At 48.3% G+C, this 102,174-nt stretch carries 91 protein-coding genes, 1 tRNA gene, 1 rRNA gene, 1 pseudogene and 1 other annotated feature; of the genes and pseudogenes, 17 read left to right on the plus strand and 77 right to left on the minus strand.

All coding sequences use genetic code 11. From position 1 onward, the window contains the following. Positions 1-62: ribosomal RNA gene (locus LQE92_RS13200) — 16S ribosomal RNA — on the minus strand; the annotation flags it as partial. 655 nt (positions 63-717) lie between these two features. After that, the gene (locus tag LQE92_RS13205; RefSeq protein WP_231063492.1) at positions 718-1,509 is read right to left on the minus strand and encodes an N-acetylmuramoyl-L-alanine amidase; all 792 of its coding nucleotides are present in this window, start codon (positions 1,507-1,509) and stop codon (positions 718-720) included. 784 nt (positions 1,510-2,293) lie between these two features. Here LQE92_RS13205 and LQE92_RS13210 point away from each other — a divergent pair. Together LQE92_RS13210 and tyrS are read left to right on the plus strand one after the other, a co-directional pair. Beyond that, positions 2,294-2,827 carry a TetR/AcrR family transcriptional regulator C-terminal domain-containing protein gene (locus tag LQE92_RS13210; protein WP_231063415.1) on the plus strand — a complete coding sequence of 178 codons (534 nt, stop codon included), beginning with the start codon at positions 2,294-2,296 and terminating at the stop codon, positions 2,825-2,827. A 100-nt stretch (positions 2,828-2,927) separates the two neighbouring features. Next, positions 2,928-3,173, plus strand: a binding site (T-box leader). Between the two features lie 172 nt (positions 3,174-3,345). Further along, on the plus strand, positions 3,346-4,566 hold the full coding sequence (tyrS, locus tag LQE92_RS13215) for a tyrosine--tRNA ligase (protein ID WP_231063416.1): 1,221 nt from the start codon (positions 3,346-3,348) through the stop codon (positions 4,564-4,566). A gap of 1 nt (position 4,567) precedes the next feature. Here tyrS and ptsP read toward each other — a convergent pair whose 3' ends face one another. The 17 genes from ptsP to LQE92_RS13300 all read right to left on the minus strand — a co-directional run bounded on the left by ptsP (position 4,568) and on the right by LQE92_RS13300 (position 29,456). Then, positions 4,568-6,211, minus strand: coding sequence for a phosphoenolpyruvate--protein phosphotransferase (gene ptsP, locus LQE92_RS13220; RefSeq protein ID WP_231063417.1), 1,644 nt, complete (start codon positions 6,209-6,211; stop codon positions 4,568-4,570). An 18-nt stretch (positions 6,212-6,229) separates the two neighbouring features. Continuing rightward, entirely contained in the window at positions 6,230-6,487 is a 258-nt protein-coding gene (locus LQE92_RS13225; RefSeq protein WP_231063418.1) for an HPr family phosphocarrier protein, read from the minus strand. A gap of 57 nt (positions 6,488-6,544) precedes the next feature. Next, complete coding sequence (locus tag LQE92_RS13230; protein WP_231063419.1) at positions 6,545-8,005, minus strand: glycoside hydrolase family 32 protein; 1,461 nt, start codon at positions 8,003-8,005, stop codon at positions 6,545-6,547. A gap of 28 nt (positions 8,006-8,033) precedes the next feature. Next, positions 8,034-9,968, minus strand: a complete 1,935-nt coding sequence (locus LQE92_RS13235; protein WP_231063420.1) for a PTS beta-glucoside transporter subunit IIBCA — start codon at positions 9,966-9,968, stop codon at positions 8,034-8,036. A 271-nt stretch (positions 9,969-10,239) separates the two neighbouring features. Next, on the minus strand, positions 10,240-11,226 hold the full coding sequence (locus tag LQE92_RS13240) for a LacI family DNA-binding transcriptional regulator (protein WP_231063421.1): 987 nt from the start codon (positions 11,224-11,226) through the stop codon (positions 10,240-10,242). Positions 11,227-11,238: 12 nt separating this feature from the next. Beyond that, positions 11,239-12,888: an amidohydrolase gene (locus LQE92_RS13245; RefSeq protein ID WP_231063422.1), complete on the minus strand. Its 1,650-nt coding sequence runs from the start codon at positions 12,886-12,888 to the stop codon at positions 11,239-11,241. Positions 12,889-13,057: 169 nt separating this feature from the next. Continuing rightward, positions 13,058-15,001: an ABC transporter ATP-binding protein gene (locus LQE92_RS13250; RefSeq protein WP_231063423.1), complete on the minus strand. Its 1,944-nt coding sequence runs from the start codon at positions 14,999-15,001 to the stop codon at positions 13,058-13,060. Continuing rightward, positions 14,994-16,742: an ABC transporter ATP-binding protein gene (locus LQE92_RS13255; RefSeq protein WP_231063424.1), complete on the minus strand. Its 1,749-nt coding sequence runs from the start codon at positions 16,740-16,742 to the stop codon at positions 14,994-14,996. The genes LQE92_RS13250 and LQE92_RS13255 overlap by 8 nt, the downstream gene beginning before the upstream one ends. Before the next feature lie 21 nt (positions 16,743-16,763). Then, positions 16,764-17,246: a MarR family winged helix-turn-helix transcriptional regulator gene (locus LQE92_RS13260; protein WP_231063425.1), complete on the minus strand. Its 483-nt coding sequence runs from the start codon at positions 17,244-17,246 to the stop codon at positions 16,764-16,766. Between the two features lie 133 nt (positions 17,247-17,379). Next, positions 17,380-17,895 (minus strand): spore maturation protein, encoded by a 516-nt coding sequence (locus LQE92_RS13265; RefSeq protein ID WP_147597053.1) that lies wholly within the window; start codon positions 17,893-17,895, stop codon positions 17,380-17,382. 106 nt (positions 17,896-18,001) lie between these two features. Next, complete coding sequence (locus tag LQE92_RS13270; RefSeq protein ID WP_408611462.1) at positions 18,002-19,609, minus strand: xylulokinase; 1,608 nt, start codon at positions 19,607-19,609, stop codon at positions 18,002-18,004. 133 nt (positions 19,610-19,742) lie between these two features. Then, entirely contained in the window at positions 19,743-19,997 is a 255-nt protein-coding gene (locus LQE92_RS13275) for a Smr/MutS family protein (RefSeq protein WP_147597051.1), read from the minus strand. A gap of 30 nt (positions 19,998-20,027) precedes the next feature. Further along, a complete protein-coding gene (locus tag LQE92_RS13280; RefSeq protein WP_231063427.1) occupies positions 20,028-20,645 on the minus strand; it encodes a TetR/AcrR family transcriptional regulator in 618 nt (205 codons plus the stop codon). Beyond that, entirely contained in the window at positions 20,638-24,702 is a 4,065-nt protein-coding gene (locus LQE92_RS13285) for an efflux RND transporter permease subunit (protein ID WP_231063428.1), read from the minus strand. Before LQE92_RS13285 ends, LQE92_RS13280 begins: the two co-directional genes overlap by 8 nt. Before the next feature lie 183 nt (positions 24,703-24,885). Continuing rightward, positions 24,886-27,492, minus strand: a complete 2,607-nt coding sequence (locus tag LQE92_RS13290) for a heavy metal translocating P-type ATPase (RefSeq protein ID WP_231063429.1) — start codon at positions 27,490-27,492, stop codon at positions 24,886-24,888. A 438-nt stretch (positions 27,493-27,930) separates the two neighbouring features. Next, positions 27,931-28,275, minus strand: a complete 345-nt coding sequence (locus LQE92_RS13295; protein ID WP_408611463.1) for a metalloregulator ArsR/SmtB family transcription factor — start codon at positions 28,273-28,275, stop codon at positions 27,931-27,933. A gap of 140 nt (positions 28,276-28,415) precedes the next feature. Then, positions 28,416-29,456, minus strand: coding sequence for an alcohol dehydrogenase (locus LQE92_RS13300; protein ID WP_408611464.1), 1,041 nt, complete (start codon positions 29,454-29,456; stop codon positions 28,416-28,418). Between the two features lie 193 nt (positions 29,457-29,649). Here LQE92_RS13300 and LQE92_RS13305 point away from each other — a divergent pair, with 193 nt between their 5' ends. Then, positions 29,650-30,423: a GNAT family N-acetyltransferase gene (locus LQE92_RS13305; RefSeq protein ID WP_231063432.1), complete on the plus strand. Its 774-nt coding sequence runs from the start codon at positions 29,650-29,652 to the stop codon at positions 30,421-30,423. Positions 30,424-30,519: 96 nt separating this feature from the next. Here the strand turns inward: LQE92_RS13305 and asd are convergent, their stop codons facing one another. The 9 genes from asd to vanR all read right to left on the minus strand — a co-directional run bounded on the left by asd (position 30,520) and on the right by vanR (position 42,367). Continuing rightward, positions 30,520-31,611 (minus strand): aspartate-semialdehyde dehydrogenase, encoded by a 1,092-nt coding sequence (gene asd / locus LQE92_RS13310; RefSeq protein ID WP_231063433.1) that lies wholly within the window; start codon positions 31,609-31,611, stop codon positions 30,520-30,522. Positions 31,612-31,781: 170 nt separating this feature from the next. After that, positions 31,782-34,433, minus strand: a complete 2,652-nt coding sequence (locus LQE92_RS13315; RefSeq protein ID WP_231063434.1) for a DEAD/DEAH box helicase — start codon at positions 34,431-34,433, stop codon at positions 31,782-31,784. 27 nt (positions 34,434-34,460) lie between these two features. Beyond that, entirely contained in the window at positions 34,461-36,098 is a 1,638-nt protein-coding gene (locus LQE92_RS13320; protein ID WP_231063435.1) for a site-specific DNA-methyltransferase, read from the minus strand. A gap of 197 nt (positions 36,099-36,295) precedes the next feature. Further along, positions 36,296-36,368: transfer RNA gene (locus LQE92_RS13325), tRNA-Thr, on the minus strand. A 100-nt stretch (positions 36,369-36,468) separates the two neighbouring features. Further along, the gene (gene vanT / locus LQE92_RS13330) at positions 36,469-38,613 is read right to left on the minus strand and encodes a serine racemase VanT catalytic subunit (RefSeq protein WP_231063436.1); all 2,145 of its coding nucleotides are present in this window, start codon (positions 38,611-38,613) and stop codon (positions 36,469-36,471) included. 1 nt (position 38,614) lies between these two features. Beyond that, a complete protein-coding gene (locus tag LQE92_RS13335) occupies positions 38,615-39,376 on the minus strand; it encodes a M15 family metallopeptidase (protein WP_231063437.1) in 762 nt (253 codons plus the stop codon). 3 nt (positions 39,377-39,379) lie between these two features. Then, positions 39,380-40,423 (minus strand): D-alanine--D-serine ligase VanG, encoded by a 1,044-nt coding sequence (gene vanG / locus LQE92_RS13340; protein WP_231063438.1) that lies wholly within the window; start codon positions 40,421-40,423, stop codon positions 39,380-39,382. A 155-nt stretch (positions 40,424-40,578) separates the two neighbouring features. Beyond that, on the minus strand, positions 40,579-41,673 hold the full coding sequence (locus LQE92_RS14720) for a sensor histidine kinase (protein WP_408611461.1): 1,095 nt from the start codon (positions 41,671-41,673) through the stop codon (positions 40,579-40,581). Next, positions 41,663-42,367, minus strand: a complete 705-nt coding sequence (gene vanR / locus LQE92_RS13350; RefSeq protein ID WP_231063493.1) for a VanR-ABDEGLN family response regulator transcription factor — start codon at positions 42,365-42,367, stop codon at positions 41,663-41,665. Before vanR ends, LQE92_RS14720 begins: the two co-directional genes overlap by 11 nt. 132 nt (positions 42,368-42,499) lie before the next feature. On the opposite strand from vanR, the gene LQE92_RS13355 reads away from it, so the two are divergent. The 3 genes from LQE92_RS13355 to LQE92_RS13365 all read left to right on the plus strand — a co-directional run bounded on the left by LQE92_RS13355 (position 42,500) and on the right by LQE92_RS13365 (position 44,304). Then, a complete protein-coding gene (locus LQE92_RS13355; RefSeq protein ID WP_231063439.1) occupies positions 42,500-43,267 on the plus strand; it encodes an ABC transporter ATP-binding protein in 768 nt (255 codons plus the stop codon). Further along, positions 43,260-44,060 carry an ABC transporter permease gene (locus LQE92_RS13360; protein WP_147597034.1) on the plus strand — a complete coding sequence of 267 codons (801 nt, stop codon included), beginning with the start codon at positions 43,260-43,262 and terminating at the stop codon, positions 44,058-44,060. The genes LQE92_RS13355 and LQE92_RS13360 overlap by 8 nt, the downstream gene beginning before the upstream one ends. Before the next feature lie 61 nt (positions 44,061-44,121). Further along, positions 44,122-44,304, plus strand: coding sequence for a hypothetical protein (locus LQE92_RS13365; RefSeq protein WP_147597033.1), 183 nt, complete (start codon positions 44,122-44,124; stop codon positions 44,302-44,304). An 89-nt stretch (positions 44,305-44,393) separates the two neighbouring features. Here LQE92_RS13365 and LQE92_RS13370 read toward each other — a convergent pair whose 3' ends face one another. Together LQE92_RS13370 and LQE92_RS13375 are read right to left on the minus strand one after the other, a co-directional pair. Beyond that, a complete protein-coding gene (locus LQE92_RS13370) occupies positions 44,394-45,230 on the minus strand; it encodes a DegV family protein (protein ID WP_231063440.1) in 837 nt (278 codons plus the stop codon). 145 nt (positions 45,231-45,375) lie between these two features. Beyond that, complete coding sequence (locus LQE92_RS13375) at positions 45,376-46,695, minus strand: M18 family aminopeptidase (protein ID WP_231063441.1); 1,320 nt, start codon at positions 46,693-46,695, stop codon at positions 45,376-45,378. A 123-nt stretch (positions 46,696-46,818) separates the two neighbouring features. Here LQE92_RS13375 and LQE92_RS13380 point away from each other — a divergent pair, with 123 nt between their 5' ends. Next, a complete protein-coding gene (locus LQE92_RS13380) occupies positions 46,819-47,316 on the plus strand; it encodes a DUF5721 family protein (RefSeq protein ID WP_231063442.1) in 498 nt (165 codons plus the stop codon). Between the two features lie 181 nt (positions 47,317-47,497). Next, positions 47,498-49,498: a molecular chaperone HtpG gene (gene htpG / locus LQE92_RS13385; RefSeq protein WP_231063443.1), complete on the plus strand. Its 2,001-nt coding sequence runs from the start codon at positions 47,498-47,500 to the stop codon at positions 49,496-49,498. A 76-nt stretch (positions 49,499-49,574) separates the two neighbouring features. Here the strand turns inward: htpG and LQE92_RS14490 are convergent, their stop codons facing one another. Beyond that, positions 49,575-49,709, minus strand: a complete 135-nt coding sequence (locus LQE92_RS14490) for a hypothetical protein (protein ID WP_269141961.1) — start codon at positions 49,707-49,709, stop codon at positions 49,575-49,577. A 149-nt stretch (positions 49,710-49,858) separates the two neighbouring features. Between LQE92_RS14490 and LQE92_RS13390 the strand changes: the two genes are divergently transcribed. Further along, positions 49,859-50,485 (plus strand): hypothetical protein, encoded by a 627-nt coding sequence (locus LQE92_RS13390; protein ID WP_231063444.1) that lies wholly within the window; start codon positions 49,859-49,861, stop codon positions 50,483-50,485. Continuing rightward, positions 50,478-51,035, plus strand: coding sequence for a hypothetical protein (locus LQE92_RS13395; protein WP_231063445.1), 558 nt, complete (start codon positions 50,478-50,480; stop codon positions 51,033-51,035). Before LQE92_RS13390 ends, LQE92_RS13395 begins: the two co-directional genes overlap by 8 nt. Before the next feature lie 39 nt (positions 51,036-51,074). Here the strand turns inward: LQE92_RS13395 and LQE92_RS13400 are convergent, their stop codons facing one another. The 7 genes from LQE92_RS13400 to leuC form a co-directional block, all read right to left on the minus strand. Further along, positions 51,075-51,602, minus strand: coding sequence for a cysteine hydrolase family protein (locus LQE92_RS13400; RefSeq protein WP_231063446.1), 528 nt, complete (start codon positions 51,600-51,602; stop codon positions 51,075-51,077). A 17-nt stretch (positions 51,603-51,619) separates the two neighbouring features. Next, positions 51,620-52,063 (minus strand): GatB/YqeY domain-containing protein, encoded by a 444-nt coding sequence (locus LQE92_RS13405; protein ID WP_231063447.1) that lies wholly within the window; start codon positions 52,061-52,063, stop codon positions 51,620-51,622. A gap of 147 nt (positions 52,064-52,210) precedes the next feature. Beyond that, a complete protein-coding gene (locus LQE92_RS13410) occupies positions 52,211-53,842 on the minus strand; it encodes a polysaccharide deacetylase family protein (RefSeq protein ID WP_231063448.1) in 1,632 nt (543 codons plus the stop codon). A gap of 132 nt (positions 53,843-53,974) precedes the next feature. Beyond that, positions 53,975-55,465: a threonine synthase gene (gene thrC / locus LQE92_RS13415; protein ID WP_231063449.1), complete on the minus strand. Its 1,491-nt coding sequence runs from the start codon at positions 55,463-55,465 to the stop codon at positions 53,975-53,977. 59 nt (positions 55,466-55,524) lie between these two features. Next, positions 55,525-55,980 carry a Cys-tRNA(Pro) deacylase gene (gene ybaK / locus LQE92_RS13420; RefSeq protein WP_231063494.1) on the minus strand — a complete coding sequence of 152 codons (456 nt, stop codon included), beginning with the start codon at positions 55,978-55,980 and terminating at the stop codon, positions 55,525-55,527. Between the two features lie 174 nt (positions 55,981-56,154). Next, complete coding sequence (leuD, locus tag LQE92_RS13425) at positions 56,155-56,646, minus strand: 3-isopropylmalate dehydratase small subunit (RefSeq protein WP_231063450.1); 492 nt, start codon at positions 56,644-56,646, stop codon at positions 56,155-56,157. A 15-nt stretch (positions 56,647-56,661) separates the two neighbouring features. Then, positions 56,662-57,930, minus strand: coding sequence for a 3-isopropylmalate dehydratase large subunit (leuC, locus tag LQE92_RS13430; protein ID WP_231063451.1), 1,269 nt, complete (start codon positions 57,928-57,930; stop codon positions 56,662-56,664). Between the two features lie 203 nt (positions 57,931-58,133). On the opposite strand from leuC, the gene LQE92_RS13435 reads away from it, so the two are divergent. Further along, the gene (locus LQE92_RS13435; protein ID WP_231063452.1) at positions 58,134-59,039 is read left to right on the plus strand and encodes a LysR family transcriptional regulator; all 906 of its coding nucleotides are present in this window, start codon (positions 58,134-58,136) and stop codon (positions 59,037-59,039) included. Positions 59,040-59,051: 12 nt separating this feature from the next. Here LQE92_RS13435 and LQE92_RS13440 read toward each other — a convergent pair whose 3' ends face one another. From LQE92_RS13440 to ilvN, 5 genes are all read right to left on the minus strand, one after another. After that, on the minus strand, positions 59,052-59,492 hold the full coding sequence (locus LQE92_RS13440) for a GNAT family N-acetyltransferase (RefSeq protein ID WP_231063453.1): 441 nt from the start codon (positions 59,490-59,492) through the stop codon (positions 59,052-59,054). 170 nt (positions 59,493-59,662) lie between these two features. Then, complete coding sequence (gene mgtE, locus LQE92_RS13445; protein WP_231063454.1) at positions 59,663-61,018, minus strand: magnesium transporter; 1,356 nt, start codon at positions 61,016-61,018, stop codon at positions 59,663-59,665. Between the two features lie 46 nt (positions 61,019-61,064). After that, entirely contained in the window at positions 61,065-61,718 is a 654-nt protein-coding gene (locus LQE92_RS13450; RefSeq protein ID WP_231063455.1) for a TM7S3/TM198-like domain-containing protein, read from the minus strand. 148 nt (positions 61,719-61,866) lie between these two features. Beyond that, positions 61,867-62,877, minus strand: coding sequence for a ketol-acid reductoisomerase (gene ilvC, locus LQE92_RS13455; RefSeq protein WP_231063456.1), 1,011 nt, complete (start codon positions 62,875-62,877; stop codon positions 61,867-61,869). 55 nt (positions 62,878-62,932) lie between these two features. After that, a complete protein-coding gene (gene ilvN / locus LQE92_RS13460) occupies positions 62,933-63,418 on the minus strand; it encodes an acetolactate synthase small subunit (RefSeq protein ID WP_147597014.1) in 486 nt (161 codons plus the stop codon). Positions 63,419-63,658: 240 nt separating this feature from the next. On the opposite strand from ilvN, the gene LQE92_RS13465 reads away from it, so the two are divergent. Continuing rightward, positions 63,659-63,895, plus strand: a complete 237-nt coding sequence (locus LQE92_RS13465) for a hypothetical protein (RefSeq protein ID WP_231063457.1) — start codon at positions 63,659-63,661, stop codon at positions 63,893-63,895. 204 nt (positions 63,896-64,099) lie between these two features. Here LQE92_RS13465 and LQE92_RS13470 read toward each other — a convergent pair whose 3' ends face one another. From LQE92_RS13470 to LQE92_RS13545, 16 genes are all read right to left on the minus strand, one after another. Continuing rightward, positions 64,100-66,790, minus strand: a complete 2,691-nt coding sequence (locus LQE92_RS13470; RefSeq protein WP_231063458.1) for an ATP-binding protein — start codon at positions 66,788-66,790, stop codon at positions 64,100-64,102. A gap of 35 nt (positions 66,791-66,825) precedes the next feature. Then, a complete protein-coding gene (locus LQE92_RS13475) occupies positions 66,826-67,026 on the minus strand; it encodes a DUF1858 domain-containing protein (protein ID WP_231063459.1) in 201 nt (66 codons plus the stop codon). Between the two features lie 67 nt (positions 67,027-67,093). Then, on the minus strand, positions 67,094-68,119 hold the full coding sequence (locus LQE92_RS13480) for a branched-chain amino acid aminotransferase (protein WP_231063460.1): 1,026 nt from the start codon (positions 68,117-68,119) through the stop codon (positions 67,094-67,096). Between the two features lie 118 nt (positions 68,120-68,237). After that, complete coding sequence (locus LQE92_RS13485) at positions 68,238-69,512, minus strand: cation:proton antiporter (protein ID WP_231063461.1); 1,275 nt, start codon at positions 69,510-69,512, stop codon at positions 68,238-68,240. A gap of 86 nt (positions 69,513-69,598) precedes the next feature. Next, positions 69,599-70,228 (minus strand): endonuclease III, encoded by a 630-nt coding sequence (gene nth / locus LQE92_RS13490; RefSeq protein WP_231063462.1) that lies wholly within the window; start codon positions 70,226-70,228, stop codon positions 69,599-69,601. A 102-nt stretch (positions 70,229-70,330) separates the two neighbouring features. Next, the gene (locus LQE92_RS13495) at positions 70,331-71,374 is read right to left on the minus strand and encodes a C40 family peptidase (RefSeq protein WP_231063463.1); all 1,044 of its coding nucleotides are present in this window, start codon (positions 71,372-71,374) and stop codon (positions 70,331-70,333) included. A 97-nt stretch (positions 71,375-71,471) separates the two neighbouring features. Continuing rightward, positions 71,472-75,698, minus strand: a complete 4,227-nt coding sequence (locus LQE92_RS13500) for an EAL domain-containing protein (protein ID WP_231063464.1) — start codon at positions 75,696-75,698, stop codon at positions 71,472-71,474. 148 nt (positions 75,699-75,846) lie between these two features. Then, positions 75,847-76,761, minus strand: a complete 915-nt coding sequence (locus LQE92_RS13505) for a cation diffusion facilitator family transporter (RefSeq protein ID WP_231063465.1) — start codon at positions 76,759-76,761, stop codon at positions 75,847-75,849. Between the two features lie 114 nt (positions 76,762-76,875). Then, a complete protein-coding gene (locus LQE92_RS13510; RefSeq protein ID WP_231063466.1) occupies positions 76,876-77,415 on the minus strand; it encodes a rubrerythrin family protein in 540 nt (179 codons plus the stop codon). Positions 77,416-77,541: 126 nt separating this feature from the next. Then, positions 77,542-78,099 (minus strand): uracil-DNA glycosylase, encoded by a 558-nt coding sequence (locus LQE92_RS13515; protein WP_231063467.1) that lies wholly within the window; start codon positions 78,097-78,099, stop codon positions 77,542-77,544. Between the two features lie 365 nt (positions 78,100-78,464). Beyond that, positions 78,465-79,676 (minus strand): MFS transporter, encoded by a 1,212-nt coding sequence (locus tag LQE92_RS13520; RefSeq protein ID WP_231063468.1) that lies wholly within the window; start codon positions 79,674-79,676, stop codon positions 78,465-78,467. 510 nt (positions 79,677-80,186) lie between these two features. Beyond that, complete coding sequence (locus LQE92_RS13525) at positions 80,187-80,744, minus strand: DUF3795 domain-containing protein (protein WP_231063469.1); 558 nt, start codon at positions 80,742-80,744, stop codon at positions 80,187-80,189. A gap of 24 nt (positions 80,745-80,768) precedes the next feature. Next, complete coding sequence (locus tag LQE92_RS13530; protein ID WP_231063470.1) at positions 80,769-81,014, minus strand: helix-hairpin-helix domain-containing protein; 246 nt, start codon at positions 81,012-81,014, stop codon at positions 80,769-80,771. 15 nt (positions 81,015-81,029) lie between these two features. Then, complete coding sequence (locus LQE92_RS13535) at positions 81,030-81,509, minus strand: DUF3788 domain-containing protein (RefSeq protein WP_331001304.1); 480 nt, start codon at positions 81,507-81,509, stop codon at positions 81,030-81,032. Further along, the gene (locus LQE92_RS13540; RefSeq protein WP_331001305.1) at positions 81,506-81,976 is read right to left on the minus strand and encodes a VOC family protein; all 471 of its coding nucleotides are present in this window, start codon (positions 81,974-81,976) and stop codon (positions 81,506-81,508) included. Before LQE92_RS13540 ends, LQE92_RS13535 begins: the two co-directional genes overlap by 4 nt. A gap of 222 nt (positions 81,977-82,198) precedes the next feature. Next, positions 82,199-84,619: an ATP-binding protein gene (locus LQE92_RS13545; RefSeq protein ID WP_231063471.1), complete on the minus strand. Its 2,421-nt coding sequence runs from the start codon at positions 84,617-84,619 to the stop codon at positions 82,199-82,201. Positions 84,620-85,012: 393 nt separating this feature from the next. On the opposite strand from LQE92_RS13545, the gene LQE92_RS13550 reads away from it, so the two are divergent. Then, positions 85,013-85,216, plus strand: a complete 204-nt coding sequence (locus LQE92_RS13550) for a cold-shock protein (protein ID WP_231063472.1) — start codon at positions 85,013-85,015, stop codon at positions 85,214-85,216. 315 nt (positions 85,217-85,531) lie between these two features. Here LQE92_RS13550 and LQE92_RS13555 read toward each other — a convergent pair whose 3' ends face one another. The 4 genes from LQE92_RS13555 to LQE92_RS13570 form a co-directional block, all read right to left on the minus strand. Beyond that, positions 85,532-87,025 (minus strand): IMP dehydrogenase, encoded by a 1,494-nt coding sequence (locus LQE92_RS13555; RefSeq protein WP_231063473.1) that lies wholly within the window; start codon positions 87,023-87,025, stop codon positions 85,532-85,534. Between the two features lies 1 nt (position 87,026). After that, on the minus strand, positions 87,027-87,500 hold the full coding sequence (locus LQE92_RS13560; RefSeq protein ID WP_231063474.1) for a MarR family winged helix-turn-helix transcriptional regulator: 474 nt from the start codon (positions 87,498-87,500) through the stop codon (positions 87,027-87,029). Between the two features lie 318 nt (positions 87,501-87,818). Then, positions 87,819-88,115: a DUF3795 domain-containing protein gene (locus tag LQE92_RS13565; RefSeq protein WP_231063475.1), complete on the minus strand. Its 297-nt coding sequence runs from the start codon at positions 88,113-88,115 to the stop codon at positions 87,819-87,821. A 70-nt stretch (positions 88,116-88,185) separates the two neighbouring features. Next, on the minus strand, positions 88,186-88,602 hold the full coding sequence (locus LQE92_RS13570; RefSeq protein ID WP_231063476.1) for a DUF3795 domain-containing protein: 417 nt from the start codon (positions 88,600-88,602) through the stop codon (positions 88,186-88,188). Between the two features lie 397 nt (positions 88,603-88,999). Here LQE92_RS13570 and LQE92_RS13575 point away from each other — a divergent pair, with 397 nt between their 5' ends. Beyond that, complete coding sequence (locus LQE92_RS13575) at positions 89,000-90,112, plus strand: Ltp family lipoprotein (protein ID WP_231063477.1); 1,113 nt, start codon at positions 89,000-89,002, stop codon at positions 90,110-90,112. Positions 90,113-90,208: 96 nt separating this feature from the next. Here LQE92_RS13575 and LQE92_RS13580 read toward each other — a convergent pair whose 3' ends face one another. The 13 genes and pseudogenes from LQE92_RS13580 to LQE92_RS13635 all read right to left on the minus strand — a co-directional run bounded on the left by LQE92_RS13580 (position 90,209) and on the right by LQE92_RS13635 (position 98,987). Continuing rightward, a complete protein-coding gene (locus tag LQE92_RS13580) occupies positions 90,209-90,979 on the minus strand; it encodes an MmcQ/YjbR family DNA-binding protein (protein ID WP_231063478.1) in 771 nt (256 codons plus the stop codon). Next, on the minus strand, positions 90,954-91,397 hold the full coding sequence (locus LQE92_RS13585) for a DUF1810 domain-containing protein (protein ID WP_231063479.1): 444 nt from the start codon (positions 91,395-91,397) through the stop codon (positions 90,954-90,956). The genes LQE92_RS13580 and LQE92_RS13585 overlap by 26 nt, the downstream gene beginning before the upstream one ends. Positions 91,398-91,541: 144 nt before the next feature. Next, on the minus strand, positions 91,542-92,138 hold the full coding sequence (locus LQE92_RS13590; protein ID WP_231063480.1) for an HNH endonuclease: 597 nt from the start codon (positions 92,136-92,138) through the stop codon (positions 91,542-91,544). A gap of 454 nt (positions 92,139-92,592) precedes the next feature. Then, complete coding sequence (locus LQE92_RS13595; protein ID WP_231063481.1) at positions 92,593-92,814, minus strand: P-loop NTPase fold protein; 222 nt, start codon at positions 92,812-92,814, stop codon at positions 92,593-92,595. A 124-nt stretch (positions 92,815-92,938) separates the two neighbouring features. Continuing rightward, positions 92,939-93,520, minus strand: a complete 582-nt coding sequence (locus tag LQE92_RS14585) for a zinc ribbon domain-containing protein (RefSeq protein ID WP_331001306.1) — start codon at positions 93,518-93,520, stop codon at positions 92,939-92,941. Then, positions 93,489-94,121 carry a recombinase family protein gene (locus LQE92_RS14590; protein WP_334301399.1) on the minus strand — a complete coding sequence of 211 codons (633 nt, stop codon included), beginning with the start codon at positions 94,119-94,121 and terminating at the stop codon, positions 93,489-93,491. Before LQE92_RS14590 ends, LQE92_RS14585 begins: the two co-directional genes overlap by 32 nt. A gap of 25 nt (positions 94,122-94,146) precedes the next feature. Continuing rightward, entirely contained in the window at positions 94,147-94,779 is a 633-nt protein-coding gene (locus tag LQE92_RS13605) for a recombinase family protein (RefSeq protein ID WP_231063482.1), read from the minus strand. Then, positions 94,776-95,195 (minus strand): recombinase family protein, encoded by a 420-nt coding sequence (locus LQE92_RS13610; RefSeq protein ID WP_231063483.1) that lies wholly within the window; start codon positions 95,193-95,195, stop codon positions 94,776-94,778. Before LQE92_RS13610 ends, LQE92_RS13605 begins: the two co-directional genes overlap by 4 nt. After that, the gene (locus LQE92_RS13615) at positions 95,173-95,517 is read right to left on the minus strand and encodes a hypothetical protein (RefSeq protein ID WP_231063484.1); all 345 of its coding nucleotides are present in this window, start codon (positions 95,515-95,517) and stop codon (positions 95,173-95,175) included. Before LQE92_RS13615 ends, LQE92_RS13610 begins: the two co-directional genes overlap by 23 nt. Positions 95,518-95,706: 189 nt before the next feature. Then, positions 95,707-96,629: pseudogene (locus LQE92_RS14660) on the minus strand (N-acetylmuramoyl-L-alanine amidase); the annotation flags it as partial. Positions 96,630-96,770: 141 nt separating this feature from the next. Then, positions 96,771-97,709 (minus strand): COG2958 family protein, encoded by a 939-nt coding sequence (locus tag LQE92_RS13625; RefSeq protein WP_231063485.1) that lies wholly within the window; start codon positions 97,707-97,709, stop codon positions 96,771-96,773. Positions 97,710-98,514: 805 nt separating this feature from the next. Continuing rightward, positions 98,515-98,760 (minus strand): hypothetical protein, encoded by a 246-nt coding sequence (locus tag LQE92_RS13630; RefSeq protein ID WP_231063486.1) that lies wholly within the window; start codon positions 98,758-98,760, stop codon positions 98,515-98,517. Between the two features lie 5 nt (positions 98,761-98,765). Continuing rightward, the gene (locus LQE92_RS13635) at positions 98,766-98,987 is read right to left on the minus strand and encodes a helix-turn-helix domain-containing protein (RefSeq protein ID WP_231063487.1); all 222 of its coding nucleotides are present in this window, start codon (positions 98,985-98,987) and stop codon (positions 98,766-98,768) included. Positions 98,988-99,131: 144 nt separating this feature from the next. Here LQE92_RS13635 and LQE92_RS13640 point away from each other — a divergent pair, with 144 nt between their 5' ends. The 3 genes from LQE92_RS13640 to LQE92_RS13650 all read left to right on the plus strand — a co-directional run bounded on the left by LQE92_RS13640 (position 99,132) and on the right by LQE92_RS13650 (position 100,772). Next, complete coding sequence (locus LQE92_RS13640; protein ID WP_231063488.1) at positions 99,132-99,518, plus strand: hypothetical protein; 387 nt, start codon at positions 99,132-99,134, stop codon at positions 99,516-99,518. A gap of 100 nt (positions 99,519-99,618) precedes the next feature. Beyond that, positions 99,619-99,912 carry a hypothetical protein gene (locus LQE92_RS13645; protein WP_231063489.1) on the plus strand — a complete coding sequence of 98 codons (294 nt, stop codon included), beginning with the start codon at positions 99,619-99,621 and terminating at the stop codon, positions 99,910-99,912. 17 nt (positions 99,913-99,929) lie between these two features. Beyond that, on the plus strand, positions 99,930-100,772 hold the full coding sequence (locus LQE92_RS13650) for a recombinase family protein (RefSeq protein ID WP_231063490.1): 843 nt from the start codon (positions 99,930-99,932) through the stop codon (positions 100,770-100,772). 163 nt (positions 100,773-100,935) lie between these two features. Here LQE92_RS13650 and LQE92_RS13655 read toward each other — a convergent pair whose 3' ends face one another. Further along, positions 100,936-101,952 carry an SH3 domain-containing protein gene (locus tag LQE92_RS13655; protein WP_231063491.1) on the minus strand — a complete coding sequence of 339 codons (1,017 nt, stop codon included), beginning with the start codon at positions 101,950-101,952 and terminating at the stop codon, positions 100,936-100,938. Positions 101,953-102,174: the final 222 nt, after the last annotated feature.

The following is a 102,174-nucleotide window of genomic DNA, read 5'->3' on the forward strand; positions in this document are numbered from 1 at the left end:
ACTTGCATGTGTTAAGCACGCCGCCAGCGTTCATCCTGAGCCAGGATCGAACTCTCATGTTCTGATCTCTTGGTCTTTAGATAAGCTCTAGCTTTTTCTTTATCCCATTTACTTTCTGTCTGCCCGATGCTCTCGCATCGGTTCTCTGAAACTTCTTTTTTTAAGAATTTTCAGGGGTTGGAATATACTGTTCAGTTATCAAGGTCCTATTGCTGCTGAGATATTTTTCCATCAGCGGCAACTTGTTCACTATACCATACCGTTTGCTGTCATGTCAACAACTATTTTATCTTTTTTCAAAGATTTATGTCATCACATGTCGTTTTATCGGCTGGTGAAAATCAGTCTATCATGGTTTTTCGCGTTTGTCAACTCTTTTGTGTGTTTTTTCTACACAATTTGCACATTTGTTTTTCCGGAGCACAAAAAACCGTGAAAAACATCCGTTTTATCATTCTCATTGCGTATTTTTAATTGTTGACCAACAGTGCCATATAATATTAGGATAACCCATCAACTCCCAGCAATCAGATTTTTCCCATTTTCTGCTGTTTTTATCATTTTACTTTAAAATCTTTTGTTTTGATGTTTTGCGAAAGCAATATCTGCTCCAAGCATGTCCCTTATCTCCATATGAGAATATCGGTAAAAAACATGAATTAAAAGACTCCTTCCGCAGCCGCATCATACGGTTTTTGGAAGGAGTCCTTCTATATATCATGTAGTGGTAATAAATGTATTATAGCCCATACGGCGCAAGCGCTGTTCCATTTGTGCCGCATTATCCAGGTTTTCAAACGCCCCAACCTTCACGCGGTAATATTTGTCGTCGCCTTCTTCTATATAAGCCGGCAGGCCCTCCGACTGCAGCTGCGCCAGCATTTGATCTGCAAACTGCTGAACCCGATATGCTCCCACCTGCACTTGATACAGTGGGGGATTTTCTTCCGGCCTTTCCTGAGTGCCCATATCACTTCCGACCGTCTTTAAAAAGGCGTCTGCAATTCCAGTGGCTATCTCATTGAATTCCGCATCAAATTTTTCATTGTCTGCCGGAGAATCAATAAATCCGGCCTCTATCAGCACTGCCGGCATCTGGGTCCTGCGGAGTACCACCAGATTCGGACGTTCGGTGATTCCCCTGTCCGTAAAGCCCAGTCCGGCGAGTTCCTCATTTATGTTTTCTGCCAAGCGTTCTGCTTCTCCCCCTTTGCTGTAGACAAGTGTCTCGATGCCTGACGCGCCTCCAGGGGAGGCAGTTGCATTCCGATGTATGGAAATAAAATAATCTGCACCGGAATTGTTCGCAATCACAGCTTTTTCATACGGTGTATCATAAACATCCTCAGTTCTCGTATAAACCACATCCACTCCGGCATTTTCCAAAGCCTCGCCCACCGCCAGGGCCAAGGCCAGGGCATCATCTTTCTCCTGGCGGCCTTGATAAACGGCACCCGGGTCACGTCCTCCATGTCCTGCGTCAATCACAACCTTATATGCCAAAATAATGCTCCTCTTACATACCTTTATACCCAAAGTATGCTGGCCAGCCCTGAGGTGTGCATACATTTTTTCTTTTTCTGCGATTTCTCCCCGTACTATTTCCAAAATCCCTGCTGTGTATTATAATATAATACTAAATACTTTTTGGAATCATTTTGGAAATCCCCTCTCAAACTACCGGCAGAAGTTCCAGGCCGTCACGATTTCGGTTCACTGGCGGTGCAGGGGCTGCTTTATCCCCTGCCCTGCGGCGCTCACCTTTAGGCCGGCCCGGAATCGTTCTGCCGGTTTTTGGCACGCCACACCGTTTCAGATATGCACTATTTCCCTGATTCCAGAATAGGATTGGATATCCGCAGGGCCCGCGCGCCTTACGGCAGCGGGCCTCCGTGGCCGCTCCAATGGCTTTCACAACAAATAAAAGCTTATTTCGGTGCGGGAAGAGGAGCAGGAGGAACGATCCGCTTCCATCGTAAGGGGAGCGCTGCAAAGGCGTTGGCAGGATCTTCCCGGCCGAAGGGAGGCAAAAATCGCATATCATGCGTATTTTTTGTTGGAATCTGACATGGAAAAATATTGATTTATCCATGTCAGTTGGAAAGGACCGACCGAAGGCCGCAAAGATACTGGTTACGACCGCCAGCGACCCGTCTGGATGGAAGCGGACTTTCTCCTGTCTCCTCTGGTTTACAAAGATTAGTTTGTTTGAAAGGTATTTAAAGGTATATCTCTTGAAATTTTTGGTTCAAACTCTAACTGCACATTCATACTAAAAGGCGGTAAACCCTCTATGAACAGCAAACAGATTTTTGCAGAATCTCTTGAAGCTCTTTTAAAGAAAAAGAACCTGGACGATATCCAGGTATGCGAGATCGTGGCAGGAACCCATCTCTCCAGAAGGACTTTTTACCGCCATTTTGATGACAAATATGATCTGGCCGGCTGGTATTTCGCTCAATTCTTTGAAAAAAGCTTTGGAAGTATTACTAACGGGGCCAGCTGGGAGGACGCTCTTTCCTCATATCTCAGCCTTTATAAAGATAAGGTGGCAATTCTTAAAAACGCCTATGAAAGCCACGATGTCAACGGGCTTAGGAACATTGACATTGCCTTTACGAAAAAGACTTACGAGACTTACCTGCTTCAAAACGGCGCGGATACCCAGTCTGAGATCATGCAGTTTGCCATAGATATCGCTTCCCGCGGAGGGACAGATATGGTCATCGAGTGGCTCATGGGCGGCATGAAAATAGAAAAAGAAAAGCTGATTTCATTGCTGAAGCAGACACTCCCTCCGGTTATCCTAAGATATCTGGATAAATAAATCTTTTTGTTTTCTGCCGATTTAAAAAATGTCACATATATTATATTTTGTGACTTGATTTTTGCTGTTCTCCTGGTCTATAATGCGGGTAAAGCCATAATTAAAAGCTATGACGGGAAGAAGTAAGACGGTCCATGTCTTTCAGAGAGCATCCGGTTGGTGAAAGGATGCAGACAGCCTGTTCTGAATACATCCCTGAGCCGCCCGCCTGAACTAAAAGTAAGGCAGGACGTAGACGCCCGTTACCGCGTAGGAGAACCTTTATTACTACGGTTCTCAGTGAGGAATGTCCTGTGAGGGATTTTCAAATTAGAGGTGGTACCGCGAAGTTTACTTCGTCCTCTGTCTATAGACAGAGGACTTTTTTATGTCCCGGGAAAATCCTCAGAACTTCCTGTCACGTAAAAAAGAAGCCTGCCTGCAGGATGCGTACGGGATGCAGAGAAAAGCCGCTTCACGGCTGCACATCGGCGCGCAAAGCCGGGATGTTCTCAAAGATTGAAAAAAGGAGACTGAATATGGAAATTTATGAAGAGCTTGTGGCCCGGGGACTGGTCGCACAAGTAACAGATGAAAATGAAATCAAGGAACTGATCAATCATGGAAATGCCAGATTTTATATCGGGTTTGACCCCACTGCCGATTCTCTGCATGTGGGCCATTTCATGGCTCTCTGTCTGATGAAGCGCCTTCAGATGGCTGGCAACAAACCGGTCGTCCTGCTGGGCGGGGGCACAGGATATATCGGAGATCCCTCCGGGAGAAGCGATATGCGCTCCATGATGACACCGGAGACCATACAGCACAACTGCCTCTGCTTCAAAAAGCAGATGGAGCGGTTTATCGAATTCGGGCCAGACAAGGCGATCATGGTAAACAACGCGGACTGGCTGCTGGATCTGAACTATATCGATCTTCTGCGGGACGTGGGCGCCTGCTTTTCTGTCAACAATATGCTGCGCGCCGAATGCTATAAGCAGAGGATGGAAAAGGGACTGAGCTTCCTGGAATTCAACTATATGATCATGCAGGCCTATGACTTCTATCATCTGCATAAGCACTATGGATGCAATATGCAGTTCGGCGGCGACGACCAGTGGTCCAACATGCTGGCCGGCACAGATCTGATCCGCCGGAAGACCGGAGAGGACGCCTATGCTATGACCATCACGCTCCTTATGAATTCCGAAGGAAACAAGATGGGAAAAACCGCCAAAGGCGCCGTCTGGCTGGATCCAGAAAAGACTTCTCCCTTTGACTTCTTCCAGTATTGGAGAAATGTCGGAGACGCTGATGTCCTGAAATGTATCCGGATGCTCACCTTCCTCCCTCTGGAAGAAATCGAACGGATGGAAAAATGGGAAGGAAGCCAGCTGAACGAAGCAAAAGAGATTCTTGCTTACGAACTTACAGAGCTGGTCCATGGAACCTCTGAGGCCCAAAATGCCAGACAGGCTTCCCATGCCCTCTTTTCCCAGGGTAGCGACGATACTCATATGCCTACCACAGAAATCAACACTGACCGGCTGGCAGACGGTTCTATCGGTATTCTAGATCTGATGATCCTCTGCGGGCTCGCTCCCACAAAAAGCGAGGCAAGGCGCCTGGTACAGCAGGGAGGCGTCTCCGTCAGCGAAGAAAAAGCTGCCCTGGACACCAGAGTGACAGAGCAGCAGCTAAAAAACGGCGTAAAGATTCGAAAAGGCAAAAAAGTATACCATAAAGCAATTCTTAAATAAATCAAACATTTTCATCCGTCTTCAGGACGGACAAGTCGGTCCTCCGGATTTCTTTTCTCACGGAAAGGACTCTGGAGGGAGATACCGACAGCTCGTCTACTCCCATTCTTAAAAATTCTTCTGTCAGCGAAGTATCCGCTCCCAGCTCCCCGCAGATTCCTACCCAGCAGCCTCCTTTATGTCCATTTTCAACGACCATCCGCAGCAGCCGGAGAACGGCGGGGTGATGTGCGTCATAATGTGCGTCCAGCCTGGCATTCTGCCGGTCTATGGCCAGTGTATACTGAATGAGGTCATTGGTCCCGACACTGAAAAAATCCACCTCAGAGGCCAGCAAGTCGCTGATGAGGGCGGCGGCAGGCGTTTCGATCATAATGCCTTGTTCCACATCTTTATATGCGATGCCCTCCGCCCTGAGCTCTTTTTTGACCTCTTCCACAAGCTCCTTGATTTTTCGGACTTCATCCACAGAAATGATCATCGGATACATGACCGACACATTTCCAAAGACACTGGCCCGGAAAACAGCTCTCAGCTGGGTCTTGAAGACTTCCGGCCGATCCAGGCACAGACGGATAGCACGGTATCCCATGGCGGGATTTTCTTCTTTCTCCATATGGAAATATCCCACCTGCTTGTCCGCGCCTATATCCAAAGTCCTTATGATGACCTTTTTTCCCGCCATCATTTCCGCAACAGATTTATATGCCTGGAACAGCTCTTCCTCTGAAGGATAATCCTCTTTTTCCAAATACAGGAATTCACTGCGGAAAAGACCGATCCCTTCCGCATCATTGGAAAAGACGCTGACCATATCGGATACGCTTCCAATATTGGCATACAAGTGGACCTTCCTTCCGTCCTTTGTGACACTTTCTTTTCCCTTCAGCTGCTGAAGGAGCTCGGCGCTTTTTTCATCCTCTTCCATTTTTACACGCATCAGCTTCAGGATTTTCTCCCCCGGCTCCAGATACAGGGTCCCGCTGTAGCCGTCCACTATGGCCAGCTTCCCGTTCCATTCCTTCTGAATCGGGACTCCTATAAGCGCCGGTATGTTCATGGTCCTGGCCAGAATAGCCGTATGGGAATTTGCGGAACCATACTCTGTCACAAAAGCCAGAAGCTTTTCCTTATCCATCTGAACGGTTTCACTGGGCGCCAGATCATGCGCCACCACTATGACCGGCTCTTCTCCCAGGTATCCAGACCGTTCCTTCCCTTCCAGAACGGAAACAAGCCGCTCTGAGATATCTATTACGTCAGCGGCTCTTGCCTGAAAATAATCGTCCTCCATCTCCGAAAACATTCTGGAAAAATTATCCCCCGTGGCCGACACCGCATACTCTGCGTTTACCTGCTGGGAATTGATGATGTTGCGGACAGAATCGTTGAAATCCTCATCCTCCAGCATCATTGCGTGCACCTCAAAAACAGCCGCGTTCACTTCGCCCACTTCCTTGAGAGCTTTCTGATACAGCCTGTCCAATTCCTTTGCCGCCTGTTCTTTAGCTGCCTCATACCGTTCAATTTCTGCTGCACAGTCTTCCACTTTTCCACGCTCGACCGGATTTTCCCCTTTGGAATAGAAAAGAATCCTGCCAATGGCAATTCCTTTAACAATTGACTTTCCCGTATACCGTTCCATGGCACTCCTTTAGACCCATCACAGATTTGCTTTGAAAAAGGCTTCCAACTTCTCTGCCGCCGTTTCTTCGTCTCCGCCTTCAACCGTCACCGTTATCTCCGTGCCCTTTTTTACGCCCATCCCCATCACCGCCAGAAGCCTGGTCGCCTCCGCCTTCTTTCCGTTGGCTTCCAGAAACACCTTTGAATCAAGCACCTTGGCTTCCTTCGCCAGCACTCCGGCCGGCCTTGCATGGATACCCACCTCATCTGTGATCACATAAGTAAATGATTTCATTCCGTCTCCTTCCAGGCAGTCTGCCTTTATACATAGTTTATCAGATTTGCAGCCGATTTAAAAGTAAGATATCTTCATCGCTCCTATCTCCCACAATCGGCAGGATGCACAGGGACTTTTGATCTCCACCGTTATTTTTCCCTCCGGATAGTATCTGGTGGTAAAAACATATTCTCCATTGTTCAGATACAGCTCCAGCACGGAAGTATCCACCAGGATACGCAGTTTTTCAAGTTCCGGGATTCTTGCCTGGCGTATGATCCGCCCTGCTCCCATTTTTCTTCCCGTCTCATTATCCAAAAAGACCATTTGAAATACACCGTCAGAAAAACGCAGTTCCAAGCCCTTGGAAAGTGCCAGCCAAAACGGCTGGCTCCCAATATCCGTAATCTCCATATCGAATGCAGTGCCTGAAGCTAAGGTCCATTTTCCATCCTCCGGAGTTTTTTCCCTGCCCCTCAGACTCTTCAGTTCTTCCGCAGGCATTTGAAGCAGACGGCCCTTTCCTGCCGTCACCTGCCTCGGAACCGTAAGGGCATGCTGCCAGCCAAAATCCGTTGTGGGATTTCCGTATTCCTGACTGGAATCCGGCATTCCGATCCATCCGATCAGCAATCGTCTCCCCTTTTCATCTTCAAAGGTCTGAGGTGCATAAAAATCGAATCCCATGTCCCATTCTTCAAATTGTTCCGGCAAAAGGACATTCGGCATCTTTCCGCTCCCAATCAGAAAATATCCGGCCTGATAGATATTTTGAAACCGGAACTTTTCTCTGGGAAGTCCCTGTGGTGAAACAGACAAGACCCATTTTCCGTCTGTGCAGAACATATCCGGACATTCCCACATGTATCCAAAAGGGGCTTCTGTGGACATTTCCCGATAAAAGCTCCAGTGAAGGCCGTCCTCGGAACGGTACAGCAGGATGGCTCCCCGTTCTTTTTCTCCCTTTTTCCTGCCTCCCAGAACCATATAATAGCTTCCGTCCTGCTTCCACACCTTCGGGTCCCGGATATGGCAGGTATAATCCTCGGGATAATTCTCTCCGGTCAGAACACAGCGCTTGTATCCAAAGGTATGCCCGTCTTCACTGGTACAATATATTGTGTTGGCTTCCCTGCCTTCATTTATATAGTCATAGGCGCCTTCATGCTTTACATTTCCCGTATAAAATATTTTAAGCATACCGTCCCCTTCTGCCAGAGCGGATCCGGAATACACACCATGACAGTCATAGGGGCTGTCCGGAAGCAGCGGGACTCCTTCATAATTCCAGCACAATAAATCCCTGCTGGTGTAATGTCCCCAGGTTTTCAGCCCTCCATTCACATCAAAGGGGGAGTATTGAAAAAAAACATGATAGAGTCCGCGGCTCTGACACAGGCCATTTGGATCATTGAGCCATCCGGCCGGCGGCATCAGGTGAAACTTAAGACGATAGGGGTCCTCTTCCGCCTGCGGAATCCCCGCCTTTTCCATTGATTCTATTCCGTATTTCAGCGCCTGTCCCAATACATTCATAAGCTCTGACCGCCTCCTGTCCGCGCCCTCATATCCGTTCCAGCTCCAGAACCGGCTCTGACCGTTTCCCGGTCACGGACAGATTCGGCGCCACCGTCTGATATTCGTCTGTATTCGTCACGATAACAGGAGTGGTCAGATCATATCCAGCCTTCCGAATCTTTTCCAGTTCGAAGGTCAGAAGCACCTGTCCGGTCTTCACTTCGTCCCCCTCAGACACATGGGTCTCAAAATACGTTCCGTTCAGCTCAACGGTATTGATGCCCACATGGATCAGAAGCTCTGCGCCGCCTTTTCCGGTCAGTCCGATCGCGTGACCGGTATCATAGACGGTTTCGACCGTTCCGTCAAAGGGCGCAGTCACTGTACCTTCCTCCGGATGAACGGCAAAGCCTTTCCCCAGGACCTCCGCCGCGAATGTCTCATCCGGCACTTCCTTCATGGAAATTACCTTTCCCGACAAAGGGCTGTATACGATTTCCTTTTCTGGGCCGGCCTCTTTACCACCCGTTTTCTGTACCTCTCCATCTGAAGCCTCTGAAATCTCCTCCGCAGCTTCTCCTGCTGCGGTCGTTTTACTTTCCCGCACCGTCTCTGGTTTCGGTTCCTTATATAACATCCAGGAGATACCGAAAGCCACCGCAAAGGAAACCGCCATGACAAGAGTATAAGGAATCACATATTCAGTGGTGATCAGATAGCCGAATATACCGGTGATCCCGTAAGCAGACGCGCCGATTCCGGTGATCCCCGCTACCAGCGCCCCGCAGAAACCGCCGATACAGCCCGCCGCAAAGCATTTGGTGTAGCGCAGGTTAATTCCGAAGATAGCCGGCTCTGTGATTCCCATAAACGCGGATAAGGAAGACGGAAATGCCGTCGATTTCAGCTTTTTATTTTTCGTCTTCACAGCAAGAGCAAGAGCCGCCGCGCCCTGCGCCACATTGGCCGCTGTGGCAATGGGCATCCAGGTGTTTAGATTGTTGGCGCTCAGGAGCCCAGCTTCCAGAGCATTATACATATGATGGACGCCGGCCACTACCGTCGGCGCGTAGACAGCTCCGGCCAAAGCCGACCCGATGCCGAAAGGAAGCGTGATCAGATACTGCACACCGCTTAAGACTCCCGTTTCGATCCAGGAAAACACCGGCCCAAATATAGTGAGCGTGACATACCCGGTCACCAGGACCGTAACCAAAGGCGTCACAAAAAGGTCTATAATCTCCGGTACAATCTTATGGAGCTTCTTTTCGAGCTTGCTCATAAACCATACGGCGATCACGACCGGAATCACATGTCCCTGATATCCTACCAAACGGATATCATAAAGTCCAAACCAGGCAGCAGCCGTAGGAATCGTTTCGGCGGAAGCTACAGACCAGGCGTTTAAAAGATCCGTGTGGATCATGATCATACCGATCACAGCCCCCAGATAAATATTTCCGCCAAAGGTCTTGGCTGCACTTATCCCAATTAAAATGGGCAGAAATACAAAAGCCGCGTTGCTGAACAGGTGGATAATGGTATAAGTGCCTGACTGTGCCATCGCCGGAAATATTTTACTGAGTCCTTCCAACAGCCCCATGAGAAGACCGCTGGCGACGATAGCTGGAATAATGGGCACAAATACATCCCCAAGGGTCTTGATCATCCGTTTCCAGGGGTTCTGTCTGGCGGAAGCCGCCTGTTTCACTTCTTCTTTGCTGGCGCCGGAAATGCCGGCGATGGAGATGAATTCTTCAAACACCTTATTGACTGTGCCCGTACCGAAAATGACCTGGAGCTGTCCGGAGGAAAAAAACACCCCTTTCACTCCTTCTATATTTTCGATGGCTTCTTTGTCACATTTTCCATTATCTGCTATGACTAGACGCAGCCTTGTAGCACAATGGGCCGCTGATACAATATTATCCTTACCGCCGATTCCGTCATAGACACCCTGCGCCGCTTTTCTGTAATCCATAAAGACCTCCCTGTTTCTAAAGCCCGTATTTTCCCGTTATCGTTCTCATATTCATTTCTGCATATAACCAGTTATATAAAATGTTTTTCAAATCAAATTCAATTTTTTAATCCTTCATATATGAGAACGTTCTCATATTTTAATATTATTGTAACACAGTGTCACTTTTTGTAAATCAATGTTTTTTACAAATTTTTTTCTTTTGAATTGTGCAGAATTGCCAAAGACAGGCGGCGCCGGCCATCCGGCGCCGAAGAAATGACGCATGGATTCATTTAGTACGGATCGAATCCTCTTCCACGATCTCAAAGCCCATTTTGATCTCCCGGCAGACAGCCTCGCCGGACGTCAGATGTTCAATCAGCATATCCGCCGCCTCTATCCCGCTTCTTTTATAATAAAAGTGCACGGTAGTGAGCTTTGGAGTCAGCGCTTTTCCCATGGCTGTATCGCCGAAGCCTGCCAGCTGCACATCCTCTGGAATCCGTTTCCCTTTTTCTCTCAGAAGAGTTATGGCTCCGGCTGCGATGGTATCCGTAGCGCAAAAGACCGTGTCAATATCCGGTGCCTCATGAAACAAGTCCTTTGCCTGCTCATAGGCAGCTTCCATACTGAAAGCCACTTCTCTGTGCCATTCCGGAGGACAGCTGCACTGATACTTTTTGAGCGCCTCTTCAAATCCTCTTTTCCGGCTGAGTCCGGCAGCCTCATCTTTCTGTGTGACGCCCAGATATCCGATTTTTGAAGCTGAAGGAAGCATTTTTTCCATGAGCTCCTTCGCCGCCCGGTAATCATCCTGATACACGCAGGAATATCCCGCCAGCCTCTGTCCCAATATGACCACCGGAACCTTGTACTCTCTTAAAAGCTCTTTATGCTTTTTCGTGAAGACGGTTCCGATCAGGATGACACCGTCCACCTGATTGTCTTTGAACAATGACAGATATTTTAATTCTTCCCGGATATCATTGCTGGTATTCGCCAGGATCATCATAAAACCTTTACGGTTCAGGGCTTCGCCGATCCCCGCCACCATTCTGCCCACCGCATCGGAATTTATCTTCGGGATGATCACGCCGATGAGCTTTGTCCGCTTCGTTCTGAGCATTTGAGCCTGTGCGGATGGCTTATATCCTGTCCGTTCTATAACCTCACGAATCCGATCTTTTTTCTCTCCACTGACATATCCGTCGTTCAGGTACCTGGAAACCGTCGCCCTGGAAACGCCTGCCAGCTCTGCAATTTCATTGATATTCAAGATTCTTCTCTCCTATCTTTCGTATATGATTCTTCCATCCTTTACCGTCGCGGTTATCCGGATATCCTTTATCTCCTCCGTGGAAGTCTCCAGAGGATTCTTCTCCAATACCACGAAATCTGCCCGCCTGCCAGGTTCAATGGCCCCTTTTGTCTCCTCTTCAAAAATCTGGTATGCCCCGTGGACCGTTACGGCTTCCAGCGCTTCCAGGACAGATATTCTCTGATTCTCCCCCAGAACACGGCCTCCCTTTGTCCGCCTGTTCACCGCATTATGAATGGAAAACAGAATATTTGGTTCCACCACAGGGGAATCCTGATGGAGGGTAAATGGGATTTCCTCTTCTTCCGCCCATCGCAGAGGGCTGATCACCGATGCCCGCTCCGCTCCAAGAACCGAGCTGTAATGGTAATCGCCCCAGTAGTATACATGATCCAAAAAGAAGCTGGCCGTCATTCCCAGCTTCGCCATACGGGTCAGCTGCTCTCTTCTCACCGTCTGGCAGTGAATCACCACTGGCCGAAGGTTTTCATTCCCGCCGCCATCTTTCTTTGTAACCAAAAGGGCGTATTCATAGCACCGCAGCATCTGTTCGATCGCTGCGTCTCCGTTGGCATGTACGTTGACCTGCCACCGGTTCCGGATACATTTTTCAAAGAACTCCCGAACGTCCTGTTCCTCCTGCACCGGCATCCCGCAGTAGTCCTCCGGCTGCCCCTCCGGCACAGTATGGTATGGCATGGAGAGCCAGGCGGTCTTTCCCTGGGGAGAGCCGTCCAGAAAAATTTTTGCCCCTCCCAGCCTGCAGTGGAATTCATAGGGGTTTTCAGCCGGATACTGTTTTGGCAGATATTCCTCCGCCGTCTCCGGCGCAAGGTAAATCACCACATCGCCGCAAATGGCGCCTGCTTTACCCGCAGCCTTCAGAAGCTCCAGCTCTCCCTTCCTCACCTTTCCATCCTGCATGGTGGTGATTCCAAAGGAAGCATAATGATCCGACGCCTGTTCCAGCGCTTTCATGAGCTGAGAAGGGGACGGCCCTTTTACAACAGACGCCTTGGCGGGCGACAGGAACGCTTCTTCTTTCAGCAGTCCCGAAGGATCCACTTCTCCGCCGGCAGGCACCTCGCAGCCCGGCTTGTCATAGCCATATAGCTCCATGGCTTTAGTATTTACCGCGCAAAGATGACCGGATACATGGGTGATGGCAATGGGAATCTCCGTTGAGATCCGATCCAGCTCCTGTCTGGTCAGATGTCTCTCTCCCGGAAAAACCGCGTTGTCATATCCCAGTCCCAAAAACCATTGGCCCGGCTCCAGGGTAATGGTGCGGAGAAACTTTTTTGCCTCTTCTATCAACTGCTCCGGTGTATTACAGTTTCCGGAGGGAGAAGGCTTGGCGTTAAAGAGAATCATACTGTACGCTACGGCGCTCAAATGAGAATGCCCGTCGATGAAACCGGGCAGGATCGTGCCGTTTCCATAGTCAAACACCTCTGCCTCCGGTTCCTCTTTCCGGAGCGTATCAAAGCTCCCGACCTGCCTGATGACGCCGTCCTCCGTCAGGATCCCATCGGGAAAAACAGCGTTCTTCTCTTCCCGGACAGACCTCCTCATATCTTCACTCATAGACAAAACATTCCCATGATAAATCTGCTTCATGCACTCCTCCTTTTCCCTGCGGATCATATCCTGCATCAGCTAAGGGTAGTATTGCCAAAAACACCAGGATTTTATCACACAAAGCAGCCGGGCAGGAAGCAATTTCTTCCTGCTCCGGCTGTCACACCTGATTTTATCATGTTTTTCCGTAAAACTCAAATCTTTGCCGCTATTCCAGTTCAAAGGCCCCTGTATACAGCTGGTAATACTTTCCCCGTTCTTCTATCAGCTGTTCGTGGCTTCCGCGTTCTATGACTCTTCCATGCTCCAGCACCAAAATCGCATTGGAATTCTTCACGGTGGAGAGGCGGTGGGCTATCACGAACACGGTCCGTCCTTTCATCAGGCTGTCCATGCCTCTTTGGACAATGGATTCTGTCCTGGTGTCGATACTGGAAGTAGCTTCATCCAGTATCATGACCGGCGGATCAGCCACTGCTGCCCGGGCGATGGAGAGCAGCTGCCTCTGTCCCTGGGAGAGATTGGCGCCGTTTCCTGTGATCATCGTATCGTATCCATCCGGCAGACGCTCTATGAAACCGTCGGCATTGGCCAGCTTCGCCGCTCTCCGTACCTCTTCATCGGAGGCGTCCAGCCTTCCATAACGGATGTTCTCCATGACCGTTCCTGTGAACAGATTCGTATCCTGAAGCACGATTCCGAGGGAGCGCCTTAAATCTGTCTTCCGTATCTTGTTGATGTTGATATTGTCATACCGGATCTTTCCGTCATCGATGTCGTAGAACCGGTTGATCAGATTGGTGATCGTAGTTTTTCCGGCGCCGGTGGCACCTACAAAAGCAATCTTCTGACCCGGCTTCGCGTAAAGGCTCACATTGTGAAGGACAATCTTATTCTCTTCATATCCGAAGTCCACATCGAAAAACCTCACGTCTCCGGTCAGCCTGGTGTAAGTGACTTCTCCCGTCTCATGGGGATGCTTCCAGGCCCATATGCCGCTTCGTTCCACGGTTTCTTCCACAAATTCCGCCGGTATCTGTTCCGGAAGCTCATCGCCCCCGCCTGTCCCGGCTTCTCTCACCCTCCGGTATTCTTCCGGAGCACTTTCTTTTACCCGGATCCTGACCAGCGTCACATATCCGTCATCGCTCTCCGGTTCTTCATCAATGAGCCGGAATATCCGCTCCGCCCCTGCAAGTGCCATGATTATGGCATTTATCTGCATGGACATCTGATTGATGGGCATGGTGAAGCTTCGGGAGAGCTGAAGGAAGGAAGCGATCGCCCCCAAGGTCAGGCCGCCGATCCCGTTCACAGCCAGCAGACCGCCGAACACAGCCAGCAGAACATACTGAAGGTTGCCCAGGTTCATTGTAATCGGGGCCAGGATATTAGCAAATGTATTGGCGCTGGACGCATTCCGGCACAGCTCATCGTTCTTTTTGTCGAATTCCTCCTTGGCTTCATCTTCATGACAGAACACCTTGATGACCTTCTGTCCGCTCACCATCTCTTCGATATAGCCGTTGACATCTCCAAGAGATTTCTGCTGCCTTATGAAAAAAGAAGCACTTTTTCCCGCCACCTTTTTAGAAACCAGTATCAGGCAGGTGATAGTCATCAGAATGAATAAGGTCAGATAGATGCTTGTGTACAGCATGGCACAGAAAACCATGACAATAGTCATACACGAAGACAAAAGCTGTGGGAAGCTCTGAGATACCATCTGCCTCAGCGTATCGATATCGTTGGTATAATGGCTCATCACATCCCCGAAGGTATGGGTGTCAAAATACCGGACAGGCAGCGTCTGCATATGGGCGAACATTTTATCCCGGATGCGTTTCTGGACCCCCTGGGAGATTCCAGCCATCAGCCAGTTATAAAAGAAGGTGGACACCACACCCGCCGCATATATAAAAGCCATGGTCAGAATGGCCCGCACCAGTCCGTCAAAGACAGGCGCTGCCTCCAGAAGCAGCGGTTCAATATAATTGTCGATCAGAATCTGTAAAAACAGAGAGCCTGCCACATTTGCCATCGTGCTCAGGAAGATACAGATCAGAACCAGCGCGAATTGAATCTTATTCTGTCCCGCGATATAGCCGAACAGCCGTTTCGCAGTCTTCACATTCAGCTTATTGTTATTCATCGCCGCTCCCTCCTTTCACCTGAGATTCATATACTTCTCGGTAAATATTATCTTTCTCTATCAGTTCCTCATGAGTACCGAATCCATGGACCGTTCCTCCGTCCATGACTATGATCTTGTCGGCATCTTCTACGGAAGAAATCCTCTGGGCAATAATGAACTTCGTTGTGTCCGGAATCTCTTCCCGGAAAGCCTTTCGGATGAGGGCATCGGTCTTTGTATCCACCGCGCTGGTGGAGTCATCCAGAATCAATATCTTTGGCTTTTTGAGAAGGGCCCGGGCAATGCACAGTCTCTGTCTCTGTCCGCCGGAGACGTTGGAGCCTCCCTGCTCGATATAAGTGTCATAGCCGTCAGGAAATTCCCGTATAAAATCGTCGGCCTGGGCCAGTCTGCAGGCATGGATGACTTCCTCATCCGACGCTTCTGGATTCCCCCAACGGAGGTTTTCTTTTATGGTACCGGAAAACAATACGTTTTTCTGGAGCACCATCGCCACTTCATTTCGCAGGGTCTCAATGTCATACTCCCTCACGTCGCGGCCTCCCACTTCCACAGAACCGATGGTCGCATCATAAAGCCGGGGGATTAATTGGACCAGAGAGCTCTTAGCCGACCCGGTCCCTCCGATGATGCCTACCGTCTCTCCAGAACGGATCTCCAAATTTATATCCTTCAGGCAGAGCTTTGCCGGATCTTTCGTATAGCTGAAGGACACTCCCCTAAAAGAGACTGCTCCATTTTCCATTTCCGTAAGAGCCGGGTTCGGATTTTGAAGGTCACTCTCCTCATCCAGGATCTCCACGATACGCTCGGCCGAAGCCTTGGATATAATCATCATGACAAAGAAATTGGACAGCATCATCAGACTCATCAATATCTGCATAGCATATGAGATCAGGCTCATCAGCTGTCCTGTCGTCATTCCCCCGGCCATCCCGCGGCTTCCCACTATCATGCGGGCTCCCATCCAGGACAGCAGCAGCATACAAGTATAAACGCTTATCTGCATAAGTGGCATATTAAAGGCCACAATGCGTTCTGCCTTCGTAAAATCCTTATAAATACTGCAGGACACTTCCCCAAATTTCTCCTGCTCATGTTCTTCCCGCACAAAAGATTTGACCACGCGGATGCCGTGAAGATTTTCCTGTACCACTGTATTCAGCTTGTCATAGGTCCGGAAGGTCCGTTCGAACAGCGGATGGGCGTATTTTACGATGACAAAGAGCCCCGCCCCCAAAAACGGAATGATACACACATAGATCATGGTCAGCTTAGGGCTGATCCCAAAGGCCATGAACAGGGCAAAGACGAGGAGGATCGGACTCCTCACCGCCATACGGATCATCATCTGAAAAGCATTCTGTACATTGGTCACATCCGTTGTCAGTCTCGTGACGATACTGGCGGTGGAAAATTTATCAATATTAGCAAAAGAATATTCCTGCACCTTATAATACATATCATGGCGCAGGTTCCTGGCAAAACCGGCTGAGGCTCTGGCGGCATGCCTGCCGGCCAGCGCTCCGAAGGTCAGAGAAGCCACACAGCAGATTACCAGCAGGCCCCCAATCTGTAAGATGGAGCTTATGCTTCCCTTATCGATGCCGTTATCTATAAGCCTGGCCATCAGAAGCGGGATGACTACTTCCAGCGCTCCCTCTCCCACAATAAATGTCGGGGCCAGGATAGAATCCTTCTTATATTGTCTGATACATTTCGCAAGTCGTTTTATCATTCTGTCTCCCTCATTTCCTGTTTATTCTTTCTTTTCCGACCTCTCGGCGCTGCTTAGATTCCTCTGCACCTTATCCAGCACCTGCAGGAGAAGCCGGATTTCTTCCTCAGACAGACCCTTTGATATCTGCCTTTCCACCTCATCGATTTCTCTGGAAATAGATTCATGGATGGATACCGCTTTCTCCGTCATTACGATACGCTTAAGCCTTGCGTCATAATCCACCGGCTCCCGATAGATCAGCCCGTTTTTTTCCATCAGCTGCAGCAGTCCCGTAGCAGATGAGCGCCGGATATCAAACCGTTTTTCGATGTCCCTTTGGAACATGTCCTCATCCTTATGCTCATAAAGATACCGAAGGATCCAGCCATGAGTCCCTGTCACCTGCTTCGCGTACTTGACTGACGCGGTATTCCCGATATGCCGGTTCACCAGTTTCGCGGCCTGCTTTATTTCAAACCCGATATGTTCCATCCTCCACCGCTCTTCCTTATCACTCTTCATTTATGTTTTCCTCTTCTATCATATGCCGGATCCTCCCAGTAGTTCTGTGCCTAATTGTTCTGTTCCGAACAATATTAGCATACACTTTTTTTATTGTCAATCCCTGTTTATTATTTCTTCCTCTATTTTTCTGTCACATCCGCACTGCAAGCACCACGCTGACTATGATCCCCACGAAAGTAGCCAAAAGCGCCCCTGGAAGCGTGTGCCTGGTCTTTTTGATCTTTACGCTCATAAAATACACACTCATGGTATAAAAAACGGTCTCCGTACAGCTTAAGATAATGGATACCATTCTTCCGGAAAGGGAATCCGGTCCGAACTCCTTGAAGATATCCAGGGCAAGACCCGTAGCTGCCGAAGAGGAGAAAAGCTTCACCAGAATCACCGGAAGCACCTGGGAAGGGAGAAAAGAAGGAGAAATGATCTTTGACAAAAGGACAGCCAGCGTATCCAAAAAACCAGAAGCCCGGAGAACGCCGGTACCGATCATCAGCCCTACCAGCGTAGGAAGAATCCCCGCCACAGTCTTCAGGCCGTCCTTTGCCCCCCGTATAAAATCCTCAAAAATGGGCCTGCCTGCAAGCAGCCCCTGAACCGCAATATAGCACACCACCATGGGGATGAGCAGATTGGAAAAATAAATCATAAAAAGAACTCCCGCACACCATTTCTACATGGTATGCGGGAGCCCGCCTCAGTCATTCCTGTTAAAGCCGTTGTCCGGCAGGATAATCGTTTCCGCAAGTATTTTTTTATAACCGGAGACAGTCCACGGCAGCTTTTTCGATTCTGATCCCTGCCTTATATGTTTCCATAAACGCCTCAAATCCCAGGATGTCTGCCGGGTCCGGAGACATGCGTACCTTGTCCTTTCCAAAGAATACCTTTTTATCCAAATAATCTTCCAGGCTTTCCCCTTCCTCTTTCTGAACCAGGTAGGCCGCCAGAAGAGCGATTCCCCAGGCTCCGCCTTCACCGGCCGTTTCCATCACAGATATATCTGCGTTCATGGCAGCCGCCAGAATTCTCTGTCCCACTCCTTTGGTCTTGAAAAGACCTCCGTGGGCCAGAATCTCATCCACCTTGACCTGTTCGCTCTGGAACAGAATATCCAGCCCCACCTTCAAAGCTCCCAGGGAAGAAAACAGATGCGTCCTCATAAAATTAGCCAGACTGAATTTACTTTCGGGGGTTCGAACAAATAAGGGCCTTCCCTCTTCAAGGCCGGTGATATTCTCTCCTGACAGATAGCCATAGGAAAGAAGGCCTCCGCAGTCGCTGTCCCCTTCCAGAGCCTTATGATACAGAGCAGAATAAATCTTCGTCATGTCCGCTTCCACTCCCATGCACTCCGCGAATTCCCGGAACAATCCCACCCAGGCGTTCAGATCCGAAGTACAGTTGTTGGCATGCACCATGGCGACCAGATTTCCGGAAGGCGTCGTCACTAAGTCTATTTCCGGATATACCTTTTTCAGTTCCTTTTCCAGCACGATCATGGAAAAAACAGAGGTTCCCGCAGATACGTTTCCGGTACGCTTCGCCACGCTGTTGGTAGCCGTCATCCCAGTGCCTGCATCGCCCTCGGGAGGACACAGCGGAATTTCTGCTGAAAGCTCCCCGCTGGGATCCAGAAGTCTGGCCCCTTCTTCTGTGAGGACTCCTGCCGCCTCCCCGGCAAGGCGTATCTGCGGCAGGATATCCGAAAGTCTCCACGGAAGCTTCTGTTCCTCCGCGAGACGGTCAAAGGCCGCCATCATCCTCCTGTCATATTCCTTTTTTTCCGTATCGATCGGGAACATACCAGAGGCGTCCCCGATGCCCAGCACCCGCTCGCCTGACAGCTTCCAGTGAATATATCCAGCCAAAGTCGTAATAAAGTCGATTTGCTCCACATGGGCTTCCCCATTCAGCATCGCCTGATACAGATGAGCGATGCTCCATCTTTGGGGAATATTGTAGTGAAACAGCTCTGTGAGCTTTTTTGCAGCCTCTCCCGTATTGCTGTTTCTCCAGGTACGAAACGGTACCATGAGCTTCCCCTGACCATCAAAAGCCATATAACCGTGCATCATGGCGCTGAATCCGATAGCTCCCACCGTACGGAGAGTCTCTCCATATTGGTCCTTTACTTCATCCGCCATCTTCCGATAACAGTCCTGAAGCCCCGTCCAGATGTCTTCCAGCGTATAGGTCCAGAACCCGTCCTTATAGCGGTTCTCCCAGTCATGACTTCCCGATGCCAGAGGCGTATGATCCTTCCCGATCAGCACTGCCTTGATCCTGGTCGACCCAAATTCGATGCCCAGGACCGTTTTCCCGCTTACGATCTCTTCTTTTACCATGTTCCGATTCTCCATCATATGCGTACCCTCTCCCAACTTTTGATTTTCCTATTCAGTCCGCCTTTTCTATGGCTTCCCACTGACCCCAGTGTACCATATTTTCGAGATTTTGTATAGAAAGCTCCGCTGAAGAGCCGAAAGGCACATTTTAAAATTCTCTCAGCACAAGGTCCGTTTCTCCTGGATTCATGGCAACCTCCACCCTCAGGACTTTGGGGTGACCCCGGAATTCCTTCCGCACCATATCCTTCAAAGACGTCCCGTTATGATAGCCGTGTATGACCCGGATGCGGTATATGTCGCCGCCTGCCCGCTTTAATCTGCCCGCGATCAGGTTCTTTGCCTGGAAACGGTTCATGCCATGGATATCTACCTCCACAATCCCCATTGAAAGCCCTGCCATATCTGTGCCTTCCTCCTCTGTTTTATTTTCTCAGTCCTTTTTAAACGCCACGATCAAAAGCTTTTTTGAATACGCTTTGACCTCTTCCCACGGCGTATCCTTAAATTCCTCCTGTTTCTTGCCGTACATCAGCACCGGAGCGATGGCACTGTACAGTATGGAGCGCCTTGCCAGATGGCTTCCGCGGCTTTCCAGGACGCCGTCTCTCTGCCCTGCTTCCAGAAGAGTATTCATGACCCTGGCTGCGGTATCGTCTCCGCAGCACGTCTCCCTGTGAAGCCGCATCAGTTCTTCCTTCAGTCTCTCCGGCATTTTATCCCCACTTATGAAATCGATCATCAATATGGACTGTGCTGCCGGAGAACGTACCCATTCCAGAACCATATCCCACTTTTGATCAAAGCTCTCCGCCTTTTCTACTCTTTCACAGAGAGCGGAGGCCTCCTGTCCGATGGACCAGATCACGGCTTCGGCGATCAGCTGATCCTTCGTGCGGAAATATTCATAGATCGTACCTTTCGGAATACCGGACGCCTCGGAAATCTCTCCCATACGGATAAGCCCTAAATCCTTTCCTCCAACGTAAATATTCCAGACACTGCCATAGATGGCCTCTTTTTTACCGGACAATTCCTTTTCTTTAGTCATCCAATACCACCAGCTCTTCTTCCTTAATGACCCGCATTTCCCTGCGGTTGAAAATATCATACAGCACCGGCACCACAAACAGCGTCATAAGTGTCGCGTAAGTGAGTCCGCCGATGGTAACGATTGCCACAGGCTGCATCATTTCAGCTCCGGTCCCAACTCCGATCGCCATAGTCAGAAGACCGAGTATTGTCGTGACGGCCGTCATCAAAATAGGTCGCATACGGGTCACGCCGGCCTCTACGATGGCCTTCCTCTTATCGGTCCCCTCTCTTCTCAGCTGATTGATGTAATCCACCAGCACGATGCCGTTATTTACAATGATCCCTGCCAGCATGACAAATCCTATCATCGCAATGACGCTGACCTCTTTTCCGGTCAGGAACAGGCCCAGGAAACCGCCTGTAAACGCCAGAGGAATCGTGAACATAACGATAAAGGGCGACAACAGGGACTGGAATTGGGCTACCATGATCAGATAAATGAAAGCGACAGCGATAAGCAGCATCTTGATCAGCTGGCCCATGGCTTCCATGACAGTCTCATTTTCACCTGCGAACACCAGGCTGCAGCCTTCGGGGAGCTGGAAATCCTCAAACTCTTTTTCCACTTCCCGGCTCACGATGCCCACATTGTAGCCGTCGGCTATCTGGCCGCTTACGGTCACATAACGCCTCTGGCTCTCTCTGTTAATGGAAGAAAGGCTCTGCGCGTCCTCTACCGCCGCAATGTCCTTGAGAGCGATCTCCTTCTCTGTACCGTCCATACCGGTCACCGTGAATACATAGTTCCGGATATCCTCCGTAGTCATATTTTCCATTGAAGCGTCGTCCACGATCACAGGATAATCGCCTGAATTCTCCGTGAGCTCCGTCGCCTCGCTGCTGGATCTCAAAGCTTTCTGCAGATCCATATAGGCCTGGGCCACCGTAACTCCCTGAAGCATGGCCTTTTCCTTATCTATCACAATACGAAGCTCGGGAGTCGGATCGATGATCCCGTCATCCACCTCTGTGACGCCGTCCATGGATGCAAGCTTTTCGGCAGCTGACTTAGCCGCCTCCTGCAGCGCGTCCAGATCCTGCCCTTCAATCTTCATGGTTATGCCGGAGCCTCCTAATGCGCTGATATCCATGGAGGAGCCATTTGCAGTGACCTCACAGTCCAGATCTGCACATGCTTCTTCAATCATTCCGGCGATTTTCTGGCTGGAGACTGTCTTTTCCTCCTCCAGAATCGCATATATGGAAACGCTCTCCGAAGAACTCCCGCCTGACATGGAGGACATCATCCCTCCGCCTCCCATCATGGCTCCAACTGTTTCCACACCGTCCACGGACATGATCCGTTCGATCACCTCATCCGCCATTTCTTTGGTATCTTCCGTACCGGAGCCCTCCGGCATGGAGAGGGAAACAGAAATCTGTGTGCTGTCCATGGCAGGCATATAGGAGGTTCCTCGACTCATACTCGCGATCACACTGAACACCAGCATTCCGACAGCCGCAAGAAGAGTCACCACGCGGTGTCTGAGACACCAGCTTACGGCCTTTTCATATCCCTTCAGCATAAAATCAAACCATTTATGGGACTTCTCCTTCTGCTTTTTCAGCATTCCGGAAGCCATGGCGGGCACCAGCGTCACGGCCACGATCAGGCTGGCAACCAGTGAATAGGTGATCGTAAGCGCCATATCCGTAAACAGCTGCCTGGTCATTCCCTTAATAAATACGATCGGCAGGAACACACTGACCGTCGTGAGTGTGGAAGAGGTGATGGCCCCCGCCACCTGTACAGTGCCGCTGACCGCCGCCTGTATCGCAGTGGCTCCTTTATTCCTAAGCCGGTAAATGTTCTCAATGACTACTACGGAATTGTCCACCAGCATTCCCACGCCCACTGCAAGACCAGAAAGAGAGATCATATTCAGCGTGACACCGGAAAAGTACATCAGCACGATTGCAAAAATCACACTGATAGGGATTGAGCAGGCAATGATGATCGTCGGCCTCAGATCCTTCAGGAAAAACAGAAGGATGAGAATGGCAAGGATCGCTCCATACAGAAGATTGTTGAGTACGGAGTCCACCACCAGATGAATATAATCCCCCTGGTTCGACAGCATGGTAAAATGCAGCCCGTCATGGCTGTTCTCCAGCTCCTCAAACTTCTTCTGGACAGCTTCCGCCACATCCGCGGTAGCATAAGTCGGCTGCTTTTCTATGGAAAGGACCACACCGTCATTTCCGTTAATTTTCGCATAAATATCCGCGCTGTTGTCACTTTTATAGACATCTGCCACGTCTGACAGGCGAACCGGCTCCATTCCTTCCACATCCGGGTCAAAGAGTACCAGATTTTCAAGTTCCTCTACATCCTCCAGCTTATTTCCCACCCGGACCAGGTACTGTATGCCGTCCTCTGTCACATAGCCGGCGGGCATGGAGAAGTTCTGTGCCGTCAGAATCTGGGATATCATATCCACCGTCAGTTTATCGGTCACATCCGCGGCATCAAGAGCACTTTCCCTGGAAGAATCAAAGGTCTTTCGCTGTTCATCCAGTTCCTTTTCTCCGTCCTCCAGCTGCCGTTTTGCATCTGCCAGCTGTGATTCTGCCTCATATTTGGTCATCCCTGCTTCCTGTGCCTTGGCGATCAGGGTATTCTTCGCAGAAGTCAGCTGCTCCCTGGTGGAAGCCAGCTGGTTCTTCCCTGCCCGGAGCGCTTGGATCCCCTCCAGGGCAGATGTGATCTGGTCCGCTGTTCCTTCCTTCTTTATCTTATCAATCTGAGCGACGGCCGCTTCCGCTTCTGTCTTCTTCGAAGCCAGCTCTTCTCTCTGGGAAGTCAGATCTGCTTTTGCAGCCGTGAGCTCCGCCAGCTTCGAAAGATACAAATCGACGCCGGCTTTTAACGCCGCCGCTCTTGCGGCCGTCTCCGCATATCCGGGAGTATCCTCGGGTATCAGCAGATTGCCGCCGTCATCGATGATTCCCTGGGCTTTCATAGCCTCAAAGCCGTCTCTGGCCGCCTTTAAATCCGGCTGTTCCTCCAGAGCCATCTTACCGGCCTCCACCTGTTCAAGCCCATCGTCTATCTGCGAAATCCCCGTCTCCAGCTGGGGGAGTCCCTCCTTTATGGAAGCTTCCTGGGAAAGGAGGCTGTTTATCTGTTCCAGAGATGAAGTAAGTCCCGCTTCCATCTCGTCTATGCTCTGATATCCTGCCTGGGAAAGAGCCTCGCTTTCCTTTGAAGCCAGCTCCTTTTCCGCATTTTCCAGAGCAATCTCCCCCTGAAGGATCTGCATCCTGGCCTCGCTGAGCGCCTGGTCCGCCTGTACCATCCCGCTCTGGAGCTGAGACGTTTGATTCTCCAGCTCGGCCTTTCCCTCTGAAATCTTATCCTCTGCTTCATTGAGCGCATCCTCCGCCTCAGACAGGGAATCAGATATGGAGGATTTCAGACGATCATTGACCTTCTCCACCTGGTCATCCCGGATGACGACGTTCACCTGCTCCTCCAGAAGGCCCGACGCGCTGACGCTGGCCACGCCGTCGACTCCCTCCAGAGCAGGCTGAACCGTCTCTTCCACATACTTGGAGATATCGGCCACTCCCATATCATCCGCATCCACAGAAGCTACCACGATGGGAAGCATATCCGGATTGATCTTCATTATGATGGGTGAGGAAACCGTATCATCCCAATAGCCTTCGATCTGGTCCAGCTTCTCCCTCACATCCACCGTTATGGAATCCATGTCCACGTCATCGTTGAACTCCAGGATCACGAGAGATACATTCTCGCTGGATGTGGAACTCACTTCCTTTATATTGTTAAGTGTTGCCATGGACTGCTCTACCGGCTTTGTCACAGTCGTTTCCACTTCCTCCGGGCTCGCTCCCGGATACGTGGTCACGACCACCGCATAAGGCAGGTTGATACTGGGCAAAAGATCCGGCGTCATCTCTGTAAATGACACCACCCCCAGAATCAAAATCAGCACCACGGCCACAAAAACCGTCATGGGCTTCTTCACACTGAATTTCGCAATCATCGTCTAATCCTCCTGATGTTTGTTTCTGCTTATAAAAGAACAAAATGGGAAGCCTTCCTGTGAAACAAAAAAGCCGACCGGCTAGTCGGTCGGCTTCCCTGAAACAAATTATATGCTCCAATCCAGTGAAAGTCAATTTCTCAAATTATCAAATTTTTATAAATTTTTTCATAAACACGAATTTTATTGAATCTCGCCGGGTTCGAAGCCGGCCTCTACGATGGCTGCCTTCAGGGTTTCATCTGCCACCTCTTTTTCAATGGTGATCTCTGCCAGCTTCTTTTCCAGATCCACCACAGCCGTCACGCCGTCTATAGCGTTCAGCGCTTTCTCCGCACTCATTTTACAGTGGTTGCAGCTCATTCCTTCAATCTTCATGATTTTCTTCATAGTCTCATCTTCTCCTTTTTTCTTATCTTCTATGGGTTTTCTGATACAAGAACCGTCCGGACAGGAAATCTCCTTTGCCGGCGCTTCCGTATGAAAAGCAAACTTCGTCCGGAAACCTTTGAGGCGCAGCGCGTTGCTGACGACGCAGACAGAGCTAAGACTCATGGCGGCGGCCGCAAACATGGGATTTAACTTCCACTGCAGCAGATTATAAAACACACCGGCTGCCAGGGGAATGCCGATACTATTGTAGAAAAAGGCCCAGAACAGATTCTCCTTTATATTACGCAGTACGGATTTGCTCAGCTGGATCGCTGTCACCACATCCAAAAGATCGCTCTTCATAAGGACGATATCCGCGGATTCCATGGCCACATCCGTACCTGCTCCGATAGCAATGCCCACATCGGCCCTTGCCAGAGCCGGCGCATCGTTGATGCCGTCTCCAACCATGGCGACACGTCTGCCTGACTCCTGTATATCCCGGACTGCCTTTTCCTTATCCTGGGGCATCACCTCAGCAATGACCTTGCTGATCCCCAGCTGGTTCTTGATGGCGTTGGCCGTTCTCTCATTGTCGCCGGTCAACATGACCACCTCAATCCCCATGTGTTCCAGCTCCTTGATGGCCTGTTCACTGGTGGGCTTCACTACATCGGCTACTCCTATGATGCCGCAGAGGACGCCGTCTCTGGCAAAAAACAGCGGTGTCTTTCCTTCCTCAGCCAGCCGATGGGCGGTGGATTCTGCCTGAGCCACATCTACTCCGTTTTCTTCCATAAAGCTCTGATTTCCGGCCAGGCACGCTTTTCCCGAGAGCGCCGCTTTTATCCCTCTGCCAGAAACTGCCTGGAACCCATCCGTCTGCAAAAACTCGAGTCCTCTGTCTTCCGCCTCTTCTACAATAGCTTCCGCCAGCGGATGCTCCGAAGGTTTTTCCAAAGAAGCTGCCAGCAGCAGCAGGCTGTTCTCATCCAGCTTTTCTTTCCTTCCATCCAAAGATTTCGGCTCCAGAGGCAGAATATCTGTCACCTTCGGTTTTCCTTCCGTGATCGTCCCTGTCTTATCCATTACAACCGTTTTTACAGAATGGACCACTTCCAGGGATTCTGCCGACTTGATCAAGATTCCGTTCTCAGCTCCCTTGCCGGTCCCGACCATGATCGCTACCGGTGTGGCAAGCCCGAGGGCACAGGGACACGAAATCACCAATACAGAAATACCGATGGACAACGCGAATCCAAAAGCCGCGCCCACAAGAACCCAGATGATGGTGGCCAACAGAGCGATGGTGATGACCACAGGCACAAACACTCCTGCAATCTTGTCAGCCAATTTGGCAATGGGGGCTTTGGAACTGTTGGCATCTTCCACCAGCTGAATGATCTTCGCCAGGGTGGTATCGTTCCCGACTCTCGTTGCGCGAAAGGTAAAATATCCATTTTTGTTTATGGTAGCCGCGATCACCGTATCTCCCTCTCCCTTTTCTACCGGAATACTTTCTCCGGTCAGGGCAGACTGGTCAACGGATGCCTGGCCTTCTACGATCACCCCGTCCACCGGGATGCTCTGTCCGGGTCGGACTGCGAGAATATCCCCGGCGACTACTTCTTCCACCAGGATCTCTTCCTCTTTTCCGTCACGTACTACAGTGGCCGTCTTAGGAGCCAGATCATAAAGCTTCGATATAGCGTCGCTGGTCTTGCTCTTGGATCTGGTCTCCAGATATTTTCCTACGGTGATCAAGGTCAGGATCATGGATACGGATTCAAAGTAAAGATCCATATGGTAGCTGGCCACCAGCTCCATATCCTGTATGCCAAGTCCATATCCCATCATATAAATGGCTGCGATCCCATGGACCAGCGCAGCACCCGATCCGATAGCTATCAGGGAATCCATATTGGGAGCCCTGTGCCATAATGCTTTGAAGCCCACCTGATAATATTTCCGGTTCACATACATGACCGGCAGCGTCAGAAGGAACTGCGTCATACCGTATCCCACGGCATTCTGATGTCCGGATAAAAAACCGGGCAGAGGCAGTCCGATCATATGCCCCATGGATACATACATGAGCGGAATCATAAAACAGATGGAAACGATCAGACGGTATTTCATGTTCTTAAGCTGTTCCTCTACGGGATTCTTCTCTTTGACATCTCCGCCCTTTTTCTTTCCGCTCTCCTTGCCCGCCACGGAAGCGCCATAGCCCGCATGGACCACCGCGGCGATGATCGCATCATCGTCGAGCGCGGTCTCCTCATATTCTACCACAAGACTGTTTGACAGCAGATTAACCGCCGCTGTCTTCACACCTGGCAGCTTTCTGACACTCTTCTCCACATTGGCAGAACAGGAAGAACAGCTCATTCCAGTCACATTAAATTTCTGTTTCATATGGCTTTTCCTTTCCAGTCATTCATATACCCCCATCAGGTATATCACCATCATAAACGTTCTTTCGCTTATTGTCAACACATTTTGAAAAAAGATTCGGAAATATGATACAAAATACTTTTTGGAATCATTTATAGTTAGCTCCGATCAAGTTCCGGTTAAACACCGGCAGAAGTTCCGAACCGTCACGATTTCGGTTCTGCCGGCGCCCTGTCTGCCGCACCGTTACAGATATGCGCCATATTCCTGATTCCAGAAAAGGATTGGATATCCCCAGGGCCCGCGAGCCGCCTGGATGGAAACGGACTTCCTCCTGTTTCCTCTGATTTGCAAAGATAAATTTGTTTGAAAGATATTCAAAGGTATATCGTTTTAATTAAACTCACATCAAAACTCGCCTATTGCGCATAATATAAAAAGTGACAGAAAGGGAATTCCCTATTCTGTCACATGATCGAAACCCTGATTTAATATCGTCATCACATGTTCGTCCGCCAGCGAATAAAATACGGTCTTTCCGTCGCGCCGGAATTTCACCAGGGAACTCTGCTTTAATATTCGGAGCTGATGCGAAATGGAGCTTTGACTCATGCCAAGGAGCTGAGCGATATCACATACGCACATCTCATGCTCTAGAAGAACATATAAAATCTTGACCCTGGTGGGGTCACCGAAAATCTTGAATAACTCAGCCAGGCGCACGAGTATTTTTTCGTCCGGCGTCTGCTTTTTTAAAGAAGCGATCAATTCGGGATTTGCATGGATATAGTCGCAGACCGGCATCTCAAATTCTTCCTTTTGTTTCATCCATGTTACCTCCGTTTATCATATAAAATATAGAATTCTGGCAGATTATCAACAACATAAGTCTACTACCGGTCTGGAAAACTGTCAACCAGATTCCCCAGGCGAAGCTTTTAGACTCAAGGTTTTACAGCAAATTTCAAAACATTTTCTCTTTTATTTTCAAATATATCATACGCCTCCATGATTTCTTTCAGGCGGCATCTGTGGGTGATCAGGAAGCTGGGATCCATCCTGCCGCAGGCTATCAGATCCATAATCTCCTGGCAGTCGCTTCCATCCACTCCTCCGGTCTTAAAGGTAAGATTTTTTCCGTACATTTGGGGAAGAGGAAGAATCTGCTCCTCTTCATACATCGCCACTACGACCACGACCGCGTTCGGCCTCGCCGTCTTCCAGGCCAGTTTAAATGTATCACTGCCGCCTGCCGTCTCAAATACAGCGTCAGCGCCTCTTCCATGAGTCTCTTCCAGAATTCTCTTTACTAAATCTTCTTTCCCGGGGGACAGAATTATATCCGCCAGCCCCTGCTCTTTCGCAGTCTCCAGCCTTTTCCTGTCTGTGTCCAATGCAATGATCTTTGACGGACTGTACAGCCTGGCGCACATCATCGTACACAATCCAGTAGGGCCGGCTCCAATGACCACCACCGTATCAGCGGGCTTAAGCTCTCCCAGCTTTGCCGCCCAGTAGCCCGTGGACAGGATATCTCCCGTAAACAGAGCCTGTTCGTCTGTCACGTTCTTAGGAATGACAGTCAGAGTGTTGTCGGCAAAAGGTATCCTGACATACTCTGCCTGCCCTCCGTCTATTCTGCATCCCAGTGCCCATCCACCGTTATCATTGGTGCAATTATTCACAAATCCTCTTTTGCAGTAAAAACATTCTCCACAGAACGTCTCCACATTTACAGCCACCCGATCTCCGATCTTTACTTTTTTCACCGCTTCTCCGGTTTCAGCCACGGTTCCTATGAATTCGTGACCAAGTATGACCCCAGGCACCGCCCGCGGGACCGCTCCGTGCTTAATATGGATATCGCTGGAGCATATAGTAGTAAGGGTCACTTTTACAATGGCGTCTCCTTTATCTTGGATAATCGGACGCTCCCTTGTCTGCAGCGTCACATTTTCTCTGCCTCCATAGACCACAGCCAGCATCTTTTCCTTCTCCCGCATATCTGTTCTCCTAACTATCCTGTTTCTTCCCAGCCTTACCTGTTCTGCTGAAAAATTTGTCCTGTATACAGTATATCAGAGCCGTTCGAGCAAGTCCAGTTTCCTTTTCTTTCATGAGTTTACATGTTCTTGCGTTTCTGTTATGATGAAAAGAACTCTATTAAGGAGGTATAAAATGGTACCCATTGAACGTGATAATATTGATTCTATTCTTCCCCTCTTTGACGGCTGGAACGAAACTATGATCTGGTCCTGCCTGCAGGGTTATATGGGAGAAGCATGGGCCGACTCGGCAGAATCTCCCCGTTCTGCCAGAATCATCGTTGGAGATTTTTGTTGTCTGGCGGGCATTCCTTGTCCGGAGCTGATTCCTTCTCTTTCAGAGAATCTTTCTCATTACCCGGCGCTGCTCATTCCTCAAGGTCCTCCATGGGAAACATGTATTGAACAAACATGTGGAACTTCCGTTTCCAAGTTCCAGAGGTATTCCATAAAAAAAGAACCGGGCATATTTGACCGTGACCGGCTTCGCTCTTATGTAAACACCGTCCCTGACGGTTATCGGCTGTCTATGATCGATGAACCGCTTTATCACATGGCCCGGGAAGAAGAATGGTCCAGGGATCTCTGCTCCAATTTTTCTTCTTACCAACAATATCAGTCCATGGGGATCGGAGCTGCCGCCCTTTATAAAGGCCGTCTGGTTTCCGGCGCCTCTTCCTATTCTGTTTATCGGGGAGGCATAGAAATTGAAGTGGATACCAAAAAAGAGCATCGGAACAAGGGGCTTGCCTGTGCCTGCGCTTCTCTTCTGATCCTCCGATGTATGGAACGGAATCTCTATCCGAGCTGGGACGCCCATGATCTTCGTTCCGTCTCCCTTGCCGAAAAACTCGGTTATCATCGGGATACGGCTTATACTGCTTATCTCTTCAAACCGGATAAATAAAAGGACCGCCGGAGTCTGATGACCAGATTCCAGCGGTCCTTTTACTTAGGGGTACTGCTTATATAATGAAATAGGTAACCTGAAATAATTTTATGATCACTTCTTTGTGATATATCCTTTCGCAGTCAGAAGCTCCGCGCAGAGAATCGCGCCGCCCGCTGCTCCTCTGACCGTATTATGGGACAATCCCACGAATTTATAATCAAATACCGTATCCTCTCTCAGACGGCCCAGTGTCACACCCATACCGTTTTCATAGTCGCGGTCCAGCTTCGCCTGAGGGCGGTTATCCTCCTCAAAATATTTGAGAAACGGCTTCGGGGCGCTGGGAAGGCCAAGCTTCTGGGGCTCGCCTTCGAACTTCGCCCAGCGGTCCAGAATCTCTTCTTTAGAAGGCTTCTTATCAAAGGTCACAAATACGGCCGCCGTATGTCCATTGGACACCGGAACACGGATACACTGGGACGTGATCACCGGTCCCTCCGCTTTCTTGATGACGCCGTCTTCTACCTTTCCCCAAATTTTCAAAGGCTCCTGCTCCGATTTTTCTTCTTCGCCGCCTATATAGGGAATCACATTGTCAATCATCTCCGGCCAGTCTTTGAAGGTTTTGCCCGCACCGGAAATAGCCTGATATGTAGTCACCACCGCTGTCTTTATTCCAAACTCGCGAAGCGCGTGAAACGCAGGAGTATAGCTCTGAATCGAACAATTGGGCTTTACGGCAATAAAACCCCTTTTTGTTCCGAGACGTTTTTTCTGAGAATCGATTACCTCTGCATGCTCCGGATTCAGTTCCGGAATGATCATAGGCACATCCGGTGTCCACCGATGGGCACTGTTATTGGAGACCACAGGCACCTCAGCTTTTGCATAAGCCTCTTCTATGGCACGAATCTCATCCTTCGTCATATCAACGGCGCTGAATACAAAGTCCACATCCGCGACCACCTCATCGATATTGTGCAGGTCCTTCACCACCAGCTTCTTCACGCCTTCCGGCATGGGGGTATCCAGCTTCCAGCGCTCTCCGACCGCATCCTCATAGGCCCTGCCCGCGCTCCGGGGACTCGCCGCCACCGTGACCACGTCATACCAGGGATGATTTTCCAGCAGGGAAATAAAACGCTGGCCGACCATACCTGTCGCGCCCAATACACCGACTCTCAGTTTCTCTTTCCTGTCCATCTCATATTCTCCTCGTATTTCATCATATTTGACAAGCTGTGCAGACATGTCTTTGTTACGCGCACATCTGTCTTTCCTTTGCAGTATTCTACACCATACTGCTGCAAATTGCAAGCACTTTTTTCAGGTAAACGAAGATTAATTGTTCACGCTGCCCTGCAGCGCTTCGCTTACAGCTCCTCGATTATCTTAAAAAACTCTTCAAAGGTCACGGCTCCATCCCAGTCGTTATGCTTTTCTTCAAACACCATATAATAGCGAAACCGGCTTCCAGCAGCTTTTTCCCAGGCCCGTCCCAGCATCAACTTGTCCTTACTGTCCCAGTTTTCCAAATATTCTCCTTTTGTCTCGATGACGATCAGATTCCCTTTGTCCGTAAACACGAGCAGGTCCGGAAAGTGGTTCTCAAAGCCGCTGATATTCAGGCCCCGTTTCGAGATATTCCTGTGCCACCATACCACATTCTCAAGTCCGGTAAGGGCCATGACCATCTTATGCTCCAGACTGTTCATCCTTTCTTCTCCCGTATACAGGGACATTCCTATGGACGTGACCGCGTGAATAGGTGAGATTGTCTCCGGCAGCCGGTAATGGGGACGACAGGTGATCTTTCCCTGCTCCAGCCACAATTGAAACTGCTTCAGCTGATGCTCCTTAAGCAGCCTAAGCACTTTCTTTTTGACAGCTTCCGCGTATCCAAAGACCATTTTTTCCAGCTCCGCCAGCTGGTCCCGGTCCATATTGTCCACGATCAGATCCACATATTCCGCCAGTTCCAGAGAATCCACCTGATTCAGGCTGCTGAGATGTTTGCATATGATCTCTTTATGATTCTGGATGCGCCTCTCTTCCGGCAGCCTGGATAATATCTCCCGGAAATAAGCCCTTTCCTTTTCGTTCATTTTAAACGCTTTGGGGACGGCGTCTTCAGAGCCTTCCACATCCACGCGGTACAATTCCTGAGAAATATGGTCAAGCCTTATATCGTATGGCTTGCCCTTCAATGTAAATCCTTCCGTCAGGTGCTCCTGGCGAAGCGGCACACAGCTGGCGCCTGTGATGATATTGTACGGTGTTTCGCGGTAAAATACCGGAATCTGCAGCGCCATAGCCTCTTTTTTAAATTCCGGCTTCATATGGAAGATCTTCATCCTGTCTCTCACCTCCTGGGGCGGGGCTTCCGGCCAGTCAAAGCTTTCTCCTTTTGTGTCATTTATCTCCTTTTCATACGCCTTCAGCTGTTCTGCAGCCGCCTGCAGCATGGATTCGGCCCCAAATAAGGGCAGCTGTTCCGTCTGATGCTCATACTGTTCCCTTCGTTTTTCCAGCTCCTTCTCCAGCTTCCGGTCATCAAAGTCCAGAAATTCTTCTGTCTCTGTTCCCTGCACGCTTATGGAACCCCGGCCTATATCCGTTCCGCCGGCATACGTTTCTCCCCCTTCCGCTTCTTCATCCGCTCCCGATACCCGGCAGTCCCTGCTGCTGAAACCGGAGCTGTTAAGCCCCTTTACAATCTCATCCACAGTATTTCGAAAATCGTTGGAGGAAGTCAGGACATATGACATGTTAAGGGCAGGCACCTCGCATTGCTTCGTATAGGGCTGCCTCAGAATTCGTCCAATGACCTGCTCCACATCCACGCGGGAGGTCTTATTGGCAAGCGTCGCCAGAACATAGGCAAAGGGACAGTCCCATCCTTCCTTCAGTGCATTGACTGTGATGATATACCGGATACTGCAGTCCTTCCCGGTCAGCTCCTTGTCCCTGAGCTCATTGACTTCTGCAGTCTTAATCGCGATCTCTCCGGCCGGCACTCCGCTGGCTATGAGTTTTTCTTTAAGCCTCTGGAACGTGGCGCTGTCTTCTCTTCCCCTGGGCTGCGCCTGGAACAATACAATGGGCCTTATATATCTCCCGCTCCGCTTTTCCTCTTCCTCCGCCAGTTTCTCCAGATTATTCCGCAGATCTATGGCATCCGCTATGACTTCTGTCTGGCTGTCCCGGTTATATACCACCACCGGCAGCTTTACCATGTGCTCCCCTTTCAGCTGAGCCGCGTCCACATACGCGATTATATTGCTCTCAGGCCGGGGGGTGGCTGTCAGATCCAGCACAAAACATGGATTAAAATTTTCCAGCATCTCCAGACTCAGACTGCTTCTCGCATGATGGCTCTCATCCACGATCACAAAGGGAGACAGCTGACTTATGACCTGGATCAGCGACGTCTTATCGGCCCCCTCCACTACATGCTCCGGCTCGCCGAGAGCTCTCTGGAAGGACAGCAGGCTGCTGTTCTCCTGATAAGCCTTTCGTCCTTCCTTTCGATTGCTCCGAAAAGAATCGTAGGAAAGCACCAGGATGGACAGCTGTTCGATCACCGTTCCGTAGTTGAAATTCTTTCCGCCGAGCAGTTCTTCTTTCGTATATACTTCTACCCGTCCGCCAAAATCTCCGTCTATTTTCTGTCTGTAGGGATGATTTGTATCCTTAAGGTATTCAACCGTCTGCTCCAAAATCGTATCGGTAGGCACCAGCCATACGGCCACTTTTATCCGTTCCGGATTCAGCGCATCAAAAACCGGCTTCAGCGAATTGCACGCCAGATATGTCTTTCCTCCTCCGGTCGGAACCTTAAAGCATACATGAGGCGTCCTGTGGATGATATTCTGATAGGCCGGCATACCGGCGGGCCCCAGTTCCACTCCCTGTTCCTCCCATAGTTTTTTGTATGCCTCTGAGACTGTCTCCTCCCTGCTCAAAAGCTCCAGAAAACGGCGCAGCTTCTCTATGACCTTAATCTGGTATTTCTTTATTTCCATCCGCATTTCTCCTTTGTCCACAATTTCTCAAATCCTCTTTATGTCTCTCGGCACTTTTTTAAAAGTGATCTGGTACTCGGACAGCTCTGCTTCACTCAGGCTGCAGCTGTCCGAATAGATTACATAATGCTCTGCCCTTTCCCGGATATTCGTCAGAAAATCATAATTCAGTACGGCGTCCTGCTCCTTTGTATGATACAGATAATAAGCAGTACCTTTACTTTTCCCCAAATAATATCGTGAATCTTCACAGCCGCAGGTTTTCCCAAAAGAGTCCCCCGCCTCCGTATACCAGATATACTCTTTAAGCTTTTCTTCATCTATCTGACTGTTGAGACGCCCTCCGTCTAAAAACAGCGGCTCTCCTATCTCATAAAAGCTGAAGTCCCCTCCCAGGCCTTTTGTCTTCTCGCTGCCGGAGATCACCCGTTTGACCCGCTCTGCCGTCACATTTTCCGCATAGTCCATCATCTCCACCAGAATAAATTTCCGGTTTCCGCCGTCCCTTCGGTTCATATCCAATACCGCATGGGCTGTAGTCCCGGAACCGGCAAAGCTGTCTAACACAATGGAATCTTCGTCCGCCGCCTGCTGCAGGCAGTATTCCACGATCCCCACGGGCTTTGGCGTGTCAAACTGCCCTTTGCCAAGAATCGACTTTATCTCAAGAGTGCCGGTCTCACTGGCGAACTCGCTGCCGGACCAAAAAGATTTCGGTTTGACCCGGCGCTTTTCTTCCCTTTCCAGATAATCCTTTTGAAAAATGTCGTATTCCATCCTCTTTTTTACCAGGCGGACCTCCAGTTCTGAAATCCGCTCCAGAACCGTACTTTTCCCCCATCTCCAGGTGCCGTTTTCGCCGTTGGAGAGCTTCGGCAGTATCTTAACAGAGCCATCCTCCGGTTCCAGGGACAGCTTTCCGGAAGCTTCCTGATAATAAATAGGGTAAAACAGATTGGGCCTGTCCTTTTCCCTGGCATTGCTTCCTCTTTTTCTCAGTCCCAGGAGCCGATACCGTCCTTTTTCGTCAGACAGCTTATATTCTTTTTCATATTCCTCCGGCAGCGAAACTCCCCTGGTGATAAAGCTTCCTTTCTGATAGATCAGAAGGCTTTCATGGGCTGTGGCGATATATTTGTCGTCGCTCCGTCCCTTCAGATTATTGATGACGGCTATATCCGCAACGAATCCGGCCGGTCCGAATATTTCATCACATATTAACTTCAAATTAAATTTCTCATTGTTGTCGATGCTTATGAATATGGCCCCTTCCGGCGCCATCAGTTTTTCCAGCAGTCTGAGGCGCGGATACATCATACAAAGCCATTTATCATGGCGCGACAGATCCTCCCCTTCCTTTCCGACGGCTTCTCCGAGCCACTTTCTCATTCTGGGGTCGTTTACATTGTCGTTATATATCCACTTCTCATTTCCCGTATTATAGGGCGGGTCGATATAGATGCATTTAACGCTGGACGTATATTGAGGGAGGAGCGATTTCAAAGCCTCCAGATTATCTCCGCGGATAATCATATTGCCGCTTCCGTTGTCCTCTTTTTTACTTCCGTTCTCATCAAAGCTGTACTTCCGCTCCAGAAAACGGTACGGCACCTTCTGATGATAGCTTACAACTTTATCTTTTCCAATCCATTCCAAGGTCGGCATGATGTGTGATCCTCCTGCGGTGACTGCACTCCCTGCTGCTTTTTACGGACTAATTATAACATAAAAAGACAATACTTTCATCCGGCAAAATTTCTTTGAATACCTTTTTAAATGCAGGGCAGAGAAAATGATTCCAAATATATCTTTATCATACCCAAAAAGCCTGCATCCGACATCTGCCAGACACAGGCTCTCTAAGCTCCCGGCCGGACTTGAACCGGCGACCTATTGATTACGAATCAATTGCTCTACCAACTGAGCCACGGAAGCACGTCTCCAAGCTGTTAAAGCTTGTCAACGTTACTAATATACTATAGGAATTTCTTCCTGTCAACCGATTCTCAAACATTTTCTTCCCTGTTTTTTACACTTAGGACAGATACGTAAGCCGGCCGCCCAGCCTGCTCAGCAGCTCATTGGAAATACTGCCCGCCTGCTCAGCAGCTTCACTGGCGGGAATCTCTTCTTCCCCGTCCTTTCCGATCAGCGTCACTGTATCACCTGCCGATATTCCCGGGATTCCGGTCACATCTATCATCATCTGATCCATGCAGATCCGCCCCACTATCGGCGCCCGTCTTCCTTTAATCAGTACACTCCCCTTTCCGCAGGACAGACTTCTCGGATATCCATCCGCATATCCAATGGCAACGACTGCTATGTCGCGGTCGGATGGTGCGGTATATGCTCTGTCGTATCCCACGCTTTCCCCGGCGTATACTTTTTTGACCGAAGCTATTGTGGACTTAAGGGCCAGGGCCGGTCTCAGATCCAGTTTTCTTCTCACGCAGGTATCTGTTCTGCTGTCCGCCCCGTATAAAATGATTCCGGCCCTCACATAATCACAGTCAATGTCCGGATAGTTCAAAAACCCGTAGCTGCTCTGTACATGAATCTTCGGAAGCACGATTCCTTGTCCAGACAATTCCTCTAAAAATCCAAAAAACGTTCCGATCTGTCTTTCTGTGAATTCTACATCCTGCTGTCTGCTGCTGTCTGTAGCGCACAAATGTGTGAAAATACCGGTAATTTTCAGATGCTTCATCTGAAAGACTTTCGCAGCGCGGTTTACATCGTCCACAGAGATTCCCAGCCGGTGCATCCCTGAATCCACCGCCAGGTGGACCTGCAGGTTTGTCCCCATCTTTTCCAGCGCCAGAGCATGCTCATAATCGCAGACGGTCTGCATCAGCCGCCAGCGTCTGAGTTCCTTCGCCCTGAAGGGAGGCGTATACCCAAGTATCAGAATCTCTCCCTGTACGCCTTCCTTCCGCAGTGTGATTCCCTCATCTATGGTCGCTGCTGCAAATGCCCTGACCCCCGCCTGATTCAGGCATCTGGCAGTCGCTGCGTCTCCGTGTCCATATGCGCCCGCCTTTACCACTGCCATCAGCCGACAGCCCTGAGGCATGTTTTTCTGCAGGATTCTGGCATTATACTTGAGACACCCCTGGTCGATCTCCACCCAGGAGCGGCATCCTTCCGGCGGCAAATGCACAGGATGATGCTTCTTCCATTCCCGTATGATCCTACAGTATAGGATACCGGCCAGGCCGGACAGAAGCAGAACGGCCAGATAAAGCACCATGGGATTTTCCGTCAAATATGTTTGTATGGAAAGCAGCTTCGCTGCCATCCTCACCACAACGATCATCATGGGATGGACGATATAGATGACCATGGACATATCCCGGAGCATTTCCCTTCTTCTTCCCCGAAAGAAAAGGAGCCACCGGAACAGCAAATACATACAAGGAATAAGAAGTATATACATACTGTCATGCCGCTGGAGGCCGAACTCCCGGAGGATCAGGCCCTCTGAAGTCATCAGAATCAGCATGAGCAGAAAACCAAGGAAATATGAAAGACCTCCCCTTTTGCTCCTCCTTCCCTCGTTTTCTGCTGTCCAGGCCCCCATGACAAAAAACACAGGCGCATAAAAAATCCCATTCCGTGTGTAATCGGTGACGGCAAACACATTGTCGTAGAATGTCTTTAAAATTGGGGCCTTTGCCGACAGACCGTAGTAGCTGTCCCCCAAAAGACCAACTGCATAGAGACAGACCGCAGCAATAAACGCCTTTTTACAGCCAATCCTGCGGATAAGGAGCACCGATACCCAGGCCCCGGCGATGGCGGCCGGAAAGTACCACAAATGATATAAGGTTCCGTCAAACAGAATATCCTTCAGAAACTCCGGCAAAAACAATTTTGTATTGAAGTATCCCATATAGAGATTAAGCGGCAGGTAAAAAATCATAGATATCAAATACAACCGCAGTGTGGCTTTTGTAAAAGCCGCCAGCTTCTCCATACGCCTTTCTGTTCCTTTTGCCAGAAAAAAACCGGAAGTCATAAAGAAAAAGGGAACTGCAACCCGGGCAACAACCCGTGTCAGAATAAAATCACCGGTCCCGTTCCAGGCGGCAAGGGGGGAAATGTGAATAGCTGCGACCAACAGCGCGGCGGCGATCCGGAACCCGTCTATGCCGGAATATGCTTTTTCTCCTTTCATCTTATTGCCTCCATAGTGTCACGACCCATCCGTCCACATTGTTTCCCGAGCTTTCCGCTATGGCGTTGTCCGCCACCGTCACCTTCACTGACGAGCTCTCCGCTGCCTCATCCGGTACGTAAAATATCTCTATTTCTTTGTCCCGACTGCCGGTTCTCAGATGCTTCCCGCCATAGGGATAATTTTTTATGAATTCGGTATATTCCTCCAGGCAGAGTCCTTGTACTTCCATGATCTCAGAATGAGGATATCCTACGTATCGGAAATGCCACGGTTCCCCGCCAATTCCCGTCACATCCTCTTTTCCTTCCGGATATCTTTCTACAAAACCATATCTGGCAGCCCGTTTTCTAAACTCCCCGCCGACACCGTCATATGGAAACTCCGGACGTATGAAATCAATGTTCTCCTGATTAAGTCCCAAATCGATGGCCAGTCCCGTCTGATGCTCGCTGTGGTCTGGAAGGGCCACATATTTTCTGGTGAACTCCCATCCGTTTTCTGCAACGGAATCTTTAAATATCTGCTCTTGCTCCGCTTTCGGCCGATAGCCGCTCACCGGCACGATCTTTCCCTCGGACCGAATTTCCTTTAAAAGCTGGGCCAGGCAGGAGGAAGCCCTTGTATGAAGCAGGATTCCCGGGTACCTGCTGTCCACAGGCACACAGGAAAACCGCATCTCTCCCGCGATCGGATGTTTTTCATTCACTAAGATCAAATTCCCCCCGCGAACAGACCGGCCGGGCAGTACCATCTCTCTCATGTCTCACACCTCCTGTGCCATGAGCGTTTCCAAAATCACCTCAAAAGACATTCCAATACCTTTCAGCATATTGGGAAAACGGCTGTGAGCAGTAAAGCCCGGTATGGTGTTTACTTCATTGAACACTATCTGGCCGTTTGGAGTCAGAAACATGTCCACCCTGGCAAATCCGGAGCAGTCCAAAGCCCGGTATATGGTCTTCGCGCACAATTGAATCCGTTTTTCCGTCTCTCCGTCGATTCTGGCCGGCATATGGATTTTGGAAGTTTTCAGAGTATACTTCTCTGTATAGTCGAAAAAGCCTTCTGAAAGTTCGATCTCATCCACTCTTCCTAAGATCAGTTCTTCTTTTCCCATTACGGCGCAGCCTACTTCAAAGCCTTCCACATCCTCTTCAATGATGACTTCCCGGTCATGCTGAAACGCTGCTTCCACCGCGGCTGAAAGCTGCGTCCTCCTGTCCGCCTTTGTGATTCCAAAGGATGATCCCGCCCTCACCGGCTTCACAAACAGCGGATATTCCAAATCCTTTGTCTTCTCGTAGAGCTCTGCTTTTTCCAGTCTCTTTTCCAAAACGACAGCTTTCGGCACTGCTACGCCGGCCTGGGCAGCCAGCTGGTGCGCCCGGTATTTGTCCATGCAGAGAGCAGACGCAAACGTCCCGCACCCGATAAGGGGAATACCTGCCAGTTCAGCCAATCCCTGTACCGTTCCATCTTCTCCGTTTTTTCCGTGGAGCACCGGAAATACCGCGTCCACATAGATGCGGCAGATTCCGTCATCACTTTCTTCTACGATACCATGGACAGAACGCTCCGGAGAGAGGAAAGCCTTCCTGCAGGCTTCGTTTTTAACGTGCCATTGATCCGACGGGATATCTTCAAAAGCCCCCATATACCGAAACCAATCTCCATTCTGCGTAATCCCTACCGGTATCACCTGATATTTTTCTGTGTTCATGTGGGTGAGCACCGCATACGCGGACTGGAGGGAAACCGGATATTCTGTAGAGCATCCGCCGAATATAACCGCTATCGTTTTTTTCATGTCTTTTCTCCTTTTCTTTCATAGAACAAGCCGTCTTATTAATAAAAAAACAACCGCCGTCCTGGTAGTTTCATCATACCAGGACAGCGGTTGCTGTTCTTATTATCCATCCTATGGAAATCCGATTCTTTTCTGATCAAATTCTTACAATTTTCCTACAGCCGCGGAAGCGTCACATCAAAGCGGATGATATTATCCTCACTGTATGCCGATATCTGGCCTCCGTGCAGCTCGACGATCTCTTTTGCAATGGCCAGTCCAAGACCTGCTCCGCCGCTTTTTGTGGATCTGGAATTATCCAGTCTGTAAAACTGTTCAAATATCCTCTTAAGCTTCTCCTCCGATATCTGGTCCCCGTCATTGATAAAAGACAGCTTCACCTGATTCGGCATCTCTTCCACCCGGATTCGGATCGTACAATCCTCATGGCTGTAATTGACCGCATTGCGGAGCAGATTATCAAATACCCTCTGCAGCTTATCCGGGTCGCAATAGATACGCAGATCCTCGGGACTCTGAAGCACACAATTCAAATTCTTTTCCCTCAGCATAGGCTTGAATTCATATATCAGCTGATTCAGCATACGGATCAAATGTACCTCGGACTTTTCCAGCGTAATATGGGATAGGTTAAAACGGGTGATGTCAAAAAATTCGTTAATGAGATCATCCAGACGTTCTGCCTTTTCTCTGGCGATGGAAATATAACGGTTCCGCATTTCTTCCGAAATCTGAGGCTCATCCTTAAGCAGAGTCAGATAACCGATAACAGACGTGATCGGTGTCTTCAGATCGTGGGCCAGATATGTGACCAGATCGTTTTTCCTTTGTTCTGCTTCTCTTGCGATCCGCTCATTGTTCAGGACGCTTACCTTGATCTGGTTCATCTGATTTTCCAGATCTTTTAAGGGAGCCGAAAGGCTCACCATGCTGTCATCCTGCTTATAGATCACTTCTGCCGCATCAGCCACCTCCTGGAAATAGGAAAAAGGTTTTCTCCAATAATACAGGAAGATGCCGATATATCCTATCACGATATAGGCAAGGGCAAATAAATCTCTCCGCATGTCGAACCATCTGGCAATCCGGTAAAGAAGCTCGTCCCCTGACCAGGTTCTGAAGCTAAATATGTTAATGGCCAGAAAATAGCCGATTATCCCAAGCACGGTATAGGAAAACAGGGCGATTATCATCCTGAGGAACAGCCGTCCCGCCAGGCCGCCGCTCAGGTTCTTTTTATTATTCTTCAATTTTATATCCAACTCCCCATACTGTTTTAATAAACCGCGGCCTTTTCGGAGGCTCATTCAGCTTTTCCCTGAGCCGTCCGATATGCGCCATCACTGTATTGTTGTTGTTTTCCAGATATCTCTCTCCCCACACGGCCTCAAACAATTCCTCTGAGGGCACTACCTTTCCTTTATGCTCACATAAATACCAGAGGATGGAAAACTCCAACGGCGTAAGGCATACCGGCTTATCATACAAAAAGCACTCATGGGTATCACGGTTTATCGTAAGTCCCCGGATGTCATGCTCCTGTCTCTCCTCTTCTTCTGCCTGTCCTACGTGATTGTAGCTTTTATACCGCCTGAGCTGAGTCTTGACCCGCGCGACCACCTCCAGAGGATTAAAGGGTTTTGTAATATAGTCATCCGCCCCTAAGGTGAGTCCCATGATCTTATCCATATCCTCTCCCTTTGCTGTCAGCATGATAACCGGATAAAAATATTTCTCCCGTATTTTTTGGAGAATCTTGAAACCATCTATATCCGGCAGCATCACATCCAGAACCGCCAGATCAAGCCCGCCCTCTTCCATACAGGCCAAGGCGTCCTTTCCATTATAGAACTTCTTTACAGAATAGCCGTCATTCTTCAAATATACTTCCACCAGATCCGCGATCTCTTTTTCGTCGTCCACCAATAATATCTGTTCTTTCATCCTTCCGCCGCCTTCCTCCTGCCGCTTGGTCGTTCCCCCCATTCTAACATATCTCCCCTTTGAAATCAACGGAACAGTCACCCCTGCTTTCCTCTCTCCATATGATAATGTATGAAGAAACGGAGGAATACTATGGAACCTATCCTTGAATTCATACATGTATGTTTTTCCTATCATTCACTGGACGGTGAGACATCCGCACTCTATGACATCTCTCTGGCGGTCAACCCCGGAGAATTCGTAGCGATCGTGGGTCCTTCCGGCTGTGGAAAAACAACGCTCCTGTCCCTAATCAGCGGCCTTTTAAAGCCGGAATCAGGAGAAATACGACTGTTTGGGAAAGCTCAGGGCACCTCCGGCGCCAACATCGGCTATATGCTTCAGAGAGACCACCTTTTTGAATGGCGAACGGTCTATGACAACGTGCTCCTGGGTCTGGAGATCAAGCACAACTTAACCTCCAATACCCGGGCCGGCGTGGATTCCATGCTTGACACCTATGGCCTGTCGGCTTTTAAAGACGCCCCTCCATCTTCTTTATCCGGGGGGATGCGCCAAAGGGCCGCGCTCATCCGCACTCTGGCACTGGAGCCTGATATCCTGCTTCTCGACGAACCATTTTCCGCTCTGGATTACCAGACGAGGCTGGAAGTGGGCGACGATATCGGCAGCATCATCCGCAAGGAGCATAAAACCGCTGTTCTGGTCACCCATGACCTTTCGGAGGCCATTACGCTGGCAGACAAGGTAGTCATTCTTTCAGACCGCCCTGCCCGTATCAAAAAAATTCTGCCTCTGCACTTTGACGAAATCTATGACTCTCCCTTGAAGAGACGCAGCTCGCCTCAGTTCAGCGGCTATTTTGAAGAAATATGGAAGGAGCTCAAATCCAATGGATAATTCCCTCTCCAAAGCCCAAGTGGCCTACCTGAGGGCGCGCTCCCGTCACAAACGCCTCGTTCTTATCGGACAGATTCTTTTATTTATCCTGTTCATCGGGGCCTGGGAGCTCACCGCCCGCATCGGCCTTTTGAATGATTTTATATTCAGCAGTCCATCCCGCATGATAACCTGTTTCATTCAAATGACAGAAGATTTCAGCATTTTCCGCCATATCGGCGTAACACTGGCCGAGACCATCGGCAGCTTTTTCCTGGTCATGGCCATCGGCCTCCTGGCCGCCATGCTGCTCTGGTTAAGCCCCACCTTATCGGAGCTCTTGGAACCGTATCTGGTAATGCTCAACAGCCTTCCGAAATCAGCGCTCGCCCCCGTACTAATCGTATGGCTGGGCAACAATGTGAAGACCATCGTCGTGGCGGCCATTTCCGTGGCCGTTTTTGGCTCCATCATGACACTCCACACGGGCTTTCGAAGCGTCGACCAGGATAAGATCAAGCTCATCTACACTCTGGGCGGCAAAAAGAGGGATGTCTTAAAAAAGGTGCTTGTCCCCAGCGCTGTCCCTTTGATCATCAATAACATGAAGGTCAACATCGGCCTCTGTCTCGTAGGCGTCATCATCGGGGAATTTCTGGCGGCGGACAAAGGCCTTGGTTATCTGATCATCTATGGCAGCCAGGTATTCAAGATGGATATTGTGATGATGAGCATCGTCATCCTCTGCATCATCTCCATGGGACTTTACCGCATCATCGGGATGCTGGAAAAGCGGTACGTCAAGCGTCATTGAAGATTGACAGCCGCTTCCGACCGCTATATAATAGATAAATCGAACACGGGAGGCACATACGATGAAAAAGAGTAAATTAGTCTTGAATATTGGTTTCGTATCCATTCTTGTGGAATTTATATTAGACGCTGTAAAAGACCGTTATTCGCTGCCCTCTTGGGTAACTCCCATAAAATGGATCCTTCTTCTGATTGCTTTTGCATGTGTGATCGGATATCTGGCACTTAAGAACGTCGAACAATGAGCCTATTGTTTTTTTATAACAGTTAAGCCGCGGAGCGTATCCTCAGATATGCCCCGCGGCTTATTTTTGCCGTCAAAACCGTAAAACTGTCACAATGCTATGATTACTCCGCCGTCCCCGGCATATGTCGTGCTGACGCCGGCTGTATCCACAATATAAACATCCTTTACCTTTATCAGGCTGCAGATCAATTCCTTTACTTTTTTTGCCCGTTCCGGACAGTTCGTATGGGAAATGGACAGCACTTTATTCTCCGCACCCTTCGCTTCCTTTGCCACCCACTGGGCCATCTTGGCGAGCGCTTTGTCTATGCCCCGCGCCTGATCCAGCTTAATGATCACACCTTTGTCTGCTCCCATGACCGGCTTGATATTTAAGACTGTGGCAAACAATGCCTGCAGTCCTGTCAGCCTTCCGTTTTTCTTCAGAAAATCCAGCGTCTCCAGGACAAAATAGGTTTTCATATTATCCCGGAATTCGGATACTTCCTTTACTATGTTCTCAAAGGATTCTCCCGCTTCCGCCATCTCCTGAATCTTTACCGCGATCCGTGCTTCTCCTATGGACGCCGAATCTGAGCTGAACACGGCTATCTTCTTTTCACCCTTTTCTTCTATATAGAGACTTCTTCCGAGGACCGCACTGTTGTATGTGCCGCTCAGATGCTGAGACAATGTCACCACAAAAATGGCTTCCGCATCGCAGTCATAGGCTTTTTTAAAAGCCTCCGGAGACGGACATGCTGTCTTCGGACAATCCGGAGTTGTGCGGACCAGTTCCAAGTACTTTGCCTGATCAAAGCTCTCATCATCGGTAATATAGGTATCCCCTACCTGCAATGTCAGCGGAACCACTTGAAAATGACGGTCTGCTTTCAATTCCTCTGTCAAATCACAGCAGCTGTCCACTACTATCTTGTAATCCATATTTTTCCTCCTGTACTGCCTTACTACTTTTTTGTGGAGCATTTACCACTTTATGTAGTTTTCATTACTATTTATAATAGCACAGAATACGCGCTTTGAAAAGGGACAATGCAATCTTTTTTATCTAATTTCCGGAGCTTTCCGCTTACCGCTCCTGCCAAAAACATCTCAGCAGATCAGAAAGAGCTTCCTGGTCCTTAACTCCCATCACTTCCCTGGCGGAATGCATAGCCAGCAAAGGAATGCCGATATCCGCCGTATTCATCACAGCAAAGGAGGATGCGATGGAACCCAGAGTGCTGCCGCTCCCCACATCAGAACGGTTGGCAAAGAGCTGGAACGGAATATGATTTTTATCACAAATGCTTCTGACTACGCCGACAGCCTCTCCATCTGTGGCATATTTCTGATTGCTCTCCGCCTTTAAAGCGACTCCTCCGTTCAGATAAACCGGATTCGTTACATCACTCTTATCCGGTTGGTTCGGATGCTTTCCGTGGGCCACATCCACGGAAAGCAGAAAGCTTTTCAGCAGACAGTTGATGCAGTCCTCACCGCTGTAGCCGAAAGAACGGCAGACCTTTTCCATCACCAGCGCAAGTAGGGAAGAACCGGCCCCCTGCTTCGTCTTGCTGCCAATCTCCTCATGGTCAAAGAACACGGCCATATCCACGCCGCTTCTTCTCTCTGTCCCTGCGAGCAATCCATCCACACAAGCGCTTACCGAAGTCAGGTTATCCAGTCTGGGCGCCGAGAGAAATTCACCGTTCATTCCAAGGATATCCGGCTTATCGCAGTTATAAACAGAAAGTTCATAAAATAAGATATCTTCCGGAACTGCGCTAAGCTCTCCCGCCAGAGCATTCAGGAAAAATCCCCCTTTGTTCAGCACATCCGACGCAGCTTGTCCGGCCATCGGGAGCATATCCTTCTGCTTATTTAACTCAACCCCTTTGTTCACTTCCCGGTTCATATGAATGGCCAGGTTGGGGATCGTAAACACAGGGCGTCCGAAATCCATCAGACGAGTTTCGGGGCTAAAGCAGCCGTTTCCTTTGAGCGTCACCCTTCCGGCCACGGACAGAGGCCTGTCAAGCCAAGTATTTAAGATAGGGCCTCCATACGTTTCTACATTGACTTTCGCATAAGTATCCTGGGACATATCCGGAGCCGTTTTTATACGCATACAGGGCCAGTCTGTATGGGCCGCTGCGATCCGAAAGCTCTGAAGGCGCCCAAAACCGGGATTTATACGGAAAGCGAACATGGAAGAACCATGGGCTTTCACATAATATTTTCCTCCCTTTTCCAGAGACCAGCTGTCCCACATTCCCAGCTCCTGATACCCGTCTCGTTCAAGCTCTTCTGCCGCGGCCTCCACCACATGATACGGCGATACCCCCCGCTCAATATATCTCAAAAGCCCTTCCGGCACTCTGTTTTCCTGGTTCTGTCTGTCCGCCATCCTTCTTTCCTCCTCCCGCATTTATTGCAGATTCTGTCTTTCTATTCCAGTATACCACATTTTTAAAGAAAGGCTTCCCTTTTTCCTGATTTTCTCCTATACTGAACGTATTAGGAGGTTCTCATGATAGCGCTGAAAATACCAGACAAAAAGGATTTCACATCTAAGCTGTTTCTTCAGGACACCTTTGACGCTTTTATGGTGTCTCAGGCTTCTTTTACCACAAGCATCACCGTCTCCCTTGACGGTTCTCTCCACCGGGATTATTTCACTGACGCAGAATGGGAAGAAATGGAACAGCATGATTTTGCCCGCTGGCCGCTCCTTAAGCCCTTGTGCTACCAGATTATCAAGGGCAGGAGGCTGCCGGAGCACTTTAAGATCGTCTTCATGCTGTCCCGCTCCAATACGGAAAAGCTGTTATCAGGAACTGGCCTGTCCATCCCGGTGGAACAGGTCGGCGGCCTGTTTTTGAATGTCCGCTATGATCAGGGAACGCTTCAATGCGTGACCGGCGTCGCCCACTCTTTTTTTACCGCCGATAAGTCTCTGGACCGGGCATGGGACGATATGATAAGGCGTCATTTCAGATCCAGGGAAATATTCTGGGAAGAAGATTAGAGCCTTTCTCCCTTATTTCAACAAAAACCGGAAAACAAAAGCAGGTTATTAGCACTCATGTCTATTGAGTGCTAATTTTTTCTTGACTTTTATATGTCAGCGTATTACAATATACTTCAGAAATCGAAAAGACCGTTTTGTCTTTTAAACCCACAAAGAAAAAAAGAAAGGTGTGATTGAAATGCCAGAGAAACAGGGCAATTTATCCATTAACAGTGAAAACATATTTCCTATCATAAAGAAATGGCTTTACAGTGACCACGATATTTTTTACCGTGAACTGATCTCCAACGGCTGCGACGCCATCACCAAGTTGAAAAAGCTGGATGTGATGGGCGAGTTTGAGATTCCGGAGGATACCGAATTCAAAATCCAGGTCACGGTAAATCCCGATGAAAAGACCATCTCCTTCAAGGACAACGGCATTGGAATGACCTTTGAGGAGCTGGACGAGTACATCAACCAGATCGCTTTTTCCGGAGCCAGGGATTTCCTGGAGAAATATAAGGACAAGACGAACGAAGACCAGATCATTGGACATTTTGGCCTGGGCTTCTATTCTTCCTTCATGGTCGCGGACAAGGTAAGCATCGATACAAAGTCCTATCGTGCCGGCGCGCCTGCCGTCCACTGGGAATCGGACGGAGGCCAGGAATTCGCCATGGCTGAAGGGAGCAAGGAAGATTTTGGAACAGAGATCACATTGTATCTCAATGAAGACAGCCTGGAATTCGCCAACGAATATAAGGCCCGCGAAGTCATCGGAAAATACTGCTCCTTCATGCCTGTGAACATTTTCCTGAACAAAGCGAACGCCCCTCAGGAATACGAGACCATCGACGTGAGCGAGGTGACGGAAAAGGATGTAGTGGTGGAGACCACCATTGAAGAAGCCAAAACAGAAGAACGGGAAAATGAAAACGGAGAAAAAGAGATCGTGGAGATTTCTCCCCGGAAGGAACTTGCCAAGATCAACAAGCGTCCTGTCCCTCTGAACGATATCCATCCTCTCTGGACGAAACATCCCAATGAATGCACCGACGAAGAATACAAGAAATTTTACCGTACCGTATTCAATGACTACAAGGAGCCTTTATTTTGGATCCACCTGAATATGGACTATCCGTTCAACTTAAAAGGCATCCTTTACTTCCCGAAGATAGGTTCCCAGTATGAGAGCATTGAAGGGACCATCAAGCTTTATAACAGCCAGGTATTCGTTGCGGACAATATCAAGGAGGTCATTCCTGAATTCCTGATGCTGTTAAAAGGTGTGATCGACTGCCCCGACCTCCCTTTAAATGTCTCCAGGAGCGCATTGCAGAACGACGGCTTCGTCAAGAAGATCTCCGATTACATCACCAAGAAGGTAGCGGACAAGCTGACCGGTATGTATAAGGTCGAGAAAGAGAATTATGAAAAATACTGGGACGATCTGAGTCCCTTCATCAAATTCGGTTATATCCGGGATGAAAAATTTGAGGACAAGATAAAAGACTGTATCCTGTTCAAGAACCTGGAGGGCCGTTATCTGACCCTGGCGGAATGCCTGGAGGAAAACAAAGAAGCTCACGAAAACACGGTCTTCTATGTGACCGATGAAAAAGCGCAGAGCCAATATATCAACATGTTCAAGGAAGCCGGTATTGATGCGGTGATCCTGACCCATACCATTGACTCTCCTTTCATCAGCCATGTGGAACAGAAAAATGAAAACGTGCATTTCCTGAGAATCGATACGGATCTGGACAGCGCTTTCAAGGAGGAGACGGGGGAAGAAGAAAAAGAATCCCTGAACAAGATGACCGATAAGCTGACGGAAACCTTCCGGAAAGCTCTCGGTGACGATAAGCTGGAAGTCAAGGTAGAAAAGCTCAAAAATTCGTCCATTGCTTCTGTAGTCACTTCGTCCGAAGACAGCCGCCGGATGCAGGATATGATGAAAATGTACAGCATGGGAGATATGAACATGGATATGTTCGGCGCTTCTGAAAGTCTCGTGCTGAACGCAAATCATCCTCTCGTGACTTATGTACTGGAGCACGAGGACAGTGAAGATACCTCCATATTCTGTGAACAGCTGTATGACCTGGCCCTTTTAAGCCATGGAAGCCTGTCTCCGGAACGCATGAGCAAATTCATTGCCCGTACCAATGACGTGATGTTAAAGCTGGCCGAATAAAAATTTCATAGGACGAGCTTTCCTATGAAATCAAAATACTGCCGCCGGATGGACAATTCCATCCGGCGGCAGTTTATTAATGATGTCTGTGATTCCTGTTCTCCCGATTCTTCTTTTCCTGCCGTTTTCTCTCCCTTTCCTTTTGTGCCTCGTCACATTCCTCATCTATCTCATATACTGAATCTTCATCAATTATAAGTCTGGTTTTCATAAAAGCGTCTCCTTACACATAATAGTGGTTCCTCAGAAACCGCTCATAATATCATATGCCAAATTTTCCAATTTCGTTTTTCGTCCAGTCTGCATAGGCCAACCCTTCCTCCGCATAAAGTAAAGGGAACAAACCTACGAGGTGCCATTTTGGAACAAGATAGCTTCAAAGCAACCGAACTGGACAAAATGACCAGCGGCTACAACCTCCAGATGCTGAAAGCGGCCCTGGCTTATTTTCCTGCCTCACAGAAACGTCTTCTGTCCGTGCTCGTAAAATTTCAGGAGCTTAAAAATACCGTAAACTTGTTTTCTTCCCCTGAAGCAGCCGACGCCTTAAGCATCTGCTCCGCCTCTGAGGGCGCTCCCAAAAGAGGATTTTTTGACCTATTAAACGAAATAAAAGATTTTGGCAGTCCAGAGCAGAGGAAAGCCTTCGACCGGCTGAATTACATCATCCAGCTGTCCTCCTTATATGATCAGATGTCTCAAGGCGGACCGGCTGCTGAATCTGCCAGCCAGACCCGGGAAGAACCGGCTCCATTCACCGTAGTATCCGGACAGCCTGCCGCAGAAGAAGAAAAGGCCACACTGTCAGCCGCTTCCCTGGATCCAGACTCACCGTCCGGTCCTTCTTCATCTGAAGCCGATGATGACTTCCGAAGCTTTATCCGCGGCTCTCTGAACTCCAGTCAGCAGGACCTTTTCGATTCTTACAGCGCTATGTTCCACTCTCTCAGCAATGCACCAGGAAAGGAGCCACATCACAATGAATAACTTTCAAAACGGGATGTATAACAACGGCATGAACGGAAACAGAGGCCGAAACATGTCTCCCATGAACGGAGACGCCGGACAGAATCAGAACCCAGGGAACAATTACCAGAATTCAGTTGATAATTTTCAGAATCCGAACAGTTCACCACAGAATACCGGCAGCCCCGCTCAGAATGCCGGCGCAGCGGACCAAAGCCCTGGCGCCTCCGGTCAGAATCCCGGGAACACCGGAAATCCGGATGGCACACCTTTGTCAGGACAAAACAGCTCCGGAAACGACAGCTGGAAAAATGACCCGTCTTTAAAAAATATGGATTTAAAAAAGCTGGCCTTTTTATCCGAACTGGTCTCCCAATCCGGCAGCCAGTCAATGGACTCCCTGCTGCCCTTCCTGATGTCTGCCAATAAGAATGCCAATTCCATGGGGATGCAGTTCAATGATTCAGAGACAGATCTAATACTCAATGTCTTAAAAAGCCGGATGAAACCGGAGGAGCAGTCCAGAATTGATATGATCCGGAAAATGGCAGATATGCTGGGGCGGAAATAAGAACAAAAAGTGCCGGAAGAACAATCCTCCGGCACTTTATTATTTTACTGTTATCTGGCACATTTTCATAGCTTCCAGCGCGTTGATATGGCTTCTCGGCGTCACACCGGCACAGCAGCTGCTGTCTGCCAGGACAGGCACTTCCGGAAGAAAAGCTTTGATGAGCATGGCATTGGATATCACACAGATATCCGTACACAGACCGACCAGCTCGATCTCCTCCAACGGTTCTTTTTCGTTTATCTCCGCCAGATACTGTGCAAGTTCTACAGACCCAAAGGTTAGCTTTTCAAAAATCCTGGCCTGTTTTTCTTTTAGTAAAAAATCAATCTCCGGTTCAAGCTCCCATCCGCTGCTTCCTTTTATGCAATGCGCCACCGGGAGCCTCCGCCCTTCCTGGGAGTTTTTATAATCCGTACCGTGCGTATCTTGTGTTGCTAAAACGATTCCCCGGAAGCCCCGTATTTTTTCTTTAACTCCAGGAACAATGGCTTTCGCCTCCTTTGTCCCCAGCGCCCCGTCTATAAAGTCCTTCTGCATATCCACTACAATAAGTGCCCTGCTCATATGACTTCCTCCCTCTGTCAGAATAAACTGGATACGATTTCATTGACAAGCTTGCCGTCCGCCCTGCCCTTTACCTTCGGCATCAGCTCTTTCATGATACGGCCCTTGTCCTTGGCGGTGGGAGCATCTATTCCCAGTGTATCCAGTACTTCTTTGACTGCTTCCCGTATATGAGTCTCGCTCATCTCTTCCGGCGCAAACTCTTTCAGAACGGAAATCCTCTCTTCACATTCCCTCAGGATATCCGTCCTGTCGGGAGGGCAGGTATCCATCGTCTCTTTTGTCTGCTTGATCTCCCTGGCAATGACCGCGTTCTCCTCCGCCTCCGTGAGCTCTTCCCGCTTGTCGATCTGTGCGTTTTTCAGCGCACTTAAAAGCATGGAAAGAGTCTCCTTTCTCTCTTTTTCCTTATTCTTCATGGCTTTCACCATGGCCGTTCTGACCTCATCAATTTTACCCATAATTTTGCCTCCTGTCCGCTGATGATTTTCTTTCTGCATTACTTTTCCATTTCATGATACCACAGAGAATTTGTTTTTTCCAGGCCAGTTAAGATTATAAAAACCGCCGCATACGGCGTTTTCATACCGTATGCGGCAGCTTTAAAATCAGGAACCGAAATCGTCCTTTATAAATCCTGAGGAATAGTACGCCTTTCCAGGCTCAAAGGCAATCCCCTTTGCTTCAAACATCTCCTCCATCGTCACCAGCTGAAAGCCTCTCGCCTTCAGTTCCGGAATGATGGTCCTGCAGGCCTCGATAGTCTCTGGATGGATATCATGCATTAAAATGATATCCCCATCCTCCGCCTTCAGCTTTTCGTCATATAGCACATTATTGATGGTGGACGCCGCGTCTCTGGTTTTCCAGTCCTCAGTATCCACATCCCACCGGGCCAGCGGATACTGAACGTAGCTGAGCACATGGTTATTGTAACCTCCATAAGGAGGGCGCACTGTGCTGCACTTCGGAAGTCCCCAGCCGGACAGGATATCATTGACCCCTTCGACCTGCTGTGTAATCTCTTCATCTGAGATATTTTTCAGATTCTCATGATCCAACGTATGGTTTCCCACCTGGCACCCCAGCTCCAGCTCCCGCCGGATGATATCTTCGGCTCCTTCATGCTTCAGCATACTGCCCACCACGAAAAAGGTTGCCCTGGCGTCATTTGCTTCCAAAAGATCCAGAAGCTCCGGCGTTGTGGAAGATTTTGGCCCGTCATCAAAGGTCAGGCATACCATCGGTTTATTGGGATCCACTTTTCCGCCGGAAACCGGTCCCTGCACCTCCTGACCGCCTTCCATGCCGTCTGCCAGATTCCTGGTCAGGAAATCCTTTAAGTCTTCCATGGGGACTGTAAACGACAGGACATCGTCCACTCCTTCCACCAGGCTTCCTCCGGGAAAATACAGAGTGAGGCCATCCTCATTCCATGTATAATATTTGAAATTTGAAAGCTCGGGGGCTATGGCTGTCTCTATAACCTTCCCCGTCTGTCCCTCTGCAAATGACTTTGTCTTCTCTGCCAGCAGATCCAGAAAGCCTTCCTTCAATACATCTGACAGCGATATCTCCGCTCCGTCGGACACGTTATAAGTATAGGTCTCAACGCTTTCTCCCGCCGCAGAAGCCAGGGGAAGCTCCTTATGAATATCGAACTTGACAGAGACCAGCTCTTCCTTTGTCTTATAGGATTCATAATCTGCCTGCATGATCATCCTGACGGCTTTTTCTGACTTGCAGCTCGTAACCTCCGCCTTAAATACAGAGACAATATCTTCCGCCCGCTGGCGGATGCCTGCATCCATGGCTTCGTTCCCAATCACTGGATAACGTACCGCATATCCCTCATAATCAGCGATTTCCTTTATCTCCTGTGCACTTCCGACCTCCTGCTTGTCAGCCGCCATCGTAAACTGGAAATTCTTTTCCGACAGCTTCGCGCCGTCTCCTGTCTCCCCGCCGGCATTAGATACCGGGGCCCCTTCCACGTTTACCGTATCTTTATGAAGAACTTTAAAAACGATACACACAATCAATACCAGCAGCACCGCCGAAAGGCCGCTGATGGCCAGCATCCGATTTCGCCGCTGCTTCTTCAGCCGCTCCGCCGCTCTGGAATAACGCCGTGCTCTATCTGCAGGGACTGCTCCGTCTTGGTCTTGTTTTGTATGATTCCGGGGTCTGTGAGACAGCTGAATATACTCCAGCCTTTCTTCCTTCCCTTCCTGTAACATGGTTTCAACCTCTTTCATATTTTATATTCATAAAGCGATTATCTTTCTCGACCGCATTCCCTACTATAACACATATTCTTGAAGATGTTCTTAACAAAATGTGACAATTTTCTTATATTTATTTCCCCATCATCATATCTCCAGGAACTGCTTCACTATATCCTTCATAGCCGACGCTTCGCAGACAGTCTTATGGAGTACGGGAGCCGTGCGGATCTCCTCTATTGCAGGAGGGACCGGCACGCCGGAAATCTGTGACAGCACATCGACCAAGGCAAAATCTTCCATATCATTATATTTTTCGTCAATCGCTTTCATCACGCTTCTTGTGAATTTGTAGGGGCTGGCCGTGGATGCAATCAAAGCTTTCTTCCCATCTCCTGTCTCTGCCCTGTATTTCCCATAGACACAGGAAGCGACCGCCGTATGAGTATCGATGACATATCCTGTTTTTTCATAAAGATTCTTTATTTCTGCCGCCGTTTCCTTCTCATCGGCAAAAGCACCGTAAAAATCCGCCAATTCTTTTCTCATCTCATCGGTGATCTCATACCGGCCTTTTTCAGACAGCTCTTTCATAAGGGATGCGTCCTTCACCGCATCATCACCGGCTATCTTGTACACCAGGCGCTCCAGGTTGCTGGAGATAAGGATATCCATGGAAGGAGAACTGGTCAGAATGAACTTACGGTTTCTGTCATACGCCCCTGTGTTGAAAAAGTCGTAGAGAACCTTGTTCTCATTGGACGCACAAATCAGCTTCCCGATGGGAACTCCCAAAAGCTTCGCATAATAAGCAGCTAAAATGTTGCCGAAATTTCCGGTAGGCACCGTCACGTTGATCTCTTCACCCGATGATACCGCACCCTTCTTAAGCAGCTGTCCATAAGCATAGGCATAATAGACTACCTGAGGGACCAGCCGTCCGATATTGATGGAGTTCGCAGAAGAAAATTGAAAGCCGTGTTCTTTCAGTTCCTCAGAAAGCTCTTTATCTCTGAAAATCTTCTTTACTCCATTCTGCGCGTCGTCAAAATTCCCGTGGATTCCCACGACAAATGTATTTTTTCCTTTTTGGGTCACCATCTGCTTTTCCTGGATGGGACTTACACCATCCTTCGGGTAAAACACAATGATCCTTGTCCCCGGCACATCCGCGAATCCCGCCAAAGCAGCCTTACCGGTATCCCCTGAGGTGGCTGTCAGCACTACAATCTCATTGCGGACCTGATTTTTCTTGGCCGCGGTGACCATCAGATGGGGAAGTATGGACAATGCCATATCCTTAAATGCGATGGTCGCTCCATGGAAAAGCTCCAGGTAATAAACGCCCGCCGCTTCCTTTATGGGGACAATCTCCTCTGTGTCAAATTTATCGTCATATGCCCTGGCAATACAGGAACGCAGCTCCTCTTCCGTAAAATCCGTCAGGAACTGCTTCATCACAACATATGCGGTCTCCTGATAGGAAAGTCCGGCCAGTTCTTCAAAGCTCACCGAAAGCTTCGGCAGTTTTTCCGGTACATAAAGGCCTCCGTCCTCCGCCAGCCCTTTCAAGATTGCCTGGGATGCGGTCACTTTTCCCCCGTTTCCTCTGGTACTTCCATACATTAATTCTGACATAGCAATTCCCTCTCTTTTCTATATTTTCCGTTTTCAGCGACGACAGCGCCATTTGTCATCTATTCCTTCACAAGACCGCAAACGCGGGCTTCCGTATATTGTATCAGCGCCTCCGGGTCCAGGAATATCTGGCAGCCCCGGATACCGGCACTTACGGCAATCTCATCAAACAGGACTGCTGTTTCTTCTATATAAGTAGGATATTTCTTTTTCATTCCCACGGGAGAGCAGCCGCCGCGTATATACCCCGTAAGCCCCAGGATTTCTTTTACACGAACCATTTCCACCTTCTTATCTCCGGAAGCCGCGGCCGCTTTTTTCAAATCCAGTTCTTCACACACGGGAATACAGAATACCATGATTCCGTTCTTTTCTCCCCTGGCTACCAGGGTCTTAAAAACCATGTCCTTGTCAAGGCCCAGCCTGGCAGCCACATGGCCCCCGCTCAGGTCACTCTCGTCCACCTCGTATTCCTTGGACGTATACGCGATCCCGGCCGCATCCAGCAAACGCATCGCATTGGTCTTTACAGCTTTTTCCGCCACCTGTATCCATCCTTTCTTCCCTTCTGTGTCAAATTTTAGCACATCAGGGCTCTCAGGGCAACCATTGATACCAGAAAAAAACCGCTGTGAAACGAATCGTTTCACAGCGGCCTTATCTTTCAGCGGCCGGACAGCTTTTCCAGACTATTTATTTTTTTCATTGATATAATTCATAAGTCCCTCAGCCGCTATGATCTTCTGCATGAATTCCGGAAACGCCTGGCCCTTGAACTGCGTATTCTTCGTTCTGTTGTAGATCATGCCGCTGTCAAAGTCTATTTCCACCTCGTCCCCTTCGTCGATCCCCCTGGACGCATCCGGGCATTCGATAATCGGAAGACCGATATTGATCGAATTGCGGTAAAAAATCCTCGCAAAGGTCTCTGCGATTACACAACTGACTCCCGCCGCCTTAATGGCAATCGGGGCGTGTTCTCTGGAAGAGCCGCAGCCGAAATTTCTGGACGCTACAATGATATCTCCTTTTTTCACCCTGCTCACAAAGCTTTTGTCGATATCCTCCATGCAGTGAACAGCCAGCTCTGCCGGATCAGAAGAGTTCAGGTATCTTGCCGGGATGATCACATCCGTATCAACATTGTCTCCATATTTGAATACTTTCCCATGTGCTTTCATACCGTATCCTCCTTTTTACATTCCCAGTTCTTCTGGGCCGGAAATCTTTCCTGTCACAGCGCTGGCTGCCGCCACCGCCGGGCTGGCCAGATACACCTCTGACTTCACATGACCCATGCGTCCGACAAAGTTCCGATTGGTGGTGGACACACACCGTTCTCCTTCTGCCAGGATACCCATATAACCTCCCAGACAAGGGCCACAAGTCGGCGTGCTCACAACCGCCCCCGCCTCTATGAATGTCTTTAAAAGTCCTTCCTCCATGGCCTGCAGGTAAATTTTCTGCGTAGCCGGAATCACGATGGCCCGGATTCCCTTTTTCACTTTCTTCCCTTCCAGTACCTTTGCCGCAGTCCTCAAATCTTCCATCCTGCCGTTGGTGCAGGAACCGATCACAACCTGATCGATGGCGATATCTTCCACTTCGTCAATGCTCCGGGTGTTTTCCGGAAGATGAGGGAAGGATACCGTTGGACGGATGCTTCCCAGATCCAGGCGGATCACCCTCTCATATTCTGCATCCTCATCCGCTTCATAAATTTTGAACGGACGTATGGAATGTTCCTTCATATACTGGATGGCTGTTTCATCCACAGGGAAAATACCGTTTTTACCGCCGGCCTCAATTGCCATATTTGCAATGGTAAAGCGGTCATCCATGGAAAGAGCCTTCACTCCGCCGCCTGTAAACTCCATGGACTGATAAAGGGCTCCGTCCACTCCTATCATTCCAATAATATGGAGAATCACATCTTTTCCGCTCACCCATTTCTGAAGTTCTCCGGTCAGCTCGATCTTGATCGCTGACGGAACCTTGAACCACGCTTTTCCGGTGGCCATGCCGGCCGCCATATCTGTGCTTCCCACTCCGGTGGAAAAAGCTCCGAGGGCTCCGTATGTACAAGTGTGGGAATCCGCTCCTATCACCACGTCACCTGCCACCACCAGCCCTTTTTCCGGCAGAAGCGCATGCTCAATCCCCATTTCCCCCACATCGAAGAAGTTGGTTATCTCATGCTTAGCCGCAAACTCTCTCACACATTTACAGTGCTCCGCAGATTTGATATCTTTATTCGGCACGAAATGGTCCAGTACCAGTGCTATTTTATCTTTATGAAATACAGAGCTGTCCTTCATTTTGCCATCCATCTCATGAATGGCTACAGGGGAGGTGATATCATTCCCCAAAACCAAATCTAATTCGGCTTCGATCAGCTGTCCGGCTTCTGCCGATTCAAGCCCTGCGTGAGCCGCCAGGATTTTCTGCGTCATCGTCATTCCCATATTGTTCCCTCCTGTTCATCCAGCATGGGCTCCTGCCCACAATTGCCAATACGTAGTTTTACCGCCCCAGATACCATTGGATATCCGCTATTATACCATCCTGTAAATTATAATTGAAATACGGATTTTGAATGTTTACTATGACCTGAAGTTATAGTATAATGTTACTGATCCAACAGCATGTAATTATGGGAGGAACCGCCGTGGAACAAAATTTATCCTTATACCGGATTTTCTTTGAAGTCGCACAGACGGGAAACATTTCCCGGGCCGCCAAGAACCTGTATATCAGCCAGCCTGCCATCAGCAAGGCCATTGGCAAATTGGAGGACAATTTAAGTCTGCCCCTCTTTATACGCAACTCCAGAGGAGTTCAGCTGACTGAAGAAGGAGCCATCTTGTTTGAACATGTGCGGGCAGCTTTCGAGACTCTGGACCGGGGGGAAGACGAGCTGAAACGGATGACGGAGCTGGGTGTGGGCCACATACGGATAGGTGTCAGCACCGTACTCTGCAAATATGTCCTGCTGCCCTGCCTGAAAGAATTCGTGGCACGGTATCCTCACATAAAGTTTACCATCCGCAGCCAATCCACTCTGCAGACTCTGGAACTTCTCGAGCATCAGCAGATCGACCTCGGCCTGACGGCGGAGACTCCGAATAAAAAAAACATCACCTTTGACAAGGTGATGGATATTGAGGACGGTTTTGTGGCGACCCCAGCCTATCTTACCAATATGCGTCTGCGAGAGGGAGCCGCCCAGTCCGATGTGTTCCGGAACGGCACCATTCTCATGCTGGAAAAGGGAAATGTCAGCCGAACTTACATAGAAGATTATTTCAGGGAGCAGCATATCGAACCTGCCCATCTCCTGGAAGCCTCTACCATGGACCTGCTCATTGACTTCGCCAGGATCGGTCTCGGCGCGGGATGTGTGATAAAGAACTTTGTAAAGGATGAACTGGAAAACGGGACTTTTTTAGAAATCCCCATGAAGCCTCCCATTCCCAAACGCAGCATAGGCTTTGTCTTTAACAGCCAGCCAGTCCACTCCAAAGCCCTAAACATGTTTATTAAATTCTACCGCCATTACTATCAGAAGCCATGATATATCTGCTTCTTATGGCAGGATTACTTCCATATCCACCAGGTCTTTTGTCCGGTACACCAAATCTTTTCGAAGGACAAAATCCCTTCTTTCCCAGAACTCATTCCCCTCATCATTGCTGTCATATGCCACCAGTGCCGTCTTGGTGATCCCTTCCCTGCGGAAAGCTTCCAGCGACGCTTCTAAAAGAGCTGTCCCGATTCCTTTTTTTCTCTCCGACTTCTCCACCGCCATATGATATATGTATCCGCGCCGCCCGTCGTGACCGCCCAGTATCACTCCCAGCAGCCGTTCTTCCTCTTTTGCGACAAAGCATGTGGAAGGATTCCGTTTCAGATATTTCTCTATCCCTTCCTTTGAGTCATCCAGATTGGTCAGTCCCATGCCGGGCGTCCTGATCCACAGCTGGTACACACGATCATAATCCTCAATTTTCATGGTGCAAATCTGCATATGGCCTTCTCCTTTCTGCGCATGCCCCATGCTTCGGAACAGAAAAGCTTCCAGATCACAGGGGCGTAGTTGGGTGACAATGATATAAAAGCGAAAGGTCCGCGCTTATAATGAAATTATATCATAACGGCTGTAAAACCACAAGAAACCTCGTTCCGCCAAAAATCTCTTTACAAAAGCTTCGGCAGGAAAAGGGTCGCAAGCCCCAGGAAGAAGAAAAAACCCAGTACATCTGTGGCTGTAGTCACAAATACGGCCGAGGCCAGGGCCGGATCTATCCGCATTTTTTTGAGCAGCACCGGAACCAGATATCCTGTGGCCGTGGCCACCATCATATTCAGAATCATAGCCAGCCCGGTCACCAGTCCCAGATATGGATTCCCCTGTATCACCACTTCGACAGCAGCCACGATTCCTCCTATGGCCGCTCCGGTCACAATACCCACTGTAAACTCTTTAAGAAATATTCGAAATGCATTGTCCCGGTTCAGCTCATTCAGTGCGATCCCACGGACAATAATAGTCATGGACTGGGTGCCTGCATTGCCTCCCATTCCGGTGATAATGGACATGATAGCCGACAGCGCCACCACTTTGCTGATGGTCGCCTCAAATAAGCTGACCACCCAGGAAGCCAGAAACGCCGTGAGCAGATTTACTACCAGCCAGGGCAGACGGCTTTTGAGGGAATCAGACAAAGGGCCGTCTACTTCTTCCTCACCAGAGATACCGCCCATGTAGTGAATATCTTCCGTGGCCTCCTCCGTAGCAATCTCCATAACATCATCCACTGTGATGACCCCTACTAACTGATCGGCGTCATTGACCACTGGCAGCTCCACCAATCCATATTTTTCAAATTGTCTGGAGATCTCCTCCTGATCATCCTCCACATGAGCAGTTATCACATGGGGATTCATGATATCCAGAACCGCCGTGTCAAAAGAAGATGTAACTAAGTCCGTAAGATTCAGGGAACCTCTCAGATGGTTCTGTCTGTCCACCACGTACAGGCAGTAGGCCGTCTCCACTTCTTCCGCTATCTCCTGCAGATATAGCAATGTCTTATAGACTGTCTTATTGTCATAGATATTGACAAATTCTGTGGCCATGATACCGCCGGCCGTGTCAGGCGGATAAGAGAGCAGCCGGCGCACCTCGCTCCTGTCCTCTTCCGACAGTTTGCCAATGACCTTTGCGAGCTCTGACCGATCTTCAATGGAACCTACCATGTCAGCCAGCTCATCGGAAGACATCTCTTCCAGTATCTCTTCCTGCTTATCCTCCGAGAACAGCTTCAAGATCCCGTACTTGTCTTCCTCATCCTCTTCATCGATGACGTCAGCGATCAGGGGTTCCGGAAGCCTGGCCATGAGTGTCTTCGGATCAATATCCTCATCATGAAGAAGCTCCAGGATGTCGGCAGGATGGATGTATTCAATTTGTTCCTTTAACGTTTTCTCATCCGCATGTAAAAGCAGCTCCAGAAGCTCTTCTTTTTTCAGTCTCTCATCTGTCCCGCTCATCCTGCTCACCTCTTATCTTCTCTGATTATCCGGCTGCACTTTACCTTTAATACCGCTTATACCGCCGTCTCTTTTCCGTCTTAGTGGTAGAGAACTGCACAAAGATACCGAGCGCCGACAGAATGATGCCTGTGACAAGCACCGGCGTCTGAGCCGTAACCCCTCCCAGGGCCATGAGCCTGGAACCGGCGGAAAGACCATTTGTGACAGCTGTAGACAGGATGATGGCCGGCCTCATGAATATGACGCTGAGAACGCCCACCGCAATCCCCGCCGCGATGGCCAGTGCATAAACCCACCATGTCTCTTTTCCCACCATGCTTCCCAAAAGGCCCAGTGCCACCAGATAGGAGGAAAACGTTCCCAGCAGGAATACCCCCACCTGATAGATTTTATATGCCAGAAACCCAAGCAGCAGCATGAGAAGGAGCGCTGCCACCGCCGTCACAGTCGAATTCTTTATGAACTGTGTTCCCACTATGATACCCACGATCAGGCCGATCAATCCGCCGACCAGAGTTACCCAAACCTTTAATAGCTTATATCCCATAAAACACTGCAAAAGAATTAGGACCAAAGCCAGGATTGCCAATACGCCGGCAACGCCCTTCGGCATCCGGCTGAAGAAATCTTCTATCACCGCTATCCCCTGCTGCCCAAAGTTCTTTATTCCGCTCATTTCTATAAAAGTATTCCCCATGTATCCGCCTTCCTCTCCTTTTACATCTGTGCTGTTGTTTCAGTATAACACTTTACTGCTCCATATTTCAACCGCTGAACAAAAAAGGAAACGCCGCGGATGCAGCGTCTCCCCTGTACGATACTATGTATAGCAATTATCCATAAAATCAATTGTCAATCAGCTTTCCGCCGTCATTCCAGCTGTACAGCTTACGAAGCTCCGCACCGACCTTTTCCAGCTGGTGATTTGCTTCTCTTCTCCTCATCGCTTTGAAGTGGGGAGCGTTCACCTGGTTCTCAGCCAGCCAATCCTTTGCAAAAGTGCCGTCCTGGATATCGGACAAAATCTTCTTCATGGCTTTCTTGGTCTCGTCGGTGACGATCTTGGGCCCTGTGATATAGTCGCCGTACTCTGCCGTGTTGGAGATGGAATATCTCATGCCGGCAAAGCCGCTTTCAAAGATCAGATCTACGATCAGCTTCATCTCATGGATACACTCGAAATATGCGCTCTCAGGCTCATAGCCTGCTTCCACAAGAGTCTCAAAGCCTGCTTTCATAAGAGCCGTAACGCCGCCGCAGAGAACAGCCTGCTCGCCGAATAAATCTGTCTCTGTCTCCTCCCGGAACGTAGTCTGAAGAACACCGGCTCTTGCTCCGCCGATCGCCAGCGCGTAGGCCAGGGCCATGTCGTGCGCTTTTCCTGTCGCATCCTGCTGCACCGCAATGAGACAAGGAACACCCTTGCCTTCCTGGTACTGGCTCCTTACGGTATGTCCAGGTCCCTTGGGCGCGATCATCGTCACATCCACATCCTTAGGCGGTACGATCTGTCCGAAATGGATGGCAAAGCCATGGGCGAACATCAGCATATTGCCGGCTTCCAGGTTGGGTTCGATGGATTCTTTATACATCTGAGCCTGTTTTTCATCGTTGATCAAAACCATGATGATATCTGCTCTTTTTGCCGCTTCTGCCGCGGTATATACTTCAAATCCCTGAGCTTCTGCCTTTGCCCAGGATCTGCTGCCTTCATAAAGACCGATGATCACCCTGCATCCGGATTCCTTCGCATTGAGGGCATGGGCATGTCCCTGGCTGCCATAACCGATGACTGCGATGGTCTTTCCATCCAGCAGTGATAAGTTACAATCCTCCTGATAATAAATCTTTGCCATAATGTTATCCTCCATAAACATATTGTAATATAAGTAATAAGTTATTGACTCAAAGTTATATGGAACCCCTGCCGAGACCCGTAATGCCTGTCCTGGCCATTTCCCTGATGGTGAAGCCATTGATCAGGCGGATGAACGCGTCTACCTTTGACTGACTCCCTGTCAGCTCAACGATCATGGAATCCTCAGACACGTCGACAATCTTCGCCCGGAAAATATTGACGATCGCAAGTACCTGCTCTCTCTCCTCTGGCTCCACGCCCACCTTCATCAGGACCAATTCTCTGCATACCGCAGTGGTATGGGATTCCAGCTTCTTAATATCGATTACATCCACCAGCTTCTCCAGCTGTCTGTGGATCTGCTCCAGGATCTCGTCATCACCGGTGGCCACTACCGTCATCCGGGAATATGCCGGATTCTCCGTAACACCCACCGTCAGGCTGTCAATATTATATCCTCTCCGGCTGAAAAGCCCGGATATCCTGCTCAGCACGCCAGACGTGTTATCAACCAACAGTGAGAATACTGCTTTGCTCATGCGCATCCTCCTTTACGAAACTTTTTCAATGGTCATTTCCAATTGATTATTCCCATAATAGCATACCGTTTCAGGAATTTCAATCGATGTTCCCCTTTTTTTGTTATATTTCACCGCTAATTCTATATCTATTAGTTATGGCTTTTATTCTCAAGGCGTATATTTCCTGTATACCGGTTCCTGTATATTTCCCGGAATTCTTCCCATACTAAAGCCAGATAAAGAAAGCGAGGAATGAATATGGAAGATCAAAAAGACCAGCAGCCCGGACGGCCTGGGCCGCAGAATGTATCCGGAGAACGCTCCAACGGAGCTTCCGCCAAGAGAGACGCAGCAGAAAAGGGCCTCCCCAGTACAGACGGCTCCGACGCGGAGATCCGTCAATTCTCCGACTATGACGGGGCAAACAAACCGGTACCTGATAACAATCCATTTTGGGTGGATGGCGGAAATCCGTTAAGCTCTAAGGGAAATTAAAGAAATCCCTAATAATTTTCACGTTTTTTTTATAATCCATACAAATTCTAGTCACATTTACTTGCTATACTTGAAACATCAAAAGAAGTTGATAACAAATAAGACGCGCGCGACCGTTGTCAGCTTCGCCAAACAACAACTACCATTTATATAGATTGTCTTTTTCATACTCAGCCGGCGTTTACACGCCGGCTACTCCTCTTTTCACGGCTGAATCAGCCTCTTTCCCGACAATGCTTTTTCAAGTGTACGGTACAGCACCTCCGGCTCCACCGGCTTTGTAAGATATCCGTTTATCCCGGCTTCCTGCGCCTTTTTCGCCTCCTGCCAGAAAGCGTTGGCCGTCATGGCGATTATCGGTATGGTCTGTGCGTCCGCCCGGTCAAGACCGCGGATACGGCTGGCAGCCTCCAGGCCATTCATCACCGGCATCCGGATGTCCATCAGGACGGCATGGAAATATCCGGGCTCCGCATGTTCGAATACAGAGACAGCCTCTGCACCGTTCCAGGCACTTTCAACCAACAGATTCTTCATCTCCAGAAGACTTTTGGCAATCTCCATATTCAGCTCATTGTCCTCCACCAAAAGAACTCGTTTTCCGGAAAAATCCACTTTGTCTTCTGGTTCCGGCCTGTTCTTCTGTACAGGCATTCCCCCTGCTTCTTCTTCCATCCGTTTCAGAGGAACCGTCACGATAAAGCAGCTCCCTTTATTCTTCTCACTTTCCACAGAAATCTGTCCGTTCATCAGGCCTACCAGATTCTGGGTGATGGAAAGACCCAGTCCGCTTCCTTCAAAGACTCGTCCGCCCTCCAGATGTTCCTGTTCAAACGGCTCAAACAGACGCTCCCTAAATTCCTCCGACATACCAATGCCGTCATCTTTCACGCAGAACACAAGCTTTTCCTGTCCTGCTTCCGCCTGAACGCTGTCAATACACAGGGAAATATGCCCTCTTTCTTTGGTATATTTCATGGAATTTCCAAGCAGGTTCATAAGAACCTGCTGGATACGCAGAGAATCTCCCATATACCTGCGTCCCACCTCCGGCGAGACTTCCACGATAAATTCCTGCTGTTTTCTCTTGCTCTGCTCCTCACAGATCACCGTGAGCTGTTCAAGCAGCTCATTCAGATCAAAGGGCTTCAAGACCAGCTCCATTTTACCGTTCTCTATCCGTGACATATCCAGCACGTCATTGATAAGGGTCAGCAGAAATTTTGCCGAAACCCCGATTTTTTCCAGACAGTCAGCAATCTTATCCGGCTTCTCTAAATTTTCCGCCGCAATGGACGTCATTCCCAAAATGGCATTCATGGGGCTTCTGATGTCGTGGGACATCCTGGAAAGAAACTCCGATTTCGCCACGCTCGCCTGGTTTGCGAGATTCAGGGCCTCTCTCAGCTCCTCGTTTTTCCTCTCTTCTTCTTTTCTGGCATCGTCAATGTTTTTCACATATACCATGATCCGAATCTCGTCTTCATCCCGGTACAGAAGCTGGACCTGAACGGAAAACCACCGATACATGCCGTCGGCGCAGAGCTCCGGCACCTCCAGGCTGAGTTCTTTCTTTTCCCCGCGTTCAAATGCTTTCTTTATACTGGGAATGTCCAGTTTCTCTTTATACGCCGCTTTATAATCCGGATGGATCTTTGTATTGATGCACCATTCCACATGCTTTTCCAGGCTGACGCTGGCCCCTTTGTCATACAGGATGTCATCCGTCTGCTTCCAGAACCGGAAATAACCAGAATTAAGCTCCGCCTCATATATGGTATCGTAAAAGCTGTTGACCGCGGCGACAAACCGGGTATCTGCATTTTTCTTCTCTCTCTGTGCTTTCCGAAGCTCGTCGATATCCCGGAACGTCAAAAACACCTTATAATCGCCGCTCAAATCGTTATCCATGACGATTCCGATGAGCTCACACCAGCGGTATTCTCCATCTGAATTCCGGCGGCGAAGCTCCATATTCAGCTGGCGCTTCCCTTCTTCGATCTGTTTTCGCATATTCGGAATCGTAAACATCTCAAAAAATTTTTCCCGGTTATCCGGATGGACAAGGCGTTCGCCATACATTCGGTTAAACTGGGCAAAATCCTCCTGCTCCTCCAGAGAATTCATCGCTTCATCTGATTTCCTGGCAATGAATTTTCCAGTCTTCATATCCACAAGAAGCAGTTCTCCGAACAGAGAGACCATACTGTTCGTCATCATCCTGGTCTCCTGCTCCAAGGTCTTCCTTTTATCGATGGTGGACAGCAAAAACACGGTCATCCTGTCTCCGCTCTCATCCTCCGTCATCGGTAGAGCCTGCATGGATATCCAATGATACTGCCCATCCTTTCCTCTGCGGCGTCCCTCCCTGTAAACAGGTCCGGCATCCTCCCCGGAAAACTCCCGGATCAGATTTTCTCGTCCGAAGTGGCGCATAAACCCGTCCCGGTCATCTGGATGGAGCGTTCGCAGGAATTCCTCTTCAAAACCTTTCCTGCTCTGTTCTCCGGCAGCCTCATACATCCCGCTCTCCCTTACCATCACGATCTTATCTCTGGTAAGGTTCATATAGACGATCTCATCAAAGGCTTTCCCCAGCAGAGCATCCATCGTCATATCCATGACCATCTGCCGGTCCTTCATGGCACCTTCGCGGCCGGGTACGAAGGTGACCACATACGCCGGAATCTTCTCTGCTCCCCACTCTATGGAAGCTGCGTGAGTTCCCGCATCTTTCCCTAAAAAACTGCCATAAGGCTTTCCCACTTCGGCCTCCGGCGCAAGTGACTTAGCCGCTTCGTTGCAGTAGAGGATACGGTCGTCTTCTCTGCACACCACGATCACTGCTGCGTCTGAAAAGCCGTTTATCTGCAATTCTTTCATAGGCACGGACATTGAATTTCCCCCTCCCCTGTCATACGGGCCTGCGATCATACCTGACGGTTCAAATACAGATTCAGCTTTCGCACCAGCAGGACCGGATCCAGCCCATGTTCCAGAGCCGCCTCTTCAATCGTCTCTCCGCCGGCGGCAGCGCATCCAATGCAGTGCATGCCAGACTGGGCCAGAATAGCGGCTGCCCGCTCATCCTTTTCCAGAAGTTCACTGATCAGCATATCTTTTTCAATCATAAATCTCCCTCATTCCAGAAAAGGCTGTACCAGAACCCTGGCACAGCCTTCTGCCGTTTTTATTCTTTTATTTAATGATCTTTATCCAACCCTCCGGGGCTTCTATACGCCCCATCTGAATACCGGTCAGCGTATCATAAAGTTTCTTTGTAACAGTCCCCATTTCCGTCATGCCGCTGGGCAGACAGATTTCCCTTCCGTGATCCACGATCTTTCCGACCGGTGAAATGACGGCGGCCGTACCGCACAGACCGCACTCCGCAAAATCCTTTACCTCATCGAAGAACACTTCTCTCTCTTCCACTTCCAGACCCAGATATTCTTTTGCCACGTATATCAGAGAACGGCGGGTGATAGAAGGCAGGATACTGTCAGATTTGGGCGTGACTACCTTATTGTCCTTCGTCACGAACAGGAAATTCGCTCCACCAGTCTCCTCCACTTTCGTCCTGGTCTTCGGGTCTAAGTACATATTTTCGTCGTATCCCTCCTGATGTGCGGACACGATCGCATGTAAGCTCATAGCATAGTTCAGTCCTGCCTTGATATCTCCTGTACCACAAGGAGCCGCACGGTCAAAATCGCTGACACGGATGGTCAGGGGCTTCGCACCGCCTTTGAAATAAGGACCTACCGGGGTGCAGAAGATACGGAACTGGAATTCATCCGCAGGCTTTACGCCGATCACGGCATTGCTTCCAAACATATACGGGCGCAGATACAGAGTCGCTCCGGAACCGAAGGGAGGCACATATGCTTCGTTGGCTTCCACCACCTTCGCGACTGCGTCGACAAAACGCTCCTTCGGGAAAACCGGCATCTCCAGACGCTTCGCGGAAGACACCATGCGCTCCGCATTCAGATCGGATCGGAAAGTCACGATATGACCGTCCTCCGTCGTATATGCCTTTAATCCCTCAAAGCAGGTCTGCGCATACTGAAGGACGCAGGCGCATTCGCTAATGGTCACGGCAGCGTCGGAAATCAGAGCACCCTCATCCCATTCACCGTTCTTGTAATTGGAAACATATCTCTTGTCAGTCTCCATGTAGGCAAATCCGAGATTGCCCCAGTCAATGTTTTTCTTTTCCATCACAGTTCTCCATTCTGCTGTCTATCAGCGTATAAATTTTTCTTATGGGTTATTATAACTCACCTCATCGAGATTTTCCAGAAGAATTTTCGTTCTGCAGGTTTTTCCGCGGAGACCGTCAGGCCTCTTCCTGATTGGGTTGTTTGACGATCTCAGGTCTCGGTGAGATCTCCCCGGCTTTCATCAGGGCGATCTTCGTCATCATAGGTCCCGCCAATTCATAGATCAGCACAGAAAACAAGGTGATATTCCGGATCAGGCGTCCAGTCTCACCCATGGTCTGGGTCACGCTCATGGACATCCCCAGGGCTACGCCCGCCTGCGGAAGCAGCGTGATTCCCAGGTATCTGCAGATATTTTTATCGCATTTCATCCATTTTGCTCCGCCCAGGGCTCCCAGGCATTTTCCACCGGAGCGGGCGATGATATAGGCAATACCGATGCCGACGATGGCCACGTTCTGGAACACGCCAAGCTCCAGCTCTGCCCCGCTCAAGACGAAGAAAAGAATAAAGAGAGGCGCTGTCCACTTATCTGCCCTGGCCATCATATCCTCCGAAAAATCGCAGATATTGCAGAAAATCGTACCAAGCATCATACAGACTAACAGGGACGAAAAGCCTATCTCGATTCCGCCCACATTAAATTTCATCATGGACAGAGCCACCGTGAAGATTACAAAGGTGATGGCAATGGAAAGACGTTTGCTGTTGGATTCAAAATAACGTTCCGCAATGGTCAGGAGCCCTCCCATGAGTGAACCCAGGATCAGGGACAGTACCACTTCCAAAAGGGGTTCTGCCAGCACCGAAATGATATCCACAGTACCGCTGCTGAGCGCCCTCGCAACGCCGGAAGATACAGCAAACACCACAAGCCCTATGGCGTCATCCAAAGCCACGATCGGCAGCAGGATCTTAGTCAGCGGGCCCTTTGCCTTATACTGACGGACCACCATCAGCGTAGCAGCCGGAGCCGTGGCCGTGGCTATAGCCCCCAATACCAGGGCCATGGGCAGGCTCACTACAGAAGGCATCAGGAAATGGAGTCCGATCATGACGGCATCCACCAGCACCGTCGCCGCCAATGCCTGGGTAAAAGCGATCACAGCCGCCTGTTTCCCGATCTTCTTTAGCTGCGACAGGCGGAATTCATTTCCGATGTCAAACGCAATGAAGCCTAAAGCAACATCGCTGAAAATAGAATACTGTTTTACATTTTCCGTAGAAAGGAAGCCAAGACCTGTGATCCCCAGCTGGCCCAATATATAAGGACCCACCAGAATACCGGCAACTAAATATGCAGTCACGGCCGGCAGCTTAAAAACCTTCGCGGCACGTGACATCAAGAGCCCTGCCAGCAGGGCAATGCTAAGACTGAATAGTTGTTCCATACTTTTTCCTCTTTTCTTTTTCTGCTCTTCTCAATTTGTCCATTGCAAATTATAGCGCAGAATCAGAAAAAATCAAGTAAATTAGACTACACGCCTTTTTTGGCACACCATTCTTCCAAAGGACACTGAGCACAGCGCGCCTTTCTGGCGGTACAAACGGCCCGCCCATGATAGATGAGCTGAAAGTTGATCCGTATCCAATGCTCCTCCGGAAGACATTCCTTCAGTTCTTTTTCAACTGCCTCCGGCGTCTTTCCCTCTGCCCATCCCAGGCGTCTGGAAATCCGGAACACATGGGTATCTACCGTAACACCTGGAATTCCAAAGGCATCCGATAAAAACAGATTGGCTGTCTTCCGCCCTACGCCCGCCAGCTTTAAAAGCTCCCCCATGGTATCCGGCACCGCTCCCCCGTACTGTTCCACCAGTTGACCGCAGCATTTCTTGATATTTTTCGCTTTATTCTTATAAAGCCCCACTGACTGGATATAATGCTCGATTTCCTCCACCGGCGCCTCTGCCATGGCCTCCACTGCAGTAAAACGGTCAAAAAAAGCCGGTATCGCCTCGTCTACCTGCTTATCTGTGCTCTGCGCGCTCAGCATGATAGCCAGAAGCAGCTGCCACGGCTCGCGATGATAAAAATTCTGTTTTTCTACTCCATAAGTCTCATCCAGTTTATCCAGGATTTTCTGAACCTTTTCCTGTTCTGTCATTTTATTTTCCTTTCTTTTGTACATTCCGCCTATCCATCCACGATCATAAAACCGGGGCAGGCGGCAAGCCTGTCCCGGTCCGGTTCCGACAGATGTCTGTTTCTAAATATAAGAAACAATTTTACAATAATTTCCGGGAATCGGCTCAATCACTACTCCGTGCGCCTCATCCCGGGCGTGTACACACATACCCCCGCCCACGTACATCACCACATGGCAGATCATACCATTTTCATCGGCATAAAAAGCCAGATCACCGGGCTGCATATCGCCCGCCGCCACTTCTCTCCCTCCGGACGCCTGCTGACGGGTGGTCCGGCCTATGGACATACCAAATCCCGCATATACGCTCATGGTGAGACCGGAGCAGTCCACGCCGCTTCTCAGATCTGTCCCGCCCCAAACATAGGAAAGACCCGCGTGGCTCTGGGCTTCTGCCACCACTGCCGCCCGAAGCTCCGTTGTCTCCGGAGTGACGGCAGACCAGACAGAAAATAACTCCGGATGCTCCATTCTGTCGATTTCGTTCTGTTCCGCCAGCTGTGTCATAAAATCCGGAGTATCCTCCTCCAGGCCTGCCGCTTCCAAGGCAGCCTTTTCGTCTTCCGTAATGACCGTAAGCCGGCAGTCCTCTCCCTTTACAAATCCCAGGCCGTCCAATTCCAAAAGTCCATCCCATACCGATACCACATTCCATAGATTTCCGGTGGGACCCTCTTGTTCCTGTCCATACCGCATCTCCGTAGTAGCATAGACCGCGGCCCTGGTATCCTGCTCGATATCCGCGTACACTCTTCCAGTGGCCATCAAATATTCCTGAAGGGCATCACCGTGGAGAAAATAATCATATTTAACATACCCGGCCGTTCCTTCCGGAAGGCTGATCTGGCACCAGAGCTTTGTCCCCGACTCGTTCTCCGCCTCTCCTTCCGTCACCTGGACGCACTCCAATGTCTGTCCCGGATAAACCTCCGCGATAATCTCCGCGTCCATCCTCGGCTCTGTTCTCACGTTCACACACTCGCCGGCAGACACTAAAAACTTGTCAAACGCCGCACAATATCCATTTTCCGCCTTTGCCGGCAGGGCCGCTCCCACAAGCAGCGCCGCAAGCAGAATCATCGCAAATCCTGTCCTCTTTCTCATCCTGTCATTCCACCGTCCAATATCTATTTTTATCTCTTCGACTATGGTAACACAATTTGCCGCCTGATACAAGACGACCACGCAGAATCCTGGTATCTTACCGGCCCTCCGCCAATTCGGGACGGATTTCCTTCATGCCCGGCTCATACTTCTTATATCTCCCCTTCCCGGCCGCCTTGGCCTGAAACAGCGCAATATCCGCTTTCTTGTAAAGATCGTCAAATTCCGTTCCCTGTTCCGGAATCATAACAAACCCGGCGGAGAAAGAAAATACGATTTCTCTTCCTTCGTTCCTCAGAACCCTTTTGGTTTCCTGAACGATCTGCTCCAGACGCGCCATAGTATCCGTTTCACTGATGTTCTTACATAAGACCATGAATTCGTCTCCGCCCAGACGGCAGATCACGTCATTTTTCCTGAAAAAATCCTTAAGCCTGCCGGCATTATCCGCTATGACAGTATCCCCGTACATGTGTCCAAACACGTCGTTTACCTGTTTAAAATTATCCAGGTCAAATATGATAAATGCCGCCGTCTCCTCCTGCCTCTCATCCAGATAACTATGTATCAGGGGAATCGCTCCCCGGCGGTTGTAAAGCCCCGTGAGAGAATCCCTCACCGCTTTCTCGACCAGCTCCAGCTCGCAGAGCTTCTGTTCGTGGATATCCAGGACAAACACATAGGCAATTATATCCATGGTCTCGTCAAAGCGGACCAGATGATATAAAAGGCGCATCCATTTAGGCTTCCCGTTCAGCATCCGGACATATTCCACGCTGTCAGAAACCACTCCACGGTCGTAACAGCCCAGAAGATGGTCTCTGTCCATAAACCTTCGGAGGATATCCGCATACTGCGGGACAGTATTTCTGTCCACAGACAGATTATACGCCTCCGTATAGCTCAGGTCAGAAAATCCGCCGATGGAATCAAGCCATATGGATTTATCGCTGTCGTCCAGGATCTCATCCCGGCTCAGATTGATTCGGAGGCTGTATACGGCCTGGCGCTGCAGGATCTCCAGAGCCTTCATGTTCGCCATCGTTTGAAGCTCCTCTTCTTTTTCCCCGGTGATGTCAGTAAAATACCCTACCGCGTTCACCGGCTTCCCAGACTCGTCACATATAGTCTCACAGGACGTCCTGAGCCAGCGGCGTCTCCCATCCAGCGCTTCCACCTGAAGCTCACATTCCGCGTTTTCACCCCGGGCGATCTTCCGGTAGAACTCTTCCAGTTCCTTCCGATGCACCGGCAGGACCATATCACTCTCCTTCACCATTTCCGGATAACCGGCATAAACCACCTGACCGTCTTCCCCTCTTTCTTCCGGATGGAACAGCACGCCGTCACCGAATGGTCCGGATATGGTCAGGACAGAAGTATCGATGTCCCAGTTCCATACATTCAGTTCAGCCTGCCGGATGATGCTCTCCATCTTTTTTCCAGTCAGCCAAAGCTCTTTTTCCCTCCCTTTCAGGCTGGTCACAAGCGCCATGTTTTCGCTGATGTCCAAAATCACTCCGTAAAAGACGGCTTTCCCTCTCTGTTCCATTTTCCTGCCCTGAATCAAGGTCCATATGGAACCATTCTTCGCTTCCATCCGGCATTCCATGCTTCCTATTTCTTCCATCCCGAGACCGCGGAACATGCCGGATACCCATTTCCGGTCCTCAGGATGCACAAGCTTCAGAAAAGAGTTTTCAAAGTCTTCCGTCAGCTCATTCTTTGAATATCCCAATATTTCCATAAAACGGTTGCTCACATGCACCAGTTCCAGATCTTCCGCCCCGATACACTGATAATAACCTCCAGGAGTGTCATTATTGAGAAATTTAAGCTCGTTATTTTTTCTCAGCAGAGTCTTATTGGTCTCCCTGAGCAGCAGTTCCCTCCTGCGCTGCTCTGTCACATCATTTACTGCCCCGTAAAACAGCCGATGCCCGTCATGTTCCCGGAGAAAAAAGACATGGATATGCATCCACATCACGGTTCCATCCAGTCGGCGTCTCCGTATTTCTCCCTCCGCTCCATTTATGGGCTCTGCTACAGCGGACCGAAAAATATCCAAGGTCCTTTTTCTATCCTCTTCCTCTATCAGAGAAAGAATCTGCCGTCTTTTTTCTTCCAGATCCACTGGATTGCAGCCAGTCACACGATAGTATTGTTCATTTACCTGAAGGAGCTCCAGACATCCTCCATACAGATCATAAAACGCGACTCCGCCCAGCATATTGTTCAGCATGGCGCTGGACAGATCGCCGGTAAACAGATCCTTCAGACTCAGATTCTCCATGTGCTCCGCCATAATGCCCCTGAAGTCAATATTCTCTTCATCTGATAATAAGATATCTGCCTCTTCCATGGGCAGCGGCCGGCAGAAGTAATAACCCTGAGCATAAAAGCAGCCGATATCCATCAGAAAATCCTTCTGTTCCTTTGTCTCTATCCCCTCCGCGATCAGTCGCAGCTTCATCAGATTTGCAAGCTTTACGATCGCCTCCAGGATATCCATACCCCGGCTCCGGCTTTCTTCCTCCATATCCAAAAACTTCATATCCAGCTTAAGAATGTCCACGTTGACATCCTTAAGCATGTTCAGCGACGAATAACCGCTTCCAAAATCATCCATCAGAACAGTAAAGCCATTCACCCTCAGACGCTCTACGACCTCTTTGATCACCTCATAGTCCTGTACATATGCGCTCTCTGTGATCTCTATTTCGATAAGGCGGCTGTCCAGCTCAAATTTTTTTATAAGCTCTTTAAATACTTTCACCACATCGACCGCATAGATATCAATTCTGGAGACATTGACAGAAACAGGAACAGGGCGAAACCCCTCTTTTATCCAGCTGCTGACTTTCCTGCACACAAGCTCCCAGGCATACAGGTCCAGATTGGTAATAAAACCATTTTGTTCCAAAAGGGGGATAAAAGTACCCGGCATTATATTCCCTTTCTCCGGATGCTCCCAGCGCACCAAAGATTCCAGCCCCACGATCTTTCCCGTGATCATATTACATCTGGGCTGGACATACAGCACAAATTCCTGATTCTCCAAAGCTTTCTGCACTTCGGAAAGTAACAGCTGGTCCTCTTCCAGCCTCCGTTTCATCTCAAAGTCATACCATGCGGTCCGCTTCGCATAATTCCCTTTCACGGAGGACATGGCGATCGCGGCGCGGTCATACATCGTCCTCATGGACTCTTCAGGTGATTCCACCGGATAGATTCCAAAAGCAGGTAGAAATCCCGCGTTTCCGCCAAATCTCCTCACGTATTCTGTAAGCTCGCCTTCCAGCCTGACGATGATATCCGTATTGAGCGGAAGCAGGATCACAAAGTCATCGCCGCCCATATAGCCGGCGATGCTGGGATATTCCTCCTGAATCTGATTCAACTTCCCCGCGACGCTCACCAGAAATCTGTCTCCCTCTTCCAGACCATACCATTCGTTGAACAGCTTAAAATGTTCAATATCAATGGCGACCAGACAGTAGGGCCGCCCGCTGTTTTCTTTCAGAAGTCCCGCAGCTTTTTCAAAAAAAACCTCCGCCCGGTACAGCCCGGTCAGGGCATCTGCCCCGTCATCCAACTCCTTTTGTTTCCTTGTGCCGGCCTCCTCTGCCTGTTCATGGATATCCTGTATAAAACAAATAATTATCTTTTCATGATTTTCATTATACCGAAGGGGTACTGCGATTTGGAGCACCCAGCAGTATCCTCCTCCCGCCAGCTTCTTTCGGAATTTTCCTTCGAGGAGCTCTCCTCCCTTTCCCATTCCTTCAAGCATTTTGTCAAAATCCCAAAACTCAAGAAAACGTTCCTTATCATCGGGATGGATCATGTGCTCCGCAACATCTGAGCGCATTTCGTCCAGACGCCCGTCCACGGGCGGAACCACATATTTTCCTTCTGCATGAAAAAGAATCTTATACGTATTTCTGCTGATATTCAGCTCGAAAAGCTCATCATATGCCGGCATCTGGGTCAAGTCATATAACAGGTTTTTATTACTTTCGCCGATGCTTTTGCTGAAAATGATCGTACAGGAGCCATGGCCCGGCCATTCGGCCCGGCCAGAAGAAAATTCCAGCCACTGTCCCAGGTGTCTGTTATACACGACCACACTGTCTTTATCATTTTGTTTCAAAGGGCAGCAGGCGCATGGCCCGTCTTCTCCCTGAACCGCCTCATAGCATATGTCCCCTGCCTTAAGTTCCTGAAAAAGAGCCTGCATCCGTTCATTCACATATAAAATCCGGTAGTCATCGTCAATAACCGTAATACATGTCGTTTCATTCTTACCCGGCTGTCTGTCCATAAAACTCTCGTTCCCCTGTGTATCCATAATATATGACGTGTTTCTATATATGATAAAACTATAGCATATTTTTAGATTATCGGCAAAAGATTTACGCCATTAAGCCCTTGATCCTTTTAGAAAGATGGAACACTCTGCCCCTGCCATATCAGCTGCACTGCGTCTTTCCCTCTACAGAAGCCGGATTTACATGTACCATGCAGTGTTTCACCTCGGGAAACTGTCTTTCTATGGAGCCATGAACGTTTTCCGCGATTTCATGGGAATCCTTCAGAGTCAGGTTCTCATCCGCAGCGATCTCTATGTCTACATATGCCTTCGCTCCGAACATTCGGGTACGGATATCGTCTATTTCCACAACTCCCTGGCTGTTTAAGGCTACGTTCTTCATGCTCTGGACTGTCGCCTCATCACAGGACTTATCAACCATTTTATTGACGGCATCTCTAAAGATGTTAAAAGCCGCCTTAAGGATGAATACACAGATAACAACACTGGCCAGCGGATCCATCACCGGGAATCCCATCCGGGCGCCTAAAATCCCGGCAAAGGAACCAATGGAAGAAAGAGCGTCTGAACGATGATGCCAGGCGTCTGCCATCAGCGCTCCGGAATTGATTTTTTTCGCGGCCGCCCTCGTATACCAATACATCCACTCCTTCACCACTACGGACACCACAGCGGCCGTCAGCGCCAGCATACCAGGTACCTGTATAACTTCTGCACTTCCGGACACGATCTTCTGTATCCCTCTGATTCCAATGCCGGCGCCGGTGACAAACAAAATCACGGCCAAAATGACCGAGGCTACACATTCCAAGCGTTCGTGGCCATATGGATGTTCCTTATCTGATTTTTTTCTGGAGACGGATATACCGATTATTACGATCACTGTGCTGAAAACATCGGATGCCGAATGTACCGCGTCGGAGATCATAGCCCCGGAATATGCCGCAATTCCCGCGATCAGTTTAAATACTGATAAGATTAAGTTCACTGCGATGCTGACAGCAGATACCCGTACAGCTATCTTTTTATCTTTGGAATCTTCTTCATGAATCATATCGATTCCCTCCATTCCTGTTCAGTGAACCAACTCTTGAAATAATAAAAAGCACCTATGGAACAATTGAAATAAACCACTGTCCCACAGATGCTGCTGTTTACCTGCTCAATTTCAATAATTTTCACAGTTTATCTGATAACAGCCCTTCGGGCATCCGCATACGGGACAGATTTCCGGCGCACACGCTCCGTAATGGATATATCCGCAGTTGAGACACACCCATACCGCGTCCTTTCGTTTACAGAACGCCTCATTATCTCTTATATTCCCGGCCAGTCCATCAAACCGATAGTCATGATGCCTTTCGATTTCTGCCACCTCCCGAAACAGCCTGGCAATATCTGAGTATCCCTCTTCTTCTGCCGTGACGGCAAATTCCAGATACATACTGCGCCATTCCCGGCTCTCTCCTCTGCAGGAATTTTCCAGGTTTTCCAAAGTATCCGGAATCTTCCCTCCCTCCAGCAGCTTCAGCCATATTTCCGCATGGGTCATTTCATTCCATGAAGTTTCCTCAAAAATATTTCCTATCTGCTGATAACCGTCTTTTCTGGCTTTTCTTCCAAATATCCGATATTTTGTGCTGGCCTTCAGTTCTCCTTCATACGCTTTCCTCAGATTCTCGTACGTCGTACAGTCTTTAAAACCCATGGAACGCACCAAAAATTCGTTTTATAAAAATAGTATTCGGCCGCTCCGGTAAATGTGCCGGCAATCTGTTTAAAATCACTGACTCCATGTGTCAAAAAGATACTGCCGCTCAGATCAGGCACCCTTTCATCCGTTTATTTCTCTGCTCCGGATAAACAGTACCTTAAAATCCTCTTTCGTCTCTGCCATTTTCGTATCATCTCTTAAAATCGCGGACGGCTGATACACAGCCGTCAACCAGGTATTTTTCCGATAAAGAAACTGTCCGTGTTCCCTGGTGATCCGAAAGTCAGAACGGATGATTCTCTGCGCCGCGATTCTTCCCAGGCAGACAATGATTCTCGGCCGTATCAAAAGCGTTTCATATTTCAAATATGGAATACATGCTTCCTGCTCATCCGGTTCTGGATCCCGGTTCCTGGGAGGATGGCACTTCACCACATTGGTCAGATAAATTTCATCCCGGCTCATCCCTATTGAGGCCAAAAGCTCGTCAAATACTTTTCCTGAGGCACCTGTAAACGGGATTCCGTCCCTGTCCTCCTGATAGCCGGGAGCCTCCGCAATGAACATAATGGAAGAATGAAGATTTCCCCTTCCCATTACAGATTTATTTCTGGCGGCGGACAGCGGGCACCGTGAGCAATGCTCCACAAAATGCTTAAGCTCTTCATAGTTATACATGATCTGTCTTTCCTCTTCTGTGAATATATGTTTTACTTGGATTTTATGTACATTGATACTATACCTTGGAATACCTTTCAAACAAACCAGTCTTTGTAAACCATACGAGACAGGAGAAAGTCCGCTTCCATCCAGGCGGGCGGGCCGTGTGGTTATCCAATCCTTTTCTGGAATCTAAGAAATGAAATTTGTCCGGTACTGCCGGAGCGGGGGATAACGCGGCCTCTGCATCGCCAGCGAACCGAAATCGTGACGGTCCGGAACTTATGCCGGTGCTAAACTGGAGCCTGATCGAAGCTGACTAATAATGATTCCAATAGGTATTTTATATCATAGCACAAAATGACGGGTTTGGCGATTTAGGTTCAAAGCCTGCGGAGCCAGTTGATGACGACGATTACGCCTGCGATCAAAAGTATCCCCACGCCTGAAATGAAGAACCAGGCATGTACCCCTATTTTTTCTGCTATCGGACTTCCCACCAGCAGCCCTGCTGGCATAGACAAAGACCCTATCAGTCCAAGCAGGGAGAATGCTCTTCCCATTTTTTCCGGGGCTATGGTCTCCTGCATATATGCCGTCATCGGTATGGTATGCACATTGCCGAACGCTCCCATAAAGGAACACGTCACGGTAAATATGATCCATCCGGTGAAAACCGGAGGAACCAGCCCGCATACTGCAGAAGTGATTCCTATACCGAACAGCCCGGCATAGGATACTCCAATCTTGCGCTTGACCTTCAGCACGCTTCCAAACAACAGCGCCGTCACCATCATCCCCGCCGCAAAGCCCATCTCCACAACGCTGCCATGGAAAGCGGACAGCTTAAAAAAGCTGCTGGTCATCAGAGGATAAAATGTAGACAGAGGCGCAAAGAAGAACATGCACAGGGCCTGTGCTGTCACCAGCATGAACAGTTTCCTATCCTCCCGGTATACTCCTATCCCCTCCTTGAATTGTGTCAGGAAGCCCGTCTTTTCCGTCTCTTTATGCGGGAGCCTTGGCACTTTGACGAGTGCCAGCGCTCCGCTGGCAAATGCCGCACCGATCACATCTGTGAACAAGATCACATACATCGGCACTGCAGCATACAAAGCTGCCCCGATCACAGGCCCCAGGATAAATGATCCGGAGGTCATAAGCTGGGTCCAGCCGTTTGCCTTTACCAGCTGTTCGGGCGGCACCAGCTGCGGAATTATGGATTGTATAGCCGGCTGCTGAAAAGTATTTCCAACGCCCCGCGCACATAAAACGGCCAGTACAGTCCATATGGGAATATCCATAAAATAGAGTATCACCGCGTACAAAAGAGCCAGTATTCCCATGGACATATCCGATATGATGCTTATGGCTTTCCGGTCATAGCGGTCCGCGGCCACTCCCGCAAACGGGCTTAAAAACGTCATCGGGAGGAACGCTACGACTCCCGCCAGCCCCATCATGACAGGCGAAGAAGTTCTCTCTGCCAGCCACCAGATCATCGCAAATTGGACTGCTGAGCTTCCAATCAGGGAAACCGCCTGCCCAAATGCAATGATGAAAAATGTCTTTTTCCATCCTTTATTTTGTAACATAATATCTCTCCTATGGTCATTTAGAATAATTATTATAGAACTTTCCTGACGTACAAAAACAGACGACCTCATCATTTGAGATCGTCTGTCTGCTTATTTTTACGATTATCAGAAATGTATTCTCTTCATTTCTGTCCCAAAGACAACATACAGATGAAATGTACCTTTCCACCTGCCGTCCGGGGAACTAAGCCTTCCGCCTATGATCAAAACATAAGCAGCCCAACTCGTCTATCCGTAAAATAAGTACAACAAGAACCCCCCATGTTATGAGAGTATCCATTCATTGTCCATTATCTTAAACGCATAGACGACATCAAGCCACCTCCTTTTCCACAATGGAGCCACTATAACAAATTTTTCGCCGTTAGGCAAGTCTTTTTATAACTTTTTTGAAAAACAGAAGGCCATATTTTCTCAGCATGCAGATAGAACCGGCGGCTATGAGTTTGTCCCACTGTCTGTAAACGTCAGCAGAGAAGAATTTGATAAGAAGGTACGGCAGCTTCTCTATTTGCCCTTGGGCTTCTTATTCAGTTTTAATACCAGATTCCGCTGTTCCGCCATATCCTGAAACAGCTCTGCCGCCTGAGCCGCTTTCTGTTTCAGGTTCCGGACATCTGCTCCTTCTGCCTCTGCCAATCGCCTCATCACATCCTTTATATCTTCCAGCTCCAAAAGATTGACCGCCAGACAAAATAAGCTCTTGCGGCGGCCATCATTATAATTTTCCAGCAGAAACGACAGAATCTCCGCTTTCTGTGCCTGTTCGGAATGGTATGCTTCCGCTCCCATTTTCTGAAAGAGTTCCATATCCTTCCGACGGTTCCTATGGGTTATAAATGAATCATACTCATCTATCCTGTCGTACCTTTCACAGGGAAACTCCCCGCACAGATGACAATATTCCACCTTTCCGTGCTGCAAACTGCACCTCGCGGCCCCACATGCCTGGTTTCCTTCCCCTCCGCCGCACCCAGGGCAATAATGGTACAGAAACATGGGGCAAAGCCTGCAGTTAAGGCCGCACAATGAAAAACTCAGATCCTCTCTCTTGAAATCCTTCAACGGTCATTCCTCCAAAAGCTTCTGTCAATCCTTCCAGTTCCACCATTTAAGTTTTTCCGGATCATGCTCTTCATTAGAAGCATAGTATACAGCACACCGATATACGTAGAGCTGGCACCGATCAATATGACACCCCCTCATCAGACACTCCCTCTCATACATCACCTCCGGATCCTCATCCTTAAGTGATTCTACCGTAAAATAGCCAAGCATCTGCAGATCTTTTTCCGTTTCTTTTCCCACGCCCGGGATCTTTCTCAGCTCACCCATATTCTCACCTCGCTGTCAGCCCTTTTTTGCTGTCTTGCAGCGGGTCCCTATCAGGGTCTGTACGTCTGACAAGGTCTGTACATCTTTTACCTCTATCATCAGCCACCTGCTTCCATTGAATGGATTGGCAGCCGCATATAAATCTTTTACATAAGAAGTGCACGCTGTAAGCAAAAGCTCCGCCTCCGGAGCCTCTTTCCTGCCAATGGAGATCATGCAGGTAAAAAATCCCTCCTCCGGATACAGAGTACAGAGAGCCTTCCCGCTCTTTTTATACTTTACATTCCACCCTGGCTTTCCGGAACAGCGACTGTATTCAATCCTTGGAGATACGCCGTAAACGTCCTCTAGATATACGCACAGCTCTTTCCAGAGAGGCGTCTGTATATAACCTGTTATCTGGTCCATGTCAGGCCGGCTGTCCGGACCATATATCTGATTCCACTCCATATTGTGCTCTCCTTTCCGGCTGATTCCAATCGTCTCCGCCATCATTTTCTGCATCCGCGGACAAATTTTACCGGAACGTCCATTCTCTTCGCGGTCTCCTCTTCCGTAAGTCCGCTTTCCAAAAAACGCCGGCAGACCATTTTTATATTTTCTCCTATCTCGATGATATGCATGTCTGGGTCATAGATCCGAACCACTCTCTGGCCCCAGCTGTGCTCACATACCGGATGAACATAATGAATTTCCTCCATGGCATCCAGCTTAGCAAGAAATTCGTCAAAATCATCTTCCTCAAAATACAGTTCTGAGTCATTGCCGCCCAGAATAATGTCATTTTCCCCTTTATGGATAAATTCCAGCCAGCTTTCCCTAGTCTGCAGGCAAACGCCTCCTGTCAGCGTGATATTTGAACCAAAGTCCAGAATCACATGCAGACCCAGCACCTTTTTATAAAACGCTGCGGACTTCTCCATATCTGTAACGATCAACATAGAATTTTTAAATTTCATCATAAACCTCCAGCCCAAATTTTAGAAAAGCCCCGGCAACAGCACTTTTCCTTAAGAGTATAGCACAACTAACATGACAGCTGTATGGCATAATATTGTACAAGACACTTCCTGGAATTATTTTTTGTAAGTCCGGGCTGGACACCGGCAGGAGCTTATTTCGGTGGGGAGAGAGAAGCAGGAGAGGAACCCTAATATCAGCCTGTGCTTCCTCTCAAATCCTGTTTATGGAGCAAGGTCTCCCGGCCTGCCCGCAGCCTTCTGGTTCTGCTTTCTCCAGATCAGACAGTCAGAAAGTATATTTTTAAGCTGTTCCATGGAAATCGGCTTTGCCAGATGCCCATTCATGCCGGCCAAACGAGAAAGTCTGACATCCTCCGCAAATGCGTCTGCCGTCATGGCAATGATCGGAAGCTCTTCAATCCGTTCCATCCCAGATTTTCGTATTTCTTTCGCCGCCTCATATCCGTTGAGGACCGGCATCTGAATATCCATAAATACGATGTCATAGTAAAGCGGAGGATGAGTACACACTGCCTCCACCGCTTTTTTCCCGTCCTCCGCCGTCTCCGTTTGAACGCCTATCAATTCCAGCATTTCTGCCGCAATCTGCCGGTTAAGCTCATTGTCCTCCACCAGCAGGACCCGGATTCCATGGAAATCCTCTTCCACATCCACTTTTTCCGCATGCCTCGGCACTGCAGCTTCATCACATTTAATAAGTCGAAGAGTGACCATAAACCGGGAGCCTTTCCCATACTCACTCTCTACCTGGATATCACCCCCCATCATCGTGACAAGATTCTTTACGATGGTCATTCCAAGTCCGGTTCCCACTGTCTTGCTGATACGGCTGTCATCGGCCCGGCTGAACGGTTCAAAAATATGCTCCAAATATTCCGGCTTCATTCCAATCCCGGTATCCTCAACCGTGAGCCGGTAAGTGCCCACTTGTATTTCCCTCTTTTTCAGCTCTTCCAAAGACAGAATAATTCTTCCGCCTTCTCCTGTATACTTGGAGGCATTCTCCAAGATATTGACCAGCACCTGTTTCAGTCGTCTCATATCGCCAGATACTCGATCGTGGAGTCCGTCGTCCAGATTGACTGTAAGAAGCTGATGCTTATTTTCAATGGACAGCCGCACCATCTCCGCAGCATCCCCCACCAGATCGCGCAGGTTAAATTCTGTATCAGCCAGCTCCACGGCCCCGCTCTCAATCTTACTGACATCCAAAACCTCGTTGATAAGACTGAGAAGATGTGCCCCTGAGCCCGCAATTTTATTCAGGTAATCCCGCAGCCGGGTTTCATCTCCCACGTAAAGCTGCGCCAGCTCTGTCATTCCAATGATTGCATTCATGGGAGTCCGGATATCGTGGCTCATCCTGGACAAGAAATCGCTCTTCGCCTGATTGGCTCTTTCTGCTTTCTGAAGCGCATCTTCAAGGAGCTGTTTCGCCTGCCGTTCTTTCTCCAGCGCCTCCTCCTGCATCCGCCGTTCCTCATCGATATTCCTGGATAAAGTAATTTCTATCAGATCATCAGTATACGGGCTTTCGACCCGCACTACCTGAGTGAAATTCCAGTGATAGATTCCGTCCTCTCCCATATGCGGAACCTTCATGGTTATAATGCGCTCTCCCCCGGAAAAAGCCTCCGTTAGAGATTTCCTTGAAAATTTCCGGATAAATTCTTCCTGATGGTCCGGCCGCACTGTGGAATATTCTTGAATGATGAGATCATCAAAGCTTCCGCCGCTGCCAGGATTTTTAACTGGAAACCGCTCATATTCAAGCATCCGATAAGTATTCTGGGTCAGGTTGACCGCAATCAGCATCTGATACGCTCTTCTGGCTGCTGTGGCCAATTGGCTGATCTCCAGACTCCGCTGCTGTTCCAGCAGGTATTCCTCCTGAATATCGCGGAAGACCAGAACACACCAGCACTCCTCCGTCTCCACCTGCTCGATCCTGGCCGCGGTAAATTCCACCATGTGATAGATGCCGTCGCCGGTCATCCGGCGCAGTCTTTTGGAAACTTGTTTTTTACCGCTTTGAAATATCTGCAGCATCGCTTCCCTGGAAAATGTTTCATTAAAAAGTTTCAAATCCTCCGGATGGACAGCCTTTTGTGCATAATTCTGATTTTCCACAGCGAAGTTTCCCTGTTCCGGGATATCAGTCCACATCATGTCTTTCTGGCAGTTGACATAATAGTCCGCGGTCAGATTGGCAATGATACATTCATCAAAGACAGTCACCAAACTCTTCGCGTACATCTGCTCAATTTTCTTCGGCCCTTGTTGTTCCTCAAAATTCAGCCTGTGAGGAGAAGCCGCTATCACCACGGCCTGAATATCCCCGTCCCATACGATACGGCTGGCAGTGACGTCAACCGTGGTTTTCAGCAGGGGATCGTAGCAGACGATATGGTTGGACGGAGCTTCCCCCAAACCGCCGAGAGGACAGTTGGCGCACACTTCAGGCCATACCTCATGGCACTTGGCACCCAGCACGGCCTTTCCGCGTCCCGTCTCCTGACAGCGCCGGTTAAAATACAACAGCCGGTGGTTCTTTTCCTCAATCACATAGATACTCATCTCCGGCAACGCATCCAATAAATTAGCTAAATTGTCAGCAAACATGATTCTCCAACTCCATCCCGGCAATCCATTGCCTCAGTGCATCCTTCTCGTACCGTTTTTCCACAGCCTGTCCTGCTCAAAGCAGAACAGTTCTGAAATATATTACGTTTATTTTATCACAAATACAGTCGTATTACTATTGATTCCAATGACAAGCAGCTCATTTTAAGCAGGACATTGGCAAACTGCCGCCCTTGGGCGGCCCGGATAAAACAAAAAATAATTTTTACTAACTTTCGCTTGCTTTTTTCTCAATGATATGATAGTATAAAAGTGTATTTTTTAATAAGATATTGATTCACATATTTTTGTAAGTCATTGTTCTGTTAATGATTTACAAAAATATGTGATTTTTTTCTTTTAAAAATGCAATAAAATTTAGGAGGTACCAACATGAATAACGGTACAGTAAAATGGTTCAACAGCGAAAAAGGATATGGTTTTATTACGAATGACTCAACCGGCGAGGATGTATTCGTACATTTTTCCGGAATTGTATCAGACGGTTTTAAGTCATTAGAGGACGGACAGAAGGTCACCTTTGATACAACTCAGGGAAACCGCGGCACACAGGCAGTCAATGTCTGCGCTGCATAATCGCAGTATCTTACCACAGACTTAAAAGAAATCTGCCGTGCATATAAAATGCACGGCATTTTTTCATATAATCTCTATGGCTTCTGTTTTCACCTTTGTCTTTGCTTTCTTTTCTTCCATTATCCGATAATAAGCCTCTGTCGCCTGGCGATAGGTCTTCCTCTGATTTTCCTTAAGAAAGGCCCGATTCTTTTCTGAGCACACCGTGAATTGTCTTTTTCCGTGATACCGGCACGGGCCTCAGAATCTCGCCGGTGTTTAATAATGGGCAGTCCGGTCCGTCTTCTTCTTCGCTCTTTCCGTCTGATACCAGACTTACCTGTGATTTCTGAGAGTGACGTCATGCGCCCCACCCTCTACAATACTTGTGGATGAGACGAGTGTGATCTTTGCCTTTTTCTGCAGTTCTGGAATCGTAAGAGCTCCGCAGTTGCACATTGTGGACCGGACTTTGCTCAAGGTAAGGTTTACATTATCCTTTAAGCTTCCAGCATACGGCACCAGAGAATCCACGCCTTCCTCAAAGGACAGTTTCTGTTCTCCGCCCATATCATACCGCTGCCAATTTCTTGCCCTGGCGCTGCCTTCTCCCCAATATTCTTTCATATAGCTTCCGTTGATATTGACTCGTTTAGTCGGACTTTCATCAAATCTGGCAAAATACCGTCCGAGCATCACAAAATCCGCCCCCATGGCCAGGGCCAGCGTAATATGGTAATCGTGTACGATACCGCCGTCGGAACAGATGGGAATATATACTCCTGTCTCTTCGTAATAAGCGTCCCTGGCTTTTGCCACTTCTATAAGAGCGGTCGCCTGCCCTCTGCCTATCCCCTTCTGCTCGCGGGTAATGCAGATCGCCCCGCCGCCGATTCCAACCTTCACAAAGTCAGCACCCGCATCCGCCAGGAACCGGAACCCTTCTTCATCCACGACGTTTCCGGCTCCAACCTTCACCCGTTCGCCATAATGCTTCCTGATGTAATCGATCGTAATCTTCTGCCACTCCGAAAAGCCCTCTGAACTGTCAATGCAAAGGGCATCTGCTCCTGCTTCCAGCAGTGCCGGAACCCTCATCTCATAGTCTCTCGTATTGATGCCTGCCCCCACCATATAGCGTTTGGCATTGTCGATCAGCTCATTCTCATTCTTCTTATGTGTGTCGTAATCTTTTCGGAAAACGAGATATGCCAGTTCCCGGTTTTTATTCACCAGCGGCAGACAGTTGATCTTATGTTCCCATATGATATCATTTGCCTCTTTTAGGCTTGTCTCTTCTTCCGCATATACGAGATCGTCAAATTTTGTCATAAATTCCTTCACCCTCGTATCCGGACTCATCCGGCTCAGCCGGTAATCTTTATTTGTGACAATACCCAAAAGTTTTCCGTTCGGCCCTCCGTCCTCTGTTACCGCAATGGTGGAGTGGCCCGTCTTCTCCGTCAAGCGCAGCACATCCTCCAATGTCATCTCCGGAGAAACATTGGAATCACTCACCACAAATCCTGCTCGATACCGCTTTACCTTTTTTACCATTTCCGCCTGCTCTTCTACCGGCTGGGAGCCATAGATAAAGGACATGCCTCCTTCCTCTGCCAGCGCAACCGCCAGCCTGTCGTCGGAAACTGACTGCATGATAGCAGAGACCATGGGAATATTAATGGATATCCCCGGTTCCTCTCCTCTCTTAAACCTTACCAGCGGCGTCTTCAAATCCACCTCTGAAGGAACACATTTTGATGAGGAATATCCCGGAATCAATAAATACTCGCTAAACGTCCTGGAGGGTTCATCATAATAAAATGCCATCTCAATTCTCCTTTTCTGAATGCTTCTGCTCATATTTCATTACGTTTTCATGTAAATCCGTAAGTCCGCGTTTCATTTCCTTTATCAGTTCCTCATCAAATCCCTGGAACAGCTCTTCCAGATATCCCGATTCTCTTTTCTCTCTTTCTATGTAATAATTTTTTCCTCTTTCTGTCAGCGCAGCCCGTATATTTCTTCCATCCAGCTTGTCCCTCTGTAAATCCATGTAACCTTTTTTCATCAGTAGATCAGCGGTCTTTCTGGCGTTCTGTCTTGACGTCCCCAGAAGCTGTGCCATTTGCCCCAGATTTAATTGATAGTCTTCATAAAGCATTAGATTAGCCATCATGAAGCACTGCATCGTTGTCACTTCTTCACCTCGCCTGTCTCCTACGCACTGCATCCGGTTGGACAGAGTGAATATCATCCCATATACGTACGCTTTCGCCGTTATTTTATCTGCTGGAAAAAACATCGCATCACTCCCTCCAAATAATTAACTGGTTAAGTATCATAATAACTTAACCAGTTAACCATTGTCAACCGCTATTCTGTACCTTAGAATACTTTTAAAACAAACTTATCTCTATAACAAGATGAGAGAGGAAAAGATCAGCTTCCGTTCGTTTGAAAGCTATTTTGGCAGCATAAATCCCCACTGGCATTGACCTGCAAAAATCAATGCTGTTATTCTGCCAGAACCATGGGAAAAACAACAGAAAAAACCACGGGCGTATCTTGTAGTACGCCCGTGGTCTGCTCTTGGCCTGTCTTCTCTGCTCCAATCAGGATCTCATCTCTCTCTCAAGACATTCAGCCTGTCCCGAATGCTCTTCTCAAATTCTTCATCCGTCATAGCCGGATCTCTCAATTCTTTGAACATTTGGCACGGCAGTTCGCTGCATTCCCCGCAGGACTTATATTTGTGTCCGTTGACCGGACAGTCATATAATGGACAGACTTCCTTCCCGATAATGGGAACCCATGCCACCTTTCCTTCTAGAGAATTACATCCGCCGCACGAACGTTCAAACTCTTCACATTCCTTACAAATTACTCCGCATGGAGCGATTTCCTTGTTTTCTGTCATTTAATCTTCTCCTTTTCTCATAACTGTATTTCTTCTTTTCATCTGCAGGCTTTTTTGCCCATGATCTGAATCAGCTTACGGTCACCTTAAACCGACATTCACTGCATTCCGCATCGTGTATGGAAATGACGCCTCCACATCTTGGGCAGGTATATTGTTCCGCCTGCCGTTCCATAAATTTCTTGATTCCCTGCGCTTTAACCATTTGACTGTTTGCCGTCAGACTCGTATGATACCGGGTATTATAGCTCCTTTCCAGGGATCTGATCCGCCTGCAGGGATATTCCTGGCACGCATAACAATACTTCACCCCTTTGTCCCCAGCACATTCCTTTATCCGACATTTCCGGCAGTGCTCCGGTTTCCTGTCGGCTTTTCCGAAACAGCCTCCGCAGGGTTTCTTGTGACGGCTGTATTTATAGCAAACCAGGCAATTCATTCCGCAAGGTGCAAACAAGGTATGGTCTATTTCCCTCGGCATTTTCATCTTTCATATCCTCATACACAAAATCATGAACGTCAGCTGCATTATTATCTTATCAAATTATAGATGACAACAGTGTGACATGTTAGAAAATAAATTTTGGACATAATATCGCTGTTCATAATCCTTATATTTTATATTGCCCTTATTATTGGGTAAACCTGGTATTCACTCCCTGAATATGTTATAAGTCCGGCCCTGCAGACCACGTTTATTTATCAAAGATGTCAATTACATTTAATCCATAAATAGTGTATAATATATAGGTCGATAACTGTCGATTAACGTAAAATTTCACTAAATAGTATGATACGGAAAGCACAAGTGACCATCGTACATAACAGTACACAAAGAATGATAAACCAAATCGGTTTACATAAAACAAAGGGAGGAAACAAGTATGAAAAAGAAACTTTTAGCGATTCTGCTCACTTCAAGCCTGATATTCTCCATATCAGCCTGCGGACAGAAAAAAGAAGGCGCTGCTAAAGAGACCAGCTCTGCACCAGAAACGGAGACCACTGCTTCTCAGGCACCGGAAACATCACCGGCAAAACAAGAAAAAAGGGATTTCAATCCCAGCACAAATACTGAAGTCAACTTCATGGGATATACTTTTTCTATTCCTTCTAATTGGACCGTTGGCGATTCTACGCTAGATACGGTAACCTTTTACCCTGAAACCGGCGACGCAGCGGCTATGCTCCAATTTCGCTGCCAAAGTTCTCCTGTCAGCAATTTTGAAGAACTGAGTGAATACGAGGATGATTTTATAAATGGTTTTTCAGGCGGCTTCGACAGTTTCAAGGCTGAGAAAACAGAAACCATAGAAATAGCCGGCGAAAAAGCTTTGTTCATACCTTTTACAGCCGAATCTTCCGGCTCTGGATGGAACGGGATGGTCTCTGTGTACGTATCCCATATGGCACAAAATATGTTCAGTATCATGTATGTCTGCTCAGATAATACGCAATACAGTTATCTGGAAGACTGTAAAGAAATAATGGCTTCTGCCGTTATTAAGGTCACAGAAACAACTGCCGCCGAGTCCGAGATGACCCCCGTTGAAACAACCGCAGAAATATCCTTGGAACAGAGAAACGCATTGAAAAAGGCCAATGACTACTTGTCTTTCAGCGCGTTTTCTTACACCGGCCTGATACATCAGCTGGAATTCGAAGGATTCTCCACGGAAAATGCAACTTATGCCGCAGACAACTGTGGAGCAGACTGGAGTCAGCAGGCTGCGAAGAAAGCAAAAGATTATTTATCCTTCAGCGCTTTTTCCTACACAGGATTGATCAATCAGCTGGAATTTGAAGGATTTTCTACAGAAGAGGCTGCCTCAGCTGTGGACTGCTGCGGAGCAGACTGGAATGAACAGGCTGCTAAAAAAGCTCAGGATTATTTGGATTATTCTTCATTTTCCCGTCAGGGATTAATTGACCAATTGGTCTTTGAAGGCTTCACTGCCGAGCAGGCTGAATATGGCGTCACTGCTGTCGGTTACTAAATTAATAAACCAAAACCGGTCTCTGATAACACAGAGACCGGCCAGCATCACCCATCGAAAATCACAAGCAGCAATGGAAAATGATCTACGAAGATTTCATTTGGTATTTGAAAATTGGTAGGCCTCATCGATCCAGCCCATCAATTCCTCATCGATTTCTTCTGGCTTCCGTATCACTACGTGATGCGTCCACCGGCTGCGGCAGGCTTCTGTTGCTGCTGCAATCCGTGGAGACTGTTTTTCAAAGCCAAGTCCAAAAGATACCAGCAGGTATTCCTCCTGACATTTTGGCACTCTCTGAAAAGAGGCCATTGCAAAAATATATTTATTATTAAATGATATCTGAGTCTTATTCACTTTAATAATAACATCTGGATGCTGTTCCATGACTTTCTCTTTAAGTTCTATATATACCGGGAGCATTTGCTGCATCTTATCAAAGAAGAGCAGCTCGTCAGTGGTCATTATATTGTTCCCTCGCTTCTTTTTCTTCGTTCCAGTCAGATCATAGCTCATTGCGATCAGGCTTTTGATTTCATCTCCCGGCGCACTGCCATCCAGCCGGACACTTATCCATTTATCTTTATTCATATGATACGCCGGATGAAAACCTGGCTGTGTACGCAGGGAACCGATAAGAACCGGATCACATTTCACATTCAGAACATCAACTGCTTCGTCTCCGGTCAGACCTAGTTTGTCTCTCCCGACCTTCAGCACCACACCATACCATTTGTTGTTGTCTTTATGCCGCAGCACAGCATTCCAATCCTTCCATGGATAATCCGGCTCCGTCCCATACTGCTGCTTCACATATACAAATATCTCTTGTCTGTTCATATCAATTACCATTCGTAAAAGAATCAAATGCCTCCAATGTGAACTTGTCCCTTTCACCATTGAAAAATTTATCCAGCACGTTCTGAAATACTGGTTCATTGCTGACCAGAGAAAATAAAGTCATGGACGATCTCAGTTTCCTGTCATCTGGGCAGGCCATAACGCCGCTGATATCATTGGTCTGAAGCTGCATCAGAGCTTCCGATATTTCCATAAGTCTCACTCCCAGCACCGGATGTTCCATATACGCCCGCGCCTCTTCCTTATCCTTTACCGCATAGTACCTGGACATTTCACTATGTCCCAGTCCCTGGATCTGTGGAAAGATATACCACATCCAATGGCTTTGCTTATGACCGTTTTTAATCTCTGACAACGCGGCATCATAATTCAATTCCTGTGCCTTTACAAATCTTTCCAAATCAAAAGTATCATACTTCCTCACTTTAGCCACCTCCAAGCATCGATAAATTACCCTCTAAATATTTATCCAAGATGCTCATTCAAACGCCACTATCCTTCCCCTTCTGCCGATTTTGACAACCTGCCGGCAAAACTGCTTATTACACGGCTGGATTAATATCATGCATCACTCTTCCGTTAATTCTAACAGAATATCTATAAAACTCATCATTTTGGAGCTCATTGATATCGCTGAACCATGCAGCGCACATCTTTCTGCCATTTGACTCCGCAGCGCTTCAACTGTATCCAAATTCAGGTTTAACCGTTCCCAACGTTTATAAAGTTCTTCTGCGTCAACTCTTTTAATGTCAGCCGCTTTCTCAAATTCTTTTTTATAGATTAAAACCCAATTATCAAACCTTCTCTTATAATAGACCCAAGCATAAAAATTTTGCAGGTTTGTCGTATCTGGTGCCTCAGCATGACAATTAGGGCACAGTAAAAACAAATTGGACGGCGTATCTTCTCCCCCCTTAGATTTAGCAAAAATATGCGCCCTGTTTAAAAAGTGGTCATGATTCCACAATGTTTTAATATTATCAGTGTCAGCAGTAACATATGGAAGAGCTTCACATGCCCAACAAAATATTTCATCAGGAAAACCGGTAATCTTCACTGCTTCGTCATCCGCCGTACAGACCTCCCATAGCTTCACTTCAAAATTTTTTGTTATCGCTTTATCTTTCCAGTAATTATAAATCTCATATTTTTTTGTTTCCATGACGGTTCCTCCTTAGTCGGAGCCTTCGTAATCACTGTTTCTGTATTGACAGCAGGCAAACAGTCTCGACGTGCGGTGAAAGTTGTCTTTTATACTACATAGCAAAAGCTTTGCCCTTTTGTTCTGTTATAAAGTGCCTGATTTGTAGTTTTACCCCTCTTGGTAAGAATTTCACCCCTTTTACCCTACTTTAAATAACGAATAAATGTGATTATCCTCCTTCCAACAAAGCTTATATCCATTTAGGTACCATTGGTACTTTCTTCCGGTAGCGAAGTACATTCTAATAATTCCATTCCACAGTTATCGCAATATATAGGTTCTAGAACTATTACGTCTGCACCTACAACTACTTGCATACCACAATTTGTACACTTAAAAATTCTATTCATTGCTCCACAACTTAGACACATTCCATAATTGCACTCTTAGCATCATCATAACCTTCAAACACTCACGAATTTAATGATACACAAACAAATTTTTTCTTTGTTTTATCCCTATCTTCAATATTTTTTTCAACTAATTTTAGCAATGTAGACTTTCCCGCACCCCAACGACCAAACAACCCTATTGTTAATGGATTTAATCGTTCATTCGCCGTTATATTTGTAATTAGCTCCGCAAATGGACTATATGCCAATAAATCAATTTGAGATTTTTTATCTAACCACATAAGTTTAATCCTTTCCTTCTTTTTTATATACATTATACAACTTTCCTTCTTTTTCGACAACATTATTTGACTTCTTGACCAAAAACGCCAACTAAAAATGACTATTCTTAGTTGGCATCTTATTTCAGTTTTTACTGCTATATTCAATCTCCGTTCCGTCCAAGAACACTATCACAACTACTCCATTCTCTAATACCCTAATGCAATCCACTGTTCTAAGCATTAAATCAATATCCAGCTCCTTTATCGGCTGTGCATCCTTGGTAATCTCCATAAAATTCTTCGCCTGGAGCCTCTCTAGCAAATCCTCTCCCTGCATCTTCCTTCCCCACTCCGACACCAGCGACTCCCGGCACTCCAACAGCCGATTCCACGCCATTAGATAAATCTCAATCAGCGTATCCTCATAAACGTATCGATTGCCACACCCCAGCTCACCTTTCACCTTATACCGCTCACTACATTGCCACACTTTCCGGTCTCCGCTTGGTGTCCACCATCCCTTCCTCGCAAAAGCCCTGTTACACTCCCCACAGATAATCTTGCTTGAAAATGGATTTGCCTCCGTGTTCTGGGAAAACCGTGTAATATTATGCTCCTCCAGATACTGCTCCCTCCGCTTTATCTCCAACTGTGCACATTCCCAAATCCAAGGCTCTATAACCACCTCATGGTCATCTACAATATATGCTGGATTCCCCCCCATTCTGTACCCGCTTCTTCGTCAGGAAATCCACTGTGTGACTTTTCTGCAGGAGCATGTCCCCTTTATATTTTTCATTCTCCAGCATACTGCCAATGGTCGTGGATTGCCATTTCATCCCTCCATCCCAATTTATCACACCTTCAAAAATCCGCTTCATAATCTTCGCCTGCTGTTTATTCATAACCAGCTTTCCATTTTCATCCGCATCATAGCCAAAGAACCGCTTGGCACTCATCTTATGCTGCCCAATCTCAAACCTCTTGCGGATACCCCATGTGCTGTTCTCTGAAATATTACGTCTTTCATCCTGTGCCAGAGAAGAAAGGATTATAAGCAGCACTTCGCTCTTCGCATCCAAGGTGTCTATGGCCTCCTTTTCGAATGTCACCCCAATGCCAAGTCCTTTCAGTTCCCGCACATAATTCAGGCAGTCCAGAATCATTCGTTTAAATTCATCCCTTTTCTTGGTATTCGTACCAGAAATGCCTTCATCCGCATACATCCCGGCACATTCATATTCCGGGTTGCTGTTGATGCTTTCCGTATAAAACCTCACCTGATTCTCATAGCTTAATAACTGTTCTTCTTGATCGGTACTCACCCTGCAGTACGCCGCCACCCGCAGTTTATTCCTCTGCCACCGTTGGTTCTATAATATCCTGCCGGGCTGCCGATTCGTCAGGAATCCGTACACCCGGACAGGCTTGCTTTCCTTCTTCAATATAAGTGGAGCAAAGCCACTCCACCTTCTTTTTGTACCCAATTCTACGCCGGAGTGTCTTTCCGCAATGCGGACAGTACATCATTCCCGTCAATGGATATCTGTTCTGGTACTTTTGTGTGTCACTCTGGGCAATGTTCCTGCCCCGTTTATTTTCTTCTATCTTTTCCTGCAGGGCATCCCAAACCTCCGTGCTCAAAATCGCCGGATGGCTGTCCTCCATGTAATAACTCTGTACTTCCCCATGATTCCGTACCGTCTGGTTCCTCTTATCCTCCGGTATGTAATATTTCTGCAAATGGAAATCCCCTTTGTATTTCTCATTTTTGAACATACCCATAAATGAACCGCCAGTCCACTTCCCTCCTATCACAGACGGGATTCCCAGAAAATCTGCCAACTGTCCCAGACGGCTGGAACCCACTCCCCATAGGTATATATCCGCAAAGGACCTGACTGCCATAGCCTCTTTGGGATTGATGACCAATTCCCCGAATTCATTCTTGTCGTAACCCATGAACCGCTCCGTGTTGATCATATATTCCCCACGTTCAAACTTCTTACGGATAGACCATTTCCGGTTCTCCGATACATTCCTGCTTTCTTCCTCGGCAAAAGAAGCGAGGACAGTGAGCATGACCTCACCGTCTCCAGAAGCACTACCGTGTTCCTGGCAAACTGGGAGATGGACTTTGTGATGATTAAATCTATCTGGACGTCCTTTGTCGTCTGCACCATCCGCTGGAATTCCAAACGGTTCCTGCTGAAACCGGAGATACCCTGGTCTGCAAACACACCAATAAACTCATATTCCGGATTGGCTTTCAGGGAACGTTCATAAGAGGATATCTGATTTTCCAGGAATTCACCTTGTTTTCTGGAATCCGTGGAAACCCTGGCATAAGCACAGACACGTTTCTTTTTGGAAATTTTATTCTGTACCGGTTTTAACATCCGTATCCTCAAAAACCTTCTCCCTTCCAAAGTATTCTTTTACAAACCGCGTCATACACTCATGCTGCTTTCCTGTATCTCCGTTCTCATTAATACACACCACAGGTACTCCTGCTTTATCACAGGCTTTCATAAATTTAAAGAACTGCCGGAACGCTTTCCGATTTGTGTCTACATCAGACGCTTCATCCCAAAAGAAATGTTCTTCCACCGTCCGCTTACCATAGCGCCTGCAGAATGCTTCTCTCCCCGGTTCCACATATTTTTCATATCCATAATCCCGGTGTGTGGTTCTGTAATAATATGCCACCTGCAACTTCACCTGACATCCCTCTCCTTTCGTTTTTGGTTTCCCATTGAGCAAGCTCAATAAGTGTAGTCTATTAATCACTCTGAACGCCCTATAAGTCAAGCAGATAGGCGGTTTCCACGTCTTTTCTTCTGGTCTGCAGAAACTTATTTCAGAAGGTCAAAAAGAAGAACCCGGCAGGTTTCCCCACCGGGCAAATCTCTATATCCTCGTCACATAATCAAGTGCAATCCACCCGTCTCTCTTCTTCTGGTAGTATTTCAACAGCCCCCAATTAGAAGCCCCGGCTCCCTGCGCCTCTTCCACAACGGTAACCCCCCTACTTCGGTAAACTTCCCCCTACTCTCATCATCAGTCCCATGTCCCTTTTGGATATTCAAATCCGGGATGTCCACCTTCACCATATAAGAAGATGCCGCCGGCAGCTTTTCCATAAACTGCACATACCGCTTATCCGATGTCAAAAACAGCCCGGATTTCAGCTTATACCACAGCCCGTTCGCGCTGACACCCATCACCGTATACGCGCCGTCAAACACCACCTGGTCCACGTTATCCCCCATACATGGCGATTTCCTCACATTTACTCCGTCTTTCCCCTTATAAAACACCTTCACAAAACCGGACAAAGGCTTGACAGGCTGGTTCGAATTCCCAGCCATTCCACATAAGGAGCCAAACCCCTGACCACATGCCGAAACCTTGGATCAACCTTCAAATTCACTAGCCCCTCCGTACTGGCATAGGCTTTCAAATGCTGCACCTGCGCCCGGATTCCCATCTGCGGCGTTTCAAAGGAATTTCCTTTCTTCCCCTTGGAAGTCGCACCCATGCCGCAGAAATTATCCTGCTCCAGTAACACCGCCAAACCAGCAAATGCAAATTTCCCGTCTCCAGGCAGGACTGCACAAAAGCAACATCCCCTCTCCCGCCTTCTGCCTCCCCTTCCGACAAATACATTGGAACCATATCCAGTACCGGCTGTGCCGATTGTGGATTCTTCGCTTTGATATACTCCTGCATCTGTTCTACCGTGGCCACAGCCATCCCATAACCTTTGTATAGGAAGAATTATCCTCTCCCTGCCCGGAACCATTGCTTATCACCTGACGTTTAAACTCCTGATGGAGGCAATACATCTCCCGGTATCAATCTTTTTTATAAAAGGGAACATTTCAGATAAACATAACTAAAAAATCCCTGACCGCCTGCTTTTAAAGCAAACAGTCAAGGACTATATTTTAAATAGAATTGTTATTCATTCATCAGGATACAATACCGCATTTCAAAACATATTGGTACATCTGCTCCTCTTCCAGATAGACGTCATCATACCTGCTCTTGACCTTTCCAATTTTGACATCCTCCATCAAATCGTTAAGAAAACTTTTAAAATTCCGGTTATCATCCACCAGGCGGTTTATCGTATCCCAGTCAAGAGAATCTTTCTCTTTCGCTGAAAATAGTATTTCACTCTGCATAAAGTGTTCTGCATCCAGACGGATTACCCCAATCCCAAAGGCATTATTCAATCTCCGCAATTCATCCATCAGTTCCGGTTCCTCTGATATTTGAAGCGCAACCAGGTATCCTTCATGCGCCCAACTTGAATTTGACACCGCCTGAAAGTAATATTCCCTCAAGTTTGACAGAGTCAGGCTGATTTTCATTTCAAAAGAATACAGCTTATATGGGTTGACCTTCAACACATCGAACAGCTTCAGAGTATTATCAGTATAGGAATCAAATGGAAAATGAACCCCTACAATATCAGGATGCAGCCATTTATTCTTACCGCTTTTCTCCCTCTTGGAAACTTCATGATAAATCGTCTTTGTCATACATTTAAAATGCTCGTCCGTGCAGACAAAGCTTGATAGTAAAATATGTAAATCCCTTTCCGTAAACTTACTCTTTCTCCTGACTGCACCAGAATCCGGTATTTCTTTTTCTGGATTAATGTCTTTTCCTTTCAAATAAAATTTTGCTGGCCTTCTGCTAACCTGTATAAATACCGAATCCATGTTGTTTTTGATATCCACATAGATTCTGGCTGATAATGTCCTAATTGGTGTTTTGCCGGAAGAACCCAGTTTCTCATCAAGCCCCTGATCACAGCCTGCTTCCCACATCTCTTCTACAGACAGCGGACTTTCCGAAGCTTTCAAAACTTCTTTTGCGAAATCAATAAATCCAAATGACATACCTACCTCTCCTTTGCCTTAATGTATGATTGAATATACCGGGGAACTTCCGAACGATATGTTTTCAGAACTGTGTATTCAGATAGGCTTAGTTTATACGATGGGTTGGCAAATTACAAGCAAAAATTTATCATTGTTAATTTTACTCAGCAACTATCGTTTTTATCGCACAATACTGGTTTTGCCAGACAGTATATACTTTTGCCAAATAATGAGGGTTCTGCCGGATTGTATCTTATGTCCAGTAAAATCTTTATTTTTGAACTATCCGGCGTTATCCCCGTCCCCTTATCTGCAGAAACTTATCCATCTCACCATCCGTAAAAACACAACTCTATTTTTTCCAAATAATCCCGCAAACGCCCGTAAAATCAAGGTTTCCGCACGAGAAGCGTAATAGCCTCAACGTGTCCTGTATATTGCAACTATTCAATACTAATAATTATACCATCATTTACAAACACTGAAAACACCATAAAATAAAGCATATTTTAAACATTTATTAACGCAAGACATCATTGTAAAACCTGTTATAACCTATCTTAACTTGTATTTGGTAGGCAAAATGTAGGCATTGCCTACCAAAAGAGAGACCGGAATCTCTTCCGGCCTCTCCCCTATATTTCCATCACACAAAACTAAAGGGAGTTTTATATGATATCACCATTATACCACCTATCACACTTTCCGCGCAATCCTTCCGGTGTGTCCAATGCTGTCTTTACTTTCCGTCCCCTGCATGTTATACTGTTTTTATCGGGGGAGCGGTGGCAAGCCCGCCCTCCTCTGATATCCTGTTGCTCTGCTATTTATTTAGCAGGGCTTTTACTTTTTCCTTTGCTTCCTCCAGGTCTTTGCACTCCCGGAGGAGCTCCAGAATCTTTCTTGTTTGATTTTCTTCGGCAACCTGTACCAGTAATTCACTTGTGTTCATCTCTTCGTCCATCTCTACCTTCCTTTCTGGCCTTGCCTCCGTATTCGTTAAGGTCTTGCCTTCCTTAACTATCTTTAGTATACACCATTTTTGGTTTATTGTCAATGCTTTTTCCATATTTTTTAAACCTTTTTTGGTTTATCATTTTCTATATATTTTATAATATTCCCAGGCTGCATATCTAATAATTCGCATATCTTATCTAAGGTTTTTATACCAACCACTTCCCCCTTCCGTATCTTTTGCATAGATGATTGTCCTATCAAGTTTTCCTTTAAGATACGAGTTGTGTTATACCCCGCTTCATCAAGGCTCTCCAGCACATTAATCTTGTAAACAAACATAGCAACACCTCCTTAAATAAAGTATATATTTCACAATGGTTTTTGTCAATAAAAATAAACCAAAAAAAGTTTATTTTCTTATTGACAATAAACCAAATTTGGTTTATAATATAGACATAAGATAAAGGAAAGGAGAACAACAAAATGAGAAAATACAACTTATCCAAGATCATGAAGAGAGCATGGGAACTGGTCAAAAAAGCTGCTATGACAATGAGTGCAGCACTTAAAAAAGCATGGAGGGAAGCAAAAGAAATGAAAGAAAACATCGTCGAGACCTTAAAGGCAAATCTGGAAGCTATGGCTTATGGCAATTGCAACATCAACCTCGGCATTGACCGCCGTGTAAATACCAAAGAATGGGAAAAAGACGGGAACAAAAGGGTCTACCTCACGATCGCCTGCTACACAGCAAACGGACGTTACAAGGGATCCTACAAATGCGGTTATGTTGATGCCGTCGCAAACGAGTATATCTGCAGCAGATATGACGACGTAGACGCTGCTAACAAAGAATATATCGGCAGGTAAAGAAAAACAAAAAGCCGCTGGACGGCCTGAGAACTGGACCAGCGGCACCCACCAAAAAGGAAAGGCAGCCCCATTATATCAGGGGTGAAGGAAAAATACAATGAATAAAAAGATTAGTAAAAAAGCAATCGCAAAAGTTGTAAAAAAAGGATACAAGGCAGGCCGTGAATGGTGCCAACACGGGCACGGGAGATATCATAAGATGATGCTGGATACCCGTGACGGGGACATATGGTCCGATGAGTTTTTATCCACGAATGACTGGAAAGAATATCACTCTAACAGCATTGTTACTCTTAATGCCATGCGGGGATATGTAAAAGACATGGAAGCGGAATATATTGACGATGCGGTCCAGAAGCTAAAAGAGGCCGGCTGGGAGATCACAGAATGATACGCGGGAGTGCGGCAATGGCAAAAGAAAAGAGATGTGCTGCCCTATATGTAAGAGTCAGCACCCAGGAACAAGCCATAGAAGGTTACTCTCTCGCTGCCCAGGAAAGGCTGCTGACCGATCATTGTAAGCAAAAAAGATATGAGATCTACGACATATACCGCGACGAAGGAATATCAGCGAAAGACATCAAACACCGGCCGGGGATGCTCCGTCTCCTGGAAGATGCAAAGCAAAAAAAGTTCGATACGGTCCTTATCTGGAAGCTCTCCCGTTTTTCCCGCAGCATGCCAAACCTCGTGACCGTCTGCGAAGAGCTCGATAGATCTAATATCATGCTGGTAAGCTACTCGGAAGCCTTTGACAGCGGCACGCCGGCAGGCCGGATGGTCCGGTCCATGCTGGGGACCGTGGCACAGTTTGAACGAGAAGTGACCGGGGAAAACGTTATTTTAGCCATGTGGGAAAGGGCAAGGCGGGGGAAACGCACCTGCAGCGAAGTATTGGGATATGACCTTGACGGTAAAGACGGCTTAAAGATAAACGATCAGGAAGCAGAATATGTACGATTTTGTTTTACAGCCTACCTAACATACAAATGCTTGTCGGATGTGGCTAAAAAAGCCAGAGAGGCCGGTTACCGCGGGAAACGGGGAAAGATACCAAGTCCATACAGTATTTGCACGATATTGTCCCGTCCGATCTACTGTGGGTACAACCGTTTTCAAGGGAAGCTCTATAAGGGCAATCACAAACCGCTGGTATCCGTTGATACTTACAATAGGGTGCAGGCATTACTAAAGAGGCAAGGAAAAACAGTCGGCCGTCACCGGATCGATCCTTTTACCACGATCCACTAAAATACAACAAGAGCCTGGATAGACCGGGCTCTTGCTGTTAATTCGTAAATTTCAATCCACGTTCCCACAAGGGGAACGACGTTTACACCTCACAGCAAGTATATCAACACAAAGACTTTGCGTCAACCAAAAAAGCGGCCAGGTTTTACCCTGACCGCCATCTTTATGTCCGCTTTATGTAATCCTTTGATGCCCAGCCGATATACTTCCCATCGATCCGTACCTGATACCAGTTCCCGGATTCTCCGATGACCGATACCATGTTCCCCTCTCCCAGCTTCGGCCACGCAGAGAGCAGCCCATGACTGGTTCCGGGGCCTGTCCGGACGTTCAGCCGGCTCCCGCCCAGCCCGGATACTCTTCCGGCCCACTCCGCATATCCTGCCGGGGCCTGTGTTTTGATATCCAGATAGTGAGCATTGACATACCCGCGAGTCCCCACAATGTTGACCTGTGCCCAGCCGTTACTATACAGCTGTATCACGTCCACTTCGTTTCCATTGCCCAGCCGGCGGATGACCTTCTGGTCTGCATCTGGGCCGGACCGGACATTTAAAAACGGATCATCTTTGGTCAGATGGATGACTGTCCCGTGCGCCCAGGGATCATAGGTCTTTGTCACTGTCGGAGCTGCCGCCGGCTGGTTCTCAGGCTTACTCTCCGCCCCGCTCAGGCGTTTTTGCACGTCCGCCCTGAAATCCTTCATGCTCTTTCCAAAACGGCGGAAATACGGCTCTGGATCGCTGTGGTCCGAAGCAATGCCTTTATCATGCGCCTCGCAATGGCCGATGACTTTATCCGCCGTCAGTCCAAACCGTTTGCACAGCTCCGCGTAATGAGAGACGGCATTATCCCATACCTTTTTAAATTCCGCCGCTGTATGCAGCTCGCATAATTCATAGCCGATACAATGGGTGTTCCCCCATCCATTTCCGATATGCCAGCAGGACATCGTATAAGGTGCGAAGTTATAAACGCCGGTGTCGTCGATGAAGCCGTGGACCAGCTTTTCTACTCCTGGCTTGTTCCAGCGTTTGTACCAGCCGCCGCCGGAACCGGACTGTGCCCGGATGATGGTGGGATAGACTGCCGGACTGTGGACGATCAGATAGTCCACACCGGCAAGCTTTTTATTCTCCTTGTAACAATCATTTTTGGTACAATATAAATTTGTTGCCATATAGTTTCTCCTTTCTTTGCCTTTACATTAAAATTTGTGTACAAAAAGGACACCCATCGTAAGACGGGTGTCCTGATTATCGTTATGCTGTTTTTCCCCTAAGTTCTGCTTTATTTTTGTATTCTTAAACTATTTCCCATAATCTGCAATGTCTGTAGCCTTTTGGTATCCTGCAAATTTACCGCATGATTTATAATTGCTATCCTATCCCACTCTTCGTTA

The organism is Lientehia hominis (assembly GCF_021044755.1).
GTDB classification, from domain to species: Bacteria; Bacillota; Clostridia; order Lachnospirales; family Lachnospiraceae; genus Lientehia; species Lientehia hominis.

Coding starts and splice junctions, on each gene's coding strand:
- asd (WP_231063433.1), bottom strand. CDS start 31,611: ATGGACAGGAAAGAGAAACTGAGAGTCGGTGTATTGGGCGCGACAGGT.
- LQE92_RS13295 (WP_408611463.1), bottom strand. CDS start 28,275: ATGCCGGTCTGCGACTATATCCATGCAAATCCCGAATTGATCGCTTCT.
- LQE92_RS13255 (WP_231063424.1), bottom strand. CDS start 16,742: ATGATAAAACGACTTGCGAAATGTATCAGACAATATAAGAAGGATTCT.
- LQE92_RS13380 (WP_231063442.1), top strand. CDS start 46,819: ATGATAGCGCTGAAAATACCAGACAAAAAGGATTTCACATCTAAGCTG.
- LQE92_RS13485 (WP_231063461.1), bottom strand. CDS start 69,512: ATGGAACAACTATTCAGTCTTAGCATTGCCCTGCTGGCAGGGCTCTTG.
- LQE92_RS13335 (WP_231063437.1), bottom strand. CDS start 39,376: ATGAGAGAGATGGTACTGCCCGGCCGGTCTGTTCGCGGGGGGAATTTG.
- LQE92_RS13570 (WP_231063476.1), bottom strand. CDS start 88,602: ATGAAAATGCCGAGGGAAATAGACCATACCTTGTTTGCACCTTGCGGA.
- LQE92_RS13245 (WP_231063422.1), bottom strand. CDS start 12,888: ATGAAGCAGATTTATCATGGGAATGTTTTGTCTATGAGTGAAGATATG.
- LQE92_RS13540 (WP_331001305.1), bottom strand. CDS start 81,976: ATGATGAAATTTAAAAATTCTATGTTGATCGTTACAGATATGGAGAAG.
- LQE92_RS13650 (WP_231063490.1), top strand. CDS start 99,930: ATGGCAAAAGAAAAGAGATGTGCTGCCCTATATGTAAGAGTCAGCACC.
- LQE92_RS13565 (WP_231063475.1), bottom strand. CDS start 88,115: ATGACAGAAAACAAGGAAATCGCTCCATGCGGAGTAATTTGTAAGGAA.
- LQE92_RS13395 (WP_231063445.1), top strand. CDS start 50,478: ATGAATAACTTTCAAAACGGGATGTATAACAACGGCATGAACGGAAAC.
- LQE92_RS13515 (WP_231063467.1), bottom strand. CDS start 78,099: ATGTATAACTATGAAGAGCTTAAGCATTTTGTGGAGCATTGCTCACGG.
- ilvN (WP_147597014.1), bottom strand. CDS start 63,418: ATGAGCAAAGCAGTATTCTCACTGTTGGTTGATAACACGTCTGGCGTG.
- LQE92_RS13645 (WP_231063489.1), top strand. CDS start 99,619: ATGAATAAAAAGATTAGTAAAAAAGCAATCGCAAAAGTTGTAAAAAAA.
- tyrS (WP_231063416.1), top strand. CDS start 3,346: ATGGAAATTTATGAAGAGCTTGTGGCCCGGGGACTGGTCGCACAAGTA.
- LQE92_RS13495 (WP_231063463.1), bottom strand. CDS start 71,374: ATGAGAAAGAGGACAGGATTTGCGATGATTCTGCTTGCGGCGCTGCTT.
- LQE92_RS13595 (WP_231063481.1), bottom strand. CDS start 92,814: ATGTGGTTAGATAAAAAATCTCAAATTGATTTATTGGCATATAGTCCA.
- LQE92_RS13535 (WP_331001304.1), bottom strand. CDS start 81,509: ATGATGGCGGAGACGATTGGAATCAGCCGGAAAGGAGAGCACAATATG.
- LQE92_RS13470 (WP_231063458.1), bottom strand. CDS start 66,790: ATGTCCGTGCCTATGAAAGAATTGCAGATAAACGGCTTTTCAGACGCA.
- vanT (WP_231063436.1), bottom strand. CDS start 38,613: ATGAAAGGAGAAAAAGCATATTCCGGCATAGACGGGTTCCGGATCGCC.
- LQE92_RS13520 (WP_231063468.1), bottom strand. CDS start 79,676: ATGTTACAAAATAAAGGATGGAAAAAGACATTTTTCATCATTGCATTT.
- LQE92_RS13250 (WP_231063423.1), bottom strand. CDS start 15,001: ATGAATAACAATAAGCTGAATGTGAAGACTGCGAAACGGCTGTTCGGC.
- LQE92_RS13210 (WP_231063415.1), top strand. CDS start 2,294: ATGAACAGCAAACAGATTTTTGCAGAATCTCTTGAAGCTCTTTTAAAG.
- LQE92_RS13290 (WP_231063429.1), bottom strand. CDS start 27,492: ATGAAACAGAAATTTAATGTGACTGGAATGAGCTGTTCTTCCTGTTCT.
- LQE92_RS13450 (WP_231063455.1), bottom strand. CDS start 61,718: ATGGGGAATACTTTTATAGAAATGAGCGGAATAAAGAACTTTGGGCAG.
- LQE92_RS13640 (WP_231063488.1), top strand. CDS start 99,132: ATGAGAAAATACAACTTATCCAAGATCATGAAGAGAGCATGGGAACTG.
- LQE92_RS13230 (WP_231063419.1), bottom strand. CDS start 8,005: ATGAATGTATTGGGACAGGCGCTGAAATACGGAATAGAATCAATGGAA.
- LQE92_RS13365 (WP_147597033.1), top strand. CDS start 44,122: ATGAAAAAGAGTAAATTAGTCTTGAATATTGGTTTCGTATCCATTCTT.
- LQE92_RS13275 (WP_147597051.1), bottom strand. CDS start 19,997: ATGGCAGGGCTTTCAATGGGGATTGTGGAGGTAGATATCCATGGCATG.
- ybaK (WP_231063494.1), bottom strand. CDS start 55,980: ATGCGTTTGCTGGATGCGGCCGGGATCGCGTATACGTCCAAGGAATAC.
- LQE92_RS13610 (WP_231063483.1), bottom strand. CDS start 95,195: ATGTTAAAACCGGTACAGAATAAAATTTCCAAAAAGAAACGTGTCTGT.
- LQE92_RS13410 (WP_231063448.1), bottom strand. CDS start 53,842: ATGTTACAGGAAGGGAAGGAAGAAAGGCTGGAGTATATTCAGCTGTCT.
- LQE92_RS13235 (WP_231063420.1), bottom strand. CDS start 9,968: ATGGATTACAGAAAAGCGGCGCAGGGTGTCTATGACGGAATCGGCGGT.
- leuD (WP_231063450.1), bottom strand. CDS start 56,646: ATGAAAGCACATGGGAAAGTATTCAAATATGGAGACAATGTTGATACG.
- LQE92_RS13260 (WP_231063425.1), bottom strand. CDS start 17,246: ATGAAGAGTGATAAGGAAGAGCGGTGGAGGATGGAACATATCGGGTTT.
- LQE92_RS13355 (WP_231063439.1), top strand. CDS start 42,500: ATGGAACCTATCCTTGAATTCATACATGTATGTTTTTCCTATCATTCA.
- LQE92_RS13320 (WP_231063435.1), bottom strand. CDS start 36,098: ATGCCGACCTTGGAATGGATTGGAAAAGATAAAGTTGTAAGCTATCAT.
- ptsP (WP_231063417.1), bottom strand. CDS start 6,211: ATGGAACGGTATACGGGAAAGTCAATTGTTAAAGGAATTGCCATTGGC.
- LQE92_RS13305 (WP_231063432.1), top strand. CDS start 29,650: ATGGTACCCATTGAACGTGATAATATTGATTCTATTCTTCCCCTCTTT.
- LQE92_RS13360 (WP_147597034.1), top strand. CDS start 43,260: ATGGATAATTCCCTCTCCAAAGCCCAAGTGGCCTACCTGAGGGCGCGC.
- LQE92_RS14490 (WP_269141961.1), bottom strand. CDS start 49,709: ATGAAAACCAGACTTATAATTGATGAAGATTCAGTATATGAGATAGAT.
- LQE92_RS13500 (WP_231063464.1), bottom strand. CDS start 75,698: ATGGACAGACAGCCGGGTAAGAATGAAACGACATGTATTACGGTTATT.
- LQE92_RS13545 (WP_231063471.1), bottom strand. CDS start 84,619: ATGTTTGCTGACAATTTAGCTAATTTATTGGATGCGTTGCCGGAGATG.
- LQE92_RS13405 (WP_231063447.1), bottom strand. CDS start 52,063: ATGGGTAAAATTGATGAGGTCAGAACGGCCATGGTGAAAGCCATGAAG.
- LQE92_RS13530 (WP_231063470.1), bottom strand. CDS start 81,014: ATGGGTGAGCTGAGAAAGATCCCGGGCGTGGGAAAAGAAACGGAAAAA.
- LQE92_RS13630 (WP_231063486.1), bottom strand. CDS start 98,760: ATGGAAAAAGCATTGACAATAAACCAAAAATGGTGTATACTAAAGATA.
- thrC (WP_231063449.1), bottom strand. CDS start 55,465: ATGTCAGAATTAATGTATGGAAGTACCAGAGGAAACGGGGGAAAAGTG.
- LQE92_RS13440 (WP_231063453.1), bottom strand. CDS start 59,492: ATGCAGATTTGCACCATGAAAATTGAGGATTATGATCGTGTGTACCAG.
- nth (WP_231063462.1), bottom strand. CDS start 70,228: ATGACAGAACAGGAAAAGGTTCAGAAAATCCTGGATAAACTGGATGAG.
- LQE92_RS13285 (WP_231063428.1), bottom strand. CDS start 24,702: ATGATTGCGAAATTCAGTGTGAAGAAGCCCATGACGGTTTTTGTGGCC.
- mgtE (WP_231063454.1), bottom strand. CDS start 61,018: ATGAGCGGGACAGATGAGAGACTGAAAAAAGAAGAGCTTCTGGAGCTG.
- LQE92_RS13655 (WP_231063491.1), bottom strand. CDS start 101,952: ATGGCAACAAATTTATATTGTACCAAAAATGATTGTTACAAGGAGAAT.
- htpG (WP_231063443.1), top strand. CDS start 47,498: ATGCCAGAGAAACAGGGCAATTTATCCATTAACAGTGAAAACATATTT.
- LQE92_RS13505 (WP_231063465.1), bottom strand. CDS start 76,761: ATGATTCATGAAGAAGATTCCAAAGATAAAAAGATAGCTGTACGGGTA.
- LQE92_RS13265 (WP_147597053.1), bottom strand. CDS start 17,895: ATGATTTATTTTTCCAATCTGCTCATCCCCATGGTGGTGTGCTATATT.
- LQE92_RS13280 (WP_231063427.1), bottom strand. CDS start 20,645: ATGACTAAAGAAAAGGAATTGTCCGGTAAAAAAGAGGCCATCTATGGC.
- LQE92_RS13315 (WP_231063434.1), bottom strand. CDS start 34,433: ATGGAAATAAAGAAATACCAGATTAAGGTCATAGAGAAGCTGCGCCGT.
- LQE92_RS13375 (WP_231063441.1), bottom strand. CDS start 46,695: ATGGCGGACAGACAGAACCAGGAAAACAGAGTGCCGGAAGGGCTTTTG.
- LQE92_RS13635 (WP_231063487.1), bottom strand. CDS start 98,987: ATGTTTGTTTACAAGATTAATGTGCTGGAGAGCCTTGATGAAGCGGGG.
- LQE92_RS13270 (WP_408611462.1), bottom strand. CDS start 19,609: ATGGAGAATCGGAACATGGTAAAAGAAGAGATCGTAAGCGGGAAAACG.
- vanR (WP_231063493.1), bottom strand. CDS start 42,367: ATGAAAGAACAGATATTATTGGTGGACGACGAAAAAGAGATCGCGGAT.
- LQE92_RS13225 (WP_231063418.1), bottom strand. CDS start 6,487: ATGAAATCATTTACTTATGTGATCACAGATGAGGTGGGTATCCATGCA.
- LQE92_RS13480 (WP_231063460.1), bottom strand. CDS start 68,119: ATGGAAAAGAAAAACATTGACTGGGGCAATCTCGGATTTGCCTACATG.
- ilvC (WP_231063456.1), bottom strand. CDS start 62,877: ATGGCAAAGATTTATTATCAGGAGGATTGTAACTTATCACTGCTGGAT.
- LQE92_RS13475 (WP_231063459.1), bottom strand. CDS start 67,026: ATGATTGAAAAAGATATGCTGATCAGTGAACTTCTGGAAAAGGATGAG.
- LQE92_RS14585 (WP_331001306.1), bottom strand. CDS start 93,520: ATGGGGGGGAATCCAGCATATATTGTAGATGACCATGAGGTGGTTATA.
- LQE92_RS13625 (WP_231063485.1), bottom strand. CDS start 97,709: ATGTCATTTGGATTTATTGATTTCGCAAAAGAAGTTTTGAAAGCTTCG.
- LQE92_RS13560 (WP_231063474.1), bottom strand. CDS start 87,500: ATGTTTTTTCCAGCAGATAAAATAACGGCGAAAGCGTACGTATATGGG.
- LQE92_RS13550 (WP_231063472.1), top strand. CDS start 85,013: ATGAATAACGGTACAGTAAAATGGTTCAACAGCGAAAAAGGATATGGT.
- LQE92_RS13465 (WP_231063457.1), top strand. CDS start 63,659: ATGGAAGATCAAAAAGACCAGCAGCCCGGACGGCCTGGGCCGCAGAAT.
- LQE92_RS13590 (WP_231063480.1), bottom strand. CDS start 92,138: ATGGAAACAAAAAAATATGAGATTTATAATTACTGGAAAGATAAAGCG.
- LQE92_RS13605 (WP_231063482.1), bottom strand. CDS start 94,779: ATGATCAACACGGAGCGGTTCATGGGTTACGACAAGAATGAATTCGGG.
- LQE92_RS13575 (WP_231063477.1), top strand. CDS start 89,000: ATGAAAAAGAAACTTTTAGCGATTCTGCTCACTTCAAGCCTGATATTC.
- LQE92_RS13300 (WP_408611464.1), bottom strand. CDS start 29,456: ATGCTGGCTGTGGTCTATGGAGGCAGAGAAAATGTGACGCTGCAGACA.
- LQE92_RS13370 (WP_231063440.1), bottom strand. CDS start 45,230: ATGGATTACAAGATAGTAGTGGACAGCTGCTGTGATTTGACAGAGGAA.
- leuC (WP_231063451.1), bottom strand. CDS start 57,930: ATGGGAATGACGATGACGCAGAAAATCCTGGCGGCTCACGCAGGGCTT.
- vanG (WP_231063438.1), bottom strand. CDS start 40,423: ATGAAAAAAACGATAGCGGTTATATTCGGCGGATGCTCTACAGAATAT.
- LQE92_RS13400 (WP_231063446.1), bottom strand. CDS start 51,602: ATGAGCAGGGCACTTATTGTAGTGGATATGCAGAAGGACTTTATAGAC.
- LQE92_RS13510 (WP_231063466.1), bottom strand. CDS start 77,415: ATGGGTTTTAAAGACTGTACGACGTACGAGAATCTGAGGAAAGCGTAT.
- LQE92_RS13555 (WP_231063473.1), bottom strand. CDS start 87,025: ATGGCATTTTATTATGATGAACCCTCCAGGACGTTTAGCGAGTATTTA.